The following is a 115,343-nucleotide window of genomic DNA, read 5'->3' on the forward strand; positions in this document are numbered from 1 at the left end:
CTCGACCGCGCCCGCCAGCTGCTCGAAGCCCAGGCCCTGCCCACCGTGGCCGAGGTCGCCTACGAAGTGGGCTTCCCCAATGCCAGCCACTTCACGCAGCTGTACAGCAAACGCTTCGGCAAGAAACCCAGCGAGTATTAACCAGGTTGCGAGCAGAACGAAAGCGCCCCGGTCAGATGACCGGGGCGCTTTCATTAACAAGCTGAATTGATGACGGGAGCTTACTGCACCGTCAGCCGCCGGGCCGTAGCGCCGGTGCGCAGCACGTACACGCCCGGCGTGAGGCGGACGGGCAGGGCCAGCAGGGCCGTGCCGCTCTCATCGGCAGTAGTGGCCAGCACCTCGCGGCCCAGGCCGTCGAACACCCGCACCGGGGCATTGGGGGCCGCGCCCACGAGCGGGGCGCGGCCGGTGGCCGGGTTGGGGAATACGCTCAGGCCCGCCGGGGCGGCCAGCTGCACCGTGCGCACGGGCGAGTAGCTGAAGCTGCCGTCCTTATCTACCTGGCGCAGGCGCTAGTAGAGCGTGGTGGCGCCCACGGGCAGCTGCTCGTCGAGCAGCTGGTACTGGCGCGGGCTGCTGCTGCGGCCGGCGGCGGCCAGGGTAGCCACGCGCCCGAAGGCTCTGCCGTCGCGGCTGCGTTCCACCTCGAAGCGGACGCTGTTGGTTTCGCTGGCCGTGGCCCAGCTCAGGCGCAGGGCGTGGCGGCCGGCGGCCGTGGCATCGAAGGCCGTCAGCGTGACGGGCAGCGGCGGGGTGTAGATAGGGGGCAGCTCGCCGAGGAAGTCGGTCTGGCCGGCGGCGGGCGTGGTGAACACGAAGCTGCCGAAAGTAGCCGTGGGCACGGCCGCGCCGGCCGGGTACAGGTTGGCGCCGGACAGGGCCAGGCCGTAGCTTTCGTCGTTGCCGGGGCCACCGTCGGCGCGGGCCTACCATGCTGGCGGCGCTGCCCGCGTCGGCATAATTGGCTACTACCACGTCTTTGGTAGCAGCGGTGCTGGCGCCGGCCAGCGCCTCGGTGCCCGCCGTGGTGCCGCTGCCGCCCAGGCGCACGGTGTTGTTGTCGCTGAGGTTGCTGGTAATCTGGCCGGTCACGTACACGTTGGTCACGCCGTCCACCGTGGCCGTGGCAATGACGTAGCCGGCGTCGGTTTCGCGGCCGCCACCCACCTGGCTCCAGTCGAAAGTGGCCGAGCTGCCTTTGTCGGTGTACTTGTCTACCACGAGGTTGCGGGTGTTGGCGGTACTGGCGCCGGGCTGCACGATGGTGCTGGCCGTGCTGCCGGTGCGGCCAAAGCGCACCAGGCTGGCGTCGGCGGCGCTATTGGTAATGACGCCGGTTACGTACACACTGGTGCCGCTGGCGGCGATGTCGTAGCCGATATCAACGCCCGTGCCGCCGGCCATGTGCACCCAGCCCAGACTGGCGCTGGTGCCGTTGTCGGTGTACTTGGCCACCACAATGTCGTATTCGTTGGCAGTGCTGGCCCTGGGCTGCGCCACCGTCGTCGTGCCGCTGTTCTGCACGCTGCTGCCGATGGTGGCGTCGGTCCAGGTGGGGGCCTGGGCTACCGGCAGGGTCAGCCCGAGCAGCAGGCCAGCATCCGGCCAGAAAGGGGAGCGCGCCGACGCGCCCGCGCCCGGGCGCGGGCGCGAAGTGAGTGTAGTTGTTGCATAGTGGGTTAGATGAGAGACCCCACCGGACACCCGAAGTTGCTTTCGCTCCCTCAGAACATCAATGGCATTGCATTAATTTACAAACACATCCACTATACCACAGTCCTCATCAGCCCAACGCCTGCCCACCCGCTGCCGGGGCTAGCGCGGGCACTCTTCCCGCGTCAGGTTCTCATTGAGGCACATGCCGGCCTTGTTGCCCTCGGCGGCGGCCACCAGGGCCTGCTGCTGGCCGGGCGTGGTGTCGCCGGCCGCAAAGAGGCCGCGCACGCTGGTCTGGGCGTTTTTATCGACCCACACCGCCCCGCTACTCATAATGCGGGCGCCCAATTCGGCAGCCAGCGGGCTGCGCTGGTGCTGCGGCGCGTGCAAAAACAGGGCCGCCCGCTCCAGCTCCTCGCCATTCTCGAACTGCAGGCAGCGCAAGCTGCGCCCCGGCCCGCCCACGAGGCGGCTGATTTTGTCTTCGTACACCCGGATACCCTGGCGGTGCAGCCGGCGCCGGGCGTGCTCGCTGAGGTTGCCGGGGCCGTCGGTGACGACTATCACATCGCGGCTCCAGCGGCTGATGAGCAACGCCAGCCCGGTTACCTGCTTGCCCTGACCGTACACGGCCAGCGGCTGCTGGCGCACCTCGTAGCCGTGGCAGTAAGGGCAGTGCAATACCCCCACGCCCCACAGCTCCCGGAAGCCCGGCAGCGGCGGCAGCACGTCGGCCACGCCGGTGCACAGCAGCACCCGCCGCGCCGTGCAGCGGAACGCGGCGTCGGTATCGGTGCGGCGGCCCCGCGCTTCGAAGCCGCGGCCAGTGGGCAGCGGTTTCAGCTGGTCGATGCTGAGGCAGGCGTGCGTTACGGTGGCGTAAGGCTTAAGCTGCTCCAGGCTCAGGTGCAGCAGCTCAACCGGCTTGATGCCGTCGCGCGAGAGAAAGCCGTGGACGCCGGGCGAGCACTCGTTGCGCGGGGGGCCGCCGTCGGCCAGCAGCACGCGGCGGCAGCAGCGGCCCAGGGTGAGGGCGGCGGCCAGCCCCGCCGGCCCCGCACCTACTATTAATACGTCGTAATCGAATTGCGCGAGGGCGGCGGGCAGGCGCGCCGGGGAAGAAGCAGTCATACACAAGGCCGGACAATTGGCGGAGGTACGGGCGGGCGGGCGCTGGTGTTCGGGAAGTAGCGCGAACTTTGTAGTTCGCGTCTCCGCGCTGTTCGAACCGTTGAATCGGCGCGGGGACGCGAACTACAAAGTTCGCGCTACTATGCTCCTTATTGCCGACGGCGGCTCCACCAATTGCCAGTGGTGCCTGGCCGATACCACCGGTCCGCGCCAGTATTTCCGCACCGAAGGCTACAACCCCTACGCCGTGGGCACGGCCGCCATCGTGGCCTCGCTGGGCGCGGCCCTGCCCCCTGCCCTGCCCCGGGCGCGGGTGCAGGCCGTGCATTTCTACGGCGCCGGCATCACCGATGCAAGCAAGGCCGAAGTAGTAGCGGCGGCTCTGCGCCAGCTGTTTCCGCAAGCCCGCGTGACGGTGGAGGAAGACATGCTGGCCGCCGCCCGCGCCCTGCTCGGCCGGCGCGCGGGCCTGGCCGCCATCCTCGGCACGGGGCAGAATTCGGCCCTTTACGACGGCCGACGCCTTACCCACACCGTGGAGGGCCTCAGCTACATCCTGGGCGAAGAAGGCGCCGGCACTTACCTCGGCAAGCGGCTCTTGCGCGACTTCCTGCGCCAGCGCCTGCCGCCGGAGCTGCACACGGCCTTCGCCGCCAGCTACCAGCCTGGCCCCCTGCCCACCGTGCTCGACCGCGTGTACGCCCAGCCGGCACCCAACCGCTACCTGGCCGGCTTCGCGCCCTTCGCGCACCAGCACTACGCCCACCCCTACTGCCAGGCCCTGGTGGAGGAAGCCATGGAAGCCTTCTTCACGCAAATCATCACGCAATACCCCAATTACCAAAGCCACACCTTCAACTGCATAGGCTCGGTCGGATACGCCTTCCGTGAGGCGCTGGCCGCCGCCGCCGCCCGCCACGGCATGCCGATGGGCACGGTGCTACAGTCACCCATCGAGGCGCTAGTGGACTACCATTTGGCTGACTAAATACAAGCTTGCTCCGCTTGCCTATAAAGTAGCCACCCGCGAACCCCACCGGGGTTCTCCGTTGCCCATTTGCTACGTCGCTTTCACGGCAACTGGCTACGGTTTTCGTCTCGTTCTTTGCCCACGAAAAAGGCCCTTCCGATTGTTCGGAAGGGCCTTTTGGCGTTCGTATCAACTCCCCTCGGGAGGCTCGCTAGCGGAGCTTAGTTCTTGATGAGGCGCTTGGTCAGCGTCAGGGTCGTGCCATCGGCGGTGGTGCCGCGCAGCAGCACCGTGTAGGTGCCGTTGGCTACTTCCGCCAGGCTCACCTGCTGCGTCAGGCCGCCCTCTACGTTCAGGCCCACAATCACGCGGCCCGTAGCGTCGAGGATGCTCACCGAGTAGCGGCCGCCCGGCACCTGGCTCAGGTCGAGGGTGGTTTCGCCCACGGCCGGGTTCGGGTACAGGCTCAGCACCGGTGTCGTCGGCTTGGTGAAGGCGATGGTGCGCACGGGCGAGTAGCTGGTAGCGCCATCCACGTCCACCTGCTTGAGGCGGTAGTACACCGTGCCGCTCACTTTGGCGCCGATGTTGGCGTCGGTCAGGGCGTAATTGGTCGGGGTGGCTTTGCTGCCCTGGCCTTTCACTTCGCCAATCTTGGCGAACGTGCGGCCGTCGAGGCTGCGCTCCACGTCGAAGTGGTCGTTGTTTTTCTCCGAGGCCGTCGTCCAGGCCAGCACGCCGTCGAGTTTCACGGCTTTGGCGGTGAACACCGTCAGCTCAACCGGCAGCGGGAAGGCGCCGAGCGTGAAGCTCACCGGCTGCGTGGTCACGCCCCCGAACACGTCGGTCGTGGTGATGTTCACGGTGTAAGTCGTGGCCATGGGCGGGTTGGCCAGCTGGGCGGCGTTGCTCACGAAAATCTGGCCCGTGGTCGGGTTCAGGCTCACGCCGGCGGGCAGCGCGTTGGTCGGATTGCTGGCGGGGCCGGTGGGGGCCAGCACGGCGTTGGTGCCCGAGGTGGCCAGACCGTTGCGCGGAGCACCGGCGGTCACGAGCGTGCCGTTGGCGTTGTAGATGGCCCCGGCGCTGTTGTACTGGGCGCCGTTGGGGTCAATCACATAGGCCAGCACGTCGTTGGTCACGTAGGGATTGGTATTCGTGTTCGTCTTCACCGGCGTCGTGGCGTACACCGCCAGGTTGTCGGTGGCCGACTGCACGGTGTACAGGGCCGGGCTGCTCACGGCGCCGAGGTTGTCGGTGGCTTGGTAGCTGAAGAAGACGTTGCCCGTGTAGCCGCTGGCCGGGTCGAAGCGCAGGGTGTTGGCCTGGGCCTGGGTCAGGCTCAGGGCAGCGTAGTTGGCGGTCGTCACGGCCACCGGCGTGCCGCTGATGCCGTCGACGTTGTTGTTGTAGTAGAGCACGCCCTGGGCGGTCGGCAGCACGCTCAGCAGCTGGTAGGTGCTCACGGTGCCATCGGCATCGGTAGCTGCCAGCGGCGAGATGAGCAGCGCCTCGGTCGAAGTATTGCCGCGGGGCGCCTGCAAGCTGTTTACTACGTTGCTGGCCACGGGCGTCTGGTTGGCGCGGGTGGTGGTCAGGCTGGCGCCGTTGTTGCCGGGGTTGCTTTCGCCGGCGGCGGTCACGCTGGCCGTCAGGGCCAGGCTGCCGGTGGCGGGCATGGTCACGTCGAAGGTGTAGGCCACGGCGTTGGTGGTGCCGGCCGCCAGGTTGGCGATGGCGGGCCAGGTGATGGTGGTGCCCGTCTGGGTGCCGCCGTTGCTGATGTTGGTGGCCGTTACGCCGGCCGGCAGGGTCACCGTCGGCGTCACCGAGGGGGCCACCGAGGGGCCATTGTTGGTAGCCGTCACCGTGTAAGTGTTCGTCGCACCGGGCAGGCTGCTGGCCGGGCCGCTGAGGCTGGTCACCGCATCGTAGCTGGCGCTGATGGTCGTCGTGGTCGTGTTCGAGTTATTCGTCAGCACGTTGTCGCTGGTTTGCGAGCTTACGGCGCTGGTGGCGCGCACCGAACCCGTAGCCGGGGCTGCGAAGGTGGCGGTGTAGCTGACGGTGGCCGTGCTGGGGGCGCTGGCGATGAGCGGCCAGGTAACCACGCCGGTAGCCGGGTTGTAGGTACCCGAGTTGCTCACCGTCACGCCGGTGAGACCGGCGGGCAGCTGCAGGGTCGGGGTCACGTTGGTGGCAGCGGCCGGGCCGTTGTTGGTGAAGGTAGCCGTCACCGTCAGGCTGGCGCCGGCCGTGATGCTGGCCGGGGCCGCCACCGTGGTGGCTAGGTCGGCGGTGGTGCCCGTTACCGGGGCCACGCTGGTGGCGGTGCTGGCGCTGTTGTTGCCGCCCACGGGGTCGGGGCTGGTCGAGGTGACCGTGGCCGTACCGGCCAGCTGGCCGCCGGTCGCGCTGGGCATGGTGAAGCTCACGTAGTCGCCCACGCTGGCCCCGCCGCTCAGGGCGCCGATGGGTGCGAAGGTTACCACGCCGGTACCGCCGTCGTAGCTGCCGCTGCTTACCGTTACGCCGTTCAGGCCGATGGGCAGCTGCAGGGTGGTGGCCACGCCGGTGGCGCCGCTCGGGCCGTTGTTGGTCGTCGTCACGAAGTAGGTCACCGGGTTGCCCACCACGGCCGTGGCCGGGCCGCTGAGGCTGACGGCCACATCGGCCGCGCCGGCTACGGCCGTGCTCACGCTGGAAGCGTTGTTGGTGGTCATGCCATCCGCGGTGGTGGCGCCGGTGGCGCTACGCACCGTGAAGCTGGCGGCGGGGGCGGCGAAGCTCAGGGTGTAGGCCGAGCTGGTGCCAGCCGCCTGCGTGGCGAGCGTGGTGAAGGTCACCAGGCCGGTGGCGCTGTTGTAGGTGCCAGCCGGCAGGCCGGTGGCGGCGTCGAGGATGGTTACCGTGCCGAGACCGGCGGGCAGCTGCACCGTGCGGGTGACGCCGGTGGCCGTGCCCAGGCCGTTGTTGGCAAAGCTGGCGGCGTAGGTCACCACCTGGCCGGCGGTGGCGTTGGCCGGGCCGCTCACGAAGGTGGCCACGTCGGCCGTCGGGGTTACCGTCACCACGGTCGAGGCCACGTTATCCGCCAGCACCGTTTCCGAGGTCTGCGTGGTGGCCGAAGCCGAAATCAGCAGCTGGCCGTTGTTGCCGGCGTTGGCCGGGGCCGTGAACACGATGGTGTAGCTGGTGCTGGCGCCCGAGGCCTGCGAGGTGATGGCCGGCAGGGTCAGCAGACCAGTTACGGCGTTGTAGGTAGCGCCCGAGGGCAGGGTCGTGATAGTGAGGCCGGGTAGCAGCTGCACGGTTGCCGCTACATCGGCGGCGGCCGAGGGGCCGGCGTTGCCCTGCGTCACGGTCACCGTTACCGGCGCGCCGGCGGCTACTGCCTGCGGCGTGGCGCTCACCGTAGTGTACACGTTGGCGCGCGGCGTCGTCGGGGCGCTGATGGTCAGGCTGGTGCTGCTGGCCGCGCCATTCAGGTACGCCGTGTTGTTGGCGGTGTTAGTTTCGCCGGCCGGGGCCGTATTCGGCGTCACGGTGGCTACCGGGGCCAGCGCGGTGCCGGCCGTAGGGGCAGTGAAGCTGATGGTGTTGGCTACCGTCTGGCCGCTGGGCAGCGAAGCCAGGGCCGGGAAGCTCACCAAGCCGTTGCCGCTGTCGTAGGTGCCGCCGTTGCTCACGAACACGTTGGTCAGGCCGCCAATCAGTTGCACCGTCTGCGTGGCGGTGGTGGCGCTGGGGCCGTTGTTGGTGGTCGTCACGTTCAGCGTCACCTGGTTGCCTTGCACCACCGTGGCCGGACCGTAGATGCTGGTCAGCAGGTCGAAGCTCGGGGTGATAGCGAGGCTGGCCGACTGCGTGTTATTGGCCGTCTGGCCGGCTTCGGTGCTGGTAGTGGCCACGTTGGCGGTGGCCGTTACCGGGCCGGTAGCCGGGGCGGTGAAGGTAATCACCGAGGTCAGCGGCGTGCCGTTGGCAATGGTCGTCGGCGACGGGGTGTAGGTCACCACGCCGGTCGTGTTATTATAGGTACCGCCGTTGGTGGCGCTCACCGTGCCGAGGCCGGCGGGCAGCTGCACCGTGCGGGTCACGCCGGCGGCCGTCAGGGCGCCGTTGTTGGCGAAGCTCACGTTGAAGCCCACGCCCGTGCTGCCCGCGGCTACCGACGCCGCGATGGGCGTGATGGTGGCGGCTACGTCGGCCACGGCGTTCACCGTCGCGTTGATGGTGCTGGAGTTCGGCGCCGGGTTGGTGCCTTCCGCCGTAGCAGTCGAGGTGCTGCTGCTCACCGCCGCCGGGCCGGCCGTAGCCGGCGCCGTGAACGAGAAGGTGAAGCTGCTGCTGGCGCCCGCGGCAAGCGTGGTCACGTTGCCGAAGTCGATGGTCGAGCCGCTTACCGTACCGCCCTGGCTGGTGATGGCCGTGGTTTGGGCCGTCGTCAGGGTGGCGCCGGCGGGCAGCGTCACGGTGCGCGTCACGGTGCTGGCGGCGGCCGTGCCCACGTTGGCGTAGGTCACGGTGTAAGTGCCGGTGGCCACGCCGGTGCTCAGCTGCGTGGGGCCGCTGATGGTGGTCGTCACGTCGGCTACCGGGGCTACCGTCAGGTTCAGGGTCGAGGCGTCGTTGCCAGTGGCACCGTTCTGGCTGGTGGCGGTGCCGGTGTTGCTGGCGATGCTAGCCGCGCCGCTCGTGGCCGGAGCCGTGAAGGCGAACACGAACGACGACGAAGCGCCGCTGGCCACCGAGGTCTGGGTGCCGAAGTTAATCGTGGTGACGGCCGTGGCGCCGCTGCCCGTGGTCGAGTAGCTGCCGGTGTTCACGCCGTTGCCGGTCAGGCCGTAGGTCGTGTTCAGAGCCGTTACCTGGGCGGGGCTCAGGGTGGCGCCGGTGGGCAGGGTTACGGTACGCGTCACCGTGGCGGCCGTGCTCGGGCCGTTGTTGGTGAAGGTGGCCGTGTAGTTACCGGTGGCCTGCCCCTGCGAGATGGTGGTCGGGCCGGTGATGGTCGTCAGCACGTCGGCTACCGGCGTTACGGCCGTGCTCGTCGTGGCCACGTCCGGGCCCAGGTTCAGGCCCTGGCCGGTGGAGGTGCCGGTGGTGCTGGTCACCACCAGGTTGGTACCCGAAGCGGCAGCCGAAGGCGTCAGCGTGAAGGTGTAGCTGTCCGAATTGCCCGAGACGATGGTGCCGCCGGGGTACGTCAGGGTCCAGCCCGCAGCCTCGCTGCCCGTTACGGTGGCGCCAGTGGCGCTCACGGCCGAGGCCGTATTGGCCGGAATGGTCACCACGCGGGTCACGCCCACGGCCGTGCTCGGGCCGTTGTTGGCGAACACTACCGTGTAGTTGCCCGAGGGTACGCCCGTCAGCAGGGTGGCCGGGGCGGTCAGGGTGGTGGTCACGTCGGCGATGGCGCCCACGGTGTAGCTCACCGTCGAAGCGTCGTTGGCCGTGGCACCGTTCTGGCTGGTGGTCGTGCTGGTGTTGCTGGTCACGGCAATGCTGCTGCCCGTCGTCAGCGGACCGGGGGTCAGCGTGAACGTGTAGTTGTTCGACGTGCCGGTGGCGAAGCTGGCCGCCGTGGCGTAGGTGATAGTCCAGCCCGTGGCGAAGCTGCCCGTTACGGTGCCGCCAGCGCTGCTGGTCACGGCCGTGGCCGTGTTAGCGGGGATGCTTACCGTGCGGTTCACGCCGGCCGCCGTGCTGGGGCCGTTGTTGCCGAAGGTGACCGAGTAGTTACCCGAGGCCTGGCCCGCCGTGAGCGAGCCGGGGCCCGTCAGGCTGGTATACACATCGGCTACCGGCGTCACGTTCACCGTCGAGGTGGCCGAGTTGGCGCCGGAGTCGGCACCCTGGCTGGTGCTGGTACCGGTGGTGGTGCTGGCTGTAATCGAGCTGAACGAAGCCGGCACGTTCGGGATGGTCACCGTCACGTTGGCGTTGGCGCCGCTGGCGAGGGTGGTGGGCGGCGTGGTGAAGGTCACCGTGCCGGTAGCATTGTCGTAGGTAGCGCCCGTGATGGTGACGCCCGTGCCGAGGCCGGCGGGCAGCGTCAGGGTGCGGGTGTAGCCGGCGGCCGTGTTGGGGCCGGCGTTGGTGAAGGTCACGGTGAAGGTGAGCGTGCCACCGGCATTCACCGGCGAGGGCGACGGCGTGATGGTGGTGGCCACGTCGGCCACGCCGCTCACCGGGATGGTGTACACGGCCGTGTTGCTGATGCCGCCGGCGGCATCGGTGGCCGAGAAGTTAAACGTGGCATTGCCCGCAAAGCCCGACGTGGGCTGGTAAGTCAGCTGGCCGATGTTGGCGACGGGCACCACCGTGGCGGCCGTTACGGGCGTGCCGTTGTAGCTCAGCGTGCCGCTGCTCGGCGCGTTCACCGTGAAGCTGCTGATGGCCGCGCCGGTGCCGTTGAAGCCGGGCGTGGCGCTCAGGTTGGGGTTCAGCACGGCCGCGGCGGCCGTGGTCAGCACGGCCACGTTGGTGATGTTCTGGGCCAGCGGGTTGCTGAAGGTAACCGGCGTGGGCGAGGGCGTGTCGCCGTGCGAGGTGGCGGGCAGGGTGGTGCCGTTGGTGCTGGCGTCGCCGTCGAGCACCTGGGCCGGGGCCAGCGCGGCGCCGTTCACCAGGATGTAGCCGGCGCTGGGGCTGTTGCCCTCGGTGCTGGCGTACACGGTGTTGTTCTGGGCCGTGGTCGGGATGGCGGCCACGCTCGGGTAGGTCACGCGCACCGTGTAGGTGATGGTGCTGGTGGCATTGCTGGCCAGGGCCGTGGTGCCGGCCAGCAGGCCGGTGCTGGTGGTGCCGTTGAAGCCGGCGTTGGTGGCCAGGGCGGCGCCGCTGGTCACGGCCGGGGCCGTCACTACGGTTACGCTGCTGGCATTGGGGAACGACGTGCCGGCGGTGTTGCTACCGTCGTTCAGGAAGTTTACAATCTGCACGTTCGGGTCCGAGGTCACGCCGGTGTTTTTCACCGTGGCGGTGTAGGTCACGTCAAACGAGGTGGCGTTCACGCGCACCGGGGTGGCGGCGCTCAGCACTACGTCGAGGCTCTGGGTGGGGAACACGCAGGAAGCGCCGTCGGACTGCGTAGCCAGGCCGGCCGAGCCGATGAGCGTCGCCATACCGGTCGAGGTGCTGAAATTCACTAGGTTACCTTGGTTGGTAGCACCGTAGAGGCCACCGGCCGCGTCGAAGAACAGCGAGCCCATGTCATCGCCGGCCGTGGCCGGAGTGCCCAGCACGGTCACCGTGCCCGTGTTCGGGTCGATGCGGCTCATGCCGTTGGCGGCACCGGTGCCGGTGGCGTAGTAACGGTTGCCGTAGAGCTGATTGTCAATCGGGTTGTAGGCAATGTCGCCGAAGTTCACCGGCGAGCTGAGCGTCAGCGTCGAGATGGCCAGCGTCGACACCGTGAGCTTGGTGATGGTGCTCGACGTGTTATTCACCAGGTAAAGCACCCCGTTCAGGTCGGCCGTGGCCGAGTTGTAGCCGCTGGCCGAAAGGCCGCTGATGGCGCCCAGGCTTTGCACGCCGGTAGTGCTGAGGCGGTAGAGCGTGTTGTTGCTCAGGCCAAACGCGTAGAGGTAGCCGTCGGCGTAGTTGAACGACAGGCCGTTCAGGGCCACGCCCGCGTCGTAGAGCGTGGTGCCCACGTAGGTTACGGTGCTGCCCGTGCTGGTGCGGTCGAGCCGCTCCAACACCGACGACAAGCCACTGGCCGACTGACGGATGCGGTAGAACACCGAGTTGCAGGTGAAGGCCGGGCCGGCGATGGTGATGTTCAGCGTAGCCTGGTCGGGGGCCGTGTTGGCACCCTGGCCGGGCGAGCTCAGGCCGATGTTGCTGGTCAGCGCGCCACCGGCGGCCGGGGGCGTGAAGGAGAACGTGAACGAGTTGGTAGTGCCCGAAGCCAGCGTGCCCAGCGTGGGGTAGGTGATGGTGTTGCCCGATACCGAGCCGCCGGTGGCGGTGATGCCCGTGGAGCCGGCCGGCAGGGTCACAGTGCGCGTCACGCTGTTGGCCGTGCTGCCGCCGTTGTTGGTATAGGTTACGGTGTAGCTGTTGCTGCCCACGGCCAGCAGGGCGCTGGGGCCGGTCAGGGTCGTCGTCACGTCGGCGGCCGGGGTGATGGTCACCGTCGAGCTGGCGTTATCGTTGGCGGTGGCGCCGTTCTGGCCGGTGGTGGTGCCCACCGTCGAGCTGGCCGTCACGCTGGCGAAGGTGCCGGGTACCGAAGCAATGGTTACCGTGGCGTTGGCCGTGCCGTTGGGCGCCAGCGTGGCTACCGAGTTCAGGGTCACTATGCCAGTGGCATTATCATAGGTGCCGGTGCTACCGCCGCTGATGGTCACCGTGCCCAGGCCGGCCGGCAGCGTCAGCGTGCGGGTGAAGCCCTGGGCCGTGTTCGGGCCGTTGTTGTTGTAGCCCACCGTAAACACCAGCTGCGAGCCGGCATTCACCGGGTTAGCCGAGGGCGTGATGGTGGTAGCCACGTCGGCCACCGCCGTTACGGGGATGGTGTAGGTGGCCGCGCCCGCCGTAGCCGTGCCGGTGCCGGTGCGGTTGGTGGTGCTGGTGATGCCGTTGGCATCGGTCACGGTGTAGGTAAAGGTCTGGTTGCCCGAGTTGGGGGCCGTCGGCGTGTAGGTCAGGGTGCCCAGCTGGGCGGCCGTGATGACCGTGCCCGCCGTTACGGGCGTGATGCCGGTGCCGGGGTTGTAGTTCAGCGTGCCCTGGGCGGGCAGCGTCACGATAGTATAGGAGGCAATGCTGTTGCCGGTGCCCGAAGCGGTGCCGCTCAGGTTGGGGTTCAGCACCGTAGCGCCGTTGTTGTTCGGAATGCTGATGTTGGTCACGTTCTGGGCGATGGGCGGGGTGTTCACCGCCACGTTGCCCGAGAACTCGGAGGTAGCGCCGCTCAACGTAGCCGTGGCCGTGAGCAGCGTGCCAGCCGCCACGCCCGGCAGCGAGCTCAGCGGAATGCTGTAGCTGAAGCCGTTGGCGTTGGTATCGGAGCCCTGGGCGAAGCCGTTGATGGCGCCCGGGCCGTAGCTCTGGCCGGTGGCCGCGCTGTTATCCACGTTGCCGGTGGTGGCGCCTTCGGTCAGGGTGAGCAGGAAGGTGCGGCCCTGGCCGAAGTTGGCACCGGTGGCGTTGGGGGTAGCCGGGTTGGCTTGGCCCACAAACAGTTCAATCGTAGCGCCGGCTTTGGCGAATCCGCTCAACACCAGGTTGGTGCCCACGATGGTGGCACCGCGCAGAATCGGGTAGTTCACGAGGCCGTTGGCGCCGGTGGTGCCGCTGGCGTTGTTCAGCGTCACGTAGGGCGAGGTACCGGCAATTTCGCCGTCACCGTTCACTCCCAGGTCGATGCCGATGGCGCCCGAGGCGGTAGCCGTGCCGTTGAGGCCGGCTACGTTGCCGTTGTTGTAAGTCGAGTTCTGGCTAACTACCGTGCCGGTTACCGGCGAAGCCCCCGTATTGCCCAGCAGCTGGATGCCCGAGCCGTAGTTGTCGAAAATGACGTTGCGCGAAATCGTGTTGCTAGCGCCGTACACCCGCACGCCAGGCGTTTCGCTCGGGGCCAGGGTGGCCGTGCCGCGGCCGTTGTTGGCCACGGTGTTGTTGGTGAAAGTGTTCGAGCCCGCCGAGCGGTAGCTGTCGATGCCGACGCCGGCATTGTCGATTACGAGGTTGTTGGTAGCCGTGCTGCTGCTGCCCTGAATGTCGATGCCATCGAAGTTGGCGCTGGCGCGGCCGTTACCACGAATCTCATTGCCCGTGATGGTCACGTTAGTCACCCCGGCGTTGGTCGAAATACCCTTGCCGTTGGCGAAACCCATCAGGTTGTTGCTGACCGTGATGCCGGCAGTGCCACCGGTCAGGCGCACGTTGTCGGCCACGCTGGCCGTGCCCGGCACGCTGAAGGCCGTGGCGGTGGTGCCCAGCACGTTCTGGGTGATGAGCACATTGTTCACCGAGCTGCGGATGTTGGCGCTGTTATCGTTGTCGGCCGTGGAGCCGAAGCCGTAGATGGCCAGGCCGCGCACGCGGCTGTCGGCGCCGGCCAGGTCGAGGCCGAAGGCCACGGCCGTGCTGCCTACCAGCTGCACTTCGGGGCCGTTGAGGCGGCTCAGGGCGGTGGCCTGGGTGCCCACGGTGCCGCCGGTACCCAGCAGCACGTCGTTCGTGTTGCCGACGTTGAAGGTCTGCGTCGCGCCGTTGATGGCCGTGCTCGGGCCCGTAATCTGCGGCAGGGCGGTGGTGGGCGTAATCACGGCCACGCCGCTGGTGAGGCCGCTCACGAGGCCAGCCAGCTGGCCAGCGTTAGCCGCGCCGTTCGGAATCATGAAGATGCTGTTCTCTACACCAGCCGTCAGGCTCACGCCGGCGCGGCCGGCGGCCGTGGAGGTGGCGGCCAGGTCCTGGGCGTTGGTGTAGGAGCCGGCCTGGGCCAGGCTGGTTTCGCCGCCGAGGGCGTTGGCGTTAGTGATGAACTGGCGCAGCGAGCCCTGGCCCGCGTTGTTGGTGTTCACCACGAGGTCGAAGTTGAAGCCGAAGTCGGGGCCGGTGGTGGCGGTGGTGCCCACCGTCACGGCGCGCTGGCTTTCGGCGATGGTCGTGCCGGTGTTCAGGCTGGCCAGGGTGGCGTTGGTGGTGTTGGCGGCGGCATCCGTTTTCTCGGGCGCCTCGCCGCCCACGCGGGTGGTGGTGCCGTTGTAGGTCTGCACCGGCAGCAGGCCGGCCACGTAGCCGGTGCGCGAGCTGGTCACGGTGGAGTTTACCACGCGCACCGTGTAGCTGGCCGCCGCCACGTTGAAGGTGTAGAGGCCGGCGGCATCGGTGGTGGTAGCGGCTACGAAGTTGCCGCTGGCATTGTACAGCTCAACGCGGGCGCCGGGGCGCACGCTGGCGCCGGTAGCGGTGCGCGGGCGGCCCGCGCCCCCACCGTAGTTCACGTCTTCAAACACGTAGCCCGTCAGCGGTGAGGTTACCGCCACGTTGCCCGAAAACTCGGAGGTGGCTCCGCTGAGGGTGGCCGTGCTGGTGAGCAGCGCGCCAGGCGTGATGCTGGCGAAGCTGCCGCTGAGTGGAATACTGAAGGTGAAGGCGTTAGTATTGTCGGCGCCTTGATTGAGTCCGTTTACCGGACTGGTGTAGGTGCCGGTGCCCGTATCGGAGTCTACCCCGGCTGCGCCTTCGGTGAAGGTGCCCAGGTACGTCTGGCCCTCGCCAAAGCCCGAGGCGTCGGCTGTAGCGCCGGGGCTGAAGAATTCAATAACCGAGTTCGGCCGGGCAAAGCCCGACACCACCAGATTCGAGCCTGAGACCACGGCCGAGGTAATGACGGGGAAGTTCAGCAGGCCATTGCCGCCGGTGTCGCCGTCGCCGTTGTCGTTCAGGGTCACGAAGGGCGCGCTGCCGAGGTCTGCATTTTCGCCGCCAGCCAGCAGGTCGATGCCAATCTGGCCCGTAGCGGCGGTGTTGTTGGCCGACACAATGGTGCCGTTGTTATGAATAGAGTTCTGCGTGATGAGGGTCGTGCCGTTCACTACCTGCACGCCGGCCCCGTAGTTGCCGGTCGAGACGTTCTGGCTGAAGGTATTGCCGGTGCCGAAGAAGCGCGCGGCGGCCGTCTCTTGCGGGTTGGTACCCGTGTTGCCGACCCCGTTGCCGCTGAAAGTGTTACCCGTTACGTTGTTCGAGCCCGCGCTGTCGAAGCTATCGAAGCCCTGAGCCGCATTGTTTATCAATAGGTTGCCGGTAAACGTGCCGCCGCTGCCATGGGCATCCACGCCGTCGTAAATGCCATTGTTGCGGGCGTTGCCCCGGATTTCGTTGCCCGTCATGCTGACACCCGTCACGGCCGTAGCGATGTGTACGCCACTGCCCCCGGCAAAGCCAATCAGGTTGTTGGTGAGGCTGACGCCCGTGCCGCCGAATACGCGCACGTCGGTGCTGATATTGGCTACCGGTGGCACTGCGAAGCTGGTGGCGGCACTGCCCAGCACGTTGCTGGTCAAGGTCACGTTGTTGGCATTCGTCACAATGCTGCCGTTGCCGTTGTCGTCGATGCCGTTGCCAAAGCCATAGATGGCCAGCCCGCGCACGCTGGCGCCGGCGCCAGCAATGTTGAGACCAGTGGCGACGGCCGTGCTGCCCACCAGCTGCACTTCCGGCCCGTTGAGCTGGCTCAGAGGCGTGCTCTGCGTGCCCACGGTGCCGCCCGCACCGAGCAGCACATCGTTCGAGTTGCCGATGTTGAAGGTCTGCGTCGCGCCGTTGATGGCGGTGTTGGGGCCGGTTAGCTGCGGCAGTGCAGTTGCCGGCGTAATCACGGCCACGCCGCCGGTGAGTTGGCCAGCCGGAATCATAAAGATGCTCGACTCGACCCCGGCGGGCAGCGCCACGCCGGCCCGGCCCGCGGCCGTCGAGTTGGCGGCCAGGTTCAGGGCGTTGGTGTAGGAGCCCGCCTGGGCCAGTGAGGTTTCGCCACCCAGCGTGTTGCTGTTGACGATGAACTGGCGCAGCGAGCCCTGGCCCGCGTTGTTGGTATTGACAATAGTCGAGTAGTTGAAGCCGAAGTCCACGCCCGTGGTGGCCGAGGCCGTGGTGCCGGGCAAGGTGACGGCCACCACGCTCTGGGCCGTTACGCCGGGCGTGCTGCCGCTGGGAGCCACGTCAATCGAGCCCAGGGTAGCGCCTGCCGTCGTGATGTTGCCGCCGTCGTTGCGGGCGGGGTTTTCACCCCCCACGCGGCTGGGGTCGTTGTAGCGGTAGGTTTGCACGGGCACCAGCGTACTGACAGCCCCGGTGCGCGACGAAGTAACCGTGCCGTTTACCACCCGCACGGTGTAAGTGTTGCCGGCGGTCAGGTTGTTGAAGGCGTAGTTGCCGCTGGCGTCGGTAGTGGTGGCGCTCACGAACGTAGCCGTACTGCCCGAGCCATTGAACAGCTCGACGCGCACGTTGGGGCGGCTCACGCCGCTGCTGGCGGCCAGGGTGCGGCCGCTGCCGCCCCCGTAGTTCACATCTTCATACACGTTGCCGGCCAGGCCGGGCGCAAAGGCAACGGGCGTGGGCGCGGGCGCGTCGGCCGTACCCGTGCTACGCAGGGAAGGCTGGGCCGAGCCGTTGGTGCTGATGTCAGTGGCCAGGGGGTTGGCCGGGGGCGTCAGCGTGCCGCTGGTGGTTTGGGTGTAGCCGCTGTTGAGGCCGCTGGTTACGCTAGCGTAGGCCGAGTTGCTGGCCGTCAGCGGCACTTGGCCGGCGGGGAAAGTCACGCGCATCGTGAAGCTGATGGTGGCCTGCTGGCCGGCCGTCAGCGTCTGAGTAGCGCTGGGGTTGAGTAGCGCCGCCAGCGTGGGGCTGGTTGCCACGCCGGCACCTACGGCCGTGCCCTGGCCGGTATAGGCCGGGTTGGCCGTCAGGGTGCTGCCGTTGAGGTTAGCCACCGTGATGCTGCCTACCAGGGCCGCCGTGGTGGCGCCGGGGAAGGTGACGTTGGTCGAGCTGCCCCAGATAAAGTCGCTCACCTGCACGTTGGTATTGGTGACGGTGCCGGTGTTGCGCACGTACAGCGTGAAGCTTATGTCACGCTGGTTGGGGTTGCCGGGCACCAGGGCGGTGCTGGTCAGCTGCTTCACCACGTCGATGTACTGGCCGGGGTTGATGCAGCTGGCGCCGTCCGAGTTGCTGGCGCCGTTAATGTTATTGAGCAGCGTGTACACGCCCGTCGATTTATTGACGCTGTAAAACGCGCCGCTGGTGGCGGTAATGGCTCCCCCGGGCCCGTTGCCATAGGCAAACAGGTTGCCGCTGGTATCGAAGAAGTTCGAGCCAATGGGCTGCGTGGTATCGGTAGAAGTACCGCTGATGGTGACGACCGCGCCCGTGTTCGGATTGATGGAATACAGAATACCCGGCTGCGAGCCGCCGTACAGCAGCCCGCTTACCGGGTCGAAGGCCAGGTCATACACCAGAATGGAGGCCGACAGCGTGAGCGTCGTCACCGTTACGGGTGAGGTGCTCAGGTCGAGCTTATAAACCGTAGCGTCGTCGGCCTGCGACTTGAGGTAGAACGTGAAGCCGCGGTCGACGGTGCCAGCGGCCCACTGCTGCACGGGCAGCCCCGCCACAAAGCCCAGCGACTCGATGCCGCCCTGGCCAATCTTGTTGATTTCCACGAACGACGACGGCTGCTGCTCGCGCGAAGTGCCCGCCGTTACCGGGTTGCCGGTACCGTTGCTGGTATTACCGCGGTACGTCAGGGCGTAGAGGTAACCGTTGTTGGGCTCGTAGCCCAGGGCGTTCAAGGTGGCGCCCAGTTCCTGCTGCTGCGTGGTGGTGTAGGGCGTAGTGGCGCGGTTCACCGCGTACAGCCGGCTGGAGCTGCCCGACGAGCCGTTGATGGCCGCGTTGGCCGTCTGGCGGATTTGGTAAAAAGTACCGTCGCAGCTGAAAGCCGCCCCGGCACTGGCCGACACGGCACGCAGCACGATGGCCGTCACCGCAACCTGGTTGTCGTTGTTGTTGGTTGCCGTTACCGGGTCGGTCAGGCGCAGCTCCACGTTGGTCGTGTTGGCCGCCGTGGTGAAGGTGTAGGTCTGCTGCGTCCAGATGTCGCCGCCGGCACCCGTCGTTTCAAACGGCACCGTGACGGTGCCCAGCGTGGTGGGGCCCGTGGTTGCGCTGGTGCTGCTCAGAAAGGTAGTTTTCAGCTGAAGCTGCGGCGCTACCCCCGTGGCGCCCACCGGGGCCGCGTTGGAGTAGTAGTAGCTTACGGTGTACTGCGTGTTTGGCAGCACACTCACGTTTTGGTACCAGATGTCGGCGCTGGTAGTAGTGCCCCGGTACAACAGAAAGGTATTCAGCGTCGTAGTGCTCGTCACCGGATTGGTGGGCGACGACGGGCTGAAATCTGAGTACGTGCGCTGCGTGACGCCACTACCGTTGGTCGCATAGTTGGCCGCATCAATTTGCACGTTCACGTTGCCCCGGGCGGGGTTCGTGTCGGTATTGACGTAAGGCTGGCTACTCCGCCAGGCCCCTAGGTCGGTTCCGGGGGCCAGGGTGTAAGCCGTCGCATTAACTCCCGGGTAAGTGGCAAACCGGCCGTTTTGCACAATTTGCGGTCCCACCCCAGCCCAGGCCGAGGTGACAGCACCCAGCCACAGCAGCAGCAGTTGCGTCAGCAGCCGCACCCGTGGCACTCGTAAGGTTGTCTCCATAAATTGGAAAAGAAAGTGAATTGAAAAAATTAACTACTACTACAGAAGCCCGGTATAGTCTCCTCTTATTTGCACTTCAAAAGTATGCCCCTACCCTACACCACGCCCGATAATTCGATGAATTGAGACGATTTGCCGGTGAATGAACCGCCTGCATCGGGTAGCGAATAAGCTCTATTTGCTGAAAAACACTGCCAGGTTTTTGTACCATTCTGGGACGAATAAGCCGTGAGTTACGCTCCCCGCCAAGCGGTGGATTTATAGACTGAATTAAATTTTTATTAAAATACTTTGGGTTTAGTAACCGATGCCCTTCAGTATGGCGCTTCATGAAAGCCAAAAAGCCCTGAACTCCGGCCGCACAGAGGCACGGGGAGTTCAGGGCTTACAGAGAAGAGGGGAAGTAAATCTAACGTCACTAAATACAGCAGCGGGTTGGGGATGGCAAACCGAAGCAGAAAGCCAGCTAGCTATTTAGCAGTCAGCCTTATGTAAGAGGTGAGGATAAGAGTTACTTTATTGCAGAAGAATTGGCAGCGCGTTTTGACATTGGCTGTTGTTAACAGTACAGCTCAGCTAAAACGTTGCATTTACCCCGTAAAATTACGTAGTCCTGGAAAAACGACGCGTAATTAACGAAGCAAAAGCATCCGTACTAAGTACCAGACCAGCCTTTATGCACTCTGCTAAACTTCACAGAATTCTTGAATTTCAGCCAACTGAATAGCGAGACAAATCTTCATCAAAAATTCATAAGAAAAGGGCTTCTGAAACTCAGAAGCCCTTTTCGGTAGCTGCGGTTGATGCGCCGTTAGTTTTTCGACAAACGCTTGGTGAGGCTGATGGCCGCGTTGCTGCCCGTACCACGCACCAGGATGAAGTAGGCGCCGTTAGCCACATCGTGCAGGTCTACCCGGTGGGTCAGGCCCGCATCGAGCCTGAGCTCCACAATGGTGCGACCCGTGGCGTCGAGCAGGCTGACGTCGTACGTGCCGGCCGGCAGTTGGCTCAGGTCCACGTTCGTCTCGTCCACGGCCGGGTTGGGCCACAGGCTGATGCTGGGCATCGTGGGCTTGGTGAAGCTGATGGCGCGCACCGGCGAATAGCTGCTGGTGCCATCGGCATCTACCTGTTTCAGACGGTAATACACCGTGCTGGCCAGCTTGGCGGCGTTGGTATCGGTCAGGGCGTAGTCGGTCGGGCTGGCTTTGCTGCCCTGGCCCTTCACCTCACCAATCTTGCTGAACTCGCGGCCGTTGGCGCTGCGCTCCACCTCGAAGTGGTCGTTATTTTTCTCGCTGGCGGTGGTCCATTTCAGCAGGCCATCCACGTTGCGCAGGGCCTGGGCGGTGAACTCGGTGAGCTCCACCGGCAGCGGGAAGGCGCCGAGGGTGATGGTTTGGATGACGGTGCTCACGCCGCCGTTCACGTCGGTGGTGGTAATGCTCACCACGGTAGTGGTAGCGTTGCGCGGCAACAGGTTGCGGTTCGATACGTAGAGTTGGCCGGTGGCCGGGTCGAGGCTCACGCCGGGGGGCAGGATGCCGGCCGTCAGCACGGCGTTGGTACCGGTGGCGGCGAGGCCGTTGGAGGCCCCCGCCTGCAGGGCGCCGGTGGTGGCGTCGTACACGCGGCCGGCGGCATTGTAGCGGGCCCCGTTCGGGTCCACGATGGTAGTGATGATGTCGCCGTTCTGGTAGGGGTTGGCGCCACCTTTGGTGGGCATGCTGGTGTAGGCGGCAGCCTGGTCCTGACCAACCGGCAGAGTGTACATCACGGTGGCCGACTGGTTGCCCGCGTTATCCGTGGCCAGGTAGGTAAACATGGCATTGCCCACGTAGTTCAGCGTCGGCAGGAAGCGCAGGGTAGCGGCCTGAGCGGCGGTCAGGGTCTGGCCGGCCGTGGCAGCGGCGTAGGTGCTGCCGCTGGTGTTGTAGTAGAGCGTGCCCTGCGTGGCGGCCGGAATGCTCACTATGGTGTAGGGCGCGGTGCTGCTGAGGGCGTTTTCGGGGTCCGAAGCGGCCAGCGGCGAGATGAGCGTGCCGTAGATGGCCGTGGGGCTGTTGGCAGCCGTGTTGCCGGTGGGGCTTTGCAGCGCGTTCACGACGGCGGCAGCCGTGGGCGGCCGGTTGGTGGCGGTGGTGGTGATGCTGGCGCCGTTGTCGGTCGTGGTGCTTTCGCCGGGCGAAGTCACACTGGCGGTGATGGTAGCGCCGGCGACGGGCTGCGTGATAGTGAAGCTATTGGCCACGGCCCCGTTGGCGCCGGCCACCTGCCCGGCCGCAATGGTCCAGGTGATGGTGTTGGCGCCGCTGCTGTACACCCCGCTGTTGGTGATGTTGGTGGGCGTCACGCCGGCGGGCAGCGTCACCGTTTGGGTGGTGGCGTTGGCGGTGGCCGAGGGACCGTTGTTGAGCGTGGTCACGGTGTAGGTTTGCGACGTACCAGGCAGGGCCGTAGCCGGACCGCTCAGGCGCGTTACCTCGTTGAATACCGGCGTGATGGTGACGCTGGTGCTGGCCGAGTTGTTGGTCAGGGCGGTACCGTTGGCGGGCTCGCTGGTGTTCGAGCTGGCGGCGGCCACGGCCGTCAGGGGGCCGCTGGCGGGGGCCGTCAGGGCCACGGTGTAGGTTTGCACGTTGCCGTTGGCCTGGCTGGCGATGGCAGGCCAGGTTACGAGGCCGGTGGCGGCGTTGTACGTGCCGCCGTTGCTTACCGTCACGCCGGTGAGGCTGGCGGGCAGCTGCATCGTCGGCATCACGCTGGCAGCGGCATCGGGGCCGTTGTTGGTAAATACAGCTGTGAGCGTCAGCGGGCTGCCGGCAGCTACCGAAGCAGCCGAGGGCGTCACGGTGGCTACCAGGTCCGACGTTGCCGTGGTGGTGGGAGCAATGCTCGTGGCCACGCTGCCGCCGTTGTTGCCGGGGCTGAGGTCGGTGGTGGTCGAGGTAGCCGAGGCCACGCCGGCCAGCTGGCCACCGGCCGCGTTGGGCATCAGGAAAGCCACGCGGTTCGTCACCGTGTTGCCATTGGGCAGGCTGCTGGTGCTGGCGAAGGTTACCAGGCCGGTGGTCGTGTTGTAAGTCGAGCCATCGCTGAAGGTGATGAGGTTGCCGCTCAGCGAGCCGCCCTGGCCATTCACCTGCATGGTGGCGGCGGTGAAGCCCGTGGGCAACTGCAGGGTGGGCACCACGCTGGCCGCGGCCGAGGGGCCGTTATTCGTCGTGTTCACCACGTAGGTTACCGGGTTGCCAATCACGGCGGTGGCCGGACCGGTTACGGTGGTCACCAGGTCGGCGGCCGGACTGATGGTGGTGGCTACGCTGGCGCTGTTGTTGGCGGGCGTGCCATCGGGCGAGGCAGTGGTGACGCTGCTGCGCACCGTCAGGCTCTGGGCCGGGGCGAGGAAGTTCAGGTTGTACACCTGCATGGCGCCCACGGGGTCGGTGGTCAGGGTCGGGAAGGTCACGAGGCCGGTCGTCGCGTTGTACGCAGCCCCGGTCACGGCCGCGCCGCTGGCATCGGTGATGGTCACGCCGCTCAGGCCAACCGGCAACTGCGCGGTTTGGATGACGCCGCTGGTCTGGGTGCCGGCCACGTTATAGCCAGCGGCTGTCATCGGGCCGTTGTTCACGAAAGTGGCGGTGTAGGTAACCGGCTGGCCTACCACGGCCGTGGCCGGGCCGGTGACGGTGGTAGCCAGCTCGGTAGCCGTCAGTACGCCAATGGCTACCGAGGCCACGTTATCGGCCGCGATGGGGTCCAGATTAGCTTCGGTCACGAAGGCCGTGGCCAGTAGCTGGCCGTTGTTGCCCACGTTGGCGGGGGCCGTCATGGCAATGCTGTGGCTCACGCTGGCGCCGCTGGCCTGGGTGATGGCCGGGAAGGTCAGCATGCCGGTGGTCGTGTTGTAAGTAGCGCCGCTGGTGCTGAAGGTGATGATGTTACCGCTCAATGAGCCGGTCTGGCCATCTACCTGCAGCGTGCCGGTAGTGAAGCCGGGCAGCAGCTGCACCATCTGCACCACGCCCGTGGCCGAGCCGCCGGCCGAAGTGGCCGAGCCGTTGTTGCCGGTGGTCACGGTCAGGGTAACCGGGCTACCGGCTGCCACGGTAGTAGTCGAGGAAGTGAGGCGGGTGTACACGTTGGCCGGGTTGCCGGTGGGGGCGGCCACGGTCAGGGTAGCGCCGGGAGCGGCCGCGTTGGCCGCGCCGTTGAGGTAAGCCGTGTTGTTGGCAGTGTTGGTTTCACCCGCGCCGCTGGTGTTGGGCGTCACGGTGGCCGTGGGCACGAAGCCGGTGGCCGGCATCACGAAGCTCACGGTGTTGGCTACCGACTGGCCGGCGGGCAGAGTGGCCAGCGGCGGGTAGATGACGCCGCCGGCGGGCACGCTGTACACAACACTATTATAGGTAACCGTCGTGGCCGAGGCGGTGGCGTTGTAGAAGCCGCCGTTGCTCAGGTACACGTTGGTGAGGCCGGTGGGCAGCTGGGCCGTTTGCACCACGGTGCTGGCGGCACTGGGGCTGGTGGTGGCGTTGCTGGTCGTGATGGCCAGGGTAACCAAGTCGCCGGCCACGCTGCTGGCGGGGCCGCTCAGGGTGGTGGTCAGGTCGAAGGCCGGGTTGATAGTCAGGCTGGCGCTGGCGCGGTCGTTGGCCGTTTGCGTGGCCTGACTGGTGGTGGTCGAGATGTTGGCCGTGGCCACTACCGGCCCGTTGGCGGGCGCGTCGAAGGTGATGACGGAGGTCGTAGTCGCGCCGTTGGCGAGCGAAGTCAGGCCGGCGTAAGTCACCAGGCCGGTCGTGCTGTTGTAGCTGCCGCCGTTGGTAGCGTTCACGTTGGTGAGGCCGGCCGGCAGCTGCACCGAGGCAGCCACACCAGCGGCGGCCGTCGGGCCGTTGTTGGTAAACGTGGCCGTGAAGCGCGTGCCGCTGGCGGCCAGCGAACCCGCCGTGGCGGCCGGACTAGCCGTGATGCTGGCCGCCACATCGGCCACCGCCGGCACCGTGGCCATGATGGTCGAAGAGTTGGCCGCGACATCGATACCCTGGCCACTGTCGGCGCCCACATTGCTGGTGATATTCAGCGTACCCGTGGCCGTGGTGGCTGGCGTGAAGCTGAAGGTGAAGCTAGAGCTGGCACCACTGGCCAGCGACGAAGCCGTACCGAAGTCAATGGTATTGGCCGTGGTGGGCGTGTAGGGCGCGCCGTTCACCAGTATGTTGGTGACGCCGGCGGGCAGGGTCACGGTGCGCGTCACGTTCAGGGCCGTGCTCGGGCCTTCGTTGGTGAAGGTGGCCGTGTAGGTGCCCGAGGGCTGGGCCGGGGTCAGGGTCGAGGGGCCAGTGAGGGCGGTCGTTACGTCGGCCACGCAGAGGGTGCCGAAGGTGCTGCCCGCAATGCTGGGGCTGATTTGCAGGTTGCTCACGCCGTTGGCGCCGGCCGTGGCGCCGAAGGCGGCCGGGGTGCCCTGTGTGGTGCCGTTGGCGCCGCCCAGCACGGTGGCCGCGGCCACGTTACCGTTGGTCAGCACCACGCCGCCGCCGCCGCCGCCGCCGGGGCCGTGGGGGCCGCTGCCGGGGGCGCTACTGGGGTTCACGCCGGTGTTGTTGCCGCCGGTGCCGCCGTTGGCGCGCAGGGTCAGGTTGGCGAGGCCGGCCGGGGTGTTGGCCGTCACGAGGATGCTGCCGCCGGCGCCGCCACCGCCGCTGCCGTCGTACGCGAGAGTGTTGTTAGCGCTGCCGCCGTTGGCCAGGATGGTGCCGGTGCCGGTGATGGTGCCGGTGCGCAGCAGCACGATGCCGCCGCCCGCCGCGCCGGCGCTGGCCAGGCCGCTGCCGGGCGTGCCGGTGCCGTCGTTGGAGGTACCAGCGCCGCCGCCGCCGCCCAGCACGAGGCGGCTGCTGCTCACCACGTCGAAGCTCGCGCCCGGCTCGCCGCCGATGGGCAGGTTCACCGAGAAGTTGTTGCCACCGCGGCCGCCAAAGCCGCCGTTGGCGCCGCCGCCGCCGCCGCTGTTGTTGATGTCGTCGTTGCCGCCGCCGCCGGCGTTGCCGGGGGCGCCGCGGCCGGCGCTACCGCCGGCGTAAGTACCGGCCGTGAGGTCCACTAGGGCGTTGGTACTGGCGTCGCCGGGGGTGGTGGGCACGTTCACGAAGCGCGGGTTGCCGGCCGTGCCTTCGCCCTTCTGGGCGTTGAGGTCGGAGGAAGTCGTGGTTACGTAGTCGGTCGAGTTAGCGCTGGAGGTCGTTTGGATGCGGCCCCCGCCGCCGCGGAAGCCCCGGGCCGAGGCGTTGATGGTGTTGTTGGCGAAGTTGGTTTGGCCAGCCACGTCGATGGCCAGAATACCGCCGACGCTGCCGTTCCAGGGCGTGGGCGTGATGGTGCCGCCCAGGGTCAGGTTGCCGAACTGCGGCACCCGCACCACCTGAAAGCGGCGGGGGCCGGTCGTGCTCGTCGAGGCGGCGCTGCTGTAGCTGTTCACCAGCGCCGAGGCCAGGGTGATAGTGCCGCCCGAGGCCGCCGTGATGGCCGTGGTGTTGCTGGCCGTCACGTATTCATACGTACCGGCCGTGAAGTTGGTGCTCAGGTTGCCGCTGGCCCCTCCCCCACTCACGCCGTCGCCGTAGGCATCAGAATTGCTGGAGCTGATGTCGGCGCCCTGCATCTGGATAACCAGCAGCAGGTCACCCTTCACGATGCTCGTGGCAATGCCCGGGGCGCCGCCAATGGTGCCCGCACCCACCGTGATGGACGTAGCGCCGGCCGCAGCCGAAGCCGTGCCGGGGTAGTAGGTATCGGGGTTCACGGCCAGGGTGGGCGAGCCGTCTTTGCCCGGCGTGGCGCAGAGCGCGGGCGTGCCCGCCCCGCCGGTATTGGTTACCGGGATGGTGTAGGTAGCCGTGTTGCTGACAATGTTGGCGTTATCGGTCGCAAAGTACGAGAAGCCGGCGTTGCCGCTGAAGCCGGCGGCCGGCGCGAACGTCAGCTGCGCGGCCTGGGCCGGCGTGAGCACTAGGCCGGGAAAGTTGGCAGTGGTCAGCGCCACGCCATTCACGAAGTAGCTGCCTTGGGCAGCCGGGGGCAGCGCCATGATGGTGTAGCTGGCCACCGTGCCATCGGCCGTGGCCGAGAGGGCGTTGATGGCCGTGGCGGCTTGGCCGCTGGGGCGGCTGGTATTGGTGATGTTGGCGGACACCGGGGCCAGGCGGCACCAGGTCATCGTTTCGATACCAATGAGTTGGTTGCCGGGGTCGGCGGCGGCATTGCCGTTGGCGTAAGTCAGCGTGAAGCTGGTAATGGCGCTGGGGAAGTAAGCCGTCACGGTGCCATCGACGGTACTGGAGGTGCTGACTTGGCCGGTAGCCACGTTGCCGCTGATGCTGGTGATGCCTGCGCCGGGGTTAGCCAGTACCAGCGTCGGCGTTACGGCCGTCGCGCCGTTGGCCCCCGCAAAGGTGACCACATCAATAAAGCCCGCATCGGCATCAATATCCTGAATGCGAACCGTGAAGTTGCTTACTGCGCGGTTAAAGTTGAAGGTCACCGACGAGGTGCGCCCGGCGCCGGAGTAGTCGTTGTTCCACACCAGGTCGGTCACGCCGTTGGCCGTGCCGATTTGGAAGGTCGAGGTCGTAGCGGCACTATTGGCATAGCCGCTCGTGCTGATGGTCGTCAGCGCCGAACCCGTGGGTACGGCCAGGGCGGCGTGGGCTTTCCAGTCTTCGGCCACCGGACGGGTCGAGTAGTCCAGGGTGTTGGTAGCCGTGGTGCAGGGCGTAATATATTGCAGCGGAATCGTGTAGGTGGCCGTGTTAGCAGTCAGCAGGCTGGCATCGTCCGTTGCCCGGTAGGTGAAGCTGGTGCTGCTGCCGGTGAAGGCGGCATCGGGCGTGTAGCGCAGCGTGGCGGCCTGGGCGGCCGTGATGGTCTGGTTCAGGGCTACGTTCGTGTACGTCGTGCCCGCCGAATTATATTGCAGCGTGCCGTTGGCCGGCAGCGAGGTAATGGTGTAAGTGCTGATGCTGCCATCAGCCGTCGCACTCAGCGGGCTGATGCTGGTCTGGCCGGCGGAGCTCAGCACCGGGGCCGTCGTCACGTTGTTGGCCGTGGGGGCCAGGCGGCACCAGGTGAAGGGGTCGATGCCGATGGCCTGGTTGCTGGGGTCGGCCTGGGCGGTGCCATTGGCGTAGGTGAGGGTGAGGGTGGTGATGGCGCTGGGGAAGTAAGCCGTCACGGTGCCATCCACGGTGCTGGTCGTGGTGCCCACACCGGTCGCCGTCGCGCCGCTGATGCTGGTGATGCCCGCGCCGGGGTTGGCCAGTACCAGCGTCGGCGTCACGGCCGTCGCCCCGTTGGCCCCCGCAAAGGTGACCACATCAATAAAGCCCGCATCGGCATCAATATCCTGGATGCGCACGGTGAAGTTCGATACGGCCCGGTTGAAAGTGAAGGTCACCGACGACGTACGGCCGGCGCCGGAGTAGTCGTTGGTCCAGGCCAGCGAGTTTACGCCGTTGATGGCGCCGATTTGCAGGGTCGAAGTACCCGCGCTGGCCGAGTAGCTGCCCGAGCTCACGGTGGTCAGGGTCGAGCCGGCGGGCACGGCCGTCGCGGGGCGGGCTTTCCAGTCCTCGTTGGCGGGCTGGGCCGAGAAATTCAGGGTGTTGGTAGCCGTGGCGCAGGGCGCGATGTATTGCAGCGGGATGGTGTAGGTAGCCGTGTTGCCCGACAGTACCCCGGCGTCATCAATGGCCCGGTAAGTGAACGTAGTGCTGCTGCCGGCAAAACCCGCATTGGGCGTGTAGCGTAGCGTGGCGGCCTGGACCGCCGTGATGGTCTGGTTGGCCGTTACGGCCGTGTAGGTTGTGCCCGACGAGTTGTAGAGCAGCGTGCCGTTGGCCGGCAACGTAGTAATGGTGTAAGAGTTGATGCCGCTGCCATCGGCCGTGCCGCTCAGGCTGCTGATGGGCTGCTGGCCAGCGCTGGTCAGCACGCTGCTCGTCGTCACGTTGTTGGCCAAGGGAGCCTGGCGGCAGAAGCTAAACAGGTCGATACCAACGAGCTGGTTGCCGGGGTCGGCCTGCAGGGTGCCATTGGCGTAGGTGAGGGTGAGGGTGGTGATGGCGCTGGGGAAGTAGGCCGTCACGGTGCCGTCTACCGGGCTGTCGGTGTTGGCCGTGCCGGTGGCCACGTTGCCGCTGATGCTCGTGACGCCCGCGCTGGGATTGCTGGCTACCAGCGTCGGCGTTACGCCCGACGCCCCGTTGGCCCCCGCAAAGGTCACCACGTCAGTAAAGCCCGCTGCAGCGTCAATGTCCTGAATCCGGACGGCGAAGTTGCTCACCGCCCGGTTGAAAGTAAACGTCACCGACGAGGTACGGCCGGTGCCCGAATAGTCGTTGTTCCACACCAGCGCAGCGCTGTTGGCCGTGCCGATTTGCAGCGTCGAAGTGCCCGCGCTGGCCGAGTAGCTGCCCGAGCTTACGGTGGTTACCGTCGAGCCGGCGGGTATGCCCAGAGCCGTGTGGGCTTTCCAGTCCTCGTTATTTGGGCGAGTGCCGAAGCTAAGGGTATTGGTAGCCGTGGTGCAGGGCGCAATGTATTGCAGTGGGATGGTGTAGGTAGCCGTCGACGAAGTCAGGCTGGCGTCGTCCGTCGTGCGGTAGGTGAAGCTGGTGCTGCTGCCGGTAAAGGCGGCATCGGGCGTGTAGCGCAGCGTGGCGGCCTGGGCGGCCGTGATGGTCTGGTTGGCCGTCACGGCCGTGTACGTCGAGCCCGCCGAGTTGTACTGCAGCGTGCCGTTGGCCGGCACCGATAGAATGGTATAGGAAGGCGTACCATCGGCCGTGCCGTTCAGGCCGCTGATAGATTGCTGCCCCAGGCTGCTGATGAGCGTGGGGGTAGTCACATTGGCCGCCGTGGGCTGAATGCGGCACCAGCTAATCTGGTCGATGCCAATCGACTGGCTGCTGATGGAGCTGGCGGCCGTCAGGTTGCGGTAGCGGATTGTAATAGAAGTTACGTCCGTTCCGTAGGTGGCAATAACCGAGGCATTGCTCGGGTTGGTATTGTTGCCCGCCGTTACGTTGCCGGTGGCCGTATTAGCCGCGATGGTGAAGAAGGTAGATGAGGAATTAACTTTCGTCAGCGTGGGTACTGCTACGGGCGTCGCCCCATTGGCCCCCGTGAACGTTACCTCATCTACCCAGCCGCTGCTGGGCGTGAGAAAGGCCGAGGGATTAAAAACGGCATCAATATCCTGCACCCGAATGCTCAGGTTTGACACGGCACGGCTGAAGTTGAAGGTAACCGTCGAGGAGTTAGTTGTCGCAGTATAGTCTGCCGACCAGCCTAGGGTTTGCACCCCGTTGAGGGCGGCCGTGACCAGGGCCACGTCGGCGTTGGCGGGCGTCGAGGTGTAGGTGGTGCCCACCTGCGTGAAGGAGTATGCGCCGGGCACCGGCTCGGTGGTCCGGTTTTTCCAGTTTTCGCCGGCGGTGCGGGTGCTAAAGTCCAGCGTGACCGGCGCGGTGGCGCACTGCGCCCAGCCCAGGCGCGGGCTCAGGGCCAGGCCCGCCAGTAGTAGGTTGAACAGAAACAGCCGCACCATCGAGGCCCGCGCCCCGGTAGCGTTACTTCCTCTTGTCCGGCTCCAAAGCTGCCAGCCTCCCCGGCTCTGATAATGTACTAATGCTTCCATAGGAAATGAGGTTAAATAAACGTGCTGCAAGACCCGTCTTCAAACATGTAACTTTTATTATTTAGTCGATAAACAACGAAATTTACTCGTTAAACGGATTTTGAAGCAAGATTAAATTTTTACCCGCTTTTGAGCATTAGTTTGCAATTAGCTGATTTTCAATAACCAGTCCGACAATAAATAATTTAACTTTAATCGGCAATTAATCGCTGTTCACCGTGCACCAGGGTTATTTCACCGACAAAAACCCGCCAAACGCCCGTTTCGTCGGCCCCTCACCTGCTTCGGCCCGGGCTATATGCAAAAAGCCCCTCCCCGAATGGGGAGGGGCTTGGCTAAAAGCACCCGAACGGTTTGCGGCTTATTGCTTGATAAGACGCTTCGTCAGTAGCACCGTCTGGCCATCCTGGCTGCGGCCGCGGAGCAGCAGCGTGTAGGTACCATCGGCCACTTCGCGCAGGTCCACTTTGTGGGTGAGGCCCGCGTCGAGCTTCAGGCCTACGATGGTGCGGCCCGTGGCGTCGATGATGCTTACTTCATACGTACCGGTCGGCAGCTGGCGCAGGTCCAGGTTCGTCGCGCCCACGGCCGGGTTGGGCCACAGGCTGATGCTGGGCACCGTCGGCTTGGTGAAGCTGATGGTGCGCACCGGCGAGTAGCTGCTCGTGCCATCCACATCCACCTGCTTGAGGCGGTAGTAGAGCAGCGCGCCCAGCTTAGCAGCGTTGGCGTCGGTCAGGGCGTAGTCGGTCGGGGTGGCTTTGCTGCCCTGGCCTTTCACCTCGCTAATCTTGGCGAACGTGCGGCCGTCGAGGCTGCGCTCCACGTCGAAGTGGTCGTTGTTCTTCTCACTGGCCGTCGTCCAGCGCAGCAGGCCGTCCACGTTGCGCACCGCCTCAGCCGTGAACTTCGTCAGCTCCACCGGCAGCGGGTAGGCCCCCAGCGTGAAGGTCACCGTTTGGGTGGTCACGCCACCGTACACGTCGGTGGTGGTGATGTTCACCGAGTAGTTCGTGCTCGTCGTGATGGCCGGCAGGGCTGCTGCATTGCTCACGAAAATCTGGCCCGTGGCCGGGTTCAGCGAGATGCCCGAAGGCAGCGCGTTGGTCGGGTTGCTCACTGGACCGCTGCCCGATGGCGCCAGCACGGCGTTGGTACCCGCGGGGGCCAGGCCATTGCTGGTGCCGGGCTGCTGGGCGCCGGTGCTGGTGTTGTACACCAGGGCCGAGCTGTTGTAAGCTGCGCCGTTGGGGTCAATTACGTAGGCCAGCACGTCGTTGGTCACGTAGGGATTGGTGTTCGTGTTCGTCTTCACCGGCGTCGTGGCGTACACCGAAGCATTGTCGATGCCCGACTGAATGGTGTAGCGGCCCGGGTTGCTGACAGCGCCGAGGTTATCGGTGGCCTGGTAGCTGAAGTTTACCGTGCCGGCGAAGGTGGCGGCCGGGTCGAAGCGCATGTTGCTGGCTTGCGTCGGCGTGAGCACGAGGCCGGGGAAGTTGGTCAGGTTCAGCTCCACGTTGGCGGTACCGTTCCACACGTAGAGCACGCCCTGCGTCGCGCTGGGCAGCGTCAGCACCGTGTACGAGGCTACCGAGCCGTCGGCATCGGCCGCGTTCAGCGGCGAGATGGGCAGCGGGGCGTTGGCCGTGTTGCCTTCGGGGCTCTGCAGCGTGTTCACCACATCCTGCGCCACCGGGGCCTGGTTGGGGCGGGCGGTGGTGGCCGAAGCCGTGTTGTTGGCCGTAGCCGCGTCGTTCGTCGTGGGCACCGAGGCCGTGCCGGCGGCCGAGGCCACGTTCGGCATCACGAAGGTGACGACGTTGGTCTGGCTGCTGCCGCTGCTCAGGTTGCTCACGGTATAGGTCACGGTGGTGCCCACGATGCTGGCGCCCACCGGCGCCGTGATGCCCGTGGCGCCGGCCGGCAGGTTCACCGTTTGCGTGAGGCTGGCCACGTTGCTCGGGCCGTTGTTGGCCGTCACCACGGTGTAGCTCACCGTGCTGCCCACGGCGGCCGAAGCCGGCGCCGTCAGGTAGGTGGCCACGTCGGTGCTCGGCGTGATGGTCACGTTGGTAGCCTGGGCCGTGTTGTTCGTGATGTTCGGGTCCGTGTTGGCCCCGGCCACGGTAGCCGCAGCCACCAGCGGGCCGTTGGCCGGCATCACGGTGATGGTGGTCACCACCGGCGTGCCGTTCACCAGTGAGGCCAGGGTCGGCAGGGTCAGCACACCGGTCGCCACATTATAGGTAGCGCCGTTGTTCGGGCCGCCCGTGAAGGTGATGATGCCGTTGCTGGTGCTCGTGCTGGTCGTGCCGTTCAGGGTCAGCGTGGTGCTGCTCAGGCCAGCGGGCAGGCTCACCGTGCGCACCACGCTGGTGGCGGGGTTGGCGCTGGTGTTGTTCTGCGTCGTCAGGGTGTACACCACCGGCGAGTCGGCGGTTTGCGTCGTCAGGTTCGGCACCAGGGTCACGGCCACGTCGGCCGTGGTGGCGCTGGCGGGCGTCACGGTGGTCACGGCCGTGGCCTGGTTGTTATCCAGGTTCGGGTCGCCGTTGGTGCCGGGTACGCTGGCGATAGCCGCCACATTCAGGCGCACCGTGGCGGGAGCCACGAAGGTGATGGTGCCGGTCTGGGCATTGGCCTGGCCGGGCAGCAGGTTCGTCACCGTGGCGAAGGTTACCAAGCCGGTAGTGGCGTTGTAGGCGCCGGCCACGATGGTGCCGGTGTTATCGCGCACCACTACGCCGCTCAGGCCGGTGGGCAGCTGCACCGTGGTGGTTTCGCTGCCGGCCACACTCGGGCCGTTGTTGGTCGTCGTCACGGTGTAAGTCACCGGGTTGCCCGTCGTTACCGCGGTCGGGCCGGCCACGGCCACCACCACGTCGGCCGTGGCCGTGAGCGTGGTGCTGAAGGTGCTGCGGTTGTTGGCCAGTACGCCGTCGGGCGTGGTGGCGCTCACCGTGCCGGTCAGGCTCAGGCTACCGGTGGTGGCGGGGGCGGTGAAGACGATGGCCGTGCTCTGACTGCCGTTGGCGGGCAGGGTAGCGAGGGTGTTCAGCGTCAGCAGGCCAGTGGTTGTGTTGTAGGTCGAGCCATCCGGGAAGGTGATGGTCGTGCTGCTCAGCGTACCCGTGGCGCCGCCCACCCGCAGGTCGGTGGCGCTCAGGCCAGCCGGCAGGTTGAGGCTGGCCGTCACGTTGCTGGAGGCAATGCCCGAGTTGTTGGTCAGCAGCACCGCGTAGCTCACGGGCTGGCCGGCCGTGGCCGAGGCCGGGCCGCTCAGGCCGATGGCTACATCGGCGGCGGGTGCGATGGTGGTCATCACGCTGGCCACGTTATCGCCGGGCACGGGGTCCGAGGTCGTGGTGGCCACATTGCCCGTCACGTTGTAGGTACCCGTGGCCGGGGCCGTGATACCAATGGTGTAGCTCTGGGGCGTAGCGGCGCTGGCCTGGGTGCCGAGGGTCGGCAGGGTCAGCACGCCGGTTTGCGTGTTGTAGGTCGCGCCGTTGTTCGCGCCGCCGGTGAAGGTGATGACGTTACCCGCCACGCTTGTGCCGGTGGTACCGCTCAAGGTCAGGGTGGCCGTGCTCAAGCCGGTGGGCAGGCTCACGGTAGTCGTCACGTTGGCCGCCGGGTTCGGGCCGTTGTTGCCCTGCGTCACGGTGTAGGTGGCGGTGGCGCCGGCGGCGATGGTAACCGGACCGCTGACGGTCAGGTACACGTTGGCCTGGTTGGTCGTGGCCCCGGTTACGGTCACGGCCGTCAGCGTAGCGGCGCCGTTGAGGTAGCCGGTGTTGTTCGTGGTGTTCGTCTCACCAGCCGGCGTTGTGTTCGGCGTCAGCAGGGCCGATGGCGAGAACGTGGCCGTCGGGGCGAAGCTGATGCTGTTGGCCAGGGCCTGGCCGCTGCTCAGGCTGGCGGGCGGGAAAATCACGCCGCCGGCCGCCAGGGTGTAGGCCGTGGCGCCGCCGCCGGGGTTGGTCGTCGTAAACAGGCCGTTCACGTAGTACAGCGTCTGGCTGCTGGCCGTGGCATTGTAGTAGCCGCCGCCGGTGATGAACACGCCGCTCAGGCCGGTGGGCAGCTGCACGGTTTGCACCGCGTTGGCTACCGCACTCGGGCCGTTGTTGCGGCTCACCACGATGTAGGTGGCCAGGTCGCCGGTTACCACCGAAGCGGGGCCGCTCAGGCTGGTCACCAGGTCAAACTGCGGGGTCACCGTCACGTTCACGCTGGCTACGTTGTTGGCCGGGGTCGGGTCGGTGGTGCCGTTGCCAATCTGCGAGGTGGCCGTGAACGAGGCGGCCGGAGCCGGGAATACCACGGCGATGCTCTGCGTCGTACTGGCCGCCAGCGTCGTGCTGGCGAAGGTCAGCAGGCCGGTCGTCTGGTTGTAGGTGCCGGCCGGGAAGGTGATGGTCGAGCCGCTGAGCGTGCCGGCGTTGCCGGCCACCGTGAAGCCGGTGGTCGTCAGGCCCGCGGGCAGCTGCACCGTCACCACCGTGCTGGGCGAGGCCGTCGTGGTCGAGTTGTTGGTGGCGGTCACGGTCAGCGTTTCCGAGGCTCCGGCGTTCACCGGGTTCGTGCCGGCCGCGATGGTCGTGCTCAAATCCACCGGCAGCGGGCCGCGCACCGTCACCACCAGGTTGGCCTGGTTCGAGACGGCCGCGGGCGTGGCCGAGTTGCTGATAACATAAGGAGTCGTGGCCGTGCCGGTGAAGGTAGCGCTGGCCGGCGTGAAGGTTACCGAACCAACCGGGGCGCCCACCGTGGTGAACGTACCCAGCGCCGTGGTGATGCTGGTCTGGATACCGGCCGTGTTCGGGTCGAGGTCAATCGTGGCCGGCGCGATAGCCGCGCCGCCGTTGGCCAGGTCGTTGGCCGCTACCGCGAAGGTCACGGCCGTGTTCAGGTTCGTGGTGGCGAAGTCATCCACGGCAATCGGCGAGCCGCCAATTACCAGAACAATGTTGTGCACCGTCACGCCACCGAACACGTCGGTCGTAGTGATGGTCAGCGGGTACGAGCCGGGCACGAGCACCGTGTAGTCGGTCACCGTGATGAGACCCGTCACCGCGTTGAGCGTGGTGCCGGCGGGCAGCGGGCCGGTCGTCAATACGACCGTGCGCGTACCGTTGTCGCCGGTGGCAAGGGCGCCGGTCGTGGCGTTGTAGGTAATCAGGCCGGCGCTGGTGTACTGGGCCCCGTTGGGGTCAATTACCGAGGCCAGGATGTCGTTGTTGGCGTAGGGGTTGGTGGTGCCGCCTTTCACCGGAGTCAGGGCGTACACGGCCGGGTTGTCCTGCCCCACCTGGATGGTGTAGGTGGCGGTGCTCGACGTGAGCACGTTGGCCGGCACGCCGTTACCGTTGTCGGTCGCGGTGTAGTTGAAGAACACGTTACCCACGTAGCCGGTCACCGGCGTGAAGCGCAGCGTGGTGGCCTGGGTGGCGGTCAGGGTCTGATTTACCGCCACGGCCGTGTAAGTACCGGCGTTGTCATAGTACAGCGTGCCCTGCGTCCCGGCATTCGGGATGCTGGTCACGGTGTAGGTCACGATGGTGGCATTGCCGTCGGCATCGGTGGCTTGCAGCGGCGAGATGGGCAGCTGGGTCACGGCGGTGTTGCCTTCGGGGGTCTGCAGCACGTTCACCACGTCGGCGGCCACCGGCGGACGGTTGGGCTGGGTGGTGGTTACCTGGCTCGACACGTTGTTGCCGGTAGTGCCTGCGTCACCGGTAGCCGTCACATTGCCGGTCACGGTGATGCTCGGCGTGGTGTTGGGCACGGTGAAGGACACCGTATTGCTCACAACACCATTCGCGCCCACGGCCATGTTGTTGATGGTCGGGAAGGTCACCGTGCTGCCCGACAGCGTGCCGCCACCCGTGATTACCACGCTGCTGGCCAGAACGCCAGCGGGCAGGGTCACGGTTTGCACCACGTTCGAGGCCGGCGAGGGGCCGTTGTTGGTCGTCACCACGGCGTAGCTTACCGTGCTGCCGATGGCGGCCGAGGCCGGACCGGTCACGGTGGTGGCCACGTCCACGCTCGGCGTGATGTTCACGATGCTGGTTACGCGGTTGTTGCCGGTGTTGGTATCGGTGTCGTTGCCACGGATGGTCGACGTGATGGCGTAGGGCCCGATGCCCGGGGCGGGCTGCACGATGGCCGTGTTCACGCCGGTGCTGGCTGCCAGGTTGCCCAGCGGCAGGCTCAGCACGCCGGTAGTCTGGCTATAAGTGGCGCCGCCGGGGAAGGTAATGATGTCGCCGCTCAGCGTACCCGCGCTGCCGCCCACCGTGAAGCCGGTCGTCGTCAGCCCGGCGTTCAGGAACACGTCCTGCACCACGCCGGTAGTGGCCGTGGCCGTGGCATTGGCCCCGCGCACCGTGAAGCTGATGGAAGCGCCGGCCGTGGCCGTGGCCGGGGGCGCTGCGTTGAACGTAGCGGCCAGGTCGATGGTCGTGGTGGTAGCCGGCACGATGCCCACGCTGATGGAAGCCACGTTGTTACCCAGGTTGGGGTCCACGTTGCTGCCCACCGCGGCCGTGGCCGAGGGCGTGATTATCGTCGTGTTCGGGGTGTTGAAGGTAATGCTGCCGACCACCGTGCCCGCGCCGCCCACGGCCTGGTTGGTCACGGTCGGGAAGGTCACTACGCCCGAGGTGCTGTTGTAGGCCGCGCCGAGCACGGTGCCGTCGTAGCCGCGTACTTCCACGCCAGTGAGGCCGCTGGGCAGCTGCACGGTGGTGGTTTCGGAGTTCGAAATCGACAGGCCGTTGTTCACCGTCGTCACCGCGAAGGTGATGGGGCTGCCCACGCTGCTGCTGGTCGGGCCGCTGATGTACACGGCCACATCGGCCTGGGTCTGCACGGTCGTCAGCACCGAGGCGGTATTGTTCGTGGTCACGCCATCGGGCGAGGTGCCGCGCACCACGGCCACGTTGGTCAGGCCGCCATTGTTCACCGGCGTCAGATAGCTGATGGTGGTGCTGGCGGCGGTGCCCGGGGCGCCCACCCCGGTGGGGTTGGCGATGGTCACCACGCCGGTGGCGGCGTTATAGGTGAGGCCGCCGGCGTAGGTGGCGGTGGTGCCGCTGGTGCTGGTGGGCGCCGCGCCGTTCAGGAGCACCGCATTGGCGCCCGTGATGGGCAGGCCCGCCGGGATGTTCACGGTTTGCACCACGTTCTGGGCGGTGCCGGGGCCGTTGTTGGCGGTGGTCACGGTGTAGGTCACGCTCTGGCCGGCCGTGGCCGTCGAGGGGCCCACGATGGTGGTGGCCAGGTCGGCGGTCAGGGCGTTGTTCACCGTCACGGTGGTGGCGGCTTCGTTGTCGGCCGGCACGGGGTCAGCCGTGGTGGCGCTCACGCTGGAGGTCACCGTTAGCTGGCCGCTGTTGGGGGCCGGGGCCACCACGGTGTAGCTGGTGCTGGCGCTGCTGGCCTGGGTGGCGATGGTCGGCAGGGTCAGCAGGCCGGTGGTCTGGCTGTAGGTGGCCGTGCCGCCCGTAATCGTGAAGTTGATATTCGAGCCGCTCACGGTGCCAGCCGCGCCGTTCACCGTGAAGCCGGTGGTGGTCAGGTTGGGGCTCAGGGCCACTTGCGTTACCACGCCGGTGGCGGCGCTGGGGCCGTTGTTGCCCTGCGTCACGGTGTAGGTGACGGCGGCGGCCGGGGCGGCGCTGCCGTTAGTGGCGTTCGAGCTGATGGTGGTGTACACGTTGGCCAGCGTGGCCGGGGCCGGGCTCACCGTGGTGCTCAGGGTCGCCGTGTTGTTGGCGGTGTTGAGCTCGCCCGCACCGGTAGTGTTAGGCGTTACCGAAGCCGTCAGGTTCAGCGGGCCCGTGGCGGGCGCCTGGAAGCTGAAGAAGTTGTTCACCACCTGCCCCTGCGGCAGCGAGGCCGGCACCGGGAAGGTAAAGGTGCTGGTGCCGCCGCTGAAGCTGTAGGTACCGCCGTTGCTCACAAACACGCTGCTCAGGGCGGCCGTGGTGGCGAAGCTCACCGTCTGCACCGCGTTGGGGGCGGCGCCGGGGCCGTTGTTCTGCGTCGTCACGGTGTAGGTGGTCAACTGATTGGCTACCGTGCTGGCCGGGCCGCCGAGGGTGGTCAGCAGGTCGAAGGCCGGGCCGGTCACGATGGTGGCCGACTGGCTGTCGTTGGCAGTGGCGCCGTTCTGGTTGGTGGTCGTGCTCACCGCCGCCACGCCCGTCACCGACACGCTGTTAATCGGCTGGGTGTAGGTGATGGTCGAGGTCACCGGCGTAACCGGGTTCAGCGTCGTGATGCCCGCGTAGCTTACTAGGCCGGTGGTGCTGTTGTAGCTGCCGCCGCCGGTTACGCTCACGCCGGAGAGGCCCGCCGGCAGCTGCACCGAGGCCACGATGCCGCTGGCCGTGCTACCGCCGATATTGTTGAAAGTCACGTTAAACGTAGCCGTCTGCCCCGAGGCAATCGGCGAGGCGCCGGCCGTGATGGTGGCTAGCACGTCGGACGAGAACGGCACGTTCGGCGAGAACTCCGAGGTACTGTTGAGCAGCGTGGCCGTCGAGGTCACGCCCACGTTCTGCAGCTGCGTCAGCTGCGCCGGCGTCAGGCCCGCCACCGAGATGGTGAAGCGGAAGCGGTTGGCCGCCGCGTCGGTGCCCTGCATCACGCCGTTGATGGCGCCGGGGCCGTAGCTGCCGGTGCCGGCGTCGAGGTCACTCACGCCCTCGGTGCGGGTGGCCAGGTAGGTGCGGCCTTCGCCGAAGCGGGTGGGGTCGAGCTCGGGGATGAAGAACTCAATCACGGCGCCGGGGCGGCTGAAGCCGGTCACGGTCAGCGTCGAGCCGGCCAGGTCGATGGTCGTCAGCACCGGGTAGTCCACGCCTTTGTTGGCCAGCGAGGTAGCGGCCGTGGCCGGGTCGTTGCCGTCGTTGATGGTCACGCCGTCGCCCGAGCCATACTCTACCGCGCCGCTGCCAGCGCCGTTCACATAGGCGTTGGGGTTGGTGTTGAAGTCGATAGCCACCGAGCCGCTGTTGTAGATGGAGTTCTGGCTGATGACCGTGTTCTGCGAGCCGTAGCCAATGACGATGCCCGAAGCCTGGGTATCGACAATTATGTTTTTCTCAATCAGGTCGGTAACGCCGGCGCGGGTGCGGTTGGTGCCGTTGCGCTGCAGGTAGCAGATGGCCGAGCCTTCGAGCTGCGACAGGGCGAAGCCCGCCCCGCCCCGGCCAGCCGACACGATGGTGTTGTTGCGCACGGTGGTCGAGCTGGTGCCGCCAATCTCAAATTGCACGGCGCTGGAGTTGGAGCGCGTAAACAGGTTTTGCTCAATCAGCAGCGGGCCCGCGCCGCCGCCGTCGCCGAGGCTGATGCCGTCGCCGCCGGCGCTGGTGTAGCCGTTCTGCGTGAATTCGTTGTCGCGCACCGTAATCAGGCTGGCTCCGACGCCGTTGTTCACGTTCACGCCCGAGTTGCCGGTGAAGCCGATGAGGTTATCGAGAATCGAGCCGTTGGCGCCGCCGAAGATGTTGACGCCGTAGCCGCCGCTCACCGTGCCGTCGTTGGCCCAGGTGAAGGCCGTGGCGCTGCTGCCGATGATGTTGTTCTGCAACAGGAAGCCGGTGCTACCGTTGATGGAAATGGTCTGCGAAGTACCGCCGCGCACGGCCAGGCCCTGCAGCGTTGCGGCCGTGCCCGTCAGGCTCATCACCACGGCTACGTTGTTGCCCGCAATTTCCACTTCCGGCTTGTTTTCGGCGTTGAAGGTCAGGGCATCAACGCCCACCGTGCCGCCGTTGCCGAGCGTGCCGGTGTTGGTGTCGCCCACGTTCAGCGTCTGCGACTGGCCGTACACGACCGTGTTGGCGTCCGATACCAGCAGCGTGCCCGTGCCGGGCAGCGTAATCACGGCCCGGGCCGAGCCGCTGGCGCCGGTGAGCTGGTTGGTGAGGCCGCTGCGCAGGCCGGCGTGAGCGGCCCCGTCCGAAATCATGAAGATGCTGTACTCCTTGCCGGCCGCCGGGTCGATGCCGCCGTTCGAGCTGGCCACCTGGTCGAGGCCGGTGTTGGTCAGGGCGTTCGAGTTGGTCAGGAACTGGCGTAGCGAGCCCTGGCCGGCATCGTTGGTATTTACTACCGTCGAGAAATTGTAGCCGAAGTCGATGCCGGTCGCGCCGGTGCTGGTCAGCGTGAGGGGAGCTATCGACTGAGCCACGCTGGTGGCAGTGTTGAGGCTGGCCAGCGTGGTGGGCGTGCCCACCGTGAAGCTGCCCGTGGTGTAGGTCGTATAGGCCGAGCTGCCCGGGGTGAAGGTTCCCAATGCGATACCGTTCACGGCCACGGTCAGCGACTGGCTGTTGGCAAGGCGCTGGGCGGCCCGGAAGCGGACAGTGTAGTTGCCCGGGCTCAGCCCGAGGCCCTGGCTGAAGCTGCCCGTGAGGCCGCCGGCCGTTTGCACCAAGGCTACCTGCGTGCCATCGGGAGCCACCGGATTGGTGCCGCCCACGTCGAAGGCGCTGCCGTTGGCGGCAATGCCCGAGCGGCTGTTGAAGGTCCAGTTGGCACCGCTGATGTTGTACTGGTAGCTGCTGTTGCTGGTACCGAGGCTCGGAGTTTCGAAGCTGGCATTCAGGGGCAAACCGGCTACCACATTGTTGCTGGCATCCAGAATTTCCACCAGGTCCACGAAGGCGGTGTTATCCCCGGCGCCATTGCCGCCCGTGAAGCTCAGGGTCTGCGGACCGGTGGTTACGGCATCGGCTTTCTCGGGGGCTTCGCCGCCTACGCGGTTCACGTCGGCCGCGCCATTGTTGGTGCGGAAGGTTTGCACCGGCAGCAGGCCGGCTACCGAGCCGGGGCGCGACGAGCGCACCGTGTTGCTGGCCACGCGCACCGTGTAGGAGCCCGGGGCTGCGCTGAAGGTGTACTGACCCAGCGAGCCGGCCGTCGTGCTGGTAGTGGTCGTCGCCACGATATTGCCGCTGGCGTCATACAGCTCTACCGTGGTCGCCGTGGTGGGGTCGCCGGCCGTGCCCACGGGCACGCCGCTGCTGGCGGCCAGGCTGCGGCCACTGCCGCCGCCGTAGTTCGGGTCTTCAAACACGGTGCCGCGCAGGGTCACGAGGGCCGTATTGCCCGAGAACTCGGAGGTAGCGCCGCCCACCGTGGCCGTGCTCGTGAGGCCGCTGGCCAACACCGCCGCCTGCTGCGCCGCAGTCAGCGGAATGCTGAAGGTAAAGCGGTTGGTGGTTTCGGTGCCCTGGTTCAGGCCGTTCACCGGGTTGGTGTAGGTGCCGGTGCCGGCGCCCGTGTCGGTGCCGCTGCCTTCGGTGCGCGAAGCCAGGAAAGTCTGGCCTTCGCCGAAGCCGGTGGGGTCGGCGGCCGGGATGAAGAATTCCACTACGGCGCCCGGCTGGGCAAAGCCGTTTACAATGAGGTTGCTGCCGCTGAAGTACGCGGTTTCAATCACCGAGAAGTTCTGGCGGCCGTTGGCGCCGTTGTCCAGGTCCAGCAGGTCGTTGATGGTGACGCCGTTGTTATCAAGGTCGATGCCGATGCCGCCCGTGGCGGCCGTGCCGTTGTTGGCCGTCACGGTGCCGTTGGCCGAGATGCTGTTCTGGCTGAAGGTCGAGGTGCCGGTAGCGGCCAGGGCCGCGATGCCAGCGCCGTAGTTGCCGGTGATGCTGTTCGTGCTGATGGTGTTGCCCGTGGTGGCGAGCTGGATGCCGCCCGTGGTGCCCACCGTGGTGGTGGTGCCGCGGCCGTTGCTGCTCACCGTGTTGTTGGTGACGGTGGCGCTGGTACCGCCGACTACCAGGTCCACGCCCGCGCCGCGGGTGTTGGTCAGCAGGTTGCCGTTGATGGTGGCCGTGGTGGCGGCTACTACTACGCCGCTGGCGGTGGCCGAGAGGCGGCCGTTGTTGTTGATTTCGTTATTGGAAATCGTAGCCGTGGTTGCGCCTGCGGCCACGTTCACGCCATTATCAGTGCCGAATACCAGCAGGTTGTTGCTCACCGTAGCGTTAGCACCGGTGAGGTATACAAGGTCGAAGCGCGTGGTGCCGGCCGGAGCCGGGTCGGCCACGGCCGTCGGGCCCGAGCCAATCACGTTCTGCGCCAGCGTGAAGCCGCTGGCGGCCGATTTCACCTCGGCCGTCGAGCCGGCGGTGTAAGTCCCGTTGCCGAAGCCGTAGATGCTCAGCCCGCGCACACCCGAGTTGCTGGCGGCGCTGCTGAAGTCGAGGCCCAGGCTGATGGTGCCCGCGTTGCTCAGGCGCACTTCGGGGCCGGCCACCTGGCTCAGGGCCGTGGCGGCGGTGCCTACCGTGGAGCCGGTGCCCAGGGTCGTGGCGTTGCTGTTGGCAATGTTCTGGGTCTGGGTGGTGCCGTCGATGATGGTGCCGACGCCCGTCACCTGCGGCAGGGCCGTGGCGGGGGTAATCACGGCTACGTTGCTGGTCAGGCCGCTCACCAGGCCGATGGCCTGGCCGGCGTTGGCCGCCGCGTTCGGAATCATGAAGATGCTGGTCTCGCGCTGGGCGGGCAGGGTGCCGGCCGTGTTCGAGCCCGCCTGGGCCAGCGAAGCTTCGCCGGTCAGGGTGTTGGCATTGGTGATAAACTGGCGGAGCGAGCCCTGGCCCGCGTCGCGGGTGTTCACCACGAGGTCGAAGTTGAAGCCGAAGTCGGGGCCGATAGTCGTGCTGCCGCTGGCCGTCACGCTGGCTACCGACTGCGCGGTGAAGCCCGTCAGGCCGGTGCCGGTAGTCAGGGCAGCGAGCGTCTGCGAGCCGCTATTGGCGGCGGCGTCGGTGCGCTCCGGCGCGCGGCCGCCCACGCTGGTGGTGCTGCCATTATAGGTTTGCACCGGCAGCAGGCCGGCGGTAGTGCCGGTGCGCGTCGAGCGCACGGTCGAATTTACCACGCGCACCTGGTAGCTGCCGGCGGCCACGTTGAACGAGTACTGGCCTACCGTGCCAGCAGTGGTGCTGGTTTGGGTGGTGGCCAGGAAGTTGCCGCTGGCGTCGTAGAGTTCGACCGTGGCGGCCGTGGCCGGGGTGCCGGCCGTGCCCACGTTCACCGCCGAGCCGGGGGTTACGCCGTTGGCCGTGGCAATGCTGCGACCCGCGCCGCCGCCGTAGTTGATGTCTTCGAAAACGTTACCCGTCAGGGCCGAGAGCGTCAGGTTACCCGAGAACTCGGACGTGGCGCCGCTGAGCGTGGCCGTGCTGGTGAGGCCGCTGGCTTGCACCGCTGTCAGTTGCGGGCCGGTCAGCGGGATGCTGAAGGTGAAGAGGTTGGTGTTGTCGGTGCCCTGGGCGCGGCCATTGATATTGCCGGGGCCGTAGGTTCCGGAGCCACCGTTGGTGTCGGCGCCGGTGCCTTCGGTGGCCGCACCCAGGTAGGTCTGGCCCTCGCCGAAGCCGGTGGGGTCGGCGCCGGGCACGAAGAACTCGACCAGCGAGCCGGGCCGGGCGTAGCCGGTCACCACCAGGTTGCTGCCGCTGAGGTAGGCCGTCGTCAGCACCGGGTAGTTCAGCAGGCCGTTGGCGCCGCCGTCGCTGTCGCCGCTGTCGTTGAGGGTGACGAAGGGCGACACGCCGGTGCTCACGTTGCCGTTGTTGAGGTCGATGCCAATCTGGCCGGTGGCCACGGCGCCGTTCACGGCCGTTACCGTGCCGTTGTTGAAGATGGAGTTCTGGCTTATAACCGTCGTGGCCGAGGTGTTATTCACCAGCACGCCCGCGCCGTAGTTGCCGCTGATAACGTTGCGGCTCACGGTGTTCGAGTTTCCGTAGATGCGGATGCCCGGCGTTTCGCCGGGGCCCGAGGCGATGCCGCGGCCGTTGCCGCTCACCGTGTTGTCGGTGATGGTATTCGAGCCGGTCGAGTTGTAGGTGTCGACGCCCTGGCCGGCGTTGTCGATGAAGAGGTTGAAGGTGGCCGAGTTGGACGTGCCCTCGAAGTCGAGGCCATCCCAGTTGGCGTCGCTCTTGGCATTCGAGCGCACCTCGTTGTTGGTCACGGTTACGTTGCTGGTCGCGGAGTTTACCCCGATGCCCTTGCCGCCGTTGTAGCCGATGAGGTTGTTGCTCACCGTGCTGGCCGTGGAGCCGCCCGTGAAGCGGATGCCGTCGGCCACGCCCCGCACGCCCGCGCCGAGGTCGGCGAAGGCGGTGGCGTTGGTGCCGATGACGTTGCGCGAGATGGTAGCGCCGCCGGCGCCCACGCGGATGCCGCCGCTGTTGTTATTGTTGCCGTTGGTGCCGAAGCCGTAGATGGCCAGGCCGTACACGCCCGCGCCGGTGCCGCCGCTGGCAATGTCGATGCCCGTAGCCACGGCGGTGGTACCCACCAGCTGCACTTCGGGGCCGTTCACGGTGCCGAGGGTGGCGGCCGTGGTGCCCACGGTGCCGCCGGCGCCCAGCGTCACGTTGTTGCTGTTGTTGATGTTGAAGGTCTGCGTCGAGCCGTCCACCGAGGTGTTGGGGCCGCTGATGGCGGGCAGGGCGGTGGCGGGCGTAATCACGGCCACGCCCGAGGTGAGGCCGCTGGCGAGGCCGGCCAGCTGGCCGGCGCGGGCGCTGCCGTCCGGAATCATGAAGATGCTGGTTTCGCGCTGGGCGGGCAGGGTGCCCACGGCGTTCGAGCCGGCCTGGGCCAGGGTGGTTTCGCCACTGAGGGCGTTCGAGTTGAGGATGAACTGGCGCAGCGAGCCCTGGCCCGCGTTGCGGGTGTTCACCACGAGGTCGAAGTTGAAGCCGAAGTCGACGCCGGTGCTGGCGCTGGCCCCCGTGGTGAGGGTGAAGATGGACTGCGGGGTGATGCCCGTGAGGCCCGAGCCGGTGGTGAGGCTAGCCAGCGTGGCCGAGGTATTGGCGGCGGCATCGGTTTGCTCCGGGGCCTGGCCGCCTACTTTGGTGGTGGTGCCGTTATAGGTTTGCACCGGCACGAGGCCGGCTACCGAGCCGGTGCGCGTCGAGCGCACGGTCGAGTTTACCACGCGCACCGTGTAGCTGGTGGCGGGGGCCACACTGAACGAGTACTGGCCGAGGGTGCCGGCGGTGGTGCTGGTCTGGGTGGTGGCGACAAAGTTGCCGCTGGCGTCGTAGAGTTCGACCGTGGCGGCGGTGGCCGGGGTGCCGGCGGTGCCCACGCCCACGGCCGAGCCGGCCGTTACGGCATTGGCCGTGGCCATGCTGCGGCCCGCGCCGCCCCCGAAGTTGAGGTCTTCAAACACGGTACCGCTCAGGGTGGCGGCCAGGGGTGCCACGGTGCCGGTGGTGCGGAAGATGGCGTCGGCATCGCCGGTGTGCGTCGGGGTGGTCGAGGCCACGCCGGACGAGGCCGGGTCGTAGAGGTCCACGAGGCCGTTGTTGTTCGAGTCGCGGTAGTAGGTGTTGCCGAAGTCGAGGAAGTTCGGGATGTTATCGGCGTCGGCGTCGTCCAGCCAGTCGGGGATGCCGTTCAGGTTGGCGTCGGTGGCGTTGGGGTAGTAGGTGCTGTTGCCGCCGGCCGTCACGAAGTTGGTGGCGCGGGTGCGCAGGTCGTCCAGCGCGTAGCCGTTGTCGTTGTTGTCGAAGCCTTCGGTCCAGTCAAACGCCGCGTCATTGTCCGAGTTCTGGTCGAGGTAGTCGGCCGTGTCGGTGGCATCCTTATTAAAAAGAGTAGTAATGGCGTAGCCGGCGGTGAAGTTGTTGTCGAAGTTATTGTCGATGCCGTCGCCGTCAGCGTCGGCGTTGGCCAGGGCGCGGCGGCCGGTGGTGGCCTGAATTTCGAGCAAATCCCAGATGCCGTCGCTGTCCGAGTCGCGGTCCACGTAGTTGGCGAAGCCGTCGGTGTCGGTGTCTACCGGCGTCGAGATGGTGTTGGTGACGCCGCTGGTGCTACCGGTCACGAAGCTGTCCACCACGCCGTCGCCGTTGGCGTCGGCGCCGCCGCCTTCGATGGCATCCACCAGGCCGTCGTCGTCGGCGTCGCGGTCGAGGTAGTTGGCGCCGCCGTTGCCGTCGGAGTTGCGCGGCAGGGTGGCGGTGATGGCGGCGTCGTAGAGGCCGTCGTTGTTGACGTCGGTGGTGGCGGCGTCGCTGATGCCGTTGTTGGTGGCGTCGACGTACGACTCGGCGGCGTCGGTGATGCCGTCGTTGTCGGAGTCGCGGTCGAGATAGTTGGCAAAGGTGTCGGCGTCGAAGTCGCCGGGCGTCACGCCCACGTTGCCGGCGCCGCCGTTCAGGCCGTCGCCGTTGCCATCGGCGAAGCCGTCCACTACGCCGTCGCCGTTGGCGTCGGTGCCGCCGCTTTCGCGCACGTCGGTGATACCGTCGTTGTCGGAGTCGCGGTCCGCATAGTCGGCGCGGGTGTCACCGTCGAAGTCGGCGGGCAGGGAGGTGGTGACTACCGCGTCGGCGATGCCGTCGAGGTTGAGGTCAGGGTTGGCAAGGGCGTAGGCGTCGGCCACACCGTTGTTATTGGCGTCGGCCACGCCGGTGATGCGGGCTTCGCGGGCGTCGGTGATGCCGTCGTTGTCGGAGTCAATATCGAGGTAATTGGCCAGGGTGTCGCTGTCGAGGTTGGGCACGGCCAGCGGGGTGGCGGCGGTGGCGTCGTTCTGGCCGTCAGAGTTGGCGTCCACGAAGCCGTCCTGGATGCCGTCGCCGTTGGCGTCGGAGCCGCCGGCTTCGCGGGTGTCCGAGATGCCGTCGTTGTCGGCGTCGCGGTCCATGGGGTTGATGAGGCCGTCGAGGTCGCGGTCGTAGCGGTCGTCAACACCGTCGGTGTTCGCGTCGACCCAACCGGTGGTGTTCGAGTCGAGGTAATTCGGAATGCCGTCGTTGTCGGCGTCGGCAAACACGTTGACCCCACCGGTTTCGGTGAGGTCGGGAATGCCGTCGTTGTCGGTGTCGAGGTCGGTGGCGTCGGCCACGTTGTCGCCGTCGAAGTCGGGGTTGGTGGCGCGGAATTCGCTCAGGCTCACAATCTGCACCCCCGTCAGGCTATTGGCATTCCGGTAGATGATGCGCAGCTCGTTGATAGGCACCGCGAACGACACCGAGATGTTGGCCGCCTGCTGCTTGCTGGGCACGGTGGCCACGGTGTTGCGGGCCGCGAAGCGCTGGCTGCCGCCGGCGCTGCTGTTGGTTTGGATGAGGGTGTTGTAGGTAATGTCGGTGGCGCCCAGCGTCACGGCCGTGCCGTTGAGGTAGCCGATTATTTCTACGTCGTCCTCATACGCCCCGGCCCCGTAGTCCACGTCCATCAGGCCCACCGTCACGTCGCGCAGGGGCTGGCTGAAGGTGTAGCGGGCAATGGAATAGCCGTTGGCCGCCCCGCCGCTCGACAGCGTTTGGAAGAAGCTGGGGTTAAGCTTGGTGCCGTAGGTCAGAAACCGGTCGGTTTCCAGGATGGGGTTTTTGTTGAACGTCAGCGCCCCAAACGCCTGCGTGGCCGTGGTTTGGGGCGGGGTACCGGCCTGGTTGATGGTCGTCGTAATGGGGTTGGTGCCGCTGGCGGCCGTGCGGAAGTTGTCTACCGCCACCGTCACGCCCGCAAACGTGAAGCTTTTGTTGCTCAGGTAGGCATTGGGTTGGTTGCCGCCGGCCGAGCCGTCGAAGGGGTTGGCGTAGTTCCAGTCGAGCACGGCGGTGCGCTTGTCGGGAGCGAGGCTGCCGCTGCGCTTCATGTGCAGGTAGTCGGGCTCGTTCACGATGACGGGCGTGGTGCCGTAGCTGCGCTGGGTGACGTAGCCACCCTGCGTGTACACGAGGTAGTTGCCGGCCACGGCTTCGGCCGAGGTCAGGATGCCGTCGTTGTCGTCGTCGGTATCGCGCCAGTCGAGCAGGTAGTCGAAGTCGGCGTTGGGGCGCAGCGATTTCATGCCGTAGTCATTCACCCCGCCGGCGGGGGTGGGAGCACCCACCAGGTTGTTGAAGCCGCTGCTGGCACCGGTGTTGCTTTCGCTGTCGTACACGTCCACGATGCCGTCGCCGTCGGTGTCGGTGGTGGCGTAGGTCACGTCGGCGGTGCCGTCGTGGTTGTCATCGTTCCACTCAATCCGGTCGCTGACGCCGTCGTTGTCGGTGTCGGTATCGCGGTAGTCGGCGGTGCCGTCGCCATCGGTGTCGACGGGCACGAGGGCGGTGCCGCCGTTGGGGTCCACGTCGGCCAGCAGGCCGTCGTTGTCGGTGTCAGTGTTGGTGAGCACCCGAATCCAGGGGCTGGCGGTGCCGTTGCTGGTTACCAGGGGCTGGGCTTCGTACCAGTCGGTGGCGCCGTCGTCGTCCGAGTCCAGGTCGAGGAAGTCGGGCAGGCCGGTGCCGTCGGTGTTGGTGAGGGGCAGGGCCGTGCCGCCGTTGTTGGGGTCCACGTTGTTGTAGATACCGTCGTTGTCGGTATCGGCCAGGGTGGCATAGAAGCCGTTGGTGTTGATGTCGGCGCGCAGGGCGCCGGCGTTGGCTTCGCGAGCATCGGTGAGGCCATCGTTGTCCGAGTCGCGGTCGAGGCGGTTCACGAAGCCGTCGCCGTCCTGGTTGGTATCGGCGAAGGGCGTGCCGCCATTGTCCGCGTCGCGGGCATTCACGAGGCCGTCGAGGTCGGTATCGTTGGCCGTCACGTACACCACCGAGTACTGCCCGTCGGTGCTCATGTTGGGGGCCAGCACGCCGTTGTTGGCCTCCACGGCGTCGGGGATGCCGTCGTTGTCGGAGTCCAGGTCGTTGCTGTTGTTGCGCCCGTCACCGTCGGGGTCGCCGGTGCCCTCGGTGGCATCGGGGATGCCGTCGCGGTCGGTGTCGGGGGTGACGGCCAGCGGGCGGGCCAGGGTAGTTTTGCCGGCGGCGGGCAAGTGGCGCAGGTGCGGCACGGCCGGGCTAAGCAGCGGCAGCCACAGCAGCACCAGGCTCAACCAACGCAGCCTCTTCGGCTGAAGTAAGGGTTGTTTCATATGGGTTGTGGAAAGGGCGGGCAATGTAGTTTTATTCAATTTTTTAACTCATACCTATTCTCTACAAATTTATTCCGCCCGCGAAGCCAGCACACGCATATTTCGCCGAACAACTGATTTTGCCGGACGAACTGCTTCCTTTTTTGGGACAAGTCCGGCCGTGGTCGCGTTGGCGCCGTTTGGGTGCGGCCGGACAGCCTCACTGCCCGGGCAAAAGCGGCTGTATCAGCCCCTAAGCAAAAATGCACTTTTGGCATCAGCCTAATATTACCCGGCGGTTATTTTTGCACGTCCGGCCCGGTTGTTTCCATTTTTGGGAATGAGGCAGGGGGCACGAAAAAGCCCCGCCGGGGAGGGCGGGGCGCTTGGCAACTGGCCGGGGGGGCCGCCCCTGGGCCGGTGGGCGGCCGGGGCCCTGGCACCGGGGGGTAGGCGGGGCAGGCGGCGGCGGCTACCGGGGCGGGGCAGCGCCGGGGCCGGGCAGCAAAAAGCCCTGCTGCCGGGCGGCAGCAGGGCGGCAGCAGGGCGGCAGCAGGGCTACCAATGGGGCTTATCCTTTCTTTTTCGCTTTGGGGGTATCGTCTACATTAAAGCCCCACCCATTGAGGATTTTAGGCGTCTTTTTATACTTGCCTTTGAGGTACGAGGCCGTGTCGCTGTTGGCCTGCTCTACCTTGGCAAAGATGGCGTCGCGCTTGCGGTAGGCTTCCTCGGCAAGGCCTTTGAGGCGCTCGGCCTCGGCGTGGTGCTCCTGCCCTTCGGCGATGGTGGGCCCAATGATATCCCAATCGGTGTCGACGAGCTGCTTGAGCTCCGACTTGTCGCCGTCGGCCAGGTGCCTGTCGTAGATGCTTTGGGCCAGTTCGAAGCCTTCCTTAGGGCTTTTGGGAAGGTTGACGCGGCCGGAGGTAGGGGCTGCCATATACTTGAAAGTGTTGGTGAGGGCAAAAGTGCCGCCCAAATGTATCGCAAAAATCGAAAATCACAACAGTGTTTCGATAATTTTAGTAGCAACAATACCGGTTCCATTGCTGGAAACGGCATTTCCATTCAATGAAACGCCGTTTCCATTGCTGATAGTGGCGATTCTAACGATGGAAATGGCGTTTCCAACACTGACAATGCCGTTTCCAACGCTGGAAACGGCGTTTCCCAGGTTGGAAACGCCATTGTTGGGGCCGGAATCGGCGGCGGGGGTATTGCTAGTGCCCGCCGCAAGGATGAAGACGGGCACCGCGCTACTAAAACTGCAATTTGCCAGCGTAGCGGGCCCTCCGTGGTATCTTCCAGCCATGAAAACGCGGCTGCTACTGGGGGTGCTTTGCTTGCTGGCCGGGCCGCTGCGGGCCCAGCCGCAACTGGCGCAGCGCACCGATGCTCCCACTGCCGCCCCGGTGCTGGTGCCCATTCCGGCGGCGGTAGCGCAGGCTTGCCAGCGGTATCTGCCCGAAACGGCGGCCAACCCGGCGGCGGTCTGGACGGCCTACGGCAGCTATGCCGCCACCAATCCAACGCACCCCCCGCTGGCGTTTGAAGTGACCACGCAGCTCATCCGCACCGACCCGCGCTGGGTTGACACCTTCATTCTCCACAAAGTGGACACCTTATGCTGTACGCTGACGGCCATCTTCGATAGCCCCGGGCGCCTTCGCTACCACGAGCGGGAAGTAGCTCCCGATACCCTGCCGCTACCCGTGCGCCGCGCGATGCAGCGGGTGCGGCAGCACACGTACGCCAACGGCGAAATTGTGCTTGTCGTGGGTATCTACGACCCCGATAACCGGAACCGGAGCCGCCGAATTCGCTACAAAGTCTGGCTGTATAGCCCGCAGATTCTGGACCGGCCCGGCGAGCCGTGTGAGTTCTGGCGCAGTGGTCGGCCAATATTTTACAAGAATCCCGTATTCCGTTAAACGGCTTTTTAATAGGGAGCAGCTATTAAAAAAAGCCCGGCGCAGCAGGCGCTACGCCGGGCTTTGTAAAATGTCGGGCGAAAGCTTACCGCCCGCTGGCCTTCACAATGGCCCGCAGCGGCTCGTTGAAGCCCACGGCATCCACCAGCTCTTCGAGGGGCAGGTGCAGGCGGTACTTCCAGAAGTGCTCGGGGTTGCTGGGGTCGTTGATTTGCTCGTCGTGCGGGTTGGCGCGGCGCAGGTGGCTGTCCATGGCCAGCAAATCCTGCAGCGGGAAGATGGCCCACATGGCGGGCGAGTGCAGGTGCTGCACCAGCACCTCGCGGGCCACCCAGGGCTCGCAGTAGAAGGGCGCCACCTGGCGCCAGTGGCCCAGCATGGTTTCGAAGAAGCGCTGGGTGACGACGCGGTCAGCCTCCCACCAGCCGCGCAGGGTGGGCATATCGTGGCTGCTGGTGGTCACTACGCTCAGGTAGGGCGCGTCGTCGGGGTGGCCGAACTCGGTGGCGGGGTTCGAGGGCATGCGCTGGATGTTGAGGCCCAGCATGCCGAGCTCGCGCATCACGCCGGGCACCGAGGCCGGCACCATGCCCAGGTCTTCGCCGGCGATGAGCATGTTGGTGGCGTAGCGCACGGGCGGCAGCTTCACCAGCCCCTGCTGCCGCCAGAATTCCTCGTGGCGCTTGAAGAAGAAGTCGATGTAGATGTCGTCGTAGAGGCGGCGGCGGTCCTCGTCGTTGAGCTCGCGGAAGCTGTACGACTTGTTGAGCGTGATGCGTGGGTGGTAGAAGTCGTTGCCGGCGGGCACGAGCAGCACTTCGTTGCAGAGCTGGTAGAGGCCCTTGCGCAGCCACTCGAAGAAGGCATCGTTGCCGGGGTAATCGATGATTTTCTGGTCGATGTAGGCCTCGATTTTGCGCTGCGTGTTGACGTGCTCCTTGAGGTGGATGCGGCCGTAGCTGGCGTCGTCCATATACTCATCGAATACTTCCTGCGCCTTGTCGTGGAAGATGTCCTGCAGCATGTGCCAGCGGATGTAGGGCTCGCACAGCCGCGAGTAGTCGAACCAGCCCAGGCGGCGCTCAATCTCGTGGCGGTGCAGCGGCAGCGCGGGCGAGAAGTGGCCGAGCAGGCCCTCCACCGAGTGCTCCGGCATCTCCCAGATGCGGAAGAAACCCAGGATGTGGTCGATGCGCAGGGCGTCGAAGTAGCGGGCGAGGTGGCCCATGCGCTGCTTCCACCACTGGTAGCCGTCCTCGGCCATGCGCTCCCAGTTGTAGGTGGGAAAGCGCCAGTTTTGGCCGGTCGTGGAGAAGTCGTCCGGCGGGGCGCCGGCCTGCTGGTCCATGTGGTAAAGCTCGGGCTGCGTCCAGGCATCGACGGAGTGGCGGTAGATGCCGATGGGCAGGTCGCCCTTCAGCACTACGCCGCGGCTGCGGGCGTAGTTCACCGCGCCGAGCAGCTGCTTGTCGAGGTGGTACTGCACGAAGAAGAACAAGCCGTAGTCGTCGTAGTCGGGAGCGGTTTCGGCGGTCAGGGCCTCCAGGTTCTGCGGGGTCTGGAACTCGGCGGGCCACTGCTTGAAGTCGGCCGTGCCGAACCGGTCGCGCAGGGCCGAGAAGGCGGCGTAGGGCACCAGCCAATCAGCCTGCTCGGCCTTGAATTTTTGGAATTCGGGGTCGGCCAGGAAGCTGGCTTTCTCCTGCTGAAAGAGCAGCTTGAGGAAGTGCCACTTGGCATTCATCACCGGCTCGTAGTCCACGAAATCCTTGGCGTTGAGCTCCTGCTTGAGTTGCGCCAGCTCCTTGGCGGCCTTCTTGTCCTTGAGCGGGGCAATGCTCTCCAGGTTCACGTACTGCGGGTGCAGGGCGAATACCGAGATGGCCGCGTAGGGATAAGAGTCAACCCAGGTGTGGGTAGCCGTCGTGTCGTTGATGGGCAGAATCTGCACCAGCTTGAGGCCGGTCTGCACGGCCCAGTCGGCCAGCAGCTTCAAATCGGGAAACTCCCCTACCCCAAGCCCATTCTTGCTACGCATGGCGAAGACGGGCAGGGCCACCCCGGCCCCGCGCCAGGCGGTGAGGTGGTGGTAGGCTTCGTCGTTGCGCACGCGCAGGGCGGGCACCTCGGCCGTGCCCTTGATGACGCGGTTTTCGCCGCCTTCCATGTCGAGGGCGTGGCCGGCGGCCGGGTCCCACATGGCGTACTTATAGGAGCAGTCCTCGCCAGGGTTTTGCAGCACCACGCTGGCAGTCCAGGTCGGGTAGTTTTTGTCCGACAGCACCAGGCAGCTCTTATTATCCCAGGCGCCCAGGGCCGGGTCGGAGCCCAGCACGCAGAGCTGCAGCCTGGGGTCGACGCGCGGGGCCAGCAGGTTGAAGACGACGGTGCCGGGGGCCAGCGGACCGGCGGCCGGCGCGGCAGGCGTTTCAGCCGCTACCTCAGCGGCCGGAGTCACGGCTTTTTTGGCGCGGCTCTTAGTGGCTTTGGGAGCGGGAGCGGCAGCGACGGGCGCGGCCGGGAATTCCCCAGCAGCGGGGCGCTTGAACAGGGCCTCGGTGAAGGCGGCGGTCAGCAACTCGTTTTCGGGCTTGGCGGGGGTCCGCCAGTAGTCGCACACTTCCACTCGGCCGGCGGCGGGCAGGGCGAGGCGGCGGTCGGGGCCGAACTCCCACTGCTGGCCGCCGGTATTGTCGTCGAGCAGGGCGTACTTATAGGTAAGCTCGCCGGCCGGGCCGTCGGGCAGCTCCAGCTCGAAGTACCAGCGGGCCCCGTACTCGTCGTAGCGCATGGTGGGCGCTTCGTCGATTTGCCAGTTGCCCAGCGCCGGCGCCGAACCGCAGATAACCAGCCGCTGGCCAAACACCGTGCGGTAGGGAAGAGAAAAGTGAACAGTCATTGAAAGTGGGAATGGGAAAGCAGGGAATGCTCGGTTTGGGGCCGAAAGATAGGCACATAGGCCCGCACAAAACGGGCCACCGGGCCACATCGGCCGCAATCGTTTGGGGGCAAAAAAGGCTCTTACGGCCCCCGCAAAGCCGAGTTTCCCGAAAGCGCCGTTTCGTCGATTTTACCCAACCTCAGACGACTATTCTTCGTTGGCAAAAGAACTTACCCCGATTTTTTCGCTTACCCGTTACCCATTTTGCCTACATTTCTTCGCCGCACCCTTTACGTATTGTTGGGACTGATTGGGCTGGTGCTGGTGCTGCTCATCGTGGCAGTGGTGGCCCTCCAATTCTCTGGCACGCAAGACTTCGTGGCCCGCAAAGCCGAGGACTACCTGCGCGACAAGCTGGGCACCGAAGTCCGCATCGGCAAGTTCCGCACCGACTTCCGCCACGCCATCAACCTCGACGGCGTGTACCTCGAAGACCAGCAGCGCGACACGCTCCTGAGCGTCGGCCACCTGGGCGTCGATATCGACCTCTGGGCCCTCACCAAGAGCCAGATTAACGTCTCGAACGTGGAGCTCAACGACGGCCGCGTGCGCCTGACCCGCACCGCGCCCGACTCGGTGAATAACTACGACTTCATCATCAAGGCCTTCACCGACCCGAATGCGCGGGTGGACACCACCTCGGCGGGCTTCAAGTACGACATCGGCAAGGCCCGGCTGACGAATATCTACTTCACCCAGCTCGATGAAATCACCGGCTCCGACATCCGGGCCCGTATCGGCGAGTTTGCGGCCGAGATGGACGAGGTGGATGTGGATAAGTCGGTGTATAAGGTGGATAACGCCACCCTACGCAACGCCTCGGTGGCCATGCGCCAGACGAAAACCGCGCCCGAAGTGGAAAACCCCGGCCCCACCGAGCCACTCACGGTGCAGTTTGGGCTGAACCGGGCGACGCTCGACAACGTGGCCTTTACGTATAAGAACGACCCGGCGGCCCAGTACATCGCCACCACCATCGGCCAGGCCGAGGTGACGGCCAAGGACATCGACCTGCAGCGCCAGCGCGTGGACCTAGGCAAGCTGACCCTGAAAAATACCACCTTCGCCTACGCCCAGAACGAGGAAGTGCCCGTGGCCCAGCGCGTAGTGAACCCCGCCGAGGCCGTTCGTAAGCTCGACGAAGCCACCGACAAAGCCCAGGCTGCCAACCCGAACGTGGCTACGCCCGGCTGGCGCGTGACGCTCGACCAGTCCGACATCAGCGGTGTAGACGTGAAGTTCGACAACTTCAACGAGCCCCGGCAGAAGACGCGGATTCCCGCGATGGACTACAATCACCTGCACTTCTCGGACTTGGTGCTGAATACCCGCAACTTGTCGTATTCGGAGAACCGCACTACCGGCCGCGTCGACCAACTGGCTGGCCGCGAGCAGAGCGGCTTCCGCGTGGATAAGTGGCAGGCCGACGTGGTGTACGACTCGGTGCAGATTCGCCTCGACAGCCTAGACCTCATCACGCCACACACCCGCATCCGGCGTACGCTGGCCATTGGCTTCAAGGATTTAGCTGGCATTGCCGATGATTTGCCCAACCTCAAAATCGAAGGCGACCTACGCGAGGTGCGCATCGGCTTCCGTGATATTCTATATTTGGCGCCGCAGCTGGCCGGCACCCCACCCTTCAACACCGGCCCCAATCAGAGTGTACTTATAAACGGGCAAGTAGCTGGCCGCGTGGGCGACATGACCATCCGCAATTTCGAGTTCGTGGGCCTGCGCAGCACGGTGCTCAAGGCCCGCCGTGCCCACATCACCGGCCTGCCCGAAACCGACGGCCGCCTGTACGTGGACGCTGACATTCAGCAGTTCCGCACCACGCGGGACGACATTAACAGCCTCGTGCCCAAGGGTACCATCCCCAGCAACATCAGCATTCCGCCCAGCATTGCCCTGCGCGGCAGCTTCAAAGGCCGCCCCACCACGCTGCAGTTCAACACCGATTTGACGGTGAACACGACCTACGGCGACGTGGCTTTCTCGGGCGACCTGGGGCCGGCCAACGCGGCCGGGCGGCAGCCGCTGGTGGGCACTTTCGCGGTGCGCGGGTTCGATGCGGGCAAGCTGCTGAAGGACCCGACGATTGGCAAAATCACGGCCAGCGGGCGCATGAATCTGACGGGTAATCTGCAGGACCCTAATACCCTGGTGGGCCGGATAAACGCCAACGTGCAAAGCGCCCGCTACAACAACTACACCTACCACGGCGTGGTCGCCACGGTGGACCTCGACCGCAACCGCTACGTTATCAACGCCCAGAGTAAGCAGGACCCCAACCTGAACCTCGACCTCAACGCCGTGGTGAACCTGCGCGACCCCAACAACCCGACCTACGAGGTGCGCAACCTCAACCTGCGCGGGGCCAACCTGACGGCGCTGGGCTTCTACACCGGCGGCGATTTGCGCGTGCAGGGCGACCTCACGGCCAATCTGCGCGGGGCCGACGCCAACTCGCTCAACGGCACTTTTGCCGGACGCAGGATTGTGATTGTGCGCGACAACCAGCCCTTCGCCCTCGATTCGGTGGATGGTCGTATCGTGCAGACCGCCAACCAAACCCTGCTGGCAATTAACTCGAATGTGGCCGACGTGAACCTCGACGGCAACGTACACCTCGGCGACCTGGCAACGGAGCTGCAGCAACACATCGACCGCTACTTTGCCCTGGCGGGCGTGGACTACCGGAAGGTGAACATGAACCTCGACCGCCACTTCACTTACTCGCTGAAAGTAAAGGACACGAAGCTGGTGACCAAGCTGGTGCCCGACCTCAAGGAGTTGTCGCCCTTCACGCTGGCCGGCGACTACTCGCGGCAGGACGCCCGCCTGACAGCCCAGACCAGCATCCCCGTCATTCGCTACGCCAACTACCGGGTCGATTCGCTGAAGCTCGACGTGGGCTCGAACCCCCAGCAACTCAACTACGCCCTGCGCCTGGCCCAGGCCAGCCAGGACACGACCTTACGCCTGAAACGCCCCAGCATCGTGGGCAACGTGGCCGATAACAAGCTCTTCACCCGCGTGGCCATCCTCGGCGACTCGGCCAACCGGGAGCGGCTGGCGCTGGCGGGCACCCTGAGCGAGGAGCAGCAGCCGCTGGCCGTGAACCGGCGCGGTACGGCCGCCGGACCAGTGCAGACGATTTATCAGTTCTCGCTGGCCCCGGAGCAGATTATCAACTACGAAAACTGGACCGCCGGCCCTAACAATTACCTGCGCTATTACCCTACGGGCGAGATAGTAGCCGACGGCCTGAACCTCACCAACGGCCGCAGCACCCTGGCCGTGCAAAGTCAGAATCCGGCCGTGCGCACTTCGCCGCTGGGCGTGCGCTTCGAGAAATTCGACCTCGCCGAAATTGCCAAAGCTGTGCAGCAGCAGGATTCGCTGGTGGCGGGCGTACTGAATGGCACCGCCGAGCTGCGCAACCTCGGTAAGCCCAACCAGGCCTTCACGGCCAATGCCACCATCACCGGGCTGGCCTTCCAGAAAGCCCTCATCGGCGACATCGCCGTGAACGCCACCAACCCCAGCGCCAACCGCTACGACCTCGACGCCCGCCTGACCGGCGGCGCCTCGGGCTCGGTGGGCGGCCAGGGCAACGACCTGCAGGTAACCGGCACCTACCAGGCCGACAACCAGACCTCGCCGATGAACCTGGTGGTGGACGCCCGCCGCCTCAACCTGAAGCTGGCCGAGGCCTTCGCGGCCGGGCAGCTCACGCGCAGCGCGGGCTACGCCACCGGCCGCCTCACCGTGACGGGCACGCCCAGCGTGCCCGCCGTGCGCGGCACCATCCGCACCAGCGACGACGCGGCCTTTGCCGTGACGCAGCTCGGCGCGCTGTACCGCCTGCCGGGTCAGGAGCTGACGTTTGACGAAAAAGGCATCGAGTTCGATGACTTTACGGTGCGCGACTCGGCCGACAACAAGGCGGTGGTGAACGGCTATTTGCTGACTAAAGACTTTATCAACTACGCCTTCGATATGCGGGCCCGGACGGATGATTTCATCGCCGTGAACAGCACTCGCAAGAACAACGAGCTGTTCTACGGCAAGGTGATTGTGGACTCGGACACCCGCCTGACCGGGCCGCTGGAATTGATGAAAATCAACACCACGGTGGATGTGAAGGAAGGCTCGCGGCTCACCGTCGAGTCGCCCTCGGCCGACCCCAGCAAGCAGGATACCGAAGGCATCGTGCAGTGGATTGACAAGAGCGTGCCGCTCGATACCATGCTGGCGCGCCGGCTGGCCGCCGACACGACGAAGGTGAACGCCACCGGCTACGACATCACGGCCGTCATCACGGTGAACGACAAAGTACCCTTCACCATCGTCATCGACCCGGCCAGCGGTGACAACCTGCGCGTGCGCGCCAATGGCACTCTCAATACTAATATCGACCCCACCGGCAACATCACCCTGAGCGGGCGGCTGGAAGTGGCGCGCGGCGTGTATAAGCTCTCGCTCTACGACTTAGCTTCGCGCGAGTTCATCATCCGGCGCGGCTCCACCATCACCTGGAGCGGCGACCCCTACAACGCCGACCTCAACATCACGGCTGTGTACCGGGTGGAGGCGGCGCCCGCCGACCTGCTGGCCGGCCAGGGCACTGATGCCAACGACCTCAACACTATTGCCCGCAACCGCCTGCCCTTCTCGGTACTGCTGAACGTGACCGACCAGCTCAGCAAGCCCGTTATCGGCTTCGATATTACGCTGCCCGACAACCAGCGCGGAGCCGTAGGCGGGCAGGTCGAAACCCGCCTGGCCCAGCTGCGCCAGCCCAGCCAGACCTCCGAAATGAGCAAGCAGGTCTTCTCGCTGCTCATCCTGGGGCGCTTTCTGCAGGAAAACCCCTTCCAGAGCAGTGCGGGCGAGGGTTTCGTGGCCACGCAGCTGCGCGGCTCAGCCAGCCAGGTGCTCACCGACCAACTCCAGAACCTGACCGGCAAGTACCTCTCGGGCCTGGGCCTCGACCTGGGCGTGACCAACCAGGCCGACTACAGCAGCGGTGCCGCCAAAAGCCGCACCGACCTCAACGTGGCCGTGCGCCGCCAGTTCCTCAACAACCGCCTCTCGGTGCGCCTCGGCACCGATATCCCGCTCTCGGGCAACAACGGCACCCAGGCCACTCAGGGCGCCAACGCAGCCAGCAACTTCGCCGGCGACGTGAGCATCGAGTACACCATCCTGCGCGACGGCCGCCTGCGCCTGCGCGCCTTCCGCCAGAATGCCTACGAGGACATCGATGGCCAGCTGGTGAAAACCGGCGCCGCCCTGGTGTTCCAGCGCGACTATAAAGACCTCAAAGACCTGTTTTCCAAAATTCCGCCCGCCGTGAAGGAGGAGCGCAAAGCCAACCGCAAGCAGGAGAAAGTCGACAAGAAAGCCGAAAAAGACTCGGTGCAAAACGCCCCCACGACCCGCGTCGATAGCAGCAAGGTGAAATGAGAAAGCCCGCCCCCTCCCCCACTGCCGGAGCCGGGAAGCCCGCTCCGACACCCATTTTTAGTTTTTCGATTTTGCAGTTACCTAAGTTTTTTACTTCGTGCTCACGTGTTGCTTCACTCCCCAGCCCCCTCTCCGGGGGAGAAGGGGAACCTGACGATTCTTCTCCAAAGTATGAGCATGCACTAATGACTCACCCTCTCCCCCAGAGAGGGGGCCGGGGGGTGAGGCGAACAGCTAGCGCCGCCCTGCTCCTCTTGCTCTCCGCCTGCTCGGGCCTGAAATTCATTCCCGAAGGCGAAAAGCTCTACACCGGCAGCAAGGTCACTATCAACGCCCCCGAGAAGCTCAAGGACGAGTCGGCCCTGCAAACCGAGCTCGAATCCGTAGTGCGGCCCAAGCCCAACGGCTCCCTGCTGGGCATGCGGCCCAAGCTCTATTTCTGGCACATGGGCGTGGGCAAAACCAAGGGCCTGGGCAAGAAGCTGGCCGACCAGTTTGGCGAGGCGCCGGTGCTGCTGTCGCAGGTAGAAGTCAAAGCTACCGAGGACCTTATCAGCAACCGGCAGCACAACAACGGCTACTTTCAGGGCAAAACCACAGCCGAGGTGAAGGCCAAGGACAAAACTGCCGAGGTAAATTATACCGCCACGCCGGGCCGCGTTTATACCTGGTCGGAAGTCAACTTTCCCAGCCGCGATACGCTCATCGACAAAGCCATTCGGGCCACGCAGGGCGAGAGCCTGCTGAAAGTGGGCGAGGCCTACAACCTCGGCAAGCTCACTAATGAGCGGGTGCGCATCGACGCGGTGCTGAAAAACCAGGGCTATTACTATTTTGCGCCCGATTACCTGCTCTTTCAGGTGGATAGCACGCTGGGGCACAAGGCTACCGTGGACCTGCGCGTGAAGCCCACCGCACCCGCCAAAGCACTGCAGCCTTACTGGCTCAACGAAATCAAGCTGAACACCGACTACGTGCTGGCCGACACCAGCATGGTGACGCCCATCCGCTACAAGGGCTACCAGTATTATCCCGACGAGAAGGTATTCAAGGCCAAGGCCATTACCAACGCCGTGTTTATGTACCCAGACAGTCTATTTCGGCGTCGGCGCCGCGACCAGACGTTGAGCCGCCTCATGAGCCTGGGCACGTTCAAGTTCGTCGAAATTCGCTTCCGGCCCTCGGTGGAGGGCGATACGGCCGTCATCACGCCCGGCGCGGGTGGCGCGGCGGGCCGCCTGGGCGTGCGGCCGCGGCTGGATGCCGACATCCTGATGACGCAGTACAAGAAGAAAAGCCTGCGCGCCGAGGTGCAGCTGGCCACCAAAACCAACGGCTTCACCGGCCCGGCCTTCAACGTGAGCTTCCGCAACCGCTCGGCCCTGCGCGGGGCCGAGCAGCTGATTGTGAACGCCACGGCCGCCTTCGAAACCCAGACCCGCGCCAGCGGCAGCGCCGTGGGCCTCACCAGCTACGAGCTGGGCGTGAACGCGCAGCTGCTTATTCCGCGCCTCATCGCGCCAGCTTTCCTCAACCCGCGCCTGCCCAACTCCGACTTTCAGCCGCGCACCAGCATTGGGGCGGGCTACAAGAATATCACTCGCACGGATTTCTTCCGGCAGGACCTGTTCAGCCTCAACTATGGCTATGTCTTCAAGACCAAGATTACCAACGAGCAGGAGTTCCGGCCCATTGACATTCAGTACGTGCGCCTGGCCGACAGCACCCGCGAGTTCAGTCGCCTGCTCGACTCGCGGAAATACCTGGCCAATGCCTTCCGCCAGCAGTTCATCCTGGGCAGCAGCTACCGCTATACCTACAACCAGCAGGTGCTGGAGCAGCGTCGCCAGCAGATTTACTTCAGCGGTGCTGTGGAGGTGAGCGGCAACGTAGCCAACGCGCTGGCCAGCAGCCTGAATTTTGCCAAGAGCGACAGCGGCCGCTACACCATCGCCGGCCAGGAGTTCAGCCAGTACGCCAAGTTCGACCTCGAATTCCGGGAATACTACCGCCTCTCGCAGGACCCCAGCAAGGGCAACCGCTTCGTGGGACGCCTGCTGGTGGGCGTGGGCCTGCCCTACGGCAACTCGCGCGGGGCGGGCATGCCCTACCTCAAGCAGTATGGCATCGGCGGCCCCAACTCGGTGCGGGCCTACGCCGCCCGCCAGATTGGCCCCGGCACCTACCGCCCCACTCCCGGCACCGACAACCTCACCAGCTTCTACGACCAGGTGGGCGACATGCGCATCGAAGGCAATGTCGAGTACCGTCAGGATTTGTTCCCGTACGTGAAAGGCGCCTTGTTTCTGGACGCCGGCAACATCTGGCTAATCAACGACGACCCCGAGCGCCCCGGCGGCAAGTTCAGCCCCAGCACCTTCCTCAACCAGCTGGCCGTGGGCGCCGGCGCCGGCATCCGCATCGACGTGCAGTTCTTCGTCATCCGCTTCGATTACGCCGTGCCGCTACGCGCGCCCTATGGCACGCCCGAGGGCGAAGACAAAGCCGGACGGCTGAATCTGGCCATTGGGTATCCGTTCTAGCGGCTAGAACGGCCAACTCTCCTCCTTTTCAACGAGGGGAGTTGGTCGTTCTGCTTCTTTCTACCGAATAACCGGGTGGCGCTGAAACTCGCGCTCCCTATCGAACAAAAACCGGTAGGTAGCGTGCGTTTTAAGCACCCGGCCGCCGATGGCGCGCACGGTGGCCATCATCTTAGGGTTGAAGTCGCCAATCCAGTTCATTTCAATGCCCGCATAGCCGGCCTGCTGATACATCACCTGGGTGCGGGTTACCATGGCTACGTCCACGCCCTTGCCCTGCTCGTGCGGCACCACGCCGTAGATGATGCCGAGGGCTTTTTTGTCGGGCTGGCGCATGAATTTCCACTTCTCCCACAGGAAGCGCAGCTTGCCCGGCAGGTTGAGGCGGCGGCCGACGTGCTTGAAAATCTGGTTGAGCTCGGGCAAAGCCAGGAAGAAAGCCACGGCCTCGCCGTTGTGGTAGGTGAACCACAGGAGCCGCTCGTCCATCACGGGCTTCATCTGCTGCATCAGCTTGCGGGCCTGGTCGAGGCTCATGGGCTTCACGCCGGCGTGGCCGCCCCAGGCCAGGTTATACACGTGATGAAAGTCCTGGGCGAGCTTCTCCAGGTCGTTTTTGCTGGCGTGCTTGAAGATATAGCCCTCCTGGTCGAGCTCCAGCGCCCGCCTGGCAAAGCTGTGGTGAAACTCGTGAAAGGCGCTGAGCTTGCAGGTGAGCTGCTTGAAATAGAGCTGAAAGCCGTAGCCTTCGAGCAATTTCTGGTAATAGGCCGGGTGCCAGAACATGCCGTAGTTCGGCGGAAAGTCGAACCCATCGATGAGCACGCCCCAGAACCGGTCGCGGTCGCCGAAGTTGATGGGGCCGTCCATGGCCTGCATGCCACGGGCGGCCAGCCACGAGCGTCCGGCGTCGAGCAACAGGTTGGCGGCCTCCTGGTTATCAATGCACTCGAAGAAGCCCACGCCGCCCACGGGCAGGTCGGCGCTTTGCGTGTCGGGCGCGTCGCGGTTGAGAAAGGCCGCCAGGCGGCCGATGGGCAGGCCTGCCGCATCGAGCAGCACCCAGCGAATGGCCTCGCCGTTCTTGAACTTGTTGTTTTTCCGGGGGTCGAAAACGGCCTCTATTTCGTTGTAGAGCGGGCCGATGTACTGCGGCACGGCGGCGTGCAGCCGGGTGGGCACGTCCAGAAACTGCTGGGCCGTGACGGCGGAAGTAACTTCTACGAGGCGCATGAGCGAAGGTAGCGGAATAAAAAAAGCCCTGCAACGCAGGTTGCAAGGCTTTCAAAATGTGGGAAGTAAAGGATTCGAACCTTCGACCTCTTGCGTGTGAAGCAAGCGCTCTAAACCAACTGAGCTAACCTCCCGCTGCCAGCGCCGGGTGGCACTGGGGCTGCAAAGGTAGGTTGGTGGGTGGCACCAATGCAAGCCCATTCCAGAGAAACATCACCCCCGGCCCCGAAGAATGCTTGACGCGCATTCCCCAAAGGCAGGAAAGCCGAACGACTTTCGCTAAAAGCATGACCGGTGCCCCCTCTTTTTTGGAGAGGGGGTCAGGGGGTGAGGTTGACGCGGAGGGCATTCGCTAAAAGAACACACTCGCATTCACCTTCACAAAAAACGGCGTGCCCGGCGTGAAGTGCAACTCACTGGGCGCGCTGCCCACGGGCTCGCCGCGGAGGCGGCTTGCGGTGTCGAACTGGGCTTCGTTCCAGTCCTCGTCGAGCAGGTTTTCGGCGCTGGCGCCCAGTCGGAAGCGGCGGTGCGTGTAGTTCGCTACCGCGTCGAGCAGGAAGTAGCCGCGGGCGCGCACCGAGTTGTCTTCGTTGGCCGGGCGGCTGTCGATGTGGCGGTAGCGCAGGCTGGCGCTGAAGCCTTGCGGGCTCTTGAGGGTGAGGCCGCCGATGCTGGTGAAAGTGGGGGCCAGCGGGATGTAGTTCTGGCCCTCGGCCACGCCAACGAGGCGGCCGTGGTTGAAGTTGAAATCGCCGTCCAGAAACAGCAGGCGCGTGAGCTGGTAGCGCACCGAGAGGTCGGTGCCGAAGCGGCGGGTCTGGCCGGCATTTTCCACCACGGCCTCGTCGCCCACATACACCAGCTCGTCGTCGAGGTGCAGGGCCCAGACGGCGGCGTTCACCACCATGCCCGGCAGGGGCTTGAAGGTGCTACCCAGCTCGTAGCCCAGGGCGCGGGGCAGGGCATTGTCGCGGTTGGTACCCTGGATGACGCCCCGCGCATCATTCGAGTGGAAGCCGAAGCCGGAGCGCGCAAACAGCTGCACGCCGGGCGTGAGCTGGTAGTACAGATTAAGTTTGGGCGACACGCGGGCGCGGGTTTCGCGGCCCGTGAGCGGGGCCAGCGCACCGTCCGCATCCGCCGCCCGGCCCCGAAACTGGAACACGAACACATCGGCTCGCAAGGCGGCGTTGATGGTGAGCTTGTCGGTCAGGTTCAGGGTTTCGTCCACGTAGGCGTTGATGTTCTGCTCGTAGAGGCGGCCGGTTGAGACGGTGTCCAGAATCTGGCGCTGCACGGCGTTGCGCAGCTGCAGGGTACCGTCGTCGAGGCGGGTACCGAGGCCAAAGGTGCTGTGCAGGCTGCGCTCGGCCAGCTCGCCGTCGCGCTCGTAGGTGGCGGTGTAACCGTAGATGTGGCGGGCGTCGGTCTGGGCGATTTCGTCGCCGTTCACCGAGTCGCGGGCGAAGAAAGTGAAGTTGGAATACAGGTTGAAATTATAGTTCGAGTAGTACAGCTGCTGGCGTAGCAGGGCATCGTGCGGCAGGGCGGTGGTGAGTACCGCCGAGGCGTTGGTGCGGTCGGTGCTGCCGCCCTCGCTGGGGTCGAGGCTGCCGAAGCGGCTGATGAGGCCGCGCGCCACGGCGCGCTCGGGAATCTGGCCGCTGGCGTCCCAGCTGGAAGTAAAGTGCGAGCCTAGCAGCGTGAGCGAGGTGCGCTCCGAGAGCTGGCCGTTGTATTTCAGCAGGCCGTTGAAGCGCTTGAAGTGCTGGGGCTGCTCGAAGTAGGCATTGGTGAAATTATACTCGCTGGCGAGGTACAGGCTTTCGGGGCGCTTCGAGAAAAGGTGGCGCTGGTTGTGGTTCAGCAGGTCGAGCATCACCAGGGCGCGGCGGGTGTCGAAGCGGCCCACTTCCAGCTTCACCTGGCTGGCGTCGATGCTGTTTTTGGTGCTGAACTCGCCCGCGCCGGCCGTGGCAAAATCGCCGAATTTGGCGGTATAGGGGCCTTTGTAAACCTTGAGCTGCTCGACGGTTTCGGGGATGACGAAGTGAAAATCGGCGTAGCCCTGGCCGTGGGCGTGGCTCACCATGTTCACCGGCAGGCCATCGACGCTCACGGCGAAGTCGGTGCCGTGGTCCACATCGAAGCCGCGCAGGAAAATCTGCTCGGCCTTGCCGCCGCCCGCGTGCTGGGCGATGAAGAGGCCTGGCACCAAGCGCAGCAGGTCCTGCGCCGAGTTCACGGGCCGCAGCAGCTTATCAATCTGATTGATGGCCGGCAGGCTCTGGTTAGGGTCGCGGGTTTGGGTCACCGTCACTTCGCTGAGGCTCAGCGCGGCGTTGGAGAGAATGAAGGGCGCGGCGCGGTTGTCGCCGGCCACCAGCGTTATGGGCTGGGTGCGCTCGCGGTAGCCCAGCGCCCCGGCCCGCAGCGTGAAGGCGCCGACGGGCAAATCGGTGAGCACGAACTGCCCCAGCGCGTTGGTGACGGTGCCGCCGGGGTGGCCCACCAGCCCCACGCTCACGCCCACCAGCGGCTGCCCGGCAATCGAATCGGTGACGGTGCCGCGCAACGTGGCAGGGCCGTGGGCCAGTAGCCGGCCGGTGCTCAGCAGCAACAGAAGCACGAGAAGTAAAGAGTTTTTCAAGGTATTAAGGAAAGAAAAGGTGGGAGTCAGAGTTGTAGCCAGTTAAAAGCCCGGCGATTACAGATTTTATTTACTGGCACCCTGAGCGCCGCGAAGGACCTTATCACGCTCGGGAGAATTGTTCTACCGTAATAAGGTCCTTCGCGGCGCTCAGGATGACAGAGCATCAGCGTGCTGCCAGCAGCAGGTTGCGGTAGCCCAGCAGCAACAAGCCGCCTACCACGCCCGCGTAGAGCAGCAGCGACTGCCCCACGCGCAGCCATTCGTAGACGGCGTAGGTGCGGGGCCGGAAGCGCGGAATCGCCGCCGCATCCTGCAAATCGAAGTTATGATAAGTGGCTTCCGAAGCCATTTTGGGGTAGAAAAACCGTTGCTGCTCCCGCCGAAACTCGTCCACGTCGAGGCTGAACTGGTTGAACTGGTGCCAGTGCGTGCCGGCCAGCGCCGCCAGCACCTCCTGCATCAGCAGGGCCGGGCTGATGAGCTGCCAGCGCCGGATGGCCTGCTGCTGCCGCTCAATCTGGTCGTACAGTTTCCGCTCGGCCACCTGAGCCGCCGCATCTTTGATTTCCTGGCTTTTATACACGATGACGCCGTAGCCATACACCATGCCCGGCGTGACGATGGACGCCTGCCGAATCTGGGTGCGCGGGCTGCTGAACACGTCTTTGGTCAGTTCCTGCCCATCCTTCTCAAAGTAGGCGTTGATGGCGTTGCGCTCGGCCGTGCTCATCGAAATGCGGCTCGGAATGGGATAGGCGCGGCTCAGGCCGATGTGCAGTAGGTTGGGCACCAGCAGCCCCAGCAGCAGCCAGGTAAATATCAGCGTCATGGCATTGATGTTGGAGCTGAACGAGAAGCTATTGACCACGAATGCCAGCCCGAACCAGAACGCGAAGTACAGCGACACGAAGCCCACCAGCCACCACCAGTTGCCGGTGCCCAGAAAGCCCGGCCCGACCAGCAGCGTGAGCACCGGCCCCACCACCAGCCAGAAAAACGCCAGAAACAGCGCGTACCGGATGGCCACGCGGTAGAGCATCAGCCGGGCGATGGACTGGTTGCTCGTTTTCAGCAGCACCCAGGTACCCTGCTCCTTCTCGGCCGACAAGATGTTGTACGTAAACACGATAATCAGCAGCGGCAGCAGGTACACCACCACAAACGAAAAATCGAACGTGCCCACGAACTGCAGTAGGCTATTGTCAATCTCGCTTTCGTGCACCAGGTGCTGCTTCTTGTTGATGTACACCTTGTAGTAAAACGGCTGCACGTCGCCCTGGCCCGTGGCCAGCACCTGCAGGGCAAAAGGCTGTTTCACGGCGTATTGCGGACCTTCGTTGCGGGCCGTGTTGTAGGCAAAAGTCGGGTCGTCCCAGATGAAGCCGGGGTAGGTGCCGCCGTGGGCCGCGATGCGCGTCAGGCGCTGGTTGAGGCTGTCGGCCAGCACGCGGTGGTGCTCGCCAATCTGGCCGATGGTGCGCTGCTGCTTGCGCAGCAAACTGCCGCCAATCCAGAGCGAAGCCAGCAGCACCACCAGGATAATGGAACACAGCGTCACCAGCACCCGGTTGCGGTACAGGGATTTCAGCTCGTGGCTGAAGAGGACGCGAAGGATGGAAGTAGACATTGAGTAAGTAATTAGCTACTGGCTGAAAATCAAACGCGCATCCGCCGGTACGCCAGTGTCATTAGGCCCAGCGCGCCCAATAGCCAGAGCAGCAGGATGCCGATGGCCGGCGCGGCATTGCCTAGGCGCCAGCCCAGGCCCGGCGCGGCGTAGGCAAACTGCGGCACAGTGCGCCAGAAGTCGTTGCCGGCCACGGTGTTCTTTTGGTAGAAGTCGTCCACTATCACCCCGATGCGGCGCCGGTGGGCCTCAGCGCGCTGGGTGAAATCGTGGTGCGTGTTCATATCGGTGGCCGTCAGGTGCATCGAGAAGTCGCGGAACGCCAGAAAGGGCGACAGCAGGGCGCTGGCCAGCACTAGGCGGTTTTGCCGGGCCTCGTTGTGCTCAATGGCCCCGTAGGCCCGGTCCATCACCCGGCCGTCCGATTCCTCGAAAAACTCGATAGTAATGGGAATGAAAAACACCGGCAGGTCTTCGAGGCGGCGCACGCCGTACTTAGCCATTACGCTGTCGGCCAATGCGTCGCGCCGCTGGTCCTTGGTGCCTTGCTTGCCTACGCCGTATTGCTTGTCATGAAACGTCTCATCATCAAACGCCACCGACGTAATGGCCGGCTGCACCCGCCGGGCCAGCTCGCCCGCCAGGCGCGGCACCAGAAACACCCCCAGCAGCCAGAAGCCCGTGAGCGCCACCAGCGCCAGCGACGAATTGCGCGTGAGCAGCGACGTAGCCACCCCGATAATGGTGAGCAGCAGCGCGTAGGCCAGCAGCCCCAGCACGTAGCAGCCGTAGGCGGGCAGCACCCGGCCCAAACTGCCGGCCTCGGCCCGGGCCAGCAGCAACACCAGCGGCACCAGCGACAGCACCGCTACCACGGCCAGCACCAGCAGCCAGCAGGCCAGTAGCTTACCAGCAAAGAGCTGCCGCGCCATCACCCGCGCGCTCAGCACCATCTTGATGGTGCCGTTTTCCCACTCCTTGGCGAAGACGTTGTGGCTGAGCAAAAAGATGAACAGCGGCAGAATAAACTGCGCAAAGTAGCTGATGTTCAAGAAGCCAAAGCTACGCAGCGCCGTTGCGTCGCTCACTTCCCGAAACTTCACTACGCCGCGCTGGTGCGGCTCCAGGTAAAACGAAGTGCCGGTGTAGTCCTCAATGCCGTTATCAACCAGCGCCAGGTCGGCGGTGGGCTTGTAGGCGTAGAAGCCGAAGTGCGCCCCGAGGTGGGGATTCTTGTCGCCCTGCGAGATAAACTGCTCGTAAGTAACGCGCTGCGACTCGCGCAGCAGGGCGCTGTGGTCAGTGTAGTAGGCGTAGCCATTGTAGAGCGCGAGGGCCACCAGCACGGCCACGCCGGTCAGCAGCCAGCCCATCTTGCCGGTGCGGCCGATTTCCCGCAGCTCTTTTTGGATGATGAGGCGCAGCATTTACACGGGCTGATTGACGGTGGACAGGTAGCGGTCAGTTAGCTCGGCGTAGCTCACGGCGTCGGAGCGCAGCTCCTGCTGCAGCCGGCCCTGGTGCATGATGCCGATGCGGTGGCCCAGGTTCTTGGCCATCAGCAGGTCGTGGGTGGCCATGAGGGTGCTCACGCCCTGGCCGCTGAGGCGGGTGATAATCTGGGCAAACTCGTTGCTGGCGTGCGGGTCGAGGCCGGAGGTGGGCTCGTCCAGAAACAGCGCCCGCGCCTGCTTGGCCAGCGCAATGGCAATGCCCACCTTCTGCCGCATGCCCTTCGAGTAGGAGCTCACGCGCTTGTCGAGCGCCTCGGGCTGCAGGCCGGCGGTATCGGTGAAGGCTGCCATCTCGGCGCGGCTGTAGCGGAAGCCCGCCAGCCCGCTGAAAAACGCCAGGTTTTCCAGGCCCGTCAGGGTCGGGTAAAGGTTCACGACTTCGGGAATGTAGGCCACCAGGTTGCGGGTGGCGTGGTTGTTCACCGACACTTCCAGGTCATCAATCAGCGCCCGGCCGCTGCTGGCCGGGATGAAGCCCAGGAAGATGTTGATGGTCGTGGACTTGCCCGCGCCGTTGGAACCCAGCAGGCAGTACACTTCGCCCGATTCGATGGTCAAATCGAGGTGGTCGAGGGCCAGGTGGTCGCCGAAGCGCTTGGTGAGTTGTTCTGCTTTCAGCATGTAAGTTGGAAGGGAGATGCCCCGTAGTTAAAAGGTGTAGCCCAGCGACAAGCGCCCGTTGATGCCCGGCTGCGGCACCCAGTAGTAGAGGCCGTTGCGAAACCAGGGCGTGGCCACCAGCTTCTCGTTGAGCACGTTATTGACGAGCAGGTTGATGCGAATGTGCTCGGAGTGCCAGCCCACGCCGGCATCGAGCCGGAAGAAGTTAGGGATGGCCTGCGGGGTGGCCGTCACGTAGCGCTCGCCGCGCCCCGCCTGCCACTGGTAGCCCGCCGACAGCGTGAGGCCGCGCAGCACCCGGGCCGGCAGCTCGTAGTTCAGCCAGGTGTTCTGCACGTGCTTCACGTACATGGGCGTGCGGGCCCCCACCAGCTTCGGGTTGAGGTCCTTGTCGACTTTCGCGTCGTTGTAGGCGTAGTTCACCACCACGTTCAGGCCCTTCAGCACCTGCCCTACCACGTCCACTTCCACGCCCTGGGCGTGGTTTTCGCCCGCCACCAGGCGGAAGCGGCTGTTGGTGGGGTCGGTGGCAATGATGTTGGAGCGGGTGATGTAGTACACCGAGGCCGTGGAAGTCCAGCGCCCGCCCAGCCAGTTTTTCTTAAGGCCAAGCTCGCGGTTCGTGCCTCGCAGCGGGTCAATAGACTCGCCGGTGCTCGTCACGCCGGCCTGCGGCACCAGCGTCTGGTCGTAGAGGCCGTATACTGACAGGCTAGGCAAAATGCTGTAGCTGAGTCCTAGGCGCGGCGTCACGGCCTGGTCGTAGGAGGTGGTTGTCAGCCCCGACACTTCGTTGTGCACCCGCACCGAGGTGTAGCGCCCGCCCAGCGTCAGCCGCAGCTTGCTGTCGAAAAAGCCCAGCTCATCCAGCGCGTAGCCCGACACGTAGCGAATCGACTGGTCGGTGTTGCGCGTGTCCAGCCCGTCGGGAGCGGAGTATTCCGTGATTTCCGTGCCGTACGTGGGGTTGTTAATATCGAGCGGATAGTAGGTCAGCTTGGTCGCCCCGGCCGCATCCTTGTAGGTATCGTATTCGATGTAGTTATTGGCCAATAAGGTTTTCTGGTTCATGTCGATACCAACTAGCAGCTGGTGCCGCACCGGGCCGGTCGCGAAGCTGCCGTTTACAAACGCCTGCTGCGAAAACACCAGCGAGCGGGTCAGGTCGTACTTGGGGTTGCGTAGCAGCACGTTGGGCGCGGCGGCGTTCACGCCGGTCACCCACAGGTAAATGCCGTCGCTGTGGTGGCGCAGCACGGCGCCGCGGGCCGTCACTCGCCAATTGGGCGAAAACTGGTGCGTCAGGGTCAGGAAGGCCGATTGGTCGTTGACCTGGTAGGGGCGCAGGTTTTTCTCGGTCAGGGTGAAGTCGGTGGGCAGGCTAGCGAAGCCATTGGGTGTCATCACGATGGGACTCTGCATGGCGTAGCTGAAGCGCTGGTACATGTACTCGGCCGTGAGGGCCGTGCGCTCACTCAGCCGATACTTCAGCACTGGCGCTATCAGGAAGCGGCGGTTGAAATCGTGCTTTACGAATGACTCGGTGCTCATGCCCATCACGTTGAGGCGGTAGAGCAGCTTGCCAGGCTTGTCCACCTGCCCGTCGAGGTCGGCGGCGAGGCGGTAGAGGTTATAGCTGCCCAGCATGGCCTGCAGGTTGTATTGGCGGCTGCCGGTGGGCTGCTTGGTGGCCACGTTGAAAGTGCCCGCCGGGTCGCCGATATTGTTCATAAACAGCGATGGACCTTTCACGAACTCCACCCGGTCGATGATGGCCGCATCTTCCGGCGAGGGGCCGCGGTAGAGCGGCGTCACGTCCACGCCGTTGCGCAGGGTGCTGATTTGGCCGCCGCGCATGAAGAGGTTTGGCCCCAGGTTGTTCGACACTTCCTGCCGGATGATGCCGCTCACGTTGCGGCTCACGCCGTCGGTGGTGTTGAAGCTGGCCTGGTCGGCAATGATTTCGGGCGTCACCACCTGAATGTTCTGCGACAAGTTGAGCAACGGCGTTTGCAGGCGTAGTACGCTCGATACCGAATTGGTGGTGTACTGCTTGTAGTAGCGGCCCTGCACCGTCACTTCCTCCAGCTCTTTGCTGGATATTTTGCGGATGGTGTCGGCGGCGGACCGGCTGGGTTGGGCCTGCGCCTGGCCAGGGGCGAATAAGCTCCAGCTGATTATCAGCAGCAGGCCGGAGAAAACGCGGAAGCGGCGCGGGCGCACACCGGCTGCAAGGCCCGCGGCAATAAGCCCCGGGCGGAGAGAGAATACCAGTAGTTTCAAAGGCGTCGGAAAGAAGACGCGCCCCGGCTCAGCAGGGAGCGCTGGGAGTCAGCGTCGGATAAATGGATAAGAAAAAGCCGCCGGCGCGCAGGGCGCCCAGTGGGTGTCGGCCCGGAGCAGGGCCAGTTGGGTTCTTATCCCCGACGGGGTGGAGGGTAGTTGGTGCCGCCAAAGCCCAGGGGCAGCAACCCGCCCTGCGGGGCCGGGCGCAGCAGGGCGGCCGTCGGCGAAGACGGGCCAGCGGGACGCGGGCGAAGCAGGGCGCCGAACGCACAATGCACATCGAGCCCCTTGAGCTGGGCCAGGAAATGCAGGGCGGTTTCAGCGGGCAGCTTGGTTTTGACCTCGCTCTGGTTGCCGTTGCACTGTTCGAAGCAGTCGAGATGCAGGTAGTTACGTTGCTGGCAGGCCTTGTTGTGCACATAGGGCCGGGCGGCCGAGAAGGCGGGCGCTTCGGGCCGGCCCACGCGCAGGCCCGCGCCCACCACCAGCAGGTAGTTGAGCAGCAGCAGGCAGGCTAATAGTGGGCGTAGCGTTCGACGCATCGGCAAAAAGCAGAAAATCAGGCAGCGAATTGCAGTCACTACGGAAGTTAGCCTGACTTTGGATTAACCTGCCCCAAAAAAAGCCCTGACCAATAACATCGGCCAGGGCTTGGGAAGGTGGGGAAACCTGGGAAAACTTAATAAACCAGAACCTTGCGCGTCATCGGCGACTGCCCGGCCACCTCGATGCTAAGCAGGTAAGTGCCGATGGCCAAGCCCGTGGTAGCAACCTCGGTGCTGCTGCCGCTGAACGCGCCGCTGCTAAGGCGCTGGCCCAGCATATTGCGCAGCGTGTAAGTGGCCGAGGCGGCGGGCGTTTCGAGCTGCACCTGGAGGCTGCTGCCGGCGTAGGCGGGGTTGGGGTATACGGCAAATGCTTGGGTGGCAGCAGCCTGGGTACCGAGGGCGGTGGTGTAGAAGTTGCCGCCGTAGTCGCGGGCGCGGTCGCGGTAGATGCTGTGGTAGTGAATCTGGTTGCGATAGATAACGCCGCTCTGGCACACGAACTCAATCCAGACGTTGGGGCCGTCGATGCGGGCATAGTCGGCGTTGCTGGTGAAGAGGCCGGTGCCGGAGTAGCTGATGTAGGTGTTGGCCAGCTGGGTTTCGTAGTAGCTCAGCAGCTGCGCGCCGGTGGCGTCGTCGGCGTCCAGCACCCAGGGGCGCAGGGCATTCATTACCAGGGTTTGCTGGGCGGCGGTGAGCTGGCTGCCCGGCAGGCCCAGGCGAGTGGTGGGAAACTGCCCGTTGCCGTTCGGGCCCAGCACCACGTCGGTGAAGGTCTGGCTGAGGCGGGCGGTAGTGCGCTGGGCGGTGGTAAGGCCGGCAAACAGCGCCTGAATGGCCGTGGCCTCGTTGCCGAGCGGCGTGACCACGGTGCCGGTGGGCAGCACGTTGGCGTTGGCGGTGGTGAAGGTCAGCGGCTCGGTGGCTTCAAACTTGGGCGTGGGGCCGGTGACGTAGCCGTTGCGGTAGCAGATGTTGGTAGCCAGGTGATGGCCGCCAAACTGCAGCATCCAGGTGCCGGTGAGGCTGGGCTGGCCCAGGAAGGCAATGAGGTACACGCCGCTGCCGTAGGCGCTGCCGCCGCCGTTGGCTACCAGATTGTCGTCGGCGGCCCGGATTTCCTGAATTTCGCGGAATCCTTCGCCACCCACGGTGCCGGTGGCGGCTTCCACTACGGCCAGGGCCAGCGTTTGCTGGGCGGCGGTGAGGGCGTCGAGGCGCAGGCCCAGGCGGCTGCCGTTGCTCACCGGCAGGTTCGACCACTTGGCCACGTTGGTTTGGTTGAACGTCTGGACGAGGGTGGCCTGCTGGGCGGTGCTGAGCGAGGCCAGAAAGGCGTTGGCGGCCGTCACCACGTCGGCCACGGTGGCGGCTGATTTGGTGCCTTTGGCGGCAGTGGGGCGGGCGGCGGGCCGGGCGGCCACGGCTTCGGGTTGCGGTGCCTCAAACAGGGAGCCCAGCTTGTCGCTGGCCATGGTAGCCAGCAGCAGCGGAGCCAAGAAGACTAATTTTTTCATGGTAAACGGCGGGAGGTAATAAGTGAGAATTCGGGGGGTACGCTACTCTGGATGCGGGTCTTGGCGTTGTCTTGGCAGCAGTTTCGATGCGGCAAAGCTGGCTTGTCAATGACCTTGCGCTGCGGTGGTATCGACTGTTGCCGAAGATGAATCGACGGTTTGCCCGAATTCCCGCCCAACGACTGCTCTGGTCCCGGAAAAACATCCGCAACGGCCCGTCTTACCGTACTGTGCGGGTACCCCGCCAGCTCCTACTGCTTTCATGCTCCGCCAGGCCCTCACGTTGCTACTGCTGCTCAACTACCTGCTGGTGGTGTGCGCCAGCGTGGCCGAACGGCCGGCGCGGCCCATCGACCGGGCCTTCCCTTACGTGCACAGCCACGACTGCCAGCTGCGCCACACGCTGCAAATCGGCTGTTTCGACGACTGCAACGGCGTGCAGTACACCGTGCAGAAGCCCGGCGAGAAGGCCCCGCTGCACCAGCTGCTCACCAGCCTGAAAGGCCTGGATTTGCACTGCCTGCCCGAAGCGGCGGCCGGGCAAGTCCAGGCTCCGCTGCGCCCGGCGCGGCCGCTGCTCACGGCGGCCGCCGCCAGCGCGGTGCGGAGCGGCTACCACTCCCGTCTGGAAGCCCCGCCGCGCCAGGGATAAGTCGAATGCGAGCCCCGACTGGGCTTGTCTGGCTGCTACGATGGCAGCGGTTTCGTCTTATTTCTTTCACGGATGGCTCTTCCCGCGCGCATGGCGCCGGGAGGGCTGTGCTTTGCTTTCTAGCCATGTCTTTTTCGGATTTTTCTTCTTCAGCGGCTCCGGTGCGGGCCAGCTCCACGCTGCGTTTGCCGCAGCCAATTACGCCCCACACGGGCTGCGCCCTGGCTTTCCTGCCGCTTCAGGCCGCTGATTTACTGGCCACTCTGGCCAGGGCATCAACCAGCAGCCCGGAACCGCGCCGCAACGGCCGCGATGTGCATCAGGGCAGCTACTATGCGCAGTGCCGGGTGGCAATGGGTTATTAAGCCCGCGCTGGCCAGCTAAAAAACAACGCCACCCGGGCAACCGGGTGGCGTTGTTTTTTTGGCTTGGATTCAATGGTCGATTCAGGCGGCCCATCTGCCGATTTTGGCGGCCGGGCGAAAGAGGAAACCGGTAAGTTTGCCGCTTGAAGTTGGGCTTTTTATTCCGCTTCCGACTTGAAATCTGCGCCTTTCCAGCTGATTTTCCCATGCGCCTTCCTTCCCTTCTCCCCTACCGCTGGCTGTTGCTACTGCTGACGCTGGCCGCCCCGGCGCCGCTGCTAGCCCACCCCATGCCCAATTCGGTGGTATTGCTCGACATCCACCCCCGGCGCGTCGATGCCGAGTTGCAGCTGCCCGTCGCCGAGCTGCAGTACGCCTTCGGACAGCTGCTGGGCGCGCACCCCGAAACCATCGTGCAGCGCTTCGGCCCCGAGTTGCGGGCCTACCTGGTGCAGCACGTGCGCCCCCGCAGCCCCGACGGCCGCCCCTGGACCGTGCGCGTGGGCCAGCTGCGCGTCGATAGCACCGCCCAAACCGAAGCCGGCTCCTACCAGGAAGTCATTGCCCAGCTGCAACTGCTGCCGCCGCCCGGCGCCAGCCCGCGCACCTTCACCTTCGACTACGACGCCATCATTCACCAGGTAGCCACGCACGTGGCCCTGGTAGCGGTGCGGCAGGACTGGGACGCCGGCCACCTGGCCGAGCAGCCGCCCGCCGAGGTGGGCGTCATTCGCCTTGACCCGCGCCACAACCGCATTCCGCCCCTCGAAATCAAGCAGACTGCCGGCAGCCGCTGGGCAGGCTTCCGCAGCATGGTGGCGCTGGGCACCCGGCACATCGCCGAGGGCACCGACCACCTGCTGTTTCTGCTGGCGCTGCTGCTGCCGGCGCCGCTGCTAGCGGCCGGGCCGCGCTGGGGGCCGTTTGGCGGGGTGAAGTATAGCCTCAGGCGCCTACTGGCGATTGTCACGGCCTTCACCCTGGGCCACTCGCTCACGCTGCTGGCGGGGGCGCTGGGCTGGCTGCGCCTGCCGGGCGGGCCGGTGGAGGCGCTCATTGCCGTGAGCATCCTGGTGTCGGCGGGGCACGCGTGGCGGCCGCTGTTTCCGGGGCGCGAGGCGGCGGTGGCGGCGGGCTTCGGGCTCGTGCATGGGCTGGCCTTTGCCGGCACGCTGGCTAATCTACAGCTCGATGCGGGACGCATGGCGCTGAGCATTCTGGGCTTCAACCTGGGGATTGAGCTGATGCAACTGGCCGTCATTGCCCTCGTCGTACCGTGGCTGCTGTTGCTGAGCGGCAGCCCCCGGGCTTATGCCGGCCTGCGCCTGGGCGGGGCCGCGTTTGCCGGGTTGGCGGCGCTGGCCTGGCTGGCCGAGCGGCTGTTGGGGCGGGCCAATGCCATCACCGGGGCGGTGGAGCAGGTGGCCGATGCGGCGCCCTGGCTGCTGGCGGGCCTGGCCGGGGCGGCGCTGCTGAGTGCCTGGGCGCGCTGGCGGCGGGGCCCGACTGACTTTGCCGGGTAGCCGCGGGCGGCACCAGCTTTAAGCCATAAAAAGAGGCGTCGGCTACAGTAGCCGACGCCTCTTTTTATGACTTGAAGATGGGCTGGCGGCGGGCGCCTTAGTGCTTCGTCAGCAGGTTCGACTGCGTGAACGTGCCCGACAGGTTGGCTACTTTCACCTGGTAGAGGTAGTTGCCGGCGGCCAGGGCCGACAGGTTCAGGTCGACCAGGTGGTCGCCGGCGCCCAGCGTGCCCAGCGCCTGCCGCAGCACTTCCCGGCCATCGAGCGAGCGCACGCTCACCCGCACGTCGGAGGGTGTGCGCAGCACCACCGGGATGCTGGTGATGGCCACGCAGGGGTTCGGGAAATTCTGCCGAATCTGGAAGTGCTTTTCGGCCGCGGCATCGGTGGTGGCCAGGGCCGTCGACGACACGAAGGCGTCCCAGGCCAGCACGTAGCCGGCGGCCACGCTCCCGGTGATGGTGCTCATCTCGGTGGCCGTACCGTCCGAAAACACGTTGTCGCTGTTGTTGTAGGTGTAGCCCGTCATGCCCTTGGTGTAGCCGGCGGCGGTGGCGGCGTTCACGGTCACCACGGCGCTGTTGGCGCCTTCGGGGAAGGCAATCTGGGAGATGAGCAGCGACTGCCCGGCGGCCGTGTAAATGTGCACGTGGATGTGGGTGGCGCGCCCCATGTACCAGCCCGGGAAAATGCTGGTGAAGCTGACCAGCCCGGTGCTGTCGGTGGTTTGGCGGCCCCGCAGGAAGTCCTGGCCGGTGTAGTTGGTTTGCTGCATCGGCGTGCCGCCGTACTGCGAGTAGTTGCCATCCTTGTCGCAGTGCCAGATGTCCACGAGCAGGCCCGCCACGGGTAGGCAATTGCTGCGCACATTCTTCACTATGATGTTGATGGTGAAGGGCACGCCCGTGCGGGTGCCCACAATGTTGTTGCGCACCAGCGTGGCGGGGTTAATGGTCGGAAACGGGCCGGCCGTTTCGGTGCTGGCCACGGTGCAGGCCCGGGCCTCGCTGCTCCCCAGCAGGGAGGGCGCCACCAGCGACATGCCCAGAAACCCCACGCTTTTCTTGATAAAGTCGAGTCGGTTCATGAGAGTAAAAGTTGAAATATGGTGAAAAATTTAAGCCTTGGCAAACTGCAGGTACAGGAGAATGGCCGTTTCCGAGAGGGCCTCAAACCCGATGCGGGGCGTGTCCCAGAGCACCAGCGCGTCGCGGTGCTCGGCCAGCCGGTCTTCGATTTCAAACGCCCCGTTGAGCACGTAGCACAGCCCAAAGCCCTCGCCCGGCGCGGGCGCCGCGAGGTGGCCCTTCACCCGGCTGTCGTAGAGGCCCACCTGCACGGGCAGGGCCTGCCCGACGGGCTGCACCAGGGTATTTTTAGCCGTCAGGGGCAGCTCAAACTCGCACGGGGCCGGGGTAGCGGCGGCGGGCACGGGCGCCCGAATCAGCAGCACGTTCACGGTTTCCTCGAACGGGTTGGTCAGCGTCAGCCGGTCCGCGTCGGCTTCGGGCAGGGCGTAGAGGCAGCCGGGCAGCAGGGGCCGCTCGTGCTCGTGGGCGGTGCTGAGCAGGGCGCCGCCCACGATGGGCAGCAGCAGCAGCTGGCCGCCGGGGCCGGCCGTATCGGGGCGCAGGCTAGCGCCGGGCAGCAGAAAAATATCGTCGAGACGGGCCTGCTGCGCCACGCTGCTGCGGTAGGTGTGGCTGCCGTCGGTGGTGATGACCGTGCGGTAGTCGGCCTTTAAAAACAAGGAATTGTAAACGGCGGGCGGCGGCAGGCTCATGGCGGGAGAAAGGGGCTACGCAAGGACTGGCACAAATATCCCGCTGCCCGCTGCCGCTTCACGCAGAACTAGATGGATGGCCGGTTCCAATCGCCGAACGGCGGCCCTGCCACCGCAAAAAGGCCCCTTCTGCGCGCAGAAGGGGCCTCGGTAGGGTCGCCGCAGGGCGGGCCGGCTAATTATCGCGGGCCACGGCCTGGGCCACCTTCGAGTATTGCCCGAAGGGCTGGTCTTTGAGACGGTAGCGCAGGCGGTAGTAGCGGGTTTCGGGCTGGCCGGGGGTGCGCAGGGGGCGGCGGTCCTCGAAGGGCGAGCGGGTGTCGAAGTCGCCCTTGGTCCAGGTGCTGCCGTCGTAGCTCAGCTCCACATCCACGCCGTCGAAGCGGCCGCGCACCCAGTCGATGATAACCTCGCTGGGGGCCGTGTGCACGCCCGATACCCTGGGCTGGGCGGTGTCCGCATCCTCTTTGCTTTGCTCCTTCCCATCCCATTCGAAGGCGGCCGGCACGCCGGCATCGAGCTTCGGCGTGCGGCGCACGCGCTGAATCAGCTCGCGGTAGTAGGCCTCAAACTCGGTGGTGAGGGTTTCGCGGTCCTGCACCTGCTGGGCCTGGTTGGCCTGCAATGCGGCCACCTGGTTGATACGGTCGATGACGGCCTGAACGCGCTTCACGACGTCATCTTTGTCGTCCTTGGTGTAGCCAAACTTGAGGTAGTTGGCCTCCCATTGCGTCACCTGGAGCTGCAGCCACTTGAGCAGCGGCGCCAGGTTTTGAGGGTAAAAATCGGTTTTCGGCATATAATATGATGGTTAAGGCGTTGAAACCCGTTTTCAGCGCCGCGACGAATGTAATAGATTTTTCAAAATCTTCAAATCAGTTGGTTGCTTAGCTGGATTTCCTACCCTAAGCCGCATGAGCTGGCAAGGCAAGCCATGCAGGCTGGCGGGGTAATCCATGCGGACCAGCAAGTCACCCCACGCAAGCTAACAGGTCAACCCGCACGGGTCATCCCGCCAATCCGCACGGGTTACCCCGCCAATCCGCACAGGTTACCCCGCCAGTCCGCACGGGTTACCCGCCAGTCCGCGCGGGTTGGCAGGGTAACCCGTGCGGGTTGGGCAGTCGCAGGCTACCTCAGCAGCCCATGAGCCCGCAAAAAAGCCCCGCCAGCAACTGCCAGCGGGGCCTGTTCAGCCGGAATGCAACAAGGGACTTAAGCAAAAAACACCCGCTCCACCGTCCAGTACGCCGCAATCAGCCCAATCACCACCGATGTTGGAATGACCACCCGGCGGCGGTACCAGGGCCGGTCGGCGGCCCAGCGGCCAATGAGCGCCCAGCAGAGCAGTATCACCGTCACCTGCCCCAGCTCCACGCCCACGTTGAAGGAAATGAGGGCGCCAAAAAAGTCCTTTTCCGGCAGCCCCAGGCCGGTGAGCACGCTGGCGAAGCCCATGCCGTGAATCAGCCCGAAGCCGAACACCACCAGCAGCCGCCAGGGGTTGAGCCGGGTAGTAATGATGTTTTCGATAGCCACAAACAGGATGGACAGCGCAATGATGGGCTCCACCACTTCCGAGGGCGGCGCAATGAGCCCGTACATCCCCAGCCCCAGCGTAATGGAGTGCGCCACGGTGAAGGCCGTGGCCTGCCACAGCACCGGCTTGAGGCGCGGCTCCAGAATGTAGAGGCTGATGATAAACAGGATGTGGTCGAGCCCCAGCGGCAGGTAATCAGGCCCCAGCTGCAGAATGTGCTCGAAGCCCGCGCAGAGGTAGGCCCAGAAAATCTCGGTGCGCGAGAGCTTGCTCAAATCCTGGTCGATGACGTGGGCCAGGGCCGGCTGGGCCAGCAGCAGGAGCAGCGGCAGCAGCCAGGTTTTTTTGCGGTGCAGGAAGGAAGTCACAAAGCGCTTGCATTAGCTGGCGCGCGTCTGGAGACGCGTGCCGACTGGGTTCGCGTCTCCAGACGCGCTGATAGAACGATTAAAGCAGGCGGCGCGACCGGGGCGTCTGGAGACGCCACGCCAGCCGGCACGCGTCGGAGACGCGCGCCAGCAGTTTCTTCAAAACAACTACCGTGCGGCCAGCATCTTTCGGCCTTCGGCCGCCAGGTCCATATCCAGGTACGGCGCCGTTTGCAGGGCTTTGTTGAGCAGGGCCTGCCCTGCCGCTACCTGCCCGGTTTTGGTGAGAATAAGGCCCGCGCGGCCCAGCAGCACGGGGTTTTGCGAGTTGGTGCGGCGGGCCACGGTCATGTACTTCTGCGCCTCGGCATACTCGCCGCGCTTGTAGTGCACCCAGGCCATGGTTTCGTTCACGTCGATGTTGTCGGGGCGGCGCTTATACTCCTTTTCGGCGTGTTCGAGGGCCTTGTCGAGCTCGCCGGTTTTGAGGCAGGCGTAGGCCAGCTCGCGGTCGGTGTGGTGGCCCATCTGCTCGGCGCCGTCGGCGGCTTCGGCGGCGCTTTTCAGCATCGCCACCGACTCTTTGGCCATCTTATCGGCCTCGGCCGGCTGGCCGGCCTGGCGGTACACGTCCACCAACTCGTCGGTGAAGGCGTAGTCTTTCACCATGCTGCGGGCCCGTTTCAGGTAGTCGATGGCGGCCGGGTAGTTCTGGCGGGCGGCGGCCACGCGGCCCATGCCCGCCAGGGCGTAGGCATAGCCCGGCCGCGCTTCCAGCGCCTGCTGAAAGCACATCTCGGCCTGCGGCAGGTCGCCACTCACCTCATACAAATGCCCCAATTGCACGCGGGCCCACTCCGTCTGCTCCAGCCCGATGTAGCCGGCCTTGGCCGCCATATCCATCGCCTGGATGGCGCCCGGCATATCGCCGTGAATTTCGCGCAGGTAGCTCACCCGCGAGTAAGCCGACAGGTCCGGGCGCACCTGGTTCATGCGGTCGGCGTTTTTCACGGCCTCGTCGTAGCGGCCCAATTCCACGTTGGCATCGGTCAGCAGGCCATACACGAAGCCACTGTTGGGGTTGATGGCCCGGGCCTTCTCAGCCTGCGCCAGCCCTTCCGAAAAGTGGTGCTGGGTGAGGCTCAGCGACGCCTGGCAGCACAGCGCCTCGAAGTTTTCGGGGTCGTCGCGCAGTACGTCGGTCAGCAGCTCCATGGCGGCCGAGTCGTAATACTCATGGTTGCCGGTCACGCGGCCTTCCTGCATAAAGGCCTGGGCCAGCAGCAGGCGGCTCTTGGTGTCGCGGGGGTCGCGGCGAAGCTTGGCCTGCAGGCCCTCAATGGCGCTTTTGGTGTTCACCCATTCGCCGCCGGCGGCCAGGTCGCCGTGGCGGGCCAGCAGCTCGGGCAGCTTGGCCTCGGGCTTTTTAAAGACAAAAATGGCCGCCGCCAGCCCGGCAAATACCAGCAGCAGCGCGGGGTAGAGATATTTACGCAATTTCTTTGAACGGAAAAGATGACAGGATAAGGAAGCAGGTGAAAAGGTAAGGAGGTAATCGGGAAGAAGCGAGCGGAGCGTTTTTACAACGGCCCCAACTCAGTTCTTCACCAATTACCTCCTTTCTTAATTCACGCTACGCTTAGCGCCGCTCCAGGCGCACCGACTGCAGCACGGTTTTGCCACTGTAGATGGTGGCGATGTACTGGCCCGGCGCTACTTCGCGGCCGGGCTGCCAGCTCAGCTCGTGGGCACCGGCAGCGAAGTTTTTCGCGGCGGTCACGGTGGCTACTTTGCGGCCCGTCAGGTCGGTTACCACGAGGCTCAGGTTGGCGCTCACGCCCAGCTCGAAGTGGAACGTTGTGCGGTCCACGAAAGGATTGGGGTAAGCCTGGGCCACCATCAGGTTAGGCGACAAGCCCAGGCCCGCAGCGCTGCGCTGCGAGGTGATAGTCGTCTGGGCCGTCGTCCCGCGCCAGGGCGTCTGGGCATAGGGGAAGGCGGCTTTGAAGGTCGTATCGTTGGCCGTGATGCCGGCGTTGAAACCTAGCACCCCCTGCAGGCGCGGCGTCACCGGGTTGGTAGCCGTAGCCGTGTAGTCGTCGTAGAACAGGCCGATAGCGGCCAGCACTGCGCCACCCACGGCCTGCAACTCGATGCGGGTCACGTCGTCTTCCAGACGGCGGCCATTGGGGAAGCCATCCATGTTCGGAATCATCTGCACGGCGGTCGAAGCATTGAAGCGCGGGTCGGTCAGGCCGAGCACGGCGGCGGCCAGCAGGCCTTCCGAGCTGAAATCGGCCGAGTTGCGGGGCGTGGGGGGCACGGCCATGTTCAGGCGCAGCATGTCGCCGCCGGGGTTGGCCGCCGTAGCGTTAGCCAGCAGGAAGTTGTTGATGAAGGGCTTGCCGGCCGAAAGCGGGTTGCGCGGCGTTTTGCCGGTAGCCAGCTGGTACGGGGGGAGGTTGGGCACCCCGGTGTGGAAGATGGGCTTGATATCCACCGAGCGGGGCTTGCCGGCCACCAGCAGGTAGGGGCCGTAGCCGGCCGGCGAGGGCGCCAGGGCGGTGCCGTTCACGGCCGTGCTGCCGGCCAGGCCGCTCAGGCCAGCCGCACCGTTGCGGAAGTCGAAGCCGGCGGGCAGGCCGGGGCTACCGGCCAGCGAGGCCGATTGAACGCGCAGCGGGCTCAGGCCGGGCACAGCGGCCCCGAAGTAGGTTTGGCCATTAGCCATGCCCTCAGCCATATACAGGCCCAGCTCGGGGTTCGAAAGGTAGTCGTCGGTAACGGCCGCTTCGGCGTAGGGCGTGGTGGCGTTCCAGGCATCTTTGGCACCGATGGGGTTAATCACCTCGTTGGTCAGCGGCATACCGATACGCGACACCTGGATGTAGCTGCCCGAGTGCGTCTGGGTGCCGTTGGCATTCAGGGTGCGCAGCGAGGGGCGGCTGGCCGAAGCCCACACGCCGATAATGTAGTTAGCATCCAGAATGCTGGTAGCCGCAGTCAGCGCCGGAGCGGCAGCCTTTTTCAGCACCGATACCGGAATCTGCATCACGATGGCGTGCACGTTTTTGCGGGCTAGGCCGTCGCGGGCCGCGCCGGGGGCCCGAATGCCGCCGAGGTCAAAAATCCCGCCGAGGTCGGCGAAGAAGGGGTCATCCGTGGGACCGCAGAAAATCTTTGTGCCATCGCCCAGCGTTTGCACAGCGCTGGCCATCAGGGCGCTGTACTGCTGGCCCAGGCCCACGGTGGCATTCTCGATGGAGCGCGGCCCGATATTGGTGGGCGGCACGATACCGTTAGTTACGATGCTCGAAAACGCACCACCGTTCACGCTTTTCTCGCAGGTGTAGGTGGTTTTCAGGTTTTGCTGCCCCAGCCGGATGTTGAAGAACGTGGTGGGGTCCTGGTTGGTACGGGTGAAGGTGAAGCGGTAGGTAATGTTGTCGCCCGCCGTCGTCTGGTCATTTTTGACGTGGATTTCGTAGCGCACGTTTTCGCCAAACGTGTTGTAGTTGGGGCCGCCCTGGGGCAACTCAAACGGAATGTAGTTGGCCACGATGGTCACCGACGCGTTGGCGTCGTTGGTGGGCGCATCGGGGCTGCGGAAGGCGTAGAGGTCGGTGTTGTCAGCCAGCGGGTCGTCGGCAATCAGCGGGGCCTCGCGGTGGCTGGAAGCTTCCAGCGGCTGGTGGCTGCCGCTCCACAGAACGGCTCCCGCAGCGGTGGCCGCCACGGCGGTCAGCAAAAGAGCGGGACGGGTAAGATTTTTCTTCATAAAAAGTGAAGGAGAGGGGAAAGGAAGGTAGTGAAAGAATAAAGCTCCGCCAGGGCAACTAGTGCCTACAGTTGAATACAAACCAGATTATTACCCCGACTTCTTGCACTACGCCAAATCCACTGAATCCGGATTGAAATTTGTGAAAAAAGATTTTGGCCTTGCTTCCGTCCGGCGCCATTTTCGGCTCGCAGCGCTATGCTTTCGCCTTTATCACCGCCCTCACCCGCTGTTTTTTTTCACAGCAGCAGCTCCATCTGGATGTTGCAACGGGCGTAGGGCGAGGGCTGGCCCGCTACCGTTTTGCGAAAGCCCAGCTTGTGGTAAAGCTGCAGCGCGGGTACGAGCTTGGTGTTGCTTTCCAGGTAAAGCCGCCGGGCGCCCAGGGTCCGCGCCCGCGCAATGGCTGCTTCGCCCAGTCGAAAGCCGATACCCAGGCCCTGCGCTGTCGGCGACACGGCCATTTTGGCTAGCTCGTAGCCTTCGTCATCCATGCGCAGCAGGGCGCAGGTGCCCACGATGCGCCCCTGGTATTCGGCCAGCAGAATGTGCCCGCCGGCCTGCAAAATGTACTCTTCCGGGTGGTCGAGGGCCTGCAGGTCGGGAACTTCTACGCGGAAATGCTGCTCAATCCACTCCAGATTAAGCTGCTTGAAATCGGGCTGGTACTGCGGTGCATAGTCCAGCACCCGCACGGCGCTGGCCACCCGGGCGTCGCGCACGGCCTTCACCCGGGCCGCCAGGCTCTGGCGCGACAAAGCATACTCCATCTCCCCAATGGCCAGCCAGAGGTTGTGGCGGGTTTCAGTCAGCAAGGCTTCGGTGGCCTGGCGCACGTCGGTGGTTTGCTGCTGCAGGGCGGGCCACAGCGCCGCGCCGCGCTTGGTGAGGCTGATGTTGCTGCGTCGCTGGTCGGTAGCGCCGCGCTGCACCTGCACCAGCTTGTGCTTCACGAGGTCTTTCACCACCTGACTGACGGCGGCGTGGGTCTGGCCGATGCGCTCAGCAATGTCGCCCACGTGTCGCCCCGGCTCCAGGGCCACACTGCAAAACACCGGAAACCAGCGCGGCTCAAATTGCAGCTGGTAAAGCCCATAGACTTCGGCCGCCTGCCCGGTCATTGTATCATTCAAGCGGCGCAGCCGGCTTCCCAGTGCGGCAGGGCCTAATTCATTAAAGAAATCCATGTGACAAATTTAAATAAATTACGTAAGCACTTACAATAAATCAAAAAAACAAGGTGGAGCCGTTCCCCCACCCTGTTCCAGATTGCACTACTTGCCGTAAACGCTGGCCAGGAACTGTTGCAAATTGGTTGGCTTGCGGCCTAGCAGCTGTTCGAAAGCCGGGCTATCTAGGTTGAACTCATCCTGCTCCATGGCCTGCGTCATGCCGGCGAGCAGCTCAACCACCGGCTCGGGCAGATGGTGTTGGCGCAGGGCCGCTTTCAGGTCGTCGTTTGAGATGGCGACGTACTCCACGGGCTGGCCGCTCACTTCACTGAGGGTCTGGGCCACGTCGCGCATGGAGTAAGCCGGGGCGGGCGCAATGTCGTAAACCTGGTTTTCGTGTCCACTGCTGGTCATTGCATTAGCCAGCGCTTCACCGATTTCGCTGCGCAGGGCGTAGCTCACCTTACCCTTGCCGGCGGCCGAGTGGTACTTGCCGCTGGGCAGCGTGCTTTCGCCGATGAGGCCGGGCAGCAAATCGAGGTACAGCGTGTTGCGAAAGATAGTGTAGCTGAGGCCCGAGGCGCGCAGGTCGGCCTCGGTGGCCGCATGGCCGGGCGAGGCTACGAAGGGCGACTCGGCCGAGGGATTGACTACGCTGGTGTAGATGAGGTGCGCCACACCCGCCTGTTTGGCGGCCTCAATGGCATTCAGGTGCTGCTGGCGGCGCAGTTCCAGCTCAGTTTCCACGGTCGAGATGAGCAGCACCTTGTCGGCGCCGGCGAAGGCGGCGGTCAGCGAGGCTTGGTCGTTGTAGTCGCCCGGGCGCACCTGCACACCCTGGGCTTGCAGGGCGGCGGCTTTCTGCGGGTCGCGCACGACGGCAATAATTTCAGAGGCTGGCACTTGGGTCAGCAAAGCTTGGATGGTGGCCTGGCCAAGGTGGCCGGTGGCGCCGGTGATGGCAATCATAGGGTTGGAAGTTTAAGAACCAATAGTTACTTTTGGTAACTCAAAGGTACCGGGGCTTGTTCTCCCGGCGCAAGAAGGCATTTTATTCTTCCCTAGGCACATGCAGGTAACCAATAGTCAGACTCAGGCCGATGCGACGGCCGAGTCCGTAAAAAAAATTCTTACCCGCATTCCCAATGGCTTCGCCATCTGCCCGGTGCGCGATGTGATGGACCGCATCGGCGACAAGTGGACGCTGCTCACCATCATGCACCTGGGCACCGTCGAAACGATGCGCTTCAACGAGCTGCGGCGGCACGTAGCGGGCGTGTCGCAGCGCATGCTCACCGTCACGCTCCGTGCCCTCGAAACCGACGGCTTGGTGGTCCGCACCGTGTATGCCGAGGTGCCGCCCCGCGTCGAATACAGCCTGACGCCGCTGGGCTACAGCCTGCTGGAAGTGGTATTGAGCCTCGGCCACTGGGCTGCCGCCAATGCCCCCGCCATTGCCGAGGCCCGGCAGCGAAGCGCGGCAATGGTGGCTTAGCGCGGCAGTGTGAGCACGTTGGCGCCGGTTTGGGCATCGGTTTCGCGGGTCAGGCGCTGGTCGTGCAGCGTAACGGTGATTTCGACCGAGCCGGTGCCCACTTCCAGCGCCAGCAGGTGGCCGCCATGGGCAGCAAAATCCTGGCCGGCGGCCACGCCGTGCAGGTGCAGGGCGGGCTTGCCGTCTTTCCAGGCAATGCTGCCGGTGAGGCTGGCCATTTCCATGTCGCGGAAGGCCTGCGGAGCGTAGGTTTTGGTCTGGGCATTCCAGAAGCCGAACGTGGGATGCCCGAAACCCAGCCCCGTGAGACTGGCGCCGGGAATTTTCTCTTTGACGGTGAGTTCTTCCAGTTCGCGGAGCACGTTGTCGCCGGGGCGCAGCACCAGGAGGTAGCCGGTGGGCGTGCGGATGTATTTGGCGGGTGCAGTGGCGGTGGGCTGGGCCACCGCCGAAACAGCCGTGCCTAACAACGCGGCCGTAGTTAGCAGAGAAAGAAGCTGGCTCATAGCTCGCAGGTACGGAGCCTGAGCGGAGCGGTTCGGCACTATTTCTCCTTCACGAAGAACGGCACGTTGCCGGTAGCCACGTTGCCGTGCCCATCGGTGGCGTACACGAACAGCCGGTACGCGCCCGGCTCGGCGGGTGCTTGCAGCTGCGGCTGGCCGCTCTTTTCCTGCTTCAGCAAGCCAGGCAGCGCTTTAGGCCGGCTTTCGTGGTCGCCGCCGGTTTTCAGGTCGGTGCTTTCGGGCAATAGCTCCCAGCGGTAGGTCAGGGCATCCTTGTCGGGGTCAGTTACGCTGGCGAGGGCGGGGTAGCTCTGGCCAGCTTGCAGGTACACTACGCCGGAGGCCAGCTGGCCATCCAGTCGCAGTTCACTGATGTGCGGGGCGCGATTCTGGGGCCAGCGGCCGGTCCAGAGGTATTGCATGAGGTCAACCACTTCCGACTCCTCTCCGGCTTCGGTGAAGATGCCGTACCAGGTGGGTGTGCGCTCCTGCTTCTGGCCCCAGAGGAAGACGTAGGAGCCCAGGCAGGTGAGGGTGTCCTTTTTGACCGAGGCCTCGTAGCGGCTGCGGTACACGGCGGCTTTCTGGCTGCTGGTTTCTTCCACGGCGGCCTTCCAGGGCAGCTGCTGGCTTTCCCAGTGGCCGGTGGGTCCCCACTCGCCCACCAGGTAGGGGCCGGTCCAGCCGGCCGAGCGCACGTCGGCGGGCAGGGTGGCCAAGCCGGCGTAGGTGTTGATGCTGAGAAAATCCAGCGCCGTACATTTTTGCTTGATGTAAGCGACTTCCTTCGCCCCTACCCCGGCCAGCACGGTGGTGACGGGGTGGTTAGGGTCGACTTCGTGAATCATGCGGGCAATGTCCTGCACGGCATCCCACACCCTGGGGTTGGTGTATTCGAGGTTCAGCTCGTTGCCGATGCCCCAGAGCAGCACGGCGGGGTCGTCCTTGTATTTCAGCACCTCCGCTTTCACGCGCTGCAGCTGAGCAGCCACGGCCGTGGGGTCGTCGTAGTTGAAGCCGTGGCGCTCACGGGCTACGTCGAGGCCCATCATCACGGTGAGGCCGTTAGCGTTGGCTTCGCGCAGCACTTTGGGCGCGTCGGCGGTGCTCCAGGTGCGCACCGAGTTGCCGCCGTAAGCTTTCACCCGCTCGGGAAACTGCCCGCCGCCCGCGCCTTTCACGAAATAAGGCCGCCCGGCGCGGTACAACTGGTAGCGGCCCTTCTCCTGCTTCAGTTCCACCTTCACCGGTTTGGCCGGGGCGGCGGGAAGGGTGGCGGGGCCGGTGGCCAGGGCCAGCAAGGGCAGCAGCAGGGCGCCGAGGGTCGGTTTTAGCATAGCAGTGCAGGTGGGAATGGTGGAAATGCGCGGCCCGAAATAACGACAAACCGGCCATTCGCGAGCTGGCAGAGCAGTAATACCTAGCCAGTATTGCTAGTGCCGGGACTTTTCAGGTATGCACTTTCCACCTCAACACCCATCGGAGACAATACAACGCGTGTTTTTTGCCGCCAACGCCCAACCAGCCATTCCCAATGCCCAACTGCCGGCCGCCAACGCCCGACTTCCCGCTGCCAACGCGTGCGCGCCGCTGCCAACGCCCAACTTTTCGTTGCCAACGCTCAACTTTCCAAAACCAACGCATGCGCGCCGTTGCCAACGGTCAACTGACCCGTACAACGGTCAACTGACCTGTACAACGGTCAACCGACCCGTACAACGGTCAACCGAAAAGCCCCGCCGACCAACGCCAGCGGGGCTCTCTATCTTGTACTCTGAATCAACTGAAACCGCCGTTAGGGCTTCTCCGGCAGCAGTGTGGCTTCGGGGTAATTGCCCAGCACGGGCGTCGGGCCGTTGGTCACGGCTTCCACCAGCAGCTGGCCGCCCACGAAGGCGCCTTTCCACGACTCGCCCAGGCCACCGAACACCTCGGCCCGGTCGCCGCGCGAGCGCAGCTGGTTGATGCCAACTTTGAAGGCGCGCACCTCGCGGGCGGTGCGGGCGGCCCACTTGACATCGTCGGAGGCCACGGCGGCTACCAGGGCGCCGTTGGAGATGTTCATTTCGCCCACCAGTTCCTCCACGCGGTCCACCAATACGATGCTGTCGATGGGGCCGAAGGGCTCTTTGAAGTAGAGCTCGGCCTGGCGGGGCAGCCCCACCAGGGCGCGGGGCGCCCGGTAGGCCGAGCGGTCCTGGCCGGGCAGGAAGAGGCTGTCGTCCAATTGGCCTTCGTAGATGGGCGTGGCGCCGGTTTGCAGGGCGTTGGTGTAAAGGCGGTCGAGGTCTTCGGCCTGCCGGGCGTTGATAACGGGGCCGAAGGCCAGGTTGGGCAGCGCATCACCGGCCTTGTCTACCAGCGTGGGGTTACCCACTTTCAGACTGCGGATGGCCTCCCAGTACGTCTCCAGAAAGCGCGGGAACAGCCGCCGCTCCACCACGAAGCGCACGTAGGCGGTGCAGCGCTGCTTGCCGTAGTCGTAGCCCTTCTTGAGCTGCTCGCCGAGGGCCGCCCAGTCGCTGTAATCCCAGATACCGTAGGTGTTAACGCCCTCCATTTCGAGCATGTAGCGCTTGTCTTCCGAGGCCAGGGCGTCGGCGATGTTGCGGCCGTTATAACGGCCGCCCACGAAGCTGAGGCAGTCCACGGCCGCATGCCGCACCAGCACTTCGCTGAGCTCGCCGCCGCTGCCGCTCACCAGCGTCACGGGCACGCCGGCGCGGCGCACCAGCGCAAAGGCCAGGCTGAGCGAGATGAAACCGCCGTCAGTAGGCGTTTTGGCGATGACGGAGTTGCCGCACAGCGCCTGCGTCAGCACGGCGTGCAGCAGCACCGAGAAGGGGTAGTTCCAAGAGGCAATGTTGCTCACGAGGCCCAGCGGCGTGCGCTGGCCCAGCATGCCTTCGATGTTATCGACGTACCACTGCACGCCGTCGATGGCACGGTCGATGTCGGTGACGCCCAGCTTGTAGGTTTTGCCGATTTCCCATATCAGCAGCTTGCCGATGAGGTCCTGCTGCGGGCGCAGGGCATCGAGGGCGGCCTGCACGCGGGCCTTGCGCTCGTCGAGGTCGGTGGCGGCCCAGGCGGTGGCTTCGGCTTTGGCGGCCAGCACGGCGCGCTCGGCGGTGGCGTGGTCGAGCATGGGCAGGCTGCCGAGCAAGCTGCCGTCGATGGGCGAGTGGAAGTCGCGGGGCGTGCCGGGGGCTTGCCAGCGGCCTTCCAGCAGGTTGAGGAAGCGGCCGTTGTGGTCGAATATTTCGGGCGTCGCCTGCTTGGTGAGGGCCAGCAAACCGGCAAATTCTACTTCGGGCGCGATGATTTTGGACATGAGTCGGGAGGGCCGGCCCGACGGGGCCGACGAAGTAACGATGAGACGGAAGTAAAGCCGGAAAGGTGGCCCAGGGTTTACCTATTCGGCGGCGGCCTGCAGCTCGTGCACCAGTTCGGCCGAGCCCACGAAGAAGGGCACGCGCTGGTGGAGGTTTTTGGTGGGCGGCACGTCGAGCACGGCGGTGCGGCCCGTCACGGCCACGCCGCCCGCCTGTTCGATGAGCATCGCCAGCGGGTAGCACTCGTAGAGCAGGCGCAGTTTGCCGGCCGGCTTGGCGGTGGTGGCCGGGTAGAGGTAGATGCCGCCCGTGAAGAGGTTGCGGTGGTAGTCGGCCACCAGCGAGCCCACGTAGCGGCCCGTCAGGCGGCGCTCCTTGCAGGTGGTGAGAAAGCCCCGCACGTACTCGGGGTAGTCGAGCCAATTCCCTTCATTACAGGAGAATATATTGCCCTGCGCGGGAATCTTAATGTCGGGGTGCGAGAGGAAAAACTCGCCCAGCGAGTGCTCATACGTGAAGCCCGTGACGCCGTGCCCGGTGGTGTACACCAGCATGGTGCTGGAGCCGTACAGGATGTAGCCCGCCGCCACCTGCGCCCGGCCGCCCTGCAAAAAGTCTTCGGCCCGCGCCGGCCCGCCCGTCCGGCTCACCCGCCGGTAAATCGCGAAAATGGTCCCGATGCTGATGTTCACATCAATGTTGCTGGAGCCGTCGAGCGGGTCGATGGCCACCACATATTTACCCTGGTGATTACCGGTTTGCACAATATCCTCGTCTTCTTCCGACAGGATGGCGCAGCACTCGCCGCCATTGGTCAGCGCCCGGATGAAGCGGATGTTGGCTTCTACATCAAGCCGCTGCTGGGCCTCGCCCTGCACGTTCTGCTCGCCCATGGCCCCGGTGATGCGCGAGAGGCCCGCCCGGTTCACCTCACGGTTCACAATTTTACCCGCCAGGGCAATGTCGCGTAGCAGTTGCGAGAGCTCCCCGGTGGCGTATGGGAACTCAGTTTGCTTGCGCATGATGTAGCGCTCGAGCGTGGTGCCCACGGGCAGGGCGAGGCGGTCTTCGGTGGCGGGCTGGGCCACGGGGCGGGGTTTGGGGGCGGACGACAGTTTGGTCACAGCAGGGCTAGGATGGAGCATAAGGCAGGAAAGATACTTAGGAAGCCAGCTTCTGCGACTGCCACAGCACCACCTGCCAGCCTTTCTTCTTGTCTTTCACCTGCACCACCACGTACTTGAGGTGGGCCAGATTGGGCTGGCCATCTGCCTTCGGCGGCAGGGTGATGAGGATGGTACCGTTGACGACGGCCGTCTTGCCACCGGCGTACACCCGCACGTTAATGGCCTCCACGTCAATCTTGTCGTACTGGCTTTTGCCGTCGCGGATGCTCTGGATGTAGTCGGACTTGCCGTTCTGCTTGCCGCTGGCGTGGGTATAGATGAGGTCGTCGGCGAAGACCTTTTCCAGGAAGGCGTAGTCCTTGCTCACCTGCGCGGCGAAGCGCTGGCGCTCCAGGTTTTCCACTTCCTGGCGGGCATCGGCGGGGGCCTTGCGGGCTATGGCGACGGCCCCGAGCAAGGCCAGCACGAGCGTAAAAAGCAGGGTCTTTCTCATAACGAATAGTGGCAGATGTAGAGACGCAATATTTTGCGTCTCGTCGTTGAACGATGCTTGAACGACTTCCTAGTGGCGTGAACGGCAAGACGCAAAATATTGCGTCTCTACTCTCTGACAGACCTAAGCTTTGACTTCTTCATCCAGCTGAATGGGCTCCATGCGGGGCACCAGCGTGAACATAATCAGCCAGGCCAGCAGGTAGGCGCCGCCGCAAATCAGGAAGGTGATGAAGTAGGCGGTTTCGGGCTGCTCACTGTAGTGCACAATCAGCTGTTTCTGAATAAGCGCCGTGAAGGCAATGCCGCCCAGCCCGCCAGCCATGCCCCCGATGCCCGTGACCGAGGCCACCGCCCGCTTCGGAAACATGTCCGACACGGTCGTAAAAATATTGGCGCTCCACGCCTGGTGAGCGGCCGCCGCAATGCCGATAACCAGCACCGCCAGCCACATATTCAGCTGCCCCAGGTACTGCGCAAACACAATCGGGAACACGCAGCAGGCAATGAGCAGCATGGTGCGCTTGCGGGCCGCAAAGGCGGGCAGGCCACGCTTGATAAAGCCCAGCGGCAAGTAGCCGCCGCTCACGCTCCCGATGCTCGAAAGAACGTAGACGGCCGCCACCGGCAAAGCCACCTGCGTGCCCTTCAGGTTGTATTCCTTACCCAGGAAATCAGGCAGCCAGAACAGGTAGAACCACCAGATGGGGTCGGTCAGGAACTTGCCGGCCACGAAAGCCCAGGTTTGCCGGAAGCCCAGCAGCTTGCCCCACGAGGCTTTCGGCTTCTCTTCCACCACCACGCTTTCGGTGGGCAGCCCGGCCGGCAGGTCGGCATTGATGTAGTCGAATTCGGCCTTGCTCAGGCGCTTGCTTTTGGCGGGGGTGTCGTACACCAGCATCCAGAGCACCAGCCAGATAAACCCAAGCGCGCCAGTGATTAAAAAGGCCCACTGCCAGCCGTAGCGTTCGGCAATGAACGGCACCGAAAGCGGGGCAATAATGGCCCCCACGTTGGAGCCGGAGTTGAAGATGCCCGTAGCCAGCGCCCGCTCGCGCTGCGGAAACCACTCAGCCGTCGTCTTGATGGCGGCCGGGAAGTTACCCGCCTCGGTGATGCCCAGAAACGCCCGCGCCACCCCGAAACCCAGCGTACTGCTCACCAGCGCATGCCCCATCGCCGCCACGCTCCACAGCGTAGTAGCCAGGGCATAACCCAGCTTGGTGCCCAGCTTATCAACGGCCCGACCCGCGCCCACCATGCCAATGGCGTACGCCAGCTTGAAAGCTATTTCGATGTTGGCGTAGTCGGTATCCTTCCACTCGAAAGCCGTTTGCAGGTAAGGCTTCAGCAGGGAAATTACCGCCCGGTCGAGGTAGTTGATGGTGGTGGCAAAAAATACCAGCGCGCAGATGGTCCAGCGGTATTTGCCCACGGTGGCGTTGCTGTTGTGGTTGGTCGCACCGGGCGGCGGGGCAGTTGATACAGTGGGTGTCATACCGGGTGGGTTAGCGGGCGAGGGTGGAAACGTAGTGCATCAGCGGCGCCACGCGGGCGGTGATGGCGGCCGGGTCGGCATCTTTGAAGAGTTGGGAGCCCATGCCAACGGCATTCACGCCGGCGCCCAGCCAATCGCTGAGGCTGGCAATGGTGGGCTCCACGCCGCCCGTCACCATCAGCTTGAGGTGGGGCATGGGGCCGCGCAGGGCTTTGATGTAATCGGGACCGACGAGGTTGCCGGGGAAAATCTTCACCACGGCCGCGCCCAGCTGGCTGGCCTGGTGTATTTCGTTGGGTGTGAGGGCGCCGGGCAGCCAGGGAATATTCTGCTCGCGGCACAGCGCGCCCACGGCGGGCGTGGTCACGGGCTGCACCACGAAGTCGGCCCCGGCTAGGATAAACTGCGTGGCCTCCTCGGCCGTGTAGATGGTGCCGATGCCCAGCGTCAGGCTGGGGCACTCGTGCCGCACGTACTCCTGAAGCTGCTTAAAGACGGCCAACGCGTTAGCTCCCCGGTTCACGAACTCGAACGCCCGGATGCCGCCGTCGTAGCAGGCCCGCACCACGGCCTGCGCCTGGGCGGGGTCGGCATGGTAGTACACCGGCACCACCGGGTAATGGAGTAAAGTAGCAAGCGTCTGGTCGGAGGAGAAAGGCATTTTTCTAGCTATTAACGAACAATTTATCTTAGTAACCGGCCGCTGGTGTTGCCCTTCATCACTTCCTCCACTTCGGCCACCGTCACTAGGTTGATGTCGCCGTGGATGGTGTGCTTCAGCGCCGAAGCGGCGACGCCGAAGGCCAGCGCCCTGAGCAATTCCGGGTAAGTGAGCGAGCCGTAGATGAAGCCCGCCATAAAGGCGTCGCCGCCGCCGATGCGGTCCACGATAGGGCTGAGTTCGTAGCTGGGTGTGGTGTGGAGGCCGGCGCCGTCGTAGGCTAGGCCGCTGAGGCTGTTGTGCGAGGCGCTGTGGGTGTGGCGCTGGGTGGTAATTACCTGTTTCACTTGCGGAAAGCAGGCCCTCACCTGCTGCGCCATCGAGACGAAGCTGTTTTCAGCATCGGATTTGGGTTGGATGCCGAACAGGTCGTCGGCATCGTTTTCGGAGCATACCAGCACATCGCAACCCGCTGCCAGCTCCGGCATCACGTCCTGGGCGCGTTGGCCATATTGCCACAGGTTGCGACGGTAGTTCACATCGCCCGACACGGTGATGCCCAGGCGGCGCGCTGCCGCAATAGCCTCGCGGGTGGCCTGCGCCGCGGCGGCCGAAATGGCGGGTGTGATGCCCGTCCAGTGCAGCCAGCCAGCATTTTTCAGGATTTCATCCCAGTTGAAGTCCGCCGGATTGAGCAGGTCGAAGGCCGAGCCGGCACGGTCGTACACCACTTTGCTGGGGCGCATGGCCGCGCCCACTTCCAGGAAGTAGAGCCCCAGCCGCGGCCCCCGAAAAACGGTGTGCCGCATATCAACGCCCAGCCGCTGAAACTGCTGCGTGGCGGCCCGGCCCAGGTCGTTATCCGGGAAGCAGGTGACGTGGGCGGCGGGCACGCCCAGGCCCGCCAGCGAGGCGGCCACGTTGGCCTCTCCCCCACCGTAAGTTAGCTCAAGGGCAGGAGCCTGTGCGAATCGGTAATTCAGCGGCGGCGAGAGTCGCATCATGATTTCGCCGAACGTGACGACTTGCTTCATAGCAGATATTTCTGGGGAAAATTGAAGCACCACCGGCCGCGCGTGGCCGTCGGCGGGGCCGGAAAATTAGGCCTGCGCGGCCACAGGCAGCACTACCTCAGGCTGTTCGAAGCCGAAGTATTCCTGGGCGTTGTTGTAACAGATATTCTGCACCAGCTGGCCGAGCAGGGCGATATCGTGCGGCAATTCGCCGTTTTCCACGTCGTTGCCCAGCAGGTTGCAGAGCACGCGGCGGAAGTACTCGTGGCGCGGGTACGACAGGAAGCTGCGCGAATCGGTGAGCATGCCCACGAAACGGCTCAGCAAACCCATGTTCGACAAAGCGTTGATTTGCTTTTCCATGCCGTCCTTCTGGTCCAGAAACCACCAGCCGGAGCCGAACTGCATCTTGCCGGCCACCGAGCCGTCGTTGAAGTTGCCAATCATCGTGGCAATTAACTCATTATCGGCCGGATTGAGATTGTAGAGAATAGTCTTCGCCAGCTTGTCCTGATTGTCGAGCCGGTCGAGGAAGCGCGACATTGCCTGGGCTTGGGAGAAGTCGCCGATGCTGTCCCAGCCCGTGTCGGGACCTAGTTCGCGGAGCATGCGGGTGTTGTTGTTGCGCAACGCTCCGAGGTGGAACTGCTGCGTCCAGCCCTTCTCCCAGTCCAACTCTGCCAAAAATTGCAGCAGGGCCGATTTGAGCTGCAGATTTTCGGACTTTTCCAGGGCCTGACCGCCGCGAATTTTGGCAAAAAGAGCGACTGCTTTCTCTTCCGTATAATCGGCCGCATAAATCTGCTCCAGGCCGTGGTCCGACAGGCGGCAGCCGTGCTCGGCAAAGAAATCATGACGGCGGCGCAGGGCCGCGTGCAGGTCGGCCAGGGTGGTGATTTCCACTCCGGCCGCCGCGCCCAGCCGGTCGAGGTAAGCGTTATAGCTCGGCGCATCATCCACGGCCATCGCCTTATCGGCGCGGAAGGCAGGCAGCACCTGCACCGCGAAATCACTGGCCGCCAGCGCCCGGTGGTACTCCAGCGAATCGGCCGGGTCATCGGTGGTGCAGAGGGTGTGCACGTTCATGCGCAGCAGCAGGTTGCGCACCGAGTATTCGGGCGTGCGGAGCTTGGCGCTGCACTCGTCGTAGATGCGGCGGGCGCTGTCCTTGTTCAGCAGCTCGCTGATGCCGAAGTAGCGCTGCAGCTCCAGGTGCGTCCAGTGGTAGAGCGGGTTGCGCAGAGTGTAGGGCACGGTCTCGGCCCACTTCTCAAACTTCTCCCAATCTGAGGCCGCGCCCGTGATGTAGTGCTCCGGCACGCCGTTGGCCCGCATGGCGCGCCACTTGTAGTGGTCGCCGTAGAGCCAGATTTGGGTCAGGTTATCAAACTGTTTATCCTCTGCAATCTGGTCGGGCAGCAGGTGGTTGTGGTAGTCGATAATCGGCATCGGCGCCGCAAACTCGTGGTAGAGCTGCCGGGCGGTGGCCGTTTGAAGCAGGAAGTCGGCGGAGAGGAAGGTTTTCATATTATTTAATGCTTATCCAGAACGTCATGCTGAACGCAGTGAAGCATCTCGCCTGTGGTAGTGACTTCTACCGATTGGGATTACTGCTGCACGCGAGATGCTTCACTGCGTTCAGCATGACAGTTTAAAGAGAAACGCCCCGTTTCCAGGGAATAAAATCGGTTTGGTCGTGGCGCACGGCGGCTACTTCTTCGCCGCTGGCTACGCGCACCACATAGTCCAGAATCCGCTCGCCGGCCTGCTCGATGGTTTCTTCGCCGTCGATGACCGTACCGGTGTTCAGGTCGATGATGTCGGGCATGCGGCGGGCCAGGGCGGTGTTGCTGGCGATTTTCACCACCGGGGCAATGGGATTGCCGGTAGGCGTACCCAAACCAGTGGTAAACAGCACGATATTCGCCCCCGAACCCACTTCGGCGGTGGTCGATTCCACGTCGTTGCCGGGGGTGCAGAGCAGGTTGAGGCCGGGTTTGGTCACCAGTTCAGGGTAGTCGAGCACGGCCACCACCGGCGACGAGCCGCCCTTGCGGGCCGCGCCGGCCGATTTCATGGCGTCGGTGATGAGGCCGTCGCGGATATTGCCCGGCGAGGGGTTCATGTCGAAGCCCGAGCCCACGGCCACGGCGCTGTCGCCGTAGGCTTTCATGAGGCTGCTAAACCGCTCGGCGGTAGGCTGGTCCACGCTGCGGTCCACCAGCTCCTGCTCCACGCCGCAGAGCTCCGGAAACTCGGCCAGGATAACCGAGCCGCCCAGCGCCACCAGCATATCCGAGACGTGCCCGAGGGCCGGATTGGCCGAGATGCCGGAAAAGCCGTCGGAGCCGCCGCACTCCAAGCCGATATTGAGCTTGCTGAGCGGCGCGGGCTCGCGGCGGGCCTGGTTGGCCAGCATCAGCCCGGCAAAGGTCTGGCGTAGCGCCGTGCCGATAAGCTCGTCCTCGGTGCCCAGCTTCTGTTGGTCGAGAATGTACAAGGGCTTGGCAAACTGTGGGTCGCGCTTCGCGATTTCATCCTGCAGCATAGCGGCCTGCGCGTTCTGGCAACCCAGACTGAGCACGGTGGCGCCGGCCACGTTGGGGTGCGTGATGTAACCGGCCAGCAGGCCGCACAGCGTCTGGGCATCCTGCCGGATGCCGCCGCAGCCGCCCTCATGGGTCAGAAAACGAATGCCATCGACGTTCGGGAACGGCCGGTTGCGGGCCGCGTCGTCGCGGGCCGTTTGCAGGTCGGCATTCAGGATTTCTTCCACCGATTTGCCAGCCTTCAGCAAACTCAGCAGCTCCTGGGTCTGGGGCTGGTAGCTTTTGCGGCGGGCGTAGCCGAGGTCAGTCACCAGTGCCTGCTCCAGCACCTGAATGTTGCGGTTCTCGCAGAACACCAGCGGGATAACCAGCCAGTAGTTGGCCGTACCCACCCGGCCATCGGGCCGGTGGAAGCCCAGGAAGGTGCGGTCCTGCCAGTGGCTGACGTCGGGTGCCGTCCAAGCGGCGCGGGTGTGGCGGGCGTGCTCGTCGTAGGAGTCGGTGGCGTGCTTGATGTTGGCCGTGGTGAGGCGGCCGCCGGGGCGGATGGCCTCGCGGGCCTGGCCCACGAGCACGCCGTACATGGTTACGTCCTGGCCGGGCGCGAGGCCTTCGGGAGCCAGCTTGTGCTTAGCCGGAATGGCCTCGGCCGTGGTCACGAACCCACCCTCCCACGGCACTTCCGTGCCGATGGGCAGGTCCACGAGGGCTACCAGCACGTTGTCGGCAGGATGAATGCGAGCTACTTGGTGTTTCACTTTTTTAATTAAAAATTAAGAATTGATAATTAATAACATCGGACCACAGAGTTGACTACTCTGGTCTTAATTGTTCATTATTAATTATTAATTGACCATCACCGTTTCCTGCTTGAAAAATGTGGCCAGCGTTTGGGCTGCGCCCTGGTCCAGCAGTTGGTTGAGGTAGTGCGTCACCTGGTCGGCCAGGCCGGGCAGGGCCAGCAGGTCGTGGCCCCAGAGGCCGCTGTTGTGCAATACCGCCTGGGTGAGCTCGGCTGGCGTAAAGTGCGCCCACAGGTCAGCAAAGTAGGCGGCGCGCTCATCCTGAATGGGGTATGAAGCGCCGTTTATTTCGCCGCGGAAGCTGCCGTCGGCCTGCCGGGTGCCGCGCATAAACAGCAGGTAGGCCGCAAAGCCCAGCGCGTAGTAGCAGGGCACCGCGTGGTGGGTTTTGACGTAGTGCAGCAGCGTGGGCACGGTGCGCATGTGCATTTTGGCGCTGGCCTGCATGCTGATAGCCAGCCAGCGGTGTTCCAGGTAGGGGTTGCGGAAGCGGTCGAGCACCTGCATGCCGAAACGCTGGCCCACCTTGTCGTCCACCGGGTAGGCGATGCCGGGCAGCAAATCGGCCAGCATCAGGTTGTGGATGAAGCGGGCCAACTGGGTGTTTTCCAAAGCTTCGCGCACCGTTTCGATGCCGGCCAGGTGGGCCAGGGCGAAGCTCAGCGTGTGCGTGCCGTTGAGCAGGCGCAGTTTCAGCTCGCGGAAGAGATTGATGTCGGGCCGGATGATAACGTTGGGGTTGGCCTGGCAGAAGCTCAGCACTTTGCGCACCTGCTCATCGCCCTCGATGGCCCAGAGGTAGTAGGCCTCAGCCACAGTCAGCAGCTCGTCTTCGTAGCCCAGTTCGGCCTGCATGGCAGCGGAGGTGGCGGCGTCGGGGCGGCCGGGCACGATGCGGTCTACCAACGAGTTGCAGAAGGTATTGGCCGTTTCCAGCCAGTCCAGAAACTCGGCACCCAGGTTGTTGCGGTGGGCCAGCTCCAGCACGATGCGCTGGAGCTTGTCGCCGTTGTCGGGCAGCAGCTCGGTGGGCACAATCACCAGCCCGCGTTCGGCGGCGCCGCCGAAGGCCTGGTAGCGGGCGTGCAGCACGGCCAGCAGCTTGCCCGGGAACGACTGCGGCGGCATCAGCTCAATCGGCTCATTGACAAACTGAATGCCAACCTCGGTGGTGTTGGAAATCACCACCTGCAGTTCGGGGCTGGTGGCGAATTTCAGGATTTCAACCCACTGGCTTTTGGCCGACAGCACCCGGCTGATGCTGCCGCAAATCACGTTTTCCTCCACCGCCTGCCCGTCGTCGAAGCCGCGCACGGCGACAGTGAACAGGTTGTCCTGCCGCTCGAAAGCCGTCAGGTCGCCGCCGTCGGTCGACTTCACCACCACGATGCGACCGTTGAAAACGCCCTGGCGGTTAGCCCGGTCGATAAGGTAGTCGGGCAGGCCGCGCAGCAGCATGCCGGTGCCGAATTGCAGCACCTTTTCGGGCAGCGCCAGCTGCCCGGCCGTGGGGCAGAGGGCGGACGTGACGGCCGGTTGGGCCAAAGCTATTTCTTTATTCAACAGTGCCATATTCAGAACACGGATAAGATTTTTACTTAGGAGCGGGTGCGCTCACGCGCTTTTGCCAGGCGGGGTATTCCTTGGCCAGCAGCTTGGCGGGCCAGGTGCCGAGGTAAGCGTAGCCAGTGCGGCGCTCCACCTCGATGTCGGCCAGCTTCGCGTGCTTCTCGCCGTCGCGGCCCACGTAAATCGGCTGGTTGGTGTCGAGGTCGTAGAAGCGGGCCCAGATGGTGGCGCCGGCTTCGGGCAACATCACGCGGTCGAAGCCGCGGGGGTATTTGGTGTCGGGCACGTCTCGCACGTCGTAGCCGCTTATTTTCACCTTTTCAAGCCACGCCACGGCGGCGTTTATGGCTTGCTGAATATCGGCCGACGGCTGCTCCACTTCCATCAGGAAGCGCAGGATGCCCACCGTTTCCATGCCCGAGAGCGAGGCCAGCTCGAAAGCGCGGGCCTTGGCTGGCAGCAGGGTTTTCTCGTCGTGCTGGGCGCACCAGGCCGTGAGGATACCCTTCTGCCGGTACTGCGTGCGCAGGATGCAGCCGATGCCAAGCGCTACCGCCGCCTTGGCCGGGGCCACGAGGCCAAAGTCCAGGCTGGCGTAGGCGCCATGTTGCTGAGCTACTTCACGCAACAGGTGCAGGGCGCGCACCATCGCGTCGTCGTTGTAGGTAATCTGGTGGCGGTAATTGCTCGAATCGGGATAATACTGCGGGAAGCCGCCGTTGCGGTACTGCATTTTCAGCAGGTAGCGGACGCCGTTTTCGGCAGCCTGCCGGTAAGCCGGGTTGCTGGTGCGCTGGAAAGCCTGCGCTAAGTATTCGATTTCGCGCGTAGTAGCCTTGTTGTCGATGGTGGCGTCCTTGCGTTGCTTGTCGGCCAAGGTAGCGGCGCGCTGGGCGGCGCTCAGCTTGTGGTCGTAGTTTACTTTTTCGTCGTTCACGGCTTTGGGCCAGCCGCCTACGGCCCGCTGGTACACCAGCATTTTCTCGGCGATGGAATCCTGCACTACGTCCGTCAGCACTTCCTTTACCTTGCCGGTCAGTGGGTTCCAGCGGCCGCCGAAAGTCCATTCGGCGGTGATGGCGCTGGCTTTGGGTGCGCCGGCGGCCGTGGCCAGGTTGTCGCGGTGCCAGGCGTAGTCGCCGCCGGTGCGGTGGCAGTTGGCGTAGTACACCCGGCGGCCCCAGAGCCGGGCGCCGGGGCCCGATTCCGCGTAGTAAATATCGCTGTCGGCCATGTTTTTGGGGAAGCGGCAATTCAGTAGGTAGAACTGCGCCTCGCGGTGGAAACGGCCCAGCTTGAAGCCGTCGTCGCCCACGAAGGTGCAGTTTTTGAGCACCGTTTTCGCGTCTTTGTTGCCCGAGCCGTCGTGCCAGATAGCGGCGCTGGTGCTGTGGCACTCGAAGCGGCAGTTTTCGGCGTAGGCCCAGCCGCGGGGACAGTAGAAATCCACGCCGCCCTCCATTGTGCAGTCTTTGAAGTAGTACTGCCCGTTCTCGGTGTCCCAGGGGCTCACGGTGTCGCCGCCCAGCGCCCGGAAGGTGCAGTGCCGCGCCACGAGGCGCACGGTGCCGGGAAAGGTGCGCAGGGCCATCTGGTGAGAGGTTTTGCTAATGGTTTTCGTCCCGCCGGGCTCGGTGGGGCAGGCAATGGTGGCGTTATCGGCAGCTTCGAAGCCGTAGGAATTCACCACCGTCAGGTTTTCGAGGGTGATGTCGGGGGCGTTGCGCAGGTTCATCGTGGCCACGCCCCAGTCATCGTTGTTGGCGGCGGGGTCGCAGCGCCAGGCTTCACGGGCCAGCGCCAGGGTCAGAATTACGCCCTTCTCACTCTGGCCTTTGAGGATTATTTTGCTTTTGCCGTCGATGCTGATTTTTTCGCGGTAGGTACCGTTTTTGATGGACACCGTACGCGGTTTTGTAGCTTCAGCCGGGAGGCTGTTGAGCGCTGCCTGGATGGTCCGGAACTGAGCCGAACCATCCGACGCTACTGTCACTTGCTGAGCGCGAGCAGTGTTAAGTCCCACCTTACCCACCCCCACCAGCAGGCAGAGCAGTTGCAGCATCATTTTCATTATTTCCCTCGCAAACGCTTCATTCACTTTACAAAAACTCGGCCCGGGGCGGACTGAACACGTCCAGCAGCATGCCCGCCTCGATGCACTCCACGCCGTGCCACACGTCCGACGGAATCAGGAACGTGTCGCCGGCTGTCACCACCCGCTTTTCGTCGCCCACGCTCACCGTGAACACGCCACTTTCGACGTAAGTCAGCTGGGTTTGAAAGTGCCGGTGCCGGCTGCCGATGCCCCCGCGCTCAAAGGCCACCTTCACCAGCATCAGCTGGTCGTCGTGCGTCAGCACCTGGCGGCGCACGCCTTCGCCCACGCTTTCCCAGCGCTGGCTGGTCGAGGAGCTGAAGAAGGAAAGGGCAGCAGCTTGCATAGTATCAGAGATGTGATAGTTGATTAGTAGCCGAAATTTTGACGCAGCGCCGGGTCAGTATCGAGCGTGGCTTGCGGAATGGGCAGCAGCTCCTTGCCCTTGCCGGGCAGGTACTCAGCGGCCAGCCCGCCGCCGCCGGGCCGCAGGTTGGTCAGGTAGGCATCGTTGATGCTCTGCCGCCAGTTCACCGAAAAGATGGTGGGGTCGGTGGGGGCCGGGTCGGGGCTGGGCTTGTAGAATGAGTAGAGCCACTGCACCTGGCCGTTCACGCGGCGGTAATACATCTTCATCGGCAGGTTGGCAAAATCGTGGCCGTTGTAAGTTCCCGTGCCGTTGCGCAGGTTGCTGATGCGGATTTTGACGTCGTTGATATTGTCGCTGAGCTTGTTCCAGCGGATGAGGTCGTACTTGCGGATGCCCTCGCCGCTGAGCTCAATGTGCCGCTCGTGCATGATGGCCTCGCGGAAGCCCGGCTGCGAGCCTAGGTCAGCAGTAGCCAGCGAGGCCAGGGCGCGGCTGCGGTCGCGGAAGGCGCGGGTGCGAATCTGGTACAGCGCCTCTTTGGCCGCATCGGTGGGGCCGTTGAGCTCGTTTTCGGCCTCGGCAAACATCAGCACCACGTCGGCATAGCGGATGAGAGGCCAGTTGTAGCCCAGGTAGTTGAGCGTGCCAGGCAGCGGCGTGGCGCGCCAGCTGCGCCGAAACTTGCCGTCGGTGGTGGCAATCATCGTGGTGCCGTACTGCTGGTCGCTCTCGGGGCTGTTGGCGCCGGTGCCGCTGCTACCGTACGAGAAAGGCGTGAGCGAGACGTCGCGCCGGGTATCGGTCGAGTCGAAGGCGTAGAAGAATGACGGAGCCATAATGATGGCGCCGCTACTGTTGCCGTAGGTGCGCGAGTTGTAGTGGCGCGGGCCGTTGTAGTAGCCCAGCTTGCTGTCGAGGTGCAGGCCGCTGCCGCCCATCGCCACTTCGAAGATGATTTCGTTGGCTACATCACGGCGCTGCTCGTTGATACTCTTGAACAGGTCGAGGTAGCTCGGGTTGAGGGCGTGCTCGCCGGTGCGGGCCATCAAATCGGCGCACTCCTGGCGGGCAATGGCGTAGTCGCGCTGCGGGTCGGGGCCGCGCTGCATCTGGCCGTTTTCGCGGTTGGCCGAGTAGCCGGCGCGGGCCAGGGCAATGCGGGCACGCAGGGCCTTGGCGGCGCCTTTGGTGATGCGCTCGTTGTTGGTGCCGGCCGTCGAGCGCCAGGGCAGCAGGCGCTGGGCCAGCAGCAGGTCGTCGAGCAGGCGCTGGTAGGTGGCGTAGCGGTCGGCGTGGGGCAGGTTGAAATTCTGCCCCGCCACCGAGGCTTGGAACTGGGCCGGCACGTCGCCCCAGTTGCGCACCAGCTCGTAGTAGAATTGGGCCCGTAGCGTCAGGGCTTCACCGTGCAAGCGGCGCAGCGCGGCCGAGTCGGCCTGGTTGTAGCCGGCCATCTTCGGGATGTTGTCGATGCAGATGTTGGCCCGCTCAACGCCCTGGTACAGGCTAATCCAGGTGTTGTTGGTTTCCACGTTGGTGGGAGCCACGATGTAGCGGGCAATCTGTCGGCGGGCGGCCACCAGGTCGGGGCCGTCGCTACGGCTGCTGATGAAATCATCGGCGTCGTTGGGCAGGAACATGCTGACGGTCTGGCCATAAATCCGGTCGCCCGAGAGCATGTCGTACACCCCAATCAGGGCGCTGGTGGCCCCGGTCACATCGCTGAACACCGTTTCACCGGTGTAGTACGAGTCGGGAGTTACGTTGAGGTAATCTTTGCACGAGGTCAGCCCGGCTGCCATGCCTGCCAGCACAGTTGCCGCCAGACCGATGCGTAGAGTGAGCTTTTTCATTGGGTGGGAAGTGGCGGAGCCGGATTAAAGCGAGAGGTTGACGCCGAACAGGAAAGCGCGGCTGCGGGGGTAAGCGGCGTAGTCAACGCCCGGGGTGAGCGGCGACGAGCGGCGGGTGTTCACCTCGGGGTCGTAGCCCGTGTATTTGGTGAAGGTGTAGAGGTTGTTGGCCGTCACGTAGAAGCGCAACTGCGACAGCTTGGCGCGCTGAATCAAGGACTTGGGCAGCGAGTAGCCCAGTGTCAGGTTATTGATGCGCAGGAACGAGCCGTCCTCAATGGCCCAGGAGTGGGCGAAATACTGCCGCGTGGGTTGCCAGATAGTGGCGTTCTGGTTCGCGTCGTTCAGCGCCTGCAGCGTGGTCAGCGGCTGGCCCTGCGCGTCGATGGTGCGGTAGCGGCCATCCATGATTTCCAGCAGGTTGCCCAGCGCGTAGTTTGCGGTGGTGAACTCGACTTTGTTGGCATTGTAGATGTCGTTACCGTACACCCAGTTCAGGAACAGGCTGGCGTCAAAATTCTTGTATGAGAACTGCTGGTTGAGGCCGCCCGTGAACTTGGGGTTGGCGTTGCCGATGAGCGTGCGGTCGTCGGCGTTCACCACGCCGTCGCCGTTCACGTCGCGCAGCCGGATGATACCCGGGGCCACGTTCTGGCCGATTACGCCGGCATTGGAGGCGATGCCGGGCTTCAGCACGCCGGTGCGGGTGCTGGCGTCGTAGCTCTCAAACTGGTCGGCGGTGTAGAAGCCCTCGGTGATGTAGCCGTACATCTGCCCCACGGGTTGGCCCACTACCACTTGGTAGTCCTGCGGAATCACGTTACCGGCCCAGCCCGAGTTGATGCCCTTGAGCTCGTTAACCGGCCCGAGGCTTTCGATACGGTTGCGGTTAAACGAGGTATTAGCCGTAGCCGTCCAGTTGAAGTTCTCGTTTTGCAGCACCGTCGTGATGGCTTGCAGCTCCAGGCCGCGGTTGCTGGTCGAGCCCACGTTTACCTGCTGGCTGGAGTAGCCCAGCAGCGGCGGAATCGGCACGTTCAGCAGCAGGTCGCGGGTGGTGTTATAGTAGAGGTCGGCGGTGAATTGCAGACGGTTGCTGAAGAGGCTGATGTCCACGCCCAGGTTGCGCGACACGGTGGTTTCCCATTTCAGGTTGGGGTTGGGCAGCGAAGTGGCGGCCACCCCCACTACGTTGAGGTGGTTGAGCGAATAACCTACTGGAATAGTGCGCGTCGGGTCGGTACTGTTGGGGTCGGGAATGCTGCCCACCGAGAAGTTCTGGCTGAAGAGGAAGTCGCGGATGCGGTTGTTGCCCGCCAGACCGTAGCTCACGCGCAGCTTCAGGTCGCTTATCTTGCTGTTATCCTTCAGGAACGACTCCTGCGACACGCGCCAGGCGGCGGCCAGACCAGGGAAGTACCCCACGCGCTGCCCCTCGCGGAACTTCGACGAGCCATCGGCGCGCATGGTAGCAGTAATCAGGTATTTATCGGCAAAAGCGTAGTTCACCCGGGCAAAGCCGGAGAGCAGGCGGTAGTTCTGCGGCACGCTGGTGGTGGGCAGGAAGGGCTGCTGGCTCACGCCGGGGGGCAGCACCCCCTGGTTGATGTTGGCCAAGGCCCGCTCCGGGGTGATATTGAGCGGCAAAAAGGCCGTTACGATGGCCTGCGCCCGGTTCTCCTGCTGGTAGATTTCGTGCCCGAGCAGGGCGTCCACCGTGTGCTGGCCTTTTATCAGTTTGTAGGTCAGCACGTTCGAGTTATTAATGGTCGTCTGGGTGCCGGTGGTGATGCCGGCGAAGGGCAACGTATTGTAGGGCCCCGAGGCCTGCCGGATGGCGGGTGAATAGAACCCGTTGAAGGTTTCGAGGCTGGTGTTAGTCAGGTCGAAGCCCAGCGTGCTGCGGAAAGTCAGGTTTTTGGCGATGTTGTAGGACGCGTTGCCGCTCAGGTTCAATGTGCGGCGCTTGTCGGCTTTGTACTCGTCGCCGATGACTAGTACCGGGTTGATGAGGCTGGAATTGGAGAAGAAGTCGTCGTCAAAGGCATTCGGGTCGAAGGCCCCATCAATGGGTACCGACAGCGGCTGGTACTGCACGGTATTGCGCAGGCGCGAGGTGGTGTTGGTGCCCGTTTGCGAGGAGGTGCCGGTGCCCGCGCCCATGGTTTTCTGGTCATTAAAGCGCACATTTACGCCGAGGCGGAACTTGTCGCTGGCCTTGTTGTCGAGGCGCAGGTTTACCAGGTTGCGGGTGTAATTCGAGCCAATCTGAATGCCGTCCTCGTTGTTGCGGGTCAGGCTCAGGGAGTAGGTGGTGCCTTTGGCGCCGCCCGAGATGGACAGGTTGTGCGTTTGCTGGAAGGCATTGCGGCCAAACACCTCATCCTGCCAGTCGATAAACGGGGCGTTACGGCTACGGTCGAGCGTGTCGCTCAGATAATTGGTATTGCCGAAGAAGTTGCGAAAGGTATTGATACCCCCCGGCCCGTTGCCGATACCGGCGGCGCGCTCATACTGCCAGTCCACGTACTGCCCAGGCTTCATCACGTCGAGCTTCTTGGTCAGCTGCCGGAAGCCCGCGAAACCGTTGTAGCTCACGATTACGCGGCCCTCGCGGCCGCCCTTGGTGGTTATGATAATCACACCATTAGCCCCACGCGCGCCGTAAATGGCCGTCGAGGAAGCATCCTTCAGCACGTCGACGGAGGCAATGTCCTGCGGCGAGAGCACCGACAGCGCGTTTTCCACCTGCACGCCGTCCACGATGTAGAGCGGGGAGTTGTCCTGGGTTACGGAGCCGCCGCCGCGCACCCGCACCTGCACGTCCTGGTTGCCGGGCGTGCCCTCGGCGCTGGTCAGCTGCACGCCGGCCAGGCGGCCGGTCAGCGCTTCGGCGGCCGAGTTCACGGGAATATCCTTGATTTGCTGGGCGCTGACCGACGATACCGAGCCGGTGACGTCGCGGCGCTGCACCTCCTGGTAGCCAATCACCACTACGTCGTCGAGTTCCTTGCTGTCGACGGTCAGCGTAGCGTTCACCGTCGCCTGGCTGCCCACGGCTACTTCCTTGGTGGCGAAGCCGATAAAGCTGAATACCAGCGTAGGCGAGCCACCTTCGGGCAGCGAGATGCTGTAGTTGCCATCGGGCCCGGTGGTGGCGCCGTTGGTGGTGCCTTTCACCAGCACCGTCACGCCGGGCAGGGCTTCCCCGTCCGTCGATTTCACGAGGCCTTGCACCTGTCGGTTTTGCGCTACCGCCAGCCCGATGCTACCGCAGAGCAGCAGCCACAGCAGGAGAAAAGATTTTTTCATAGTGAACACTAGAGTCTTGGGTGGGATTTCAAAAGCAGAGGATTAGCGCAGCGTATCGAGCGGCACGGCGTCCATGTCGGTGTATTCGCGGTTTTCGCCGGCCATGCCCCAGATGAAGCTGTAGCTGCCCGTGCCGCAGCCGGTGTGGATGGACCAGGGCGGCGACAAAATGGCCTGTCCCTCGCTCACCCACAGCGGGCGGGTTTCCTGGGGTTCGCCCATCAGGTGCAGCACGCGCTGGCCGGGCGCCAAATCAAAGTAGAGGTAGGCCTCCATGCGGCGGTCGTGCACGTGGCTGGGCATGGTATTCCACACGCTGCCAGGCTTTAGGGTGGTGAGGCCCATCACCAGCTGGCAGCTCTGGATACCCTCGGCGTAGATGTATTTGTAGATGGTGCGGGCATTGGCCGTGTCCTGCTTGCCCATCTCGACGGGCGTGGCCTCGGCCTGCGTCAGGCGGCGCGTGGGGTGCGCGTGATGCGCCGGGGCCGACAGCAGATAGAACCGCGCCGGCTGCGCCGCCTCGGCACTCTCAAACTGCACTTCGCCCGCGCCCATGCCCACGTACAGGCAGTCCTGCGAGCCCAACTCAAACGTCTCCTCCCCTACCCGCACCCGGCCCGCGCCGCCCACATTCAGCACGCCCAACTCGCGGCGCTCCAGAAAGTGGGTGGCCTTGAGGTTCTCCGGGCAGGGCAGGGCCAGCGGCGCGCCGGTGGGCACGGCCCCACCCACAATCATGCGGTCGTAGTGCGTGTAGGTGAGCGTCAGCTCGCCGGCCACAAACAGGTTTTCAATCAGAAAGTGCGCCCGCAGCTCCGCCGTGTTCATGGCGGCGGTTTCGCGGGGGCTACAGGCAAAGCGTTGGGTCACGGAATGAGTTTTGAATTATGAGTTTTGAGTTATGAGTTGTTGTCTTTGAGTGCTGAGTGCCGAAAAACTCGTAACTCATAACTCAAAATTCATAACTCCTATCATCGTCCCATCCAGCCGCCATCCACGGTCAGGATGGTGCCGTGGACGTAGTCGGCGGCGGCCGAAGCCAGGAAAACGGTGGGGCCTTTGAAGTCGTCGGGCGTGCCCCAGCGGCCGGCCGGGATGCGGCCCAGGATGCTGGCCGAGCGACCCGCGTCCTGGCGCAGGGCCTCGGTGTTGTCGGTGGCGATGTAGCCGGGGGCAATGGCATTCACGTTCACGCCCTGGCCGGCCCATTCGTTGGCCAAAGCCTTCACCAGCGAGCCGATAGCACCCTTGCTGGCCGCGTAGCCCGGCACGGTGATGCCGCCCTGAAACGTGAGCAGCGAGGCCGTAAAAATGATTTTGCCCCGGCCCCGGCGCAGCATCTGCCCGCCAATGGCGCGGGCCAGGCGGAAGGGGGCGTCGAGGTTGATAGTCAGCACGTCGTCCCAGTCGGCGTCGGAATGCTCAGCGGCGGGGGCGCGGCGAATGGTGCCAGCGTTATTAATAAGGATGTCGAATTGCGGAAAGTGGGCCAGCACCTGCACGATGAAAGCATCGACCTGCGCCCGGCGGCTGAAATCGGCCTGGTAGGCGTGAAACTCGCGGCCGGTGGCGCGCACCAAGCGGCCGGTTTCGCCGCCGTCGGCAGGCAGCGAGGCTGACACGCCCACGATGTCGGCGCCAGCCTCGGCCAGCGCCACAGCCATAGCCTGTCCAATACCCCGGCTGCACCCCGTGACGAGGGCCAGCTGCCCGGTCAGGCGGAAAGAATCGGGGAAGGCAGCGGCGGGGGCAGACATGGCAGTTTTAGGAATCTTCAGGGGCCAAACCAGCGCTTAGGAATAAGTGGCGCCGGTTTGTGTTTTATAAACTTCCGACCATCCCCCGCCAAAAGCAAGGCTTTGGGGGTTTTTATTTGCGCAATCGTTACCGGCAACGATGCCACGTAGCGCAAAATCAGCCTGGAATGATTATTTGAGGGGTTTCGGGTTGGACGGGGGATTGAGAAGCGGAGCTGGGGCTGGAGATATAGTGGATGACGCGAATTTGCACTTTTCCAATTCAACCAATTCTACTGGTGCAGGTAGAGACGCCATATTTTGCGTCTCGCCGTTGAACGATTCGCAAGCGGCGTGGCCGATGAGAAGCAAAATATGGTGTCTCTGCCCACCCACACTGCTGCCCAAAAAAAGCCCGCGCTACTGGTAGCGCGGGCATTATCAAATTACTTTCCAAAGCAAGCTACCGCAGTACTTCCACCATACCTTTGCTGGCCTGTCCCAGCGGGTCGGTCAGGTGGTAGTAGTACACGCCATCGGCCAGGCCGGCGGCATTCCACTGGTTCTGGTAGTTGGCAAATTCGGCCACGAGGCGGCCCCAGCGGTTGAAGATTTTGAGCTCGCCGCCCACCTTCTCGCCGCTTACCACGAAGGTTTCGTTGAGCTGGTCACCGTTGGGTGTGATGATGTTGGGCACCTGCGTGGTGGGAATCACCGCGTGGTAGGAAGCGGTAGCGGCCGGGCAGGTAGCGCCGCCCGCCGTGCTGCTCACGCGCAGCCGGATGAGGTAGTTGCCACCGAGGCTGAGCGTGAGTGGAGCAGGCGTGAACTGGCGCGAGAACACAACTTCGGGCTCCGTCAGGGGCTGGCCCAGGCCGTTGCGCAGGCGCTGGTAAGTCCAGCGAACTGAGTCGGAGGCGGTGCCGCCGGCGGTCGATTGATTGATAAAGGTATAGGTGATAGGGGGTCGCCGGATAATACTGCCAGTGCCGCTGGCCGAGTCGGTGCGGAAGGCGGCGAGGGGCGCCCGCGCCACGCGCACCAGCACCGAGGTGGTATCGCGGCAGCCGTAGGGCGCGGCCCCGGTCACGGTAAGGTAGTAGCGGGTGGTGGCGGCTGGCTGGGCGGTGAGGCTGGGGCCGCTGGCAGTGGCTGGCAGGCCGGCGCCGGCCCAGGTGTAGGCGTAGGCATCGCTCAGGTTGTCGGCGCGGGTGGCGGAGCCCTGTAGCGTCACTGAAGAGTTGGAGCACACCTCATTGGCCGACGCGGTGGCCACGGCGCGGGGCGGCGGCACCACGCGCACCAGCACCGACGTCGTATCGAGGCCGCAGCCGGGGCCGGGGGCAATAGAGGGCGTGATTTGCAGGAAGTAGCGGGTGGTAGCGGTCGGGTTCACGGTGATGCCGGGGCTGCTGGCCTGGGCAGGGTTGAGGCCCGTGCCGCCGGGGCTGGTGGTCCAGCGGTAGGCGTAGGTTTGGGGTATCACGGCGCCGCCCTGGCGCACCGAGTCGGGCCGGAGGACGCGGCCGTTGAGCGGCAGCGAGCCGCCAGGACAGATGGACGCCACGCCGCTGCCGTCCAGGCCGGGCGTGGCAATGGCCGCCCCCGCCTGCACCTGCCGCCCGGGCCGCACCTGCACGATGATGGTGCGGTACTGCGTGCCCTTAATCGGGCAGGCATTGTCTTCGATGCGGTAGTTGAGCAGGATACGCGTGCCCGCCGTGCCCGGCAGCGGCTGAAACGAGAAGGTGCCCACGGGGTTAGCCGTGCCGTTGCGCACGAGGGTAAACGTGCCGATGTCGCCGTTTTGCAGCAGGTTAGTATTGATGTCGGCGGGGAAGAATACCGTCAGCAAATCCTGCGGGTTGGGGTCGCGGAAGGTGATGCTGACCCGCGAATACGTGCAGGTGGGGATGCTGATGAGCGTGGTGTCGCGCTGGTTGATGACGGTAGCGTCGGTGCGGGGGTCAGGCACCACGCTGATGGGGTTGGCGGGCACCTGGTTGCTGCCACAATCCACCACAATCACCAGGAAATCACGGCGCACCGAGCCCACTTTGTAGTAGCGGCCGTTGATTTTGCGGTATTCGGTCACCTTGCCCACCACCACGTACTTGTTTTCCATCTGGTCGCGGGTCGATTGCAGCAAGGGCACGTAGCGCGAGGGCGTGAAGGTGAAGCTGCCGGCCTCGGCGTTGAAGTAGAAGCTGGGCACTACCCGCTTGGTGGGGCAGGTGCCCACGGTGTCCATTTTCACGATGATGGGCAGGGTGGGCGAAAACGCCAGCGGCGTGGTCGGGCACTGCAGGGCGCAGGGCGGGGTGGTCGAGAGCGTGGTGCTGGCGCAGGGCGGCGCGGGGTAGGTTTCGTAGCGCGACAACACATTGCAGTTGTGCAGCGGCTGCTCCAGCGAGTACACCAGCGAGTCGGCGCGGCCGTTGTTGAGCCGGTCGGTATCGGTGGCGCCGAAGGAAATGGTAGACTGCTGGTTGACGCACACGAAGGGCACCGGCAGGTTGGTGTTGTTGAACTGCGGCGAGTTGTTCTGAATGGGCTGCGTCGCGTTGCCGGGCAGGGTGATGAGGTTGTTGAGCGTAGCCTCCATGCGCAGGTTCTGGTTGTTGGAATCGAGCAGCGTGGCGGTGTAGGGCCGGGCGTCGATGGTGACGCTCAGCACCCACTCGGCGGCGGGCGGCAGCGTCACGGTGCCTTGGTAGAGGCGGGTTTCGTAGTTGGGCAGCGCCGAGCCGCCGCCGCACACATTGCCGCCCTGCGTGCCAGGACAGTAGGGCGCGCCGATGGTGGACTGGCCCACCGGCCGCAGCGTGGCCGAAGCGGCGGCCGTGCCCGAGCAGCTGCCGCTGTTGCGGCAGGTCAGCGACAGGGTGCCGGGAATGGAGGTACCCGAGCAGTCGCGGAAAAAGGAGACGGTGACGCGGTACTGGTTGTTGCCCAGCGACTCGTAGGTGATTTGCCCGGCCTGCCCGTGCGTGGCAAAGGCGCGGGGCGCGGCGCCCAGCAACAGTACCCAGGTCAGCAGCCACAGCGCGGCGCTTGCGTAGTTCTTTTTCATAAAAGTGAGAGGGGGGAATAAGGCGAGCCCGGGGCTCTGGCCCGACAGCGGTAGGGCACTAATGGCCGGCAAGCTAGGCGCCGCCAAGGCCGAAACATGCCGTTTTAGCAAGGTTTATTTGCGCAATCGTTGTCGGGAACGTTACCAGTCGCCTCGGCCGGGCTGCCACTCGTTTGTCGGTCCTATCGTCCGAGTTAGAACCACTTTACAAGGGCAGAACCAGCTAATTGGTAGCCTGCCGGCTCGAATCAGCCACTTGGCAACGATGCCGGCAACGATTGCGCAATTAAAGTTGGCGGCGGGCATCCGGTTTAGGGCCCGGGCGGTGGAAATTGCGGTCCTTATTCGGGTTTGGAATCATTCTGATGTGCTTCCACCACCCGCTTTTCAAACTCAATTTCTTACTCCGACTTACCATGAAAAAAATTGTACTTCCCGCATTGCTGGGTTTGGCGGGCCTGGGGCTGGCGCATTCGGCAGCCGCTCAAGCCACCTTCGTTCAGTGGCCGATGACGGCCAATAACAGTGACAATGCGGCGGTCCGCACAGCTAATATCCGCACGGTTACGCCCACCTTCCGCCGCTTTGTGCTGTCGGACGGCAACCTGCCCACCGGCACCGGCAACCAGGCGTTTCCGGCCTACTCGGCCGCTGGCCAGGCCTTTGCGCTCACCTCCGCAGGTGGCGGCTGGAGCTCCAATGCCACCCCTCTCCCCGGCCCGGGCAGCACCCCGCGCCGTGCCTACTACGAGCAGTTCGTCGTCACGGCCGCAACCGCTGCGCACCTCGACTCGGTAACGATGAATCTCAGCGTATTCAACACGGCGAGTGGCCGGGTGGCCGTAGCTTATTCCAGAAGCAGCTTCGTGTCGGACTCGACCAGCGTAACCGGGGGCACTGGTCCGGCCATCGCCAACACAACCAACAACACGCCCGGCGGCGTACTGCCGGCGGCTAACAATGGCTCTTTCGGTGTGAACTCGAACGGCAACGCCGGGGCACAAGCCAATAATGCCGCCCTTCTGCCGCAAGGCACCGCCAGTGGCGTAGCCGACCGCTACGCCTTCGCCCTCAACGGCGCTACTGGGGTCGACCTGACTCCAGGCCAGAGCCTCACGGTGCGTATCTACGTCGGCGCCAGCACTACCGGCATCGGCCGCTATGCGCTGCTGCGCAACGTGACGCTGAAGAGCGCCGCCGCCGGCCCGACCGCTACCGCCAACGCCCGCGTCGTGAAAAACGGCCTGCAGCTGGCCCCTAACCCCGCCACCGAGCAAGTAGCCGTGAGCCACCCCGCCGCCAAAGCCGGCGCCACGGTAGCGCTCTACAGCATTACCGGCCAGAAAATTATCGCCACGCGCACCCAGCCCGGCACCACTGCCACGACGCTCGACCTGCGCACGCTGGCCACCGGCCTCTACCTGGTGGAGTACGCCGACGGCGAGCAGCGCGTCACCGCCCGCATCGCGAAAAACTAACCCGGGTCTCCCCTCTACCCTACCCAATTCAGAACGCCACCGGGATTTTCCCGGTGGCGTTTTTTTGTGCCGGCTGGCATCAGTCGGACGCCTGGAGAATTAGAAGGCGCCAGGCGTTTTTCGGTGCATCAGAACACCGACATTTAATTGGCAAACGCGGGGGCCGGGCTTGGCTTCCCTCGCTTGCGCTTGCGACGTCTGGGCATTGGGCAACGATGCGGGCGGGGGCAAGCCCCGACACGCCCATCTGAAAACAAACAGCGCGCACCATCCTATGGATGATGCGCGCTGTTTGTTTCGCCGAGAATTACTGACAATACGCTACCTCTTATTCGCGAGCGCACTTGGCCGACAGCGTCACCTGCTCATCAGTGTAAACAACCAGGTAGTTGCCTTTGGGCAAATTGTCGAAAGTGAAGGCCGTTTCTTCGGAGCCAGCGGCGGCACTACGGCTCAGCACGCGCTGCCCGACAAAGTTGTACACGGCAATGCGGGCCTGGCGGCCGGCGCGGGGGTGCGCCAGGGTGATTTGCTCGGTGGCGGGGTTAGGGTACAACAGCAGGCTGCCAGTGGCCTTGCTGCCGGGGCGGGTGGCCGTGGGGATGACGACCAGGCCGTTGAGATAGTTTTCGAGGTTGGGGTAGCCGTTGGGGGCGGTGGTGTTGCGGTCGGCGGCGTTGTTGGGGTTGAGGCCGTTGGCAGTTTCCCAGGCGTCGGGCATGCCATCGTGGTCGGTATCAGCGGGCGAGGTGCCGCAGGTAAGGACGGGCCAGGCGCCGGTGGTCTGGGCGTAGGGCGTGCCGTGCGGGTAGCCGCCCTGCACGTCAATGATGGCGCCGGTGCGGTTGCGCACGTCATCCATGATGCGCCGGTCGAGGGCATCGCGGGCGGGCAGCACGCAGCCCACGCCCGCCAGCACCGAGTTATAAGCATCCTGGGCTGACTCGGTGACGACGGGACCGATGTTGAACTCCGTCGTTACTTTCGACAGCACCGTATCGGCCAGCGAGCTGCCCTGCATGCCCACGCCGCGCCAGTTGCGGGCGGTGTTGGTAGCATTGCCATCCACGTAGTTGCCGGTCAGGTAGATTTTGGGGAAGGGCAGCACCGGCGCGGTGGTTTGCCGGTAGGGGTTCATGATGCGGGAGCGGTTGGACGTAGTGCTGGGGCCCGGCTTGTAGTAGTTGTTGACAATGTTGTAGTTGCCACCCTCGCCGCCGTACACGTTGTTGCTGCCCCAGTTGTAGATGACGTTGTTGCGGAAGTCGCAGTTTTCGGAGCCGATGGCGGCGCCGTAGCGGGTGCCGTTCCAGCGCGGGGTGCGGCTGAGGCAGTGGGCAAACATGTTGTGGTGGAAGCTGGCCCGCTTGCCGCCCCAGATGCCGCCGTAGCCGTGGCGCTCGTAGTCGGTGTCGCCGGCTTCGAAGTGGTAGGAGTAGTTCAGCGGCTCGCTGATGAGGTTCCACTGCAGGGTCATGCTGTCGCAGGCGGCTCCATAAAAGGTAAAAGCCTCGTCGTTGGACCAGCTCATGGTGCAGTGGTCGATGATGAGGTTTTTGCGGTCGGTGCCGCTGAGGGCGTCGTCGTTGCCGCTGCCGTCCACGGGGTTGCCGGCGGCATTCACCAGCTTCTGGTAGCGGTCGCCGAGGCGAAAGCGCAGGAAGCGAATGATGACGTTG

At 64.8% G+C, this 115,343-nt stretch carries 54 protein-coding genes and 1 tRNA gene (1 of these 55 running past the window's edge); 10 read left to right on the forward strand and 45 right to left on the reverse strand.

Annotation, left to right across the window (positions count from 1 at the left end):
* A partial coding sequence (locus tag Q5H93_RS24160; RefSeq protein WP_369810997.1) for a helix-turn-helix domain-containing protein occupies positions 1 to 141 on the forward strand: 141 nt, incomplete at its 5' end.
* 80 nt (positions 142 to 221) lie between these two features.
* On the opposite strand, the gene Q5H93_RS06725 is transcribed toward Q5H93_RS24160, so the two are convergent.
* The 3 genes from Q5H93_RS06725 to Q5H93_RS06735 all read right to left on the reverse strand — a co-directional run bounded on the left by Q5H93_RS06725 (position 222) and on the right by Q5H93_RS06735 (position 2,790).
* Positions 222 to 470 (reverse strand): T9SS type A sorting domain-containing protein, encoded by a 249-nt coding sequence (locus tag Q5H93_RS06725; protein WP_305005740.1) that lies wholly within the window; start codon positions 468 to 470, stop codon positions 222 to 224.
* 25 nt (positions 471 to 495) lie between these two features.
* The gene (locus tag Q5H93_RS06730; RefSeq protein WP_305005741.1) at positions 496 to 1,707 is read right to left on the reverse strand and encodes a hypothetical protein; all 1,212 of its coding nucleotides are present in this window, start codon (positions 1,705 to 1,707) and stop codon (positions 496 to 498) included.
* 111 nt (positions 1,708 to 1,818) lie between these two features.
* Positions 1,819 to 2,790 (reverse strand): NAD(P)/FAD-dependent oxidoreductase, encoded by a 972-nt coding sequence (locus Q5H93_RS06735; protein ID WP_305005742.1) that lies wholly within the window; start codon positions 2,788 to 2,790, stop codon positions 1,819 to 1,821.
* A 142-nt stretch (positions 2,791 to 2,932) separates the two neighbouring features.
* On the opposite strand from Q5H93_RS06735, the gene Q5H93_RS06740 reads away from it, so the two are divergent.
* A complete protein-coding gene (locus tag Q5H93_RS06740) occupies positions 2,933 to 3,778 on the forward strand; it encodes an N-acetylglucosamine kinase (protein ID WP_305005743.1) in 846 nt (281 codons plus the stop codon).
* 203 nt (positions 3,779 to 3,981) lie between these two features.
* Here Q5H93_RS06740 and Q5H93_RS06745 read toward each other — a convergent pair whose 3' ends face one another.
* From Q5H93_RS06745 to Q5H93_RS06765, 5 genes are all read right to left on the reverse strand, one after another.
* A complete protein-coding gene (locus tag Q5H93_RS06745; RefSeq protein WP_305005744.1) occupies positions 3,982 to 18,999 on the reverse strand; it encodes a right-handed parallel beta-helix repeat-containing protein in 15,018 nt (5,005 codons plus the stop codon).
* A gap of 811 nt (positions 19,000 to 19,810) precedes the next feature.
* Positions 19,811 to 29,704: a T9SS type A sorting domain-containing protein gene (locus tag Q5H93_RS06750; protein WP_305005745.1), complete on the reverse strand. Its 9,894-nt coding sequence runs from the start codon at positions 29,702 to 29,704 to the stop codon at positions 19,811 to 19,813.
* Positions 29,705 to 30,065: 361 nt separating this feature from the next.
* A complete protein-coding gene (locus tag Q5H93_RS06755; RefSeq protein WP_305005746.1) occupies positions 30,066 to 48,641 on the reverse strand; it encodes a right-handed parallel beta-helix repeat-containing protein in 18,576 nt (6,191 codons plus the stop codon).
* A 550-nt stretch (positions 48,642 to 49,191) separates the two neighbouring features.
* Positions 49,192 to 49,563, reverse strand: coding sequence for a hypothetical protein (locus tag Q5H93_RS06760; RefSeq protein ID WP_305005747.1), 372 nt, complete (start codon positions 49,561 to 49,563; stop codon positions 49,192 to 49,194).
* A 60-nt stretch (positions 49,564 to 49,623) separates the two neighbouring features.
* Entirely contained in the window at positions 49,624 to 49,875 is a 252-nt protein-coding gene (locus tag Q5H93_RS06765) for a hypothetical protein (protein WP_305005748.1), read from the reverse strand.
* Between the two features lie 58 nt (positions 49,876 to 49,933).
* Here Q5H93_RS06765 and Q5H93_RS06770 point away from each other — a divergent pair, with 58 nt between their 5' ends.
* Positions 49,934 to 50,554: a hypothetical protein gene (locus tag Q5H93_RS06770; protein ID WP_305005749.1), complete on the forward strand. Its 621-nt coding sequence runs from the start codon at positions 49,934 to 49,936 to the stop codon at positions 50,552 to 50,554.
* An 85-nt stretch (positions 50,555 to 50,639) separates the two neighbouring features.
* On the opposite strand, the gene Q5H93_RS06775 is transcribed toward Q5H93_RS06770, so the two are convergent.
* Positions 50,640 to 53,453, reverse strand: a complete 2,814-nt coding sequence (locus Q5H93_RS06775) for a 4-alpha-glucanotransferase (RefSeq protein WP_305005750.1) — start codon at positions 53,451 to 53,453, stop codon at positions 50,640 to 50,642.
* A 246-nt stretch (positions 53,454 to 53,699) separates the two neighbouring features.
* On the opposite strand from Q5H93_RS06775, the gene Q5H93_RS06780 reads away from it, so the two are divergent.
* A complete protein-coding gene (locus Q5H93_RS06780; RefSeq protein WP_305005751.1) occupies positions 53,700 to 58,970 on the forward strand; it encodes a translocation/assembly module TamB domain-containing protein in 5,271 nt (1,756 codons plus the stop codon).
* Positions 58,971 to 59,224: 254 nt separating this feature from the next.
* On the forward strand, positions 59,225 to 61,513 hold the full coding sequence (gene tamL / locus Q5H93_RS06785) for a translocation and assembly module lipoprotein TamL (RefSeq protein WP_305005752.1): 2,289 nt from the start codon (positions 59,225 to 59,227) through the stop codon (positions 61,511 to 61,513).
* Between the two features lie 60 nt (positions 61,514 to 61,573).
* On the opposite strand, the gene Q5H93_RS06790 is transcribed toward tamL, so the two are convergent.
* The 9 genes from Q5H93_RS06790 to Q5H93_RS06830 all read right to left on the reverse strand — a co-directional run bounded on the left by Q5H93_RS06790 (position 61,574) and on the right by Q5H93_RS06830 (position 73,515).
* The gene (locus Q5H93_RS06790) at positions 61,574 to 62,746 is read right to left on the reverse strand and encodes a hypothetical protein (protein ID WP_305005753.1); all 1,173 of its coding nucleotides are present in this window, start codon (positions 62,744 to 62,746) and stop codon (positions 61,574 to 61,576) included.
* Between the two features lie 59 nt (positions 62,747 to 62,805).
* Positions 62,806 to 62,880: transfer RNA gene (locus tag Q5H93_RS06795), tRNA-Val, on the reverse strand.
* A gap of 218 nt (positions 62,881 to 63,098) precedes the next feature.
* Positions 63,099 to 65,399 (reverse strand): TonB-dependent receptor, encoded by a 2,301-nt coding sequence (locus tag Q5H93_RS06800; protein WP_305005754.1) that lies wholly within the window; start codon positions 65,397 to 65,399, stop codon positions 63,099 to 63,101.
* A gap of 166 nt (positions 65,400 to 65,565) precedes the next feature.
* Positions 65,566 to 67,029: a DUF3526 domain-containing protein gene (locus tag Q5H93_RS06805; RefSeq protein ID WP_305005755.1), complete on the reverse strand. Its 1,464-nt coding sequence runs from the start codon at positions 67,027 to 67,029 to the stop codon at positions 65,566 to 65,568.
* A 29-nt stretch (positions 67,030 to 67,058) separates the two neighbouring features.
* Complete coding sequence (locus tag Q5H93_RS06810; RefSeq protein ID WP_305005756.1) at positions 67,059 to 68,456, reverse strand: DUF2705 family protein; 1,398 nt, start codon at positions 68,454 to 68,456, stop codon at positions 67,059 to 67,061.
* A complete protein-coding gene (locus tag Q5H93_RS06815) occupies positions 68,457 to 69,164 on the reverse strand; it encodes an ABC transporter ATP-binding protein (RefSeq protein ID WP_305005757.1) in 708 nt (235 codons plus the stop codon).
* 27 nt (positions 69,165 to 69,191) lie between these two features.
* Positions 69,192 to 71,447: a TonB-dependent siderophore receptor gene (locus tag Q5H93_RS06820; RefSeq protein ID WP_305005758.1), complete on the reverse strand. Its 2,256-nt coding sequence runs from the start codon at positions 71,445 to 71,447 to the stop codon at positions 69,192 to 69,194.
* A gap of 134 nt (positions 71,448 to 71,581) precedes the next feature.
* On the reverse strand, positions 71,582 to 71,992 hold the full coding sequence (locus Q5H93_RS06825; protein WP_305005759.1) for a hypothetical protein: 411 nt from the start codon (positions 71,990 to 71,992) through the stop codon (positions 71,582 to 71,584).
* A 137-nt stretch (positions 71,993 to 72,129) separates the two neighbouring features.
* Positions 72,130 to 73,515: a DUF3500 domain-containing protein gene (locus Q5H93_RS06830; RefSeq protein WP_305005760.1), complete on the reverse strand. Its 1,386-nt coding sequence runs from the start codon at positions 73,513 to 73,515 to the stop codon at positions 72,130 to 72,132.
* Between the two features lie 262 nt (positions 73,516 to 73,777).
* Between Q5H93_RS06830 and Q5H93_RS06835 the strand changes: the two genes are divergently transcribed.
* The 3 genes from Q5H93_RS06835 to Q5H93_RS06845 all read left to right on the forward strand — a co-directional run bounded on the left by Q5H93_RS06835 (position 73,778) and on the right by Q5H93_RS06845 (position 76,055).
* A complete protein-coding gene (locus tag Q5H93_RS06835; protein ID WP_305005761.1) occupies positions 73,778 to 74,167 on the forward strand; it encodes a hypothetical protein in 390 nt (129 codons plus the stop codon).
* Between the two features lie 125 nt (positions 74,168 to 74,292).
* Positions 74,293 to 74,532, forward strand: coding sequence for a hypothetical protein (locus Q5H93_RS06840; protein ID WP_305005762.1), 240 nt, complete (start codon positions 74,293 to 74,295; stop codon positions 74,530 to 74,532).
* 206 nt (positions 74,533 to 74,738) lie between these two features.
* A complete protein-coding gene (locus Q5H93_RS06845) occupies positions 74,739 to 76,055 on the forward strand; it encodes a HupE/UreJ family protein (protein WP_305005763.1) in 1,317 nt (438 codons plus the stop codon).
* A gap of 97 nt (positions 76,056 to 76,152) precedes the next feature.
* Here the strand turns inward: Q5H93_RS06845 and Q5H93_RS06855 are convergent, their stop codons facing one another.
* The 8 genes from Q5H93_RS06855 to Q5H93_RS06890 all read right to left on the reverse strand — a co-directional run bounded on the left by Q5H93_RS06855 (position 76,153) and on the right by Q5H93_RS06890 (position 85,665).
* Positions 76,153 to 77,142, reverse strand: coding sequence for a dioxygenase family protein (locus Q5H93_RS06855; protein ID WP_369810991.1), 990 nt, complete (start codon positions 77,140 to 77,142; stop codon positions 76,153 to 76,155).
* A 30-nt stretch (positions 77,143 to 77,172) separates the two neighbouring features.
* Positions 77,173 to 77,838 carry a hypothetical protein gene (locus Q5H93_RS06860; RefSeq protein ID WP_305005764.1) on the reverse strand — a complete coding sequence of 222 codons (666 nt, stop codon included), beginning with the start codon at positions 77,836 to 77,838 and terminating at the stop codon, positions 77,173 to 77,175.
* Positions 77,839 to 78,013: 175 nt separating this feature from the next.
* Complete coding sequence (locus tag Q5H93_RS06865; RefSeq protein WP_305005765.1) at positions 78,014 to 78,637, reverse strand: hypothetical protein; 624 nt, start codon at positions 78,635 to 78,637, stop codon at positions 78,014 to 78,016.
* Positions 78,638 to 79,053: 416 nt separating this feature from the next.
* A complete protein-coding gene (locus Q5H93_RS06870) occupies positions 79,054 to 79,746 on the reverse strand; it encodes a HupE/UreJ family protein (RefSeq protein ID WP_305005766.1) in 693 nt (230 codons plus the stop codon).
* A gap of 168 nt (positions 79,747 to 79,914) precedes the next feature.
* On the reverse strand, positions 79,915 to 81,243 hold the full coding sequence (locus Q5H93_RS06875) for a tetratricopeptide repeat protein (protein WP_305005767.1): 1,329 nt from the start codon (positions 81,241 to 81,243) through the stop codon (positions 79,915 to 79,917).
* A gap of 142 nt (positions 81,244 to 81,385) precedes the next feature.
* Positions 81,386 to 83,524: a DUF4331 family protein gene (locus Q5H93_RS06880; protein WP_305005768.1), complete on the reverse strand. Its 2,139-nt coding sequence runs from the start codon at positions 83,522 to 83,524 to the stop codon at positions 81,386 to 81,388.
* A 239-nt stretch (positions 83,525 to 83,763) separates the two neighbouring features.
* Positions 83,764 to 84,711, reverse strand: a complete 948-nt coding sequence (locus tag Q5H93_RS06885) for a bifunctional helix-turn-helix transcriptional regulator/GNAT family N-acetyltransferase (RefSeq protein ID WP_305005769.1) — start codon at positions 84,709 to 84,711, stop codon at positions 83,764 to 83,766.
* Between the two features lie 87 nt (positions 84,712 to 84,798).
* Positions 84,799 to 85,665: an SDR family oxidoreductase gene (locus tag Q5H93_RS06890; RefSeq protein WP_305005770.1), complete on the reverse strand. Its 867-nt coding sequence runs from the start codon at positions 85,663 to 85,665 to the stop codon at positions 84,799 to 84,801.
* A 100-nt stretch (positions 85,666 to 85,765) separates the two neighbouring features.
* Here Q5H93_RS06890 and Q5H93_RS06895 point away from each other — a divergent pair, with 100 nt between their 5' ends.
* Positions 85,766 to 86,191, forward strand: coding sequence for a winged helix-turn-helix transcriptional regulator (locus Q5H93_RS06895; protein WP_305005771.1), 426 nt, complete (start codon positions 85,766 to 85,768; stop codon positions 86,189 to 86,191).
* Here Q5H93_RS06895 and Q5H93_RS06900 read toward each other — a convergent pair.
* The 18 genes from Q5H93_RS06900 to Q5H93_RS06985 form a co-directional block, all read right to left on the reverse strand.
* Positions 86,188 to 86,697, reverse strand: a complete 510-nt coding sequence (locus Q5H93_RS06900; RefSeq protein WP_305005772.1) for a PPC domain-containing DNA-binding protein — start codon at positions 86,695 to 86,697, stop codon at positions 86,188 to 86,190. The two genes, Q5H93_RS06895 and Q5H93_RS06900, sit on opposite strands and share 4 nt — an antisense overlap.
* Before the next feature lie 38 nt (positions 86,698 to 86,735).
* On the reverse strand, positions 86,736 to 88,034 hold the full coding sequence (locus Q5H93_RS06905; protein ID WP_305005773.1) for a glycoside hydrolase family 2 TIM barrel-domain containing protein: 1,299 nt from the start codon (positions 88,032 to 88,034) through the stop codon (positions 86,736 to 86,738).
* A 458-nt stretch (positions 88,035 to 88,492) separates the two neighbouring features.
* A complete protein-coding gene (locus Q5H93_RS06910; RefSeq protein ID WP_305005774.1) occupies positions 88,493 to 90,031 on the reverse strand; it encodes an aldehyde dehydrogenase family protein in 1,539 nt (512 codons plus the stop codon).
* 81 nt (positions 90,032 to 90,112) lie between these two features.
* A complete protein-coding gene (gene fbp, locus Q5H93_RS06915; protein WP_305005775.1) occupies positions 90,113 to 91,177 on the reverse strand; it encodes a class 1 fructose-bisphosphatase in 1,065 nt (354 codons plus the stop codon).
* A gap of 16 nt (positions 91,178 to 91,193) precedes the next feature.
* Positions 91,194 to 91,652 carry a nuclear transport factor 2 family protein gene (locus Q5H93_RS06920; protein ID WP_305005776.1) on the reverse strand — a complete coding sequence of 153 codons (459 nt, stop codon included), beginning with the start codon at positions 91,650 to 91,652 and terminating at the stop codon, positions 91,194 to 91,196.
* Between the two features lie 123 nt (positions 91,653 to 91,775).
* Positions 91,776 to 93,149 carry an MFS transporter gene (locus Q5H93_RS06925; RefSeq protein WP_305005777.1) on the reverse strand — a complete coding sequence of 458 codons (1,374 nt, stop codon included), beginning with the start codon at positions 93,147 to 93,149 and terminating at the stop codon, positions 91,776 to 91,778.
* Between the two features lie 10 nt (positions 93,150 to 93,159).
* Positions 93,160 to 93,810 carry a beta/alpha barrel domain-containing protein gene (locus Q5H93_RS06930; RefSeq protein ID WP_305005778.1) on the reverse strand — a complete coding sequence of 217 codons (651 nt, stop codon included), beginning with the start codon at positions 93,808 to 93,810 and terminating at the stop codon, positions 93,160 to 93,162.
* A gap of 23 nt (positions 93,811 to 93,833) precedes the next feature.
* On the reverse strand, positions 93,834 to 94,844 hold the full coding sequence (locus Q5H93_RS06935; protein ID WP_305005779.1) for a sugar kinase: 1,011 nt from the start codon (positions 94,842 to 94,844) through the stop codon (positions 93,834 to 93,836).
* Positions 94,845 to 94,910: 66 nt separating this feature from the next.
* Positions 94,911 to 96,350 carry a glucuronate isomerase gene (uxaC, locus tag Q5H93_RS06940; RefSeq protein ID WP_305005780.1) on the reverse strand — a complete coding sequence of 480 codons (1,440 nt, stop codon included), beginning with the start codon at positions 96,348 to 96,350 and terminating at the stop codon, positions 94,911 to 94,913.
* Positions 96,351 to 96,474: 124 nt separating this feature from the next.
* The gene (locus tag Q5H93_RS06945; protein WP_305005781.1) at positions 96,475 to 98,130 is read right to left on the reverse strand and encodes a UxaA family hydrolase; all 1,656 of its coding nucleotides are present in this window, start codon (positions 98,128 to 98,130) and stop codon (positions 96,475 to 96,477) included.
* An 87-nt stretch (positions 98,131 to 98,217) separates the two neighbouring features.
* Entirely contained in the window at positions 98,218 to 99,747 is a 1,530-nt protein-coding gene (locus tag Q5H93_RS06950) for a tagaturonate reductase (RefSeq protein ID WP_305005782.1), read from the reverse strand.
* A gap of 22 nt (positions 99,748 to 99,769) precedes the next feature.
* Positions 99,770 to 101,815 carry a pectate lyase gene (pelA, locus tag Q5H93_RS06955; protein ID WP_369810992.1) on the reverse strand — a complete coding sequence of 682 codons (2,046 nt, stop codon included), beginning with the start codon at positions 101,813 to 101,815 and terminating at the stop codon, positions 99,770 to 99,772.
* A 28-nt stretch (positions 101,816 to 101,843) separates the two neighbouring features.
* Entirely contained in the window at positions 101,844 to 102,185 is a 342-nt protein-coding gene (locus tag Q5H93_RS06960) for a cupin domain-containing protein (protein WP_305005783.1), read from the reverse strand.
* 23 nt (positions 102,186 to 102,208) lie between these two features.
* Positions 102,209 to 104,062: a RagB/SusD family nutrient uptake outer membrane protein gene (locus Q5H93_RS06965; protein ID WP_305005784.1), complete on the reverse strand. Its 1,854-nt coding sequence runs from the start codon at positions 104,060 to 104,062 to the stop codon at positions 102,209 to 102,211.
* Between the two features lie 24 nt (positions 104,063 to 104,086).
* Entirely contained in the window at positions 104,087 to 107,374 is a 3,288-nt protein-coding gene (locus Q5H93_RS06970; RefSeq protein ID WP_305005785.1) for a SusC/RagA family TonB-linked outer membrane protein, read from the reverse strand.
* Between the two features lie 42 nt (positions 107,375 to 107,416).
* Complete coding sequence (kduI, locus tag Q5H93_RS06975) at positions 107,417 to 108,247, reverse strand: 5-dehydro-4-deoxy-D-glucuronate isomerase (RefSeq protein WP_305005786.1); 831 nt, start codon at positions 108,245 to 108,247, stop codon at positions 107,417 to 107,419.
* A 101-nt stretch (positions 108,248 to 108,348) separates the two neighbouring features.
* Complete coding sequence (locus Q5H93_RS06980) at positions 108,349 to 109,134, reverse strand: SDR family oxidoreductase (protein WP_305005787.1); 786 nt, start codon at positions 109,132 to 109,134, stop codon at positions 108,349 to 108,351.
* Positions 109,135 to 109,576: 442 nt separating this feature from the next.
* The gene (locus tag Q5H93_RS06985) at positions 109,577 to 112,186 is read right to left on the reverse strand and encodes a T9SS type B sorting domain-containing protein (RefSeq protein WP_305005788.1); all 2,610 of its coding nucleotides are present in this window, start codon (positions 112,184 to 112,186) and stop codon (positions 109,577 to 109,579) included.
* Between the two features lie 416 nt (positions 112,187 to 112,602).
* Here Q5H93_RS06985 and Q5H93_RS06990 point away from each other — a divergent pair, with 416 nt between their 5' ends.
* The gene (locus Q5H93_RS06990; RefSeq protein ID WP_305005789.1) at positions 112,603 to 113,664 is read left to right on the forward strand and encodes a T9SS type A sorting domain-containing protein; all 1,062 of its coding nucleotides are present in this window, start codon (positions 112,603 to 112,605) and stop codon (positions 113,662 to 113,664) included.
* A 328-nt stretch (positions 113,665 to 113,992) separates the two neighbouring features.
* Here Q5H93_RS06990 and Q5H93_RS06995 read toward each other — a convergent pair whose 3' ends face one another.
* A protein-coding gene (locus Q5H93_RS06995) for a T9SS type A sorting domain-containing protein (RefSeq protein WP_305005790.1) crosses the window boundary here: on the reverse strand, positions 113,993 to 115,343 show its 3' portion. 413 nt of this gene lie beyond the right edge of the window; the window shows 1,351 of its 1,764 coding nt (coding positions 414-1,764); the start codon falls outside the window, past its right edge — the gene reads right to left on this strand; the stop codon is at positions 113,993 to 113,995.

Source organism: Hymenobacter aranciens (assembly GCF_030580865.1).
GTDB classification, from domain to species: domain Bacteria; phylum Bacteroidota; class Bacteroidia; order Cytophagales; family Hymenobacteraceae; genus Hymenobacter; species Hymenobacter aranciens.

What these genes read in the sequence shown, in the direction of transcription:
- Q5H93_RS06835 (WP_305005761.1), top strand. Translation starts at nt 73,778, where the DNA reads ATGCTCCGCCAGGCCCTCACGTTGCTACTGCTGCTCAACTACCTGCTG.
- Q5H93_RS06890 (WP_305005770.1), bottom strand. Translation starts at nt 85,665, where the DNA reads ATGATTGCCATCACCGGCGCCACCGGCCACCTTGGCCAGGCCACCATC.
- Q5H93_RS06790 (WP_305005753.1), bottom strand. Translation starts at nt 62,746, where the DNA reads ATGCGCCTCGTAGAAGTTACTTCCGCCGTCACGGCCCAGCAGTTTCTG.
- Q5H93_RS06905 (WP_305005773.1), bottom strand. Translation starts at nt 88,034, where the DNA reads ATGCTAAAACCGACCCTCGGCGCCCTGCTGCTGCCCTTGCTGGCCCTG.
- Q5H93_RS06960 (WP_305005783.1), bottom strand. Translation starts at nt 102,185, where the DNA reads ATGCAAGCTGCTGCCCTTTCCTTCTTCAGCTCCTCGACCAGCCAGCGC.
- Q5H93_RS06855 (WP_369810991.1), bottom strand. Translation starts at nt 77,142, where the DNA reads ATGAACCGACTCGACTTTATCAAGAAAAGCGTGGGGTTTCTGGGCATG.
- Q5H93_RS06845 (WP_305005763.1), top strand. Translation starts at nt 74,739, where the DNA reads ATGCGCCTTCCTTCCCTTCTCCCCTACCGCTGGCTGTTGCTACTGCTG.
- Q5H93_RS06880 (WP_305005768.1), bottom strand. Translation starts at nt 83,524, where the DNA reads ATGAAGAAAAATCTTACCCGTCCCGCTCTTTTGCTGACCGCCGTGGCG.
- pelA (WP_369810992.1), bottom strand. Translation starts at nt 101,815, where the DNA reads ATGAAAATGATGCTGCAACTGCTCTGCCTGCTGGTGGGGGTGGGTAAG.
- Q5H93_RS06815 (WP_305005757.1), bottom strand. Translation starts at nt 69,164, where the DNA reads ATGCTGAAAGCAGAACAACTCACCAAGCGCTTCGGCGACCACCTGGCC.
- Q5H93_RS06760 (WP_305005747.1), bottom strand. Translation starts at nt 49,563, where the DNA reads ATGGCAGCCCCTACCTCCGGCCGCGTCAACCTTCCCAAAAGCCCTAAG.
- Q5H93_RS06750 (WP_305005745.1), bottom strand. Translation starts at nt 29,704, where the DNA reads ATGGAAGCATTAGTACATTATCAGAGCCGGGGAGGCTGGCAGCTTTGG.
- Q5H93_RS06990 (WP_305005789.1), top strand. Translation starts at nt 112,603, where the DNA reads ATGAAAAAAATTGTACTTCCCGCATTGCTGGGTTTGGCGGGCCTGGGG.
- Q5H93_RS06805 (WP_305005755.1), bottom strand. Translation starts at nt 67,029, where the DNA reads ATGTCTACTTCCATCCTTCGCGTCCTCTTCAGCCACGAGCTGAAATCC.
- Q5H93_RS06825 (WP_305005759.1), bottom strand. Translation starts at nt 71,992, where the DNA reads ATGCGTCGAACGCTACGCCCACTATTAGCCTGCCTGCTGCTGCTCAAC.
- Q5H93_RS06740 (WP_305005743.1), top strand. Translation starts at nt 2,933, where the DNA reads ATGCTCCTTATTGCCGACGGCGGCTCCACCAATTGCCAGTGGTGCCTG.
- Q5H93_RS06920 (WP_305005776.1), bottom strand. Translation starts at nt 91,652, where the DNA reads ATGAGAAAGACCCTGCTTTTTACGCTCGTGCTGGCCTTGCTCGGGGCC.
- Q5H93_RS06925 (WP_305005777.1), bottom strand. Translation starts at nt 93,149, where the DNA reads ATGACACCCACTGTATCAACTGCCCCGCCGCCCGGTGCGACCAACCAC.
- Q5H93_RS06885 (WP_305005769.1), bottom strand. Translation starts at nt 84,711, where the DNA reads ATGGATTTCTTTAATGAATTAGGCCCTGCCGCACTGGGAAGCCGGCTG.
- Q5H93_RS06980 (WP_305005787.1), bottom strand. Translation starts at nt 109,134, where the DNA reads ATGTCTGCCCCCGCCGCTGCCTTCCCCGATTCTTTCCGCCTGACCGGG.
- Q5H93_RS06965 (WP_305005784.1), bottom strand. Translation starts at nt 104,062, where the DNA reads ATGAAAAAGCTCACTCTACGCATCGGTCTGGCGGCAACTGTGCTGGCA.
- Q5H93_RS06895 (WP_305005771.1), top strand. Translation starts at nt 85,766, where the DNA reads ATGCAGGTAACCAATAGTCAGACTCAGGCCGATGCGACGGCCGAGTCC.
- Q5H93_RS06865 (WP_305005765.1), bottom strand. Translation starts at nt 78,637, where the DNA reads ATGCCGAAAACCGATTTTTACCCTCAAAACCTGGCGCCGCTGCTCAAG.
- Q5H93_RS06910 (WP_305005774.1), bottom strand. Translation starts at nt 90,031, where the DNA reads ATGTCCAAAATCATCGCGCCCGAAGTAGAATTTGCCGGTTTGCTGGCC.
- Q5H93_RS06935 (WP_305005779.1), bottom strand. Translation starts at nt 94,844, where the DNA reads ATGAAGCAAGTCGTCACGTTCGGCGAAATCATGATGCGACTCTCGCCG.
- Q5H93_RS06970 (WP_305005785.1), bottom strand. Translation starts at nt 107,374, where the DNA reads ATGAAAAAATCTTTTCTCCTGCTGTGGCTGCTGCTCTGCGGTAGCATC.
- Q5H93_RS06775 (WP_305005750.1), bottom strand. Translation starts at nt 53,453, where the DNA reads ATGACTGTTCACTTTTCTCTTCCCTACCGCACGGTGTTTGGCCAGCGG.
- Q5H93_RS06755 (WP_305005746.1), bottom strand. Translation starts at nt 48,641, where the DNA reads ATGAAACAACCCTTACTTCAGCCGAAGAGGCTGCGTTGGTTGAGCCTG.
- Q5H93_RS06745 (WP_305005744.1), bottom strand. Translation starts at nt 18,999, where the DNA reads ATGGAGACAACCTTACGAGTGCCACGGGTGCGGCTGCTGACGCAACTG.
- Q5H93_RS06950 (WP_305005782.1), bottom strand. Translation starts at nt 99,747, where the DNA reads ATGGCACTGTTGAATAAAGAAATAGCTTTGGCCCAACCGGCCGTCACG.
- Q5H93_RS06930 (WP_305005778.1), bottom strand. Translation starts at nt 93,810, where the DNA reads ATGCCTTTCTCCTCCGACCAGACGCTTGCTACTTTACTCCATTACCCG.
- Q5H93_RS06735 (WP_305005742.1), bottom strand. Translation starts at nt 2,790, where the DNA reads ATGACTGCTTCTTCCCCGGCGCGCCTGCCCGCCGCCCTCGCGCAATTC.
- uxaC (WP_305005780.1), bottom strand. Translation starts at nt 96,350, where the DNA reads ATGAAAACCTTCCTCTCCGCCGACTTCCTGCTTCAAACGGCCACCGCC.
- Q5H93_RS06985 (WP_305005788.1), bottom strand. Translation starts at nt 112,186, where the DNA reads ATGAAAAAGAACTACGCAAGCGCCGCGCTGTGGCTGCTGACCTGGGTA.
- Q5H93_RS06860 (WP_305005764.1), bottom strand. Translation starts at nt 77,838, where the DNA reads ATGAGCCTGCCGCCGCCCGCCGTTTACAATTCCTTGTTTTTAAAGGCC.
- Q5H93_RS06830 (WP_305005760.1), bottom strand. Translation starts at nt 73,515, where the DNA reads ATGAAAAAATTAGTCTTCTTGGCTCCGCTGCTGCTGGCTACCATGGCC.
- Q5H93_RS06840 (WP_305005762.1), top strand. Translation starts at nt 74,293, where the DNA reads ATGTCTTTTTCGGATTTTTCTTCTTCAGCGGCTCCGGTGCGGGCCAGC.
- Q5H93_RS06810 (WP_305005756.1), bottom strand. Translation starts at nt 68,456, where the DNA reads ATGCTGCGCCTCATCATCCAAAAAGAGCTGCGGGAAATCGGCCGCACC.
- fbp (WP_305005775.1), bottom strand. Translation starts at nt 91,177, where the DNA reads ATGCTCCATCCTAGCCCTGCTGTGACCAAACTGTCGTCCGCCCCCAAA.
- Q5H93_RS06770 (WP_305005749.1), top strand. Translation starts at nt 49,934, where the DNA reads ATGAAAACGCGGCTGCTACTGGGGGTGCTTTGCTTGCTGGCCGGGCCG.
- Q5H93_RS06900 (WP_305005772.1), bottom strand. Translation starts at nt 86,697, where the DNA reads ATGAGCCAGCTTCTTTCTCTGCTAACTACGGCCGCGTTGTTAGGCACG.